Source organism: Streptomyces sp. LN549, assembly GCF_043203805.1.
Classification (GTDB): domain Bacteria; phylum Actinomycetota; class Actinomycetes; order Streptomycetales; family Streptomycetaceae; genus Streptomyces.
On record NZ_JAZHRI010000002.1, the window covers coordinates 2641700 to 2751204 of the forward strand.

Here is a 109505-nt window from a genome sequence, read left to right on the forward strand (position 1 = left end):
ATCGGGGAGCCGTCGGGCGAGTCGAGCCCGTCGATCGCCTCAGGAACCCCCACGACCATGCCGGCGATGCGATCAAGAATGCCGCTGTGCCGCAGTACCTGCAAATAGCTCCACACATGCGATGCGTGGCCGCCCAACTCCTCCCAGAACAGCACCGCGCCGTCGAAGCATTCGAGCGGCGGCGCAAAGGGTGTCGCCTGCACCAGCGCGATGCGATTGATGACCCCGCCGACGAGCGGACCTTCGGCACGCCCGGCCCGCCAGCACTCCCACGACGGACCGGCGGGCAGCACACCGATCGGTTCCGTGCCGGTGAGCAGCGTCGAGTACAGCTTCCCCAGCTCCTCCCGGCGGGCCGCGGACGCTCTCTGCCAGTGCCCGCCGAGACCGGGCGTGGCCAGGTCGGCATGGAACCCGACCAGACCGGTGCGGGCGTAGAGCACCAGGTGCAGCAGCGATATGTCGCTGTAGCCGAGGATCGGCTTGGGATCGGCCCTGACCGCGTCGAAGTCGATCAGGTCGAGATATCCGAACACCGTCTGGCCACCGTCGTGCGCGACGATCGCGCGCACCTCGGGATCACGCAGCAGACCGTTGAACTCCTCGGCTATCTCGTCCGGCCGCGCAGCACTCCACCAACGGTGCCGCCCTGCTTCGAGGAGCGGCGCGAGACGCACACGGAACCCCATCCCCTCGAGCTCGGCCACCGCTTGCTGGAGATCGGGCGCGTATCCGGCATGGAGCGGTCCGGACAGTGCCGCGATGACAACGAGGTCTCCGGTCACCAGGGCACGAGGCCGCAGCAGTTGAGGCGGTTCAGTAGGGGTCACCGCGGCAGTATCCCGACGCACTCAGCAACCGGCTACGCATTTTCCGATCAACTCCCCTTCTCCACGGAAGGATCCCAGGTGAGCGTGGCCTCGGTGTCGTACGTGCGCCAACCTTGCGTTTCCACAGGCGACTCGTTGAGTCCGTTTCCAGGAGTGGCTCGTCCGGGTCGGCGAGGAGGCCTTGGCGAGCGAGGCGGCTGTGGGTGACGTTCATGTCCGGGTCGTCGGTGGGCAGGCCGAGTAGCCGTGCCGTGCACGATCTGCCGGCAGGCGGCGGGATCGGAAATTCGGTTTCCTGCCCGCCCCATGAGGACACAAGATGGCGCGCATGACTTTGGCCACCCCCATGCTGTCCACCGCTCGCCTGCGGCTGCGCCCCTTCACCGACGCCGACGCGGACCGTCTCTTCGCGATGCACAGCAGCACCTACGTCATGCGCTACTGGGACTCCCCGCCGTGGAACGAACGGGCCCGCGCCGAGCGCTTCATCGCGATGTGCCGGAAGATGGCGGACGAAGGCACCGGGGCGCGCGTGGCCATCGACCGTGCTTCCGACGGGGCCTTCGTCGGCTGGTGCGGTCTGACCGGATGGAACCCGGACTACCGCAGCGCGTCGCTGGGCTACGTCCTCGACGAAGCGATGTGGGGCCACGGCTACGCGACGGAGGCCGCGCACGCTTTGCTGCAGTGGGCATTCGACACACTGGACCTGAACCGAGTTCAGTCCGAGACCGATACGCGCAACGTGGCATCGGCCCGGGTCCTGGAGAAGATCGGATTCATGCGTGAAGGGACGTTGCGGGAAGACTGCGTCGTGAACGGCGAGGTATCCGACTCGTGGGTGTTCGGGTTGATCAGGCGAGAGTGGCGGCCGGCGGCCGTGCCGGTACCAGCCCGCGAAGAGCGGCTTTGAGTCCGCTTCAGGCAGCGGCCGCGTCCAATCTGGCACGGATCCGGCATGCGCATCGTCACCGACACCTGTCTTGCAAGTTCGTCACCGGTGGCCTCCTCCGTGGAGGCTTGCGGAGCCACCGGTCACAAAATGCAGCTCTGGCCCTCGGGCTTTCACGAGCGAGCTTGCGCGAGTCTTGATCAGATAGGCGGAGAGCGCTCCTGACCTGCAACGATGGGACTTTCCGGGGGTTCTGTCCGCTGCAAGGAAAGAGCACTCTCCAGGTGAACGAGCGCATCGGGCCGTATGCCGTACCCACCTTTCCGAGCCCTTGTCGGCGGTGGCGCGGGGTCTCGTAGGCGTCTGCAAAATGGCTGGTCACTGGTCGGTCCGTGCAGGACCCTGAGCGTATGCCTCGACGCCTCATGTTCGTGCAGTTGAAGACTGGCTACGCCACCGACCGCGGCCCCTCGTGGATCGGGTGGCTGGACTTCTCGAAGACCTGGAGCACTGCGTACTTTCACGGGAGGACACTGCGTCGGGCAGGGGCGATGTTCGATGCGAACTTCTACGACGTGAAGACCCACGAGGAGTTCTGGGTCTCCGGGCCGAAGCGGGACCGCACCGACACCCGCTACGGCCCCTCCAACCCTGAAATCGAGCCGGAAGCCGTCGAGACCTATCACGCCTTCCTGGAGGGTGCGCCCCTGCCGGGCCGGGAAAACGGCTAACCTCGCGCCCTTGCGAGTCCGCCCACTCCGGTACCTCTTCGGGAGCTGGGCCAGGGCCAACTGGGCTGTGGTGATGTGGTCGGCGGCGGTATTGCTGTCCGCGTTCCCCGCCCTGAGTAGACCCGCCACCGGCTCACCCGCCCATGGGCAGTCCCGGTGATCGGACACCTCGCGCCGCCGCGGCACGATGCGCGCTCACTCGAGAAGTGCGTGCGGCGGGCGCTGCGATTAGGAACTCGCCGGCGCCATTCTTGCTGTTCGAAACGCCTCTTCCTTGCCTGGTGGCCCGTCGTGCAACGTGCTCCGTGAAAGCGCGAGGCTAGAGCTCAACACGGTCACTCACCACGTCGTCACCGGGCTCCCCATAGCGCAGCACGACGTGTGCCGGCCGAAACGGAAGCATGCGCAACCCAGGCTCCATCACCCGGAACAGGGCTTCGGCATCAGGGCCATAGGCGTAGATCACAACCTCTCCCCCGCCGAACTCATTGCCGTCAACCTCACCAACACCAGCGGCAGCGACCGCGGCCCCGATGGACCGCTCGGCTTCAAAGACCAACGACCTCTGGTCAGGTTCACCGAAGTCGTCGCCGCCCAGCTGGAAGCGAGCGATCACGGCGTGTTCCGGAGACTCGTCCGGCGAGTCAAAGTGCACGTCCTTCATGGCAGCACCCTCTCACCGGGCTCTGACAACCGGCCTCCAGCCCGTGCATCTGAGCGAGCGGCTCTCGCAGGAATCACTCTGATTTGCACGTTCGATCCCATCCGCCCCCGGATTTGGTCGTCGCCTCGCAGTACTTGGACGAACTCGTCCGGTGGGCTGACACGGAGTGGGCCGATCACCCTTATCGTCCCGTGGAAGCCCGGCCTGACGAGGCCGACCGGCAGACGCGTGACTACGCCAAGGATCTCCGGCACGCCGCACTCCCGGTCCACGTCCGGGACGAGATGGGCCGCATCGAACTCAGTCTCGAGGTGCGGTTCCTGGCCTTGTGCCGCCAACCGGGGTTGGACTGTCGGATCCGCCAGGACATCTTCTACGTCGCCGGGCGTGCCGCGATGGCCCTCGACCTCGGGCACTTGGAAGCGGCAGAGCGGGAGATCCGGCGCATGGACCAGGTGGGTGCCGTGGAGCCACGGGAGAGCCGCTGCGGCTGATGGGCGGCTTTCCGAGGTCTCGCTCGACCCAGGACCCGAACCGGGAAGTGGCGAGGCGGCCGCGGCCCACGCATCCCCGTCAGGTTCGGCCGTCAGGCGAGTCATGAGCGGGCCGCCTGCCGTGGCGATGTGGCCTCTCTATGGGCATCGATCATGGAAACGGTCCCCGATTCGTATGGACCGGAGGGCCGATTCAAGCTCTCACCTGCGGCTTCCTACTGCGGGCGCGGACGGCTTCGAACCGCCGACATCTGCTTTGCAAGTTCGCCCGGACGCTCATGCCTGCTTGCGCTTCCACGGCTGCTCGCGCCGTGAGGAGACGGGCACGGCTGCTGCAATCCGCGGCTGTTGATGTCAGCTCCGTGCCCAACTTCACGGGTGCCGTCACTCGTCGTCGCTGCGCTCCAGGACCAAGCCGACGGACCCGCCCTCCAGACCATTGCTGTCCTCGAGGTGTAGGTGACTTCCATCGGGAACTCCATCGTCGGCCAACACGAGGAGATGCCCAGCGAGCGTCCTGAGGCCCGCGGCGTTCGCCTCAATGACGACCTCTCCCCCGAGATCTCGCACCTCGATCCGCGCTCCCGCCTCCCACTTGAAGACTTGGGCGACACCATCGGTCACGGCCGTAACCTGGGTGCTCTCAACGGGAGCGCTGCTGGATTCAGAGGTCATGGAGAACATGATGCCGCTCAACACACACGACTCCGGAGGCCGGTCCGATTCCCCATGTCCATGCAGTTCAAGCGTCTGATACGCCCGCCGGCTGACGAGTTATCCCGCACGTGTCCCGTGACGTGGCGGTCACGTAGTCGGTTCGCGGCCAGGACCACTCGGATCAGCCTTCCTCCCGGCTGAATTCGTGCGTGCATCCCCCGGAAGTCACGTCCCGGGTGAAGCAGGCGATGAAGGAATCCGGGGAGCCGTAGAAGGTCAATTTCATCTCCTCGCAGTCCACGCCGTCGAAGGTGACCTCGCCATACGTTCCGGAGGGAGACCAGGTTCCGTGTTGCCGGTCGGCGAACCCGGAGCACCCCCAGCCGACGACGTCCGCCTTGTCCAAGCCCTTGGCTGTGAACGTGCCGTCGTCCTTGAACTCAACTGTCGCCCCGGTCCAGTCCGACCACACGCCCGTCAGCCGATCAACGGTGTTGACCTCGACTGGGTAGTAGCCGGAACAGGAGGCCAACAGGAATGTCACCGCACCTCCCAACGCAGCGCTCATGAGTGCACGTCGTATCCGCTGATGCTGGTCGGCAGCCATACGACCCTGCCTCTCGTGTCTCGCACATGTCCGGTAGCGACGCCTCAAGGAAGCGGCGAACATCATCTTGAACGTGTTCAAGTCCTGGTGTCAATGACGGCTGGGGCGCGCTTCGCCATTACGGTCCGTGTGCCTGGCAGGGAAGTTCGACATGGAGAGACTTTGGGCGGGAGCTGCCATGGTCCGAGGACCTGCACCTCCGCTGACCTGGGTCGGAGCCTGGCTGTAACTCCCCGTGGTTCCCCCCGGCTTCCCGCCAGATCGGGCACGCGAGGGGCACGTGTCGTGGGACTCCGCTGGGAAAACCTCGACCTCGAGGCGAGAGATCCGCCCCCGAACCCAGCGCCAGCGCGTCCGTGGTGAGGCGTACGAGGACTATCCCAAGGGAAGGCGCAGGAAGCAGACGCTCCCCTTGCCCGCGATCTGCGTCGCTCCCCTTCGTTGGCAATGAATGCGGCCGGCTGCCATGCGCGGAGCCGCTGGCGAGAACGTCTTCACCACCCGCACCGGCCATCCGATCGAGCCGCGCGACCTGTACCGCTCGTTCACCCGCGTAGCCAAAACCGCCGGGCTCCGCGTGATCCGGCTGCACGATGCCCGCCGCGGGTGCGCGACCTTGCTGACTGCTGTTCGGGGTGGCTCCCCGCGTCGTCATGGAGATCCTCGGGGACAGCCAGATCGCCGTCACGATGAACATCTACGCCTACGTCGTCCAGGACACGCAGCGCGAGGCCCGTTAGCCACCTGGACCGCATGCTCAAGCGGCGACCCGCCCGTGCATGACCGCACCCGTCGATGTCAGAAGCGGATGTCAAAGGCCCCTCGCCATGATCGGCGAGAGGCCTTTGTGCTGGTGGGCGCGGACGGTTTCGAACCGCCGACATCTGCTTTGTAAGAAACCGTAAACCGCTGGTCAGACCCGCCGAGAACTTCCGAGAACTCCCGAGCACTGCTCTGACCTGCAACAACGGAAGCGACCGAGACTTTCCGAGGCCGCCCGAGTGGGGATTGTGGCCCCGTTGTGGCCCCGTCGTGGCCTGACCACTCACGACACCGCCCGCAGGTGCCTACCCGTGACCAGCGCGGCCCGTACCTCGTCGACCAACTCGGGCCCCGCGTGCTGATACAACCACGTCACACGCCCGCCCCGCTCGTGCCCCATGATGACCTGAACGTCCTTCTCCGGAACCCCCGCATCCTTCAGCCGGGTCGCAAAGACGTGCCGCAGATCGTGCACCCGCGGCCAAATCTCCGTACGGCCGGTCTCCGGGTTTTTGACCTCCCGAGCCACGCCAGCGTCCGTGATAGCGGGGATCCAGTGCCGACGGAAGTTCGGCCGAGTCAACGCGCCACCGGCCGGCCCGCGGAATACCAGCTCCTCGGTGTGGAGGTCTTCCCCATCGCCGACGGGAGACTCAGTGACGGCCGGCGCCCACTTGTCGAGCATCGTCTGCGCGGCCGCGATGGCTGCCGGGGTGAGGGGTACTGTACGGAAACCTGCCCGGCTCTTCGGCGCGAGCTTTCGCCGAATCTTCCCGCGGTCGTCGATGAGAACTTCCTTCACCTTCACCGTGGCACTGCCGAGGTCCAGGTTGCAGGCCCGAAGGCCCGTGTACTCACCCCACCGCATCCCGGTCTCTTCGGCGAACACTACAAGGGGCTGGTAGTACTCCGTGAGTTGCTCGCGAATCAGGGCGCACTGCGCGGCGGTGGGCGGGATCATCTCGTCAGGGTGTCGGGCCGGCGCGGACGCCACCTCGATGTCGGTGCACGGGTTCACGGTGATCCGCCGGTCCCGGAGCGCAGCCACCATCATGTGCCGCAGCAGCTCCAACACCTTCTTCTGGGTGGCGTGGCCCTTCACCTCGTTCGTGATCCAGTCCTGAACCTGGAGCCACGTGATCGTGTTCAGTTTGCGCTTGCCCCACTTCGGCTGGACGTGGACTGTCCACGCCGACAACTTCCGGTTCCTCGTCGTCACCGACTTGACCTTGACTGTCGGCCACCAGATCGCATACCAGTCGTCAACGGTGATCGCGCCGCGCTTCGGGTCCTGGTACGTCCCCTCGCGCACCTGCGTGCGCACCTTGTCGAGGTGGGCGGACGCTTCCTTGTGCGTGTCGAAGTGGGGGCCGCACTGCTTACCGTCCTTGTCCCTGTACCGGGCCTGCCACGGCCCGATGCAGTCGCGTCGGGCCTTCCTGCTTCCGGGGTAGGCCTCCATGCAGAGTGCGCACCCGCACTCTTTGCTGCGCTTCTGCCTGGGGTTGTTGGTCGCTCTACGCGCCATGGGTCACCGCCTGCTCTCCTGCCCTCTGCTGCGGAATGCGGGGAGTCAGGTCGACCTCGGCCCCGCAGTAGCAGACTGCACCGAAGCGGGGCTGGACGACGGCGAGTTCGGCGAGAACGGCCCGCGCGGCAATGACGGTGTGTGCTCGGTCGAGGCCGGGCGGGAGAGCGATCGTGCGGGTGGCCGGGTCGAACACCGGAGCCGAGCCGATCGGAGCGAAGCGGACGCGAATACACATGCGGACCCCCGGATACGCAGGCGGATTGGAACCTGCGACCGAAGGGGGAGGGCATCGGCCGTGCGAACGACCGTACCCCCAGTTGGTGGAATATGCGACTACCGTTACGCGTGTTGACGACCCGTCATGCGCATGGAGTGACGGAGTCCATTTAGTTGAGACTCACGACAGGGCGGAACGGTTGTGCTCGTTCAACGCGCGGAGCTCTAGCTCCTTGATTTCCTGCTGCTCAGCGGTCAGCCCGCGGAAGAGTTCGAGGAGTCGTTCCTCGGCGGTCGCGCTCAGCGGGCCGGGTGTCTTGCGGCCGGCGGCGGCGAAGAGGCGGTCCTCGGTGAACTTCGGGTACGCGGCGGCGAGGGCGCGCAGGGCGTCGGGTCGCGGTTGCCGTTTTCTGTGCACCCAGGTGTTGACAGTGGAGACGGACGCGCCGATGGCTGCCGCGATCTGGCTGTCGTTCACGCCGTACTCGTCTTTCAGGCGTGCGAGCAGCTGCGCGAGGTCTTCAGTGGGGGTCGCATCCTCGTTGTCCACGGCCCCAAGACTGCCCGCGACCTCTACTTTTCGCAAGTAAAAGTAGAAGCATGGCGCGTATTGGTGCGGCGCGCGACCTCCCCGTCACGCTCCGGCGTACTGGCATATGACTCCACCATAGAACACCCTTTCGATTCCCGCAGCGACTCGGAAGTTCTCGGGTGTTCTCGTTGACATCACTGCGACAGCGACTGTAGAACTGTCGTAGCACCTCACACCGAGGGACTCACCCGCATCAACCTGCACGAGGTACCCATGCCAAAGCTGCTCCGCAAGGGCGAAGGCCAGCCACTCCGCGACGAAATGAAGCGGCAGGAACTGACCCTCGACGAACTCGCCGAGAAGACCAGGACGGTCGATCCGGAGGGGCGCGGAGTCAGCCCGGCCACGATCGGCCGACTCACCGGGCGGGGGCGCACCGCGCGAGATCGATGCGAGCTGCACACGGCATGGCTCATCACCGAAGGGCTCGACGCCCGGATCCACGCCCTGTTCAGCATGCCTACACCTTCGACCGCGACAGTAGAAAGGTCAACCTCCGATGCCGAAGAAGAGTGAGCGCCTCACCGCCCTCCCCGCCGGCCTTGTGCCCCTCCTGAGCCAGCGCGAGATCGAGACGTACTACGGCGTCTCGGACTGGCAGATCCTCCAGTGGATCAAGCAGGGGATGCCGGTTGCCCCGTTTGCCGGCCGCCAGAGGCGGTTCGACATCACCGAGGTCCGCGACTGGATGGCCGCGCAGGACCCGGAGTCCTCGCACCTCGTCGCCGTCTGACCCCCACATGCACCACGGGGCCGCCCCGGACGGATCAGGTCCCGGACAGCCCCCACGACATCCCACACACCCGTTGAAGGAGTGGAACACCGTGTCTGTACAGCTTACCGACCCCATCAACTTCCCTACGGGGGACCGGCGCACGGTCGCCGTCCGCCCGCTGGCGTCCCTGCTGCTGGACCCCCTGTACGACCCGGCGCGTGACGGGGTCGCGACCGCCCCGCCGCTGGATGTGGCCGCGCGGCAGGCCCGGCGGGTGCTGGCCCAGCACCAGACCGTGAGCATCCACGACCACACCGGACTGATCGGTGCGGCCACCGGCCTGGAGGTCGCGTTGCGGCACCTGGTCGCGGCGATGGATGCCGAGGTGCAGGCATGAGTGCCCGGACGGAGTTGCTGGCCCTGCTGGAGTGCGTCGTCCCCCTGGACCGGGCGCGGGACATGGTCGACCGGCACCACGCCGAGGTGCTGGCCGCATCAACACTGGCGGCTGCGGTCGACGCGCTGGGTGCCCTGCCCATGCCGACGGGTGACGTGGACTTCCGGGCCATCGAGCAGGACCGGCCGAGTACGAGGTTCACCCACGACTGTGGGATTCCGCTGACGCGGCGTCTCGACTGCGGTCACTGCCCGCACGAGGTGTGCCAGGACTGCGAGCGCTGCCCGCACACCTGCCGCTGCGCGTCCCCCGAGGACCGACACGACAGCCCGCTGCACACCGACTACGCGACGCCGCGTGACCTGCCGGAGATCCCCGCCCAGCGAGACCAGTGGGGGCAGGCATGAGCGACCGCGACGCAGCCCGCGAGTTCCTCAAGCTCATGTGCGGGGATGCGGCGCCCGAGTGGCGGCCCGTGTTCAGCACCGACGGCACGGACGAGCCGACCGGTATCGCTCCGGTGTGCACCGACCCGGACCACGGACCCGACGACGAGGCCGAGGCGTACGCCTGCTGCCCGGACCCGGTCATCGAGTGCGAGTCCCACAAGATCGCCGCGTACCTGGTTGAGCTGCTCAACGCCGACCGGGTCACCCCGTGACGGCGCCCCGGATGGTCGCGCACCTCGCCCTCGGCCTCCTGCTCTGGGCGCTCATCCTCACCGCACTGGGAGCCACCGCATGACCACGACCCCGCAGTGCCCGGAGGCGCTGTACAACCCGGAGACGGACACGCTGCGCCAGTGCATCCGTGGCCCGCACAAGGGCGACTGGCACGAGACCGAGAGCGGCATTCCGTGGCAGCTCAACGAGGACGGTCCGCTGAAGCCCGGCCTGTACCCCGACCTCTCCATGGCCGCGTACCACGGTGACCGCGGATCGCTGTCGTCGTCCGGTGCCCGGAAGCTGCTGGCCCCGTCGTGCCCGGCCCTGTTCCGGTACGAGCAGGACCAGCCGCAGAAGCCGAAGAAGGTCTTCGACCTCGGCAACGCGGCGCACAAGGAAGTGCTGGGCGAGGGCCCCGAGCTGGTGCTCGTCGACGCGAAGCGCTGGGACACCAACGCCATCCGCGCCGAGCTCGCCGAGATCAGGGCCGAAGGCGCCGTGCCGCTGAAGCGCGACGAGTACGACGACGTCCTCGGCATGGCAGACGCGATCCGCCGACACCCTGTCGCATCCGCCCTGTTCAACCCGGAGTTCGGCCGGCCGGAGCAGTCGGTGTTCTGGACGGACGGCCCGTCCGGGATCACGCGCCGGGCCCGGTTCGACTGGCTGCCCGACCCCCGCGACGGGCGGCTGATCATCCCCGACTACAAAACCTGCCGCAGCGCCGAACCCACCGCGCTGGAAAAGGCGATGTACGAGTTCGGCTACCACTGCCAGGACGACTGGTACCGGGACGCCGCTCGCGCTGTCGGGCTGGCCGACGACCCGGCCATGGTCTTCGTCTGCCAGGAGAAGACCGCCCCGTACATCGTGACCGTCTTCGAGCCGGACGCCGAGGCCCGACGGGTTGCTGCGGCCAGGAACCGGCGTGCGATCGAGGTGTTTGCCGAGTGCACCGCCTCGGGTCGCTGGCCTGGCTACACCGACGACGTTGCCCAGCTCTCTCTGCCCCCGTGGGCCGCCATTCGTGACACCGAGGAGTACCTGTGAGCTACCAGCAGATCGAGCGCATGACCCCGTCCGCGGCCCCGGCCCGTGTCGGACAGGGCACTGCGGTGGAACAGTCTCGCGCGGTCGCCGAGGTGCAGGCCGCCATCGTCGTGGCACAGCAGTGCCCCCGCGACATCAACGCCGCCATCGCTGAAATGCGGCAGTCCTGCACCCAGCCGTACCTGGCCGAGCGCGCCCAGTTCCGATTCCCCCGCGGCGGCAAAACCGTGTCCGGCCCGTCCGTTCACCTCGCCCGGGAACTGGCCCGTTGCTGGGGCAACATCCAGTACGGGCTGGTCGAGATGCGCCGCGACGACGAGTTCGGCGAGTCGGAGATGCAGGCGTTCGCGTGGGACGTCCAGAAGAACAGCCGGAACTCCTCGACGTTCATCGTCCCTCACAAGAGGGACACACAGGGCGGGCCCAAGCAGCTCACTGACATGCGGGACATCTACGAGAACAACTCCAACAACGGTGCCCGCCGCGTCCGTGAGGCGATCTTCGCGATCCTCCCGCCGTGGTTCGTCGAAGAGGCCAAGGAACTCTGCGCAAAGACGATCCGCGACGGCGGGGGCAAGCCCCTCAACATCAGGGTCGCTGACGCCATCAAGACGTTCGAGGGCATCAGCATCACCGCCGACCGCATCGAGACGAAGCTCGGCCGGCCGTCCGGGAAGTGGACGGAGCACGACATCGCGCAGCTGCTCGTCATCTTCCAGTCGATCCAGCGTGGCGAGGTCTCCGTCGACGAGGAGTTCCCCGCCCCGCGGGTGACGGCCGAGGAGATCACCGGCGCTGGGACGGGGGCGTGATGTTCGTTCTCCGTAGCACGCACGCCGCGCTGAAGGCCCGGTACGAGCAGGTCCTGCACCAGCGGGACATCGCCCGCCGGGACGCCGCAGCCCACCTCGGTGCGGCAGGGCTGACGGCCGGACAGGTCATCGTTGCCGAGGACGTCGCCGCTATGTGGCAGCACACCATGAGCGCAGCGATCAGGCGAAACGTCCGCCTCGGCGATCGGCTGGAGCGGATGGTCCGCGCGACCGCCCGGCTTCGTACCGAGAACGCCCAGCTGCACCGCGATCTGATGAAGGTGTGGGCCGCGTACGACAACGCGGTTGGCCTGGACTCCCCGGCGCTTGACCTGGGTGCGCACTGGCAGGAACGCCGCTCCGACAAGCCGCGCGCGAAGGCGGTGGAGTCGTGAGGCTTCCCGCTCTGCTCCGGTCGCACGGCCGGCACCGCGCCCCCGCCCCGGCCGCCACGTTCGACACGGCCCCGCCCGTCCCCGGCACCCGGTGGCTGGTTTGTGACACCACCGCGTGCGCCCACCTCACCCGCCGCCACACCCCCACCACCACCGGCTACCGCTGCACCGACTGCGGCACCACGAAGGGAGACCAGCAGTGAGCATCCGCCCCGACATCGCCGAACTCCTCCGCGCAGGCTGCTCCGACCGGGAGGTGACCCGCCGCCTCAACGTCGACAACCGCACCGTGGCCACCGCCCGCACCTCACTTGGCCTGCCCCTCCACAAGCCCGGCGTCCGTCCCGCCAGCAGCCCCCAGGACTCATTCCGTCAGCGCACCCGCCCCGTCGACGGCGGCCACCTCGAATGGACCGGCCACCGCACCAACTGCGGCACCCCGTTCTTCCGCTGGATGAAGAAGGGCTACACCGCCGGCCGGATCGCGTTCGTCATGCAGCACGGCCGTGAGCCCATCGGCTACGCACTGCCCGGCTGCGGCTACCGCGGCTGTGTCGCCCCCGCCCACCTCGAAGACCAGCCGATGCGGGACCAGCTCAAGACCCAGATGGCTGGGATCTTCGGAGGTGCGGCATGAGCTACGCACCCGACACCCTGCCCCGCGGCTACGACTGGCGCGACGACGGCGAGTGCCGCCGCCCGGAGTACGACCCCGAGCAGTGGCACCCGACCGGTACCACCGGACCGCACCTCGCACAGATCGCCGACGCCAAGACCGTCTGCTACGGCTGCCCCGTCATGCGGGAATGCAGGCAGTGGGCGCTCACGCACCGGACCGAGTCCGGGATCTGGGGCGGCATGACGGAGAACGAGCGGGTGGCCTGGCACCGCCGCATGGTGCGGGCCAACGCCAAGGCCGCGGCCGCCCCGGTACCCACCGTGCACCGCACCCTTCAGGACGCGTATGCCGCACTTACTGGCCCTGTCGATGAGGGCGGGCATGTCGACTGGATCGGTGGCCGGTCCAACTCGGTCCGCGGCACGTGCTACAGCCCGAACCGGCTGACGTGGGCAGTCACCCGCGGCACGCCCCCGGTCGGGTCCGTCGTCCGGTACTGCGACCGGGCCCAGTGCGTGGCCCACATCGAGGACCGCGTCGAGCGCGAAGCCCGCAAGGCAGCCGAGCAGCCCGCCGCCGCGTGATCCCCGGCCCGGGGCCGCAGCCCCGGGCCCACCACCCGCACCACCACGACCCGTACGGAAGAAGGCCCGCGTGACCATCGACGCCATGCAGTGGGTGTGGAACTGCTCCCGCACGACCGGGAACGTCCGCATGGTGCTGCTCGCGGTCGCCGACAAGGCGCCGGGGCCCGACTGCACGACCCGCATGGGCACCACCGAGTTCCGGGCTCGGCTCAACGCCTCCCGTTCGGTCGTGCAGCTGGCGGTCGACAAGGCGTTGAAGTCCGGCGAGCTGATCGAGTCCGAGCCTGCGAAGGGCAGCCGCCCGGCCACCTACCAGCTGCCGTTCGCGGTCGGCTATGTCCGCCCGACCCTGGGAGCTAGGGGCCCTGAATCAGGGCCGGTAGCCGAACAGCAGGGGCCCGGAATCGAGGCCCCTAACTCTGAGCAGGGGCCCGGAATCAGGGCCGGTAACGAAAACGCTAGGGGCCCTGAATCAGGGCCGGGGGGGCCCGGAATCGAGGCCCCTATGGGCCCTGAATCAGGGCCCCTCTACCAGACCACTCCTACCAGGAGTGCTAGCAAGCAAGCCGGGGAGCCTGCTGCGCCGGTTCTCGGCCCCGAGATCCCCATCAACAGCCGACCGCTCGTCGACATGATCACCGCCGCCGGGATCCTCGTCCGCTGGAACCTGAGCAGCGCCGAATGGTTCACCGTCGAAGCGCTCATCAAGCGCACCGGCATCGCCGCCCTCGCCGCCTACGCCCAGAAGCAGGCCGCGGCCAAGGACGTGTCCTACGCCCGGTACTTCCTCCCCGGCTGGAAAGAGCTCCCGCCGCTGCCCGAGGCCGGCACCGAGCGTCCTCCGCTGCGCGCCGTCTCCGGTGGCTGGCAGCCCTACACCAACCCGACCGACGTGTCCGCGTACTCGAACGGATTCTGACCATGGAACCCACCACCCTCGACAACGCCGCCGCAATGGCCCGCCTCCGAGCCGGATTGGAAGCCCGCGGCATGACCGACATCCCCGCCGGACCCGTCGCCGACGGCCCGTCCCCAGACGAACCCGGCCACCCCGAGTACCACCGCACCCGCCGCGCCGAATGGGCACTGAAGCGCTGGGAGACCGCGACCCCGCCCCGCTACCGCCGCGCCGACCACACCCAGCCGGACGTCCAGGCATGGGCCGACCGCGTCATCACCGACCGGGAGACCGCCGGATCCCTGCTCCTCACCGGCACGACGGGCACCGGGAAGACGTACCAGGCGTACGCCGCCCTCCGCGCCATTGCCGCTGCCGGCCCGACCGTGTACGAGATCCGGGCACTGACCGCCGCCGACATGTACGGCCTGCTGCGCCCCAACGGCTCGCAGCGCGGTGCCGAGGAGGAACTGCGGCGCCTGTGCCGGATCCCGCTCCTGCTCCTCGACGACCTCGGCTCGGCCAAGGGCAGCGAGTGGACGGAGGAGGTGACGTACCGGCTGATCAACGAGCGGTACAACGCCTGCCGCCCCTCGATCTACACGTCGAACCTGCCCGCCAAGGCCGCCGACGGCCGCGATCTCAACTCCGCCCTCGGAGAGCGCATCGTGTCCCGCCTCTCCGAGGACACGCACGTCATCGCCATGACCGGCACCGACCGCCGCCGAGGAGGCACCCAGTGAGCAGCACCATGGAATGGATCCGCCGCCAGTACGACGTCCCCGCCCGCCACGGCATGCGCATCGAGTACGACGGCAAGCCCGCCACGATCGTCGGCGCTGGCAACGCGGGCCTCCGCCTCCGGGTCGACGGCGAACGCCGCATCATCCCGACCCACCCCTGCTGGCGAATCGTCTACCCGGCAGTGCCCGAGCCCGCCCGGCCGCGCGGCTGGTGCAAGCACTGCGGCAAGGACCGGGCCATGACCCGCGACAACGTCATGGGCAACCACCGCTGGAACGGGCGCGACTGGTCCGCACCGTGCCCCGGCTCCGGCAAGCCCCCGTGGAAGCCCGTCCGTAACCAGACCCACCCGGGAGAGCAGAGGGCTGCCGCATGAAGCCGAACCCGTTCCCGCCCGCCGCCCTGGCCGCGTTCGCCGCCGGCCTCGACGAATACCGCCTCGTCACCCCATACGAGCAGCAGACCCCCGACGAGGCCGCCCTCTTCGCGGCCGAATCGCTCGTCACCGCCGGATGGGCCGTGTACATCCCCCGGCAGAACCGGACTGGTATCCGCCGCCCCTGCCCCGTCTGCACCGAACCGCAACTACTCAACCGGGACGGGCGGATCCGCCGCCACGGCGACGCCGACGACCCGTGCCCCGGGTCTGGCAGCCCGCACCGGGTGGAGGCCGCCCGATGACGACCGCCCTGGACCGGACCCGTGCCCTCCTCGACACCCCGCCACCCGCACCCATCCCCGGACAACTCGCCGTCGCCAGCAGCGAGCCCAGCACAGAACCCGAGCACGACGAACAGCCCCTCATCCACCACCAACCCAGCCTCTGGAGCATCTGATGTATCCCACCCTGTTCACCACCGCCGGCGTGAAGGCGTTCGCCGAAGCCATCGACGCTGAGCGCCAGGCGCAGCTGGCCAAGTTCGGCAACCAGCACCACCCCGACGGCACCGGCCCCCGGACCGCGAGCTGGGGCGCGCTCATGCACGCCGACGACGCTGCGGCCGAGGCGCGGAACCGGTGCCAGCGGGCAGCCGACCGGGGCGACCTCACGTGGCGGCACGTGCTCAACGAGGAGGTCGCCGAAGCGTTCGCCGAGTCCGACCCCGCCACGCTCCGCACCGAGCTGCTCCAGGTCGCCGCCGTCTGCGCCGCCTGGATCTACGACATCGACCAGCGGCCCGCCACCCCGTGACACGCAGTACGCCCCGGCCGGGTCATAGCCGGCCGGGGCGCCCGCTCACCGTACTCGCCCGTCTGATCCGGTTCGGCCGGCCCCGCACCCAGGAGACCCCGCATGACGCACGCCGCTGAACTCCGCACCGCCGCCGGGCGCACCCCGGACCGAGCCCTTGCCGCGCTGCTCGCCACGCTGGCTGACGCCGCCGACCACCCGTCTGACGCCACGACCGGGCTGCTGGCGACCGTCCTGCACCCGGCCCTCGCCGTGGCCCGGGGGATCCGCGACACCACCCAGGAGACCCACATGCCCGACACCACACCCACCACCCCCGCCGACAAACTGCACGCCGCCGCCGACCGTGCCCGGAAGAACGGCGACCCGCTGCACACCGCCATCGCCGCGCTCCTGGACGGGGTGATGAGCAGTTGCCGTGAAGTGGCCCACGAGGAGTGCCAACGGTGGTGCAGCCCGACGACGTGCGATCTGTCCGCCGCCCTCGCCGTAGCCCGGCAGGTCCTCGGCACCACCGACCAGCAGCCCACGACCACCCCCGCCGACCGCCAGACGCTCGCCGCCGCCCTCGACGGTCTCCACACCCTCATTGCCACCAGCAGCCGCGACTGGCAGACCTACCGCGTTGACGCCTGGATCTGGGCCGTCCTCTGCGGCTGGGACTGCGAGCAGGCCGAGCACGACGGCACGTGCACGCACGGCGCGTTGGAGGAGACGGCCGCCATGCACGGCTGGGACAGCGCGACTGTGGCGAAGGCGCGCCGCTACCGGGCCGCCGTCCGCCGCATGGCCGACGAGGCGCAGCAGCCCGAGACCGAGGCGTGCACGTGCGACAGCGAGGACCACACCCACGACAGCGGATGCCCGCTCGCTGCTCCCGACGCCAACGACCCGGCGTTCCCCGCCGCCGACCAGCCGGACACCGAGACCGAGGCGTCTCCCCTGTGCGGCAAGACCGTTGGCGTGTCCGGCATCTACTACCGGCCCTGCGCCCGTCCTGCCGGGCATCACGAGGCGTACTGCCGTGACGCCACCGGCGACCACCTCTTCCTGGCCGCCGCCGATCCCCACCCCGCCCCGTGACGCTCGCCCGCCTCGCCCCGCACGTGGCTCTCCTGGCCGCTGTGACCGCCGCAGCAGTCATCTGCCTCCGGGAGGGCCACCGGGGACGCACCAGGCCCAGACACGGGCGTGGGCGGCCACACAGCGCCCGAGTCGGCACCGCACAACAAGACCACGACGCCATCAAGGAGCACGACCACATGGCCCGCCGCCGATCCATCACCCGCACCTGCGCCACCACCGGATGCCGGGAAACCAGCTTCGTCGAATACACCGCCCGCCGAGACATTGCGGACCTGCCTGCCAAGTGGCAGTGCTACCGCCACTCCAAGCCGAACGAAGTCCTGTCCGCCGACAACCCCGAGACGCACACCACCCTGGCCCTGCACCCCAGCTACATCACCGGCTACGACCGCAACGACCCGCCCAAGCTGATCGGCCACTTCTGGGGACCGGCAGACGCCGAGAAGGGAAACCACGGCATCGTCCAAGGCCCCGGCTTTCGCGCCATCGCCGCCGACTACCCGCCCGGCACACGGCTGATCATCACCGCCCGCCTTGAACTCCCCGCCGCCGAGGAGTCGACGCGATGACCGGGCCCACCCGGGAGCAGCTGCTCCACCTCGCCGACCGGGCGAGGCGCGGCGTCGCACTCGACGCCGAACACGACGCCCTGGCCGCCGGAATCACCGCCATGGCCGACCGGCTGGACCGGGCGAACAAGGCGATCCGCTTCATGCTCCAGCAGGACGCCGACGCCGCAGACACCGCCGTGCGCGCCATCCAGCTGATGAACGAGGCCGGGGCCCAGCGCCACAAGGCCGAGGCCGCCATCGAACGCGTGCGGAACCTCGCCACCCTCGCCCCCGACGGCGCCAAGGGCCCCACCTGGGCCGCGCTGGAGCTCGCCATCGACAACGCCCTGCCCGAGCAGCAGCCCACCACCTGACCTGCCGCCCGGCCGGACCCCCGCCCGGCCGGGCAATTTGCACCAGCCCGCCCCGCCGTACCGCAAGGAGCCACCCGTGAGCACAGCCGCCGCTGACCTCCGCCAGATCGCCACCACCTGGCGGGACCTGAACGACGCCCTCGGCATGCCCGCCCAGATCGGCGGATTCGGCCGCGGCCTCCGCGCCTACCTCGCAGCAACAGACGCCCTCGACGCCGACGAGGTGGAAGCCCTCGGCCACCAGCGCGCAGCCCGCCGCTTCCTGGAGCAGGACGCCCACCTCCTCGGTGTCCGCCCCATCCCGATCCGGCTCGGCGTGTACGAGACCATGCGCGTCATCGAAGCGGCACTGATCGAGGTTGCCGACCAGACCGCGGCCGCCGTCCAGCGCCCCTCGATGAGCCCCGCCCCGCGGAACTGGCCGGCGTCGGACCGGCAGCGGCGGGACCAGCTCGCCCGCGCCGACGCCATCGACCCCCGACGCTGGCGGTACACCGGCACCAGAACGGCCCAGTACGCCGCCCTCTGGCTCCTCGGCAGGGTCACCGGCACCGGCGGACCCTTCACCCCGCTCAGCGACGCACAGAGCCGCCACATCGGGCACGTCGCCCAGGAGGCCCGGCACCGCATCGAGCAGGCCCTCGACACCGGGGCCGAAACCGTCACCCTCACCCCGCCCTGCCCCGGCTGCGGCGGCACCATCACCGTGTACGGCGGCGCCGGCGCGAGCCCACTCGCCAACTGCGCCAGCTGTGGCGGCGTGTGGTCGGAGCTCGGCGCAGCAGCCTGAACGCAGCAGAGCCCCGACCAATGTGGTCGGGGCTCTGGCGTACCGAGGACTACTCGGCCGCCGGCTTCTGAGTCCGCGGGTTCGTCACCCCGGCAGCGATCTGCCGCACCCGGCCGAAGCTGATCCCGAGCAGATCCCCGATCGCCCGCAGCGTCATCCCTTCGGCCTGCAACTCCTGCACTGCCTGCTGCCGCAGCTCCCGCGCCCGGGACTGCCGGCCCGGCAGCTCATCGAGGAGCGCAGTCAGGCGCTTCGCCCGTTCTGCGGCGTCCCCGTGCTCACCGAGTGCATCGATCGCGTTCAGCACCCGTTGCACCTCCTCGTCTTCTGCCATGTCCGCTCCTCGTTCCGGGGCGGCGCCGTATCGCTTGTGTAGGGACCCTACTCTGTGTAGAGTCTCTGCACAACGAGAGGCCGCCCGCCTCTCCGCTCCATGCACAACAGCCCGGCCAGAGTTCACGCTCCGGCCGGGCCAGCCACCCACCTGACATCACCAGGGGAATGACATGGCACACCGTACCGACACCAGTCTCACCGCGGCAGCCTCGCCGCTCCCCGGCGACGCATACGAGGAGCGCCTGCGCCGCTCGGAGATGGCGATCGGCTACCGCATCATGCGGGAGATCGAGGTCGCCCCCGGATGGTGGGGAATCGCCCGGGAGGTCGGCGAGACCGTCAGCGCTCAGGTCGCCAACGAGTACTGCGCCGAACAGAACGCAGTGACGATGGACCTGAACCGGGCCAAGCGACACCACTACACCGCCGACCCGATCTACGCCGCCACCGACTCAGACCCCGACATGGACGAGGCTCTGCGCCGCGTCCGCGAAGGCCGGCGCCCGGCGGTGACCCGGTGATGACGCCCCTCGTCCTCAGCAACGACACCTGCGTCCTCCTCGGCCGCCTCGCCGACACCCTCCAGACCCAACGGCCGGCCGCCGAGATGCGCGAGCCGATCCGCCTCGCCCGCGCCCTCGTCCTTGCCGAGCGACTCCACCCCGACAACCCCGAGAAGGCGTTCGCCGCCGAGCAAGACCTTCTCGCAGCCGCCCCGCCGGTGCGCCCCGACCAGACCCGCGGCGAGTACGCCGCCCTCCTGCGTCTCATCGCTCAGGGGGTGTCGCGATGACTGTCGCACCCGACCTGTCGCAGCGGCGCGCCCGCGTGAGACAGCTGAAGCGAGACGGTGTATCCCTGCGCGACATCGGAACTGCGGTGGGCATCAGCAAGGACACCGTGGCGCGCGACCTGGCCGCCACCGAGACATCTGATGCGACCCCCGAGCCCTCGGCCGAGACACCGGCGCAGCGACAGGCGCACCGCGTCGCGCAGGTTGAGACAGCACTGCGACAGCTCTGCGACGCAGCTCGGGCCGTGGACGATGCGACACCCGCGCTCACGATCACCACCGATGCGACAGCCCGTCGCTGGTACGAGCAGCTGCGCGACACCGTGTCTCAGCTGTCGCGCGCCGCCGACCAGTTCGCCGACTACTACCCGGCCGCCGTCGCATGCGACACCGAGACAGGCGATGCGACATGACCGGCATGGTCCCGCCACCCCCGAACTACCCGCCCACCATTCCGACCGTGCCGTCTCGCCCGATCACGAAGACGGCCCGCACGGAGAAGCGACGCGAGCGCTACACACCGCCCCGTCGCACCACCCCCACCATCGACCACCCCAAGCTGCGCGCCGTCGCCTACAACGCCAGCGCAGCCGCGTGCGGCTGGTGGTGCGGCATCGGCCCCTGGGCCCTCAACGGCATGACCCACTACGGCACCTACGACGTCGCCCGCGGCGTCTGGGTCGGCGTCGGCCTCGCCCTCTTCAGCCTCCTGGCCGAGTGGAAAACCCACGCCTGGCGCAGCCGAGACCGGGCCGTCCTCGTCCGCGCAGCCGGATGGGCCGGACGCATCCCCCTCGCCACCACCCTCACCGCCCTCGCCCTCTACGGGCCAGACGCCACCCTCTGAAGGACACGATGAACCTCGCAGCAGGCGGTACGAACAGCGACGTCCTCGGCTCCATCGGCGCCGGCGGACTCGCCCTCATCCTGTGGACCGCCCTCATCCTCGGCACCCGCGAACAGTCCGAGCACACCATGAGCAAGAAGGCCGCGATCTTCTGCGGCGTGTTCGCCGGGACCGCGGCCATGGGCGCCGGCCAGATCTGGGGCCTCCCCGACGACCTCATCTTGGGCCTGCTCACCGCAATCACTGGGAACCGGGCCATGGCCGACGTCGGAACCGGTGCAATCTGCGTAACGATCCTGGTCATCGCCTACCTCCTGAAGATGAAACCCCGCGCCGCCGGTGTCCTCGGCCTCGTCCTGGCGTCCGCTGCGGCCGTTGCCGGGGGAGCGTGGGCACAGGTATCCGGCTCGGTCGGCGACCTCTTCGGACAGTTCGCATGAAGGCCCTGAAGGGCCTGCGCCCGTACACCGCAGCCGCGCCGCTGATCCGCATCGCAACCGGCCTCCTCCGACTGTCCTTCGACCTGCTGGTTCGCTGCATGGACGGGCCCGGCTTCGAGAAGCTGTGGCGCGCCCTCGGGGTACTCCTCGCCGTAGGCACCCTGTACCGGGCCGCCGCCGCGTACCCGATGGCGATGATTCCCGTGACGCTGCTCCTCGCCGTCCTCTCCTGGCGTGCCGGAGAGCCCAAACCGAAGGCCGAGGAGCCCGAGCAGTCGGCCGAACAGCCGGGGGAGCAGCCCGAGCAGGCCCCGCTCACCGGCGCCGAACTCACAGCCGCACTCCACGAGATCGGCTCCCCACACGCCCACCTCGCTGCCCTCGCCACCCACCTGAACACCACCCCCACCCGCGTCCGTGAGGGCTGCTCCCTGGCCGGTATCCCTGTCGCGGGAGGGGTGCGCATGAAGGGGCGCGGCGTATCTACCGGAGTGCGGGAGAAGGACTTTCCGCCCCTCCGCTCCCCCGATGCAGCCCCTTCTGAAGGGGTTGTTGCCGCAGGTCAGAGCACAACAACAACAGCAACAGCCCCCACCGTGGTCCGGTCCGCAGAAGGGGCCCTCATCACCGTCACACCCGCCCGCGAGGAGGTCGCGTAATGGCCCGCCACGACGACTGGTTCCGGATTTACGACAACGCCCCCGTCACCGACATCGACCCGGACGCCCCGTACCGCAAGGACCGCAGCTACGACGGTGGGGCCACCTGGGAGGACGCGCCCGAGATGAAGGGCGAACACCTGCAACTGGAGATGACCGAGGCCCTGATCGCCAACCTCACGATCGGCATCCGCGACGGCGTTGTCGTCATGCAGAGCCCCCACCCCATGGGCGGGCTCATCCGGTACACACCCATCCGCTAACCCCCGAGGCCGGCCGCCATCCGCCAAGACGTTCGGCCGGCCCCGGGCCCATCCCCAACACACAGAGACAGGACACGATCATGGCATTCGGCCGACGCAAGGACGAGACCCCCGCCACCCCCAAGCCCCTCGGGAAGCTCCCCACCACCATGCCGACCCGGCTCCCCGCATCCGACCTCCGCACCAAGGACCACGCGACGGACTACCAGAGCAGCCGCGGCGGCTGGTTCAAGAAGGGATGATGGAGCGCATGGACGACCTGGTGCAGTTCCTCCGCGACCGCCTCGGCGAAGACGAGCAGACCGCCCTGGCTGCCGCTCTCGGCCGCAGCAAGTTCGCCCCGTGGCGGGCAAGCGAGACCGACGTCTACACCACAGAGATCATCCTCGCTGGGCACGCTCACCGAGTGGCCGACACCGGCCCCACCTACTCCGGGGCGGACGGCTACGAAGAGGACGCCGCGCGGGCCGCCCATATCGCCCGCCATGACCCGGCCCGTGTCCTCCGTGAGGTCGAAGCCAAGCGGGAGATCGTAAAGCAGGCGGACCTGTACCTGTGCGACAGCGGCCCCGGGTGCGGCTACCGCACGAAGCACGGGCACAACGTGCTGCGCCTGCTCGCCCTGCCGTACTCCGACCACCCCGACTACCGCGACGCGTGGCGGCCGTAACCCCCGTTGTCAGTCCCCGCCCGTACCGTGGGAACCACAACATCCGTTGGATCGTGACATGGCTGCCGCGTACCGACGGAGGACCCGATGCCCCGCCCCCGCTGCAGACAGGGGCGGGGCATCGCCACGTCCACTACGCCTGTAGTTGCACAACCGCCCGATCATGCCGCATCATGGGCCGCAGATCCGGCGTGCCCGGAAACAACCGACCCGCCCCCGATGGCGGGTCTTCGCATTTCCCCCACAACCCGTTCACCCCCGTGCCACGATGCCCCCACACCACACCAGGGGGCGACACATGGGATTCATCAACAACGCCAAAGCCGACGTAGCCGGCAAGGAGGCCCGAGAGGCCTACGCCAGAGGCGACTACGTCCTGGTGTACAAGTTCATCGAGGCCAGCTCCACCAGCAAGACCACCGCGCCCATGACCGGCATCGCCGAACAGATCACGGCAGTCGAGTCCGCCGGCTGGATGCTCCAGAACATGGCAGCCGCAGAAGGCAAGGCCCTCACCGGCGAACGCACCGCCCTCGTCTGCCTCTTCCGCAGACGCTGACCCACCCCCGAACCGGCCCGGCTGCACCCCCGTTGCGGCCGGGCCTCCCCATGCCCGGAGGTGGACGCATGGCCGGACGCCGTGACCTCACCTCCTACGCCTACCGCAAGGGCCGCGCGCAGTTCCTTGCCGACAACGACGTCTGCCACATCTGCGGCCACGTCGGAGCCGACGTCATCGACCACATCACTCCCGTCGCTCGTGGTGCCGACCCCCGCGACCGCGACAACTGGGCACCAGCCCACGGCGTCAACCGCTGCCCCACCTGCGGCCGCAACTGCAACGGCGAAAAGGGCGCAAACACCCAGGTCAAAGGCCTGACCACATCACGCGATTGGTACCGACCGAGCTGATCGAGCCGACCGGACCGGTTCCCTTTTTTGGTGGCGGCTCATCCCAGCCCCGCGCCCAGCTTTTATTTTTCTCCCCCCGTGCCTGACCAGCCTGTATGCGATCACTGAGTGCCCTGGGTGGGGAGGTATGCGATGCCTGCGACTCCCCTGGAGATCGGCCCGGCCGGTGCCCATGTCGGGCAGGCGGTGGCTCGTGCGCGGGAGGCGCGCGGCTGGGACCAGCAGGAACTGACCGCGCGGCTCACGGCGGCGGGCCGGCCGATGTCGCAGCCGATCGTCAGCCGGATCGAGGCAGGCTCGCGGCGGGTCGACGTTGACGACCTGGTGGCGCTGGCCGAGGTGCTCGACGTGTCCGTGCTCGCCCTGCTCCCCGACGAAGGACGGCAGGCACCGGTTGTGGCCCCGCTGCTCGTCGTACCGGTCCGCTCCGACGACGCGGGTCCGGTGGAGTCGGTGTTGGCCGACGACATCGAGGCGCTGGGTGATTTGCAGGACATGGAGCCGACGCACGCGGCGGTGGCGTTCCGTCTTGCCCGGCAGATTGATGGGCAGCGGCCGGCGGCGTGTGAGGAGTGCGGGGCAACGGTGTACGTGCCGAACGATCCGCGGATCCTGCCGCAGCTGGCGAGGGAGTTGCGGGCGACGGTGGCCGCGCTGGTGGAGGGGCGGGCCGTGAACGATGACGATGACGACGATCTCGGGGACCTCGGCTCTGTCTGAGACGTGGGCGCCGCCGCCGGAGTTCGCTGAGCAGTGCCTGGACCTGTACGGGCTGACGTGCCCGCCCCGGTGGGGTACGCCGCGCCGGCCGGAGCGTCCGAGCCTCGGGCCGAAGGCGTGGAAGGTGATGGAGGCGCTCGGCTTCCCTCCGATGCCGTGGCAGAAGTACGTCATGGACGTGGCCCTGGAGATCAATCCGGAGACGGGTCGGTTTGCTCACCGTGAGGTGGGGCTGTCGGTGCCTCGGCAGCAGGGCAAGACTCAGCAGATCCTCGGGGTGCAGGTGCACCGGGTCGCGGCGTGGCCGCGGCAGCGGGTGGTGTACGCGGCGCAGACCCGCGGCATGGCCCGTACCCGGTGGGAGGACGAGTTCGCCGAAACGATTCTGGCGTCGCCGCTGGCGAAGCGGATCCGGGTGCGGAAGTCGAACGGCAACGAGGCGATCATCTGGCGTGCGACGCGCAGCCTGATGGGCATCACGGCGAACACGGAGAAGGCCGGCCACGGCCCTCCGTTGGACCTCGGAATCATCGATGAGGCGTTCGCGCACGAGGATGACCGGTTGGAGCAGGCGTTCTCCCCTGCGATGCTGACGCGGGCCATGGCTCAGCTGTGGTGGGCGTCGGCGGGCGGTACGGAGAAGAGCATTTGGCTGAACAAGAAGCGGGCGGCTGGCCGGGAGCACATCGAGCGGATGTGGGAGACCGGGGAGCGGCCCAGCGTCGCGTACTTCGAGTGGTTCGCCCCGGACGACATGCCGCGGGATGATCCGGCGACGTGGCGGGCAGCGCTGCCGGCACTCGGGTTCACGGTGACCGAGGACATCATCCGGGCCGAGCTGGAGAAGTTGGACCCGGCAGAGTTCGACCGGGCCTATCTGAACCGGACGCGGAAGGCGACACCGCCTGACGACCCGAACGTGCCGAAGAGGCAATGGCCGGGGCTGGCCGACGCGGCATCGACGCGCGGGGCCGAGGTGGCGTTCGCGATCGACGTGTCCCAGGACCGGGCGAACGCCTCGATCGGTGTTGCTTCCCGGCGGCCGGACGGGCGGGTGCACCTGGAGCTGGTGGACCGGCGGGCCGGTACGGCGTGGGTGGTGCCCGCGATGGTGCGCCTGAAGGAACTCCACGACCCGCTCGTCATCGCGATCGCCTCGTCCGGCGCCCCTGCCGGGTCTCTGATCGACGCTCTGGTGAAGGCCGGGGTTACGGCCCCGGAGAAGAAGGACAAGCCGCACCGTGGGCATCTGGCGGTCATGCGGATGAACGACGTGACCGAGGCGTGCGGGCAGATCGCTGACGCGATGAACCAGGACACCGTTCGTCATATCGGCGAACCGCAGCTGACGGCTGCGGTGAACGGTGCCCGTACCCGCAAGGTCGGTGACGCCTGGACGCTCGATCGCACCAAGTCCCTGACGGATGTGGCGCCGCTCGTCGCGGTGACGCTGGCCCGATGGGCGCTGCTGACCAAGGGTCCTACGGTGCTCGACGACTACGACGTGCTCAACAGCGTCATGTAAGGAGGTGGGGTCATGCCGCGCTGGACACGGGCCCTTGCGGCGCCGTTTCGCCGCTTCGGCCAGGCGACGGTGCGGGCGATCACGTCCTTGCCGTGGAGTTCGGGCGGGCCATCGGCGGCGGCCGTCTCGACGATCACGGCCATGTCGCTGGTGCCGGTGTTCGCGTCGGTGCGGATCATCGCGGACAACGTGGCGGCCCTGCCGTTGCAGCTGTTCCGCCGGGACGGGGCATCCCGGGAGCCGGTGAGCTACGTACCGGACCTCTTCTGGCAGCCGGACGCGCAGGGTGACCTGTTCACGTGGCTCCACAAGTGCGTGCTGTCCATGGCGCTCAGGGGCAATGCCTATGGGCTGATCACGCAGCGGGACACGCTCGGGTATCCGACGATGGTGGAGTGGTTGAACCCGGACGATGTCTGGGTCGACGAGCAGAACCCCGTTCGGCCGGTCTACTACTGGCAGGGTCGCGTTGTCCCCACTGACCAGATCGTGCATATCCCGTGGGTTGTCCTCCCCGGGCACGTCGTTGGCCTTTCCCCGATCGCCCTGTTCGCGCAGACGATCGGCGCTGGTCTGACGCTCACTGAGTACGGGCGCAGTTGGTTCGTGAACGGTGGTACGCCGCCGGCGGTCTTGAAGAACAGTTCCAAGACGGTGACGCCGGACGAGGGCGAGGAGATTTCCGATCGGCTGTCGGCCCGCATCCGCTCGCGCAAGCCGCTCGTCCTCGGCAGCGACTGGGATTTCACCGCGCTGTCCGTGTCGCCGGAGGAGTCGCAGTTCATCGAGTCGATGCGTCTCAACGCGACGCAGATTGCGGTGATCTACGGGGTGCCGCCCGAGAAGGTGGGCGGCGACACCGGCGGCAGCTTCACCTATTCCACGGTGGAGATGAACTCGCTGGACCTGATCAACAGCACCCTGCGGCCGTGGCTGGTGCGGTTGGAGTCGGCGTTCACGCGCCTCATGCCGGGCCGTGAGTACGTCCGGTTCAACATCGACGCCATGCTCCGCACCTCGGTCCTGGACCGGTACACCGCGCACGGCATGGCCCTCGGGCAGGGCTGGCAGAACCGCGATGGCGTCCGCGCCCTGGAGAACATGGCCCCGCTCCCGCCGGGCGCGGGCGGCGAGGAATACATCATCGGCACGACCGCACCGGCACCGCCGGCCGCGAGCACCTGAGACCAGGAGGTCTTCTCATGAGCGACGCTGAGCGCCGTTTCACCCGGGGCCTCGTAGAGGTCCGCGCGGCTGACGGTGGCGAGACGAAGCGCCAGATCGGCGGGTACGCCGCGAAGTTCAACAAGCTGTCCCAGAATCTGGGCGGGTTCGTTGAGCGGATCGACCCGGCGTTCTTCTCCAAGAGCGAGGGCGACGGCTGGCCGGACGTCATGGCCCGGTACAACCACGACGACAACCGGCTGCTGGGCACGTCGGAGGCCGGGACGCTGCGGCTCGCGGTCGACGGGACCGGCCTGGACTACACCGTGGACGTACCCGCGTCCCGCGCGGACGTGATGGAGCTGGTGGAGCGCGGCGACGTCCGCCGCAGCAGCTTCGCGTTCCGGACGTTCTCTGATGACTGGTCGCAGACCGAGGACGGGTTCCCGCTGCGGACCCTGCTCTCTGGCGCGCTCGTCGACGTCGCCCCGGTCAACAGCCCCGCGTACATGGACACGTCGACCGGGCTCCGGTCGCTGGCCGAGCAGGCCGGCGCTGAGCTGGCTGAGGTTCGAGCCGCGGCTGACGCGGGCGAGCTCGGCCGCTTCCTGGCCCGGCCGAAGAGCACCACCACCATCGACTTGGCACCCGGCGGGCAGGGCGAAACCCACCCGTCGCTGGTGCTACGGCAGCGGCGCGCTGAGCTCAACCAGCGCCGCATCAGCACCTTCTGAGGCAGGGCGACACCCACCTCCACACCCCATTCACCAGACACCCCAGCCACCGGCTGCGGGTGTCGTCGTCATGCCCCGGGAGGGCAATCATGGAGTACATCACGCGCCTCAAGGAGCGCCGCGCGAACGTCTGGGAGCAGACCAAGGAGCTCCTCGACGCGGCAGAGGCCCGCGGCGGTGAGGACAGCAAGCTCACCGCTGAGGAGGAGCAGACCTACCAGCGGCTGAACACCGAGCTGGACCAGATCGACGCCCGCGCGAAGGAGCTGGCCGAGGCCGAGCAGCGGAACAAGGACGCCCTCGAGGCGTTCCGGTCCCTGCTGGCCACGGAGCCCGCTCCGGAGGCCCGCAAGGGTGCCGAGAAGGGCGAGGTGGACCGTGTCCGTGCCTGGCTGACTGGCCAGTCCGGTAGCCGGTCCATGGACGTGCGGCCGGACAGCCCGATGCCGCTGGACGCGCGTGCCCTGTCCAAGCTGACTGCGGCTGCGGGTGGCAACACGGTCCCGATCAGCTTCTACAACCGGCTCGTTCAGCACATGATCGAGAACTCGGGTGTGCTCGCGACCGGGCCGACGGTGCTGCGTACCGCGACCGGCGAGCAGATGCAGATCCCGAAGACCACGGCGCACTCCGCGTCCGCGGGCATCGTGGCCGAGGCCGGCACGCTGACCGCGAACGACCCGACGTTCGGCCAGGTGTCCCTCGACGCGTACAAGTACGGGTTCCTGTTGCAGGTGTCGCACGAGCTCGCGAACGACACGGGCGTCGACCTGCTCGGCTACCTCGCCATGCAGGCCGGCCGCGCGCTCGGCAACGGGTTCGGCGCGCACCTGGTGACCGGTACCGGGTCGTCCCAGCCGAACGGTGTGCTGACGGCTGCAACTCTCGGTAAGACCGGTGCCGCGTCCGTCGTGGGTGCCGCATCGAGTGACGACCTGATCGATCTGTACTACTCGGTGATCTCTCCGTACCGGCAGAGCTCGTCTTGCTCGTGGCTGATGCGGGACTCCACCGTCGCGTCGATCCGCAAGCTCAGGGATGGCACCGGCGGCGCCGGGCAGGGCAACTACCTGTGGGCGCCGGGCCTCACCGCGTCGACCCCGGACACCATCCTGGGCAAGCCGCTGTACACCGACCCGAACGTGCCCGCCGTTGCGCTGGCCGCGAAGTCGATCCTGTTCGGCGACTTCTCCACGTACTTCGTGCGGCAGGTCGAATCGCTCCGCTTCGAGCGCAGCGATGACTTCGCGTTCAACACCGACCTGATCACGTACCGCGCGATCCTGCGCGGCGACGGCGACCAGGTCGACACCACCGGCGCCATCAAGTACTTCGCCGGTAACGCCGCCTGACCACCTGCCGGGGCCCGGCCGTGTGCCGGGCCCCGGCCCCTTCCCGAGAGAGGACCGAGATGCGTATCCGCATGAACATCAGCATGTCCGGCACCCGCAACGGCGAGGACTGGCCCCCGGCCGGCGAGGTGGTCGACCTGCCCACGGGCGAGGCGCAGCACCTCGTGGCGTCCGGCATCGCCTCTGAGGTGGGCGACGAGGTGGAGACCGCGACGGCGCCGGACACGGCTGAGACGCGGGAGTCGACGAGCACCAGGAAGACCGCGGCGAAGAAGCCCGGCACGAAGTAGGGGGCCACCGTGGCGAACGAGTATGCCGACCGGGACCTGCTCAAGGCGCGCCTGAACATCGAGGCAGCGGACGACAGCCGGGATGCGCTTCTGGACGGGGCGTTGGCGGCGTCGTCGCGTGGGATTGACCGGGCGACCGGGCGCCGGTTCTGGCTCGACACGGTCCCGTCCGTCAGGACGTTCACGCTGGCGGGCCGGGTGATGTGCGGCAACGGCGGGGAACGGCTCCTCCTCGACGACATGGGCGCCGCCCCGACCCTGGTGGAAACCGGCTCGGGCTCGTCCTGGGCCACGGTGACCGACTACGACACAGCCCCGGACAACGCCCTCGTCCGCGGCCGCCCCATCACTGCACTGCTGCTCGCCTCTGGCGGGTGGGGCGCGGGGCCGCGGGCGCGCGTGACAGCGCCCTGGGGCTGGCCAACGGTCCCCGACGAGATCACCGAGGCCACCCTGATCCAGGCCGCCCGCCTCTACCGGCGCAAGGACTCCCCGGAGGGCGTCACCGGGTCGGCTGAGTGGGGTGTCGTGCGGCTGTCCCGCCGCGACCCCGACGTCTGGGCCCTCATCGAACATTTCGTTCTGCCTGGGTTCGGGTGAGGGGGCGCCATGCAGATGTCAGTTGTACGGGAGGCCATCGCGGACGCGGCCCGCGTCGTCGTCATGCCGGCCGGAACGGGAGCACTGACGTCGTCCGGGTACGTCCCGGACGCTGTGACCGCCCCGCACTTCTTCTGTGCGGAGTACTCCACCGACTACGACAAGGCAATGGGCCGTGCCCTTGACGAGGTGGAGCTGACCTGCCGGGTGCTGGTCGGCCGGGCCGACGACAAGAGCGCTCAGGCCATCCTCGATGCCCTGCTGGACGGGTCCGGGCCTGCGTCGCTGAAGCAGGCGATCGAGGCCGCGCGCGGGGCCCCTGGGGACTACGCGCTGGGTGGCCTGGCGCACGACCTGCACGTGGTGCGGATGCAGGGCTACCGCTGGTACGAGCACCAGGGCACCCAGTACGTGGGCGCCGAATTCATCATCAAGATCATCGGAGAGGGGTAGCCGTGGCCAAGTTCGTGTTGCTCGATGCCAGGCTTTTCGCGCCGGGTGCCGATCTGTCCGGCGCCTCCAACAAGATCGAACTGTCCTCGGAGATCGAGGACAAGGAGACCACCAACTACCGCTCGGCCGGGTGGAAGGAAGTGATCGGCGGGCTCGGCTCGGCCGAGATCTCGGCCGAGGGCCAGTGGGAGGCCGGGGACCCGTCGAAGGTTGACGATGCCTCCTGGGCCGCCCTGGGCGGGATCGGTCCGTACACCGTCTGCCCTACGGACTCCGTGGTGGGCGCGCTGGCGTACATCACGTCCGGGATGCGCGCCGACTACAACGTCGGCGACGCGGTCGGCGAAGTCGCCCCGTGGACGGGCACCGTCAAGAGCTCGTGGCCGCTGGTGCGTGGGCAGATCGCCCACCCGCCCGGCACCGCCCGGACCGCGACCGGCAACGGCACCGCGATCCAGTTGGGCGCCATCCCCGCCGGGAAACGCCTGTACGCCGCCGTGCACGTTCTGTCGGCCGCGGGCACGACTCCGTCAATCACGCTGTCCGTCGAATCGGACGACGCGGCTGGCATGACGACCCCCACGTCCCGGCTGTCGTTCACTGCGGCGACCGTGCCTGGGGGCCAGATCCTCCGCACGGACGGGTCGGCCATCACCGATACGTACTACCGCGTCGCCTGGACCGTGTCCGGGACAACGCCCTCGTTCATGTTCGCTGTCTCTCTCGGAATCAGGTGACTGACCATGGCAAAGATGGTTCTGCTGGCGGCGTTCGTCAGCATCGGCGGAACAGACCTTTCCTCGTACACCCGCAAGGCGGAACTCACGGTGGAGGTGGAGGACAAGGAGGTCACCACCTACGCGTCCCTCGGGTGGAAGGAAGTCCTCGGCGGACTCAAGAGCGGTGAGCTGTCGCTGGAGTTCCTCCAGGACGTTGCCGCAACGAAGATCGACAGCATCATGTGGCCCTTGCTGGGCACCGTCGTCCCCTTCGTGGTCCGCCTCGACAGCGCGGTCAAGGGCGCATCCAACCCCGAGTGGACCGGCAACGTCCTGATCAACGGCTGGAACCCGATCGAGGGCTCCGTTGGCGACGAGGCGTCCGTCTCGGTCGGCTACCCGACGTCGGGAGCCGTGGCCCGCGCGGTCGCCTGATGGCCTCCGGCCGCCCACCGATCGACCTCCAGGTCACCCATGAAGGCCTTGATGCCCTGGTCCGGGCGATCCGCCGCGAGGAGGACGGCAAGGAGCTCCGCAAGGAGCTGGCGAAGAACATGCGCGACGCCTTGCGCCCCGGGGCCGCACAGGCCAAGTCGTCGATCATGGCGATGCCGTCGGCCGGCACCGGAATGGGTGCCGGTCTGCGGTCCACGATCGCGAAGAAGATCCGCCCCGAGGTCAAGCTCGGTGGTCGCTGGACCGGCGCCCGCGTGAAGGCCTTCAAAACGCCTGGGCTCCGCGGTTTCGCGAACGCGCCGAAGCGCACGAACCGCCGCGATGGCGGGTGGCGGACTCTCACCTGGGGCCACGAACCGTGGCGCACCCAGGTCGGTAAGCGCCAGTGGTTCGACGAGGCATTCGAGAACGACGCCGCGACCTACCACGCCGCAGTGCACGAAGCGATGGAATCCATGGCCCGGCGGCTGGCGTCGCGGGCCCGATGAAGAAGAGAGAGAGCCATGTTCCTCGTCTACCAGCCCGAGGGTCAGCCGGAGCCGACCCGGTGGAGGTACGACCCGCGCAAGCTCATGAGCGTGGAGCGGGAGGACCTGGAACGCCGTACCGGCCGGAACTTCGCCACGTTCACCACCGATGTCCTTCAGGGCAACTCCCTGTGCCGGCGCGCACTCCTCTTCACCTACCTGCGGCGCGAGCACCCGAAGACCAGGTTCGAGGACGTCGATTTCGCGTGGGACGAGCTGACGCTGGAGTACTCCCGCCAGGAGTGGGAGCAGATGCGGGTGAGCGTGCTGGACAGCCAGCACGGTGACGAGCTGGCGACGTCCCTTGCCATGATCGACAAGGAGATGGCGGACGCCTTCGACGACACCGAGGCCACGGGAAAAGCGCTGCTGCCGATCGCCGACTGACGCAGCTCGGCAACGCTGCCCACCTCCTCGGGATCCGCCCGTGGGAGTGGGCCCTGATGACCGTGGACGCCACGGATGCGGTGCTCGATTGGCTGGACGACTACAAGCGGGCCACCGACGAGGCCGCCGCCAACAACTGAAGAGGTGAGCTGCTGTGTCGGATACGTCCCTGGTGTTCAACCTGGTCGCCCGCGACCGGGCGTCGGCGACTGTGCAGCGGATGGGCGACCGGATCACCGCAGCGTCCGCGACGATTGGTGCGGGCATCGGTGTGGCCCTCGGTGTTGGGGTCGCGGCGAACCTCGACATGGAGGCCGCGAACGCGAAGCTGACGGCCCAGTTGGGTGTCGGGCCAGCAGAGGCCGCTGAGCTGTCGAAGGTGTCGGCCAGCGTCTACGGGAACGCGTGGGGCGAGTCCACCGCCGAGGTGAACGAGGCCATCAAGGGCGTGTACCAGCAGATCGGGGACACGTCCCAGGCCGAGGGTGGGTTGGAGGGTGTCACCACCAAAGTGATGGCCTTGGCCCAGACGTTCGATCAGGACCTTGCGGGCACGACAGCCGCGGCCGGGCAGATGATCAAAACCGGGTTGGCGGACAACGCGGACGAGGCGCTCGACATTCTGGCCCGCGGGTTCCAGACCGGCACGGACAAGGCCGGGGATTTGTTGGACACCATGACCGAGTACGGCACCCAGTTCCGGAAGTTCGGGCTCGATGGGGAGACCGCTACGGGACTGCTCTCCCAGGGCCTCAAGGCCGGCGCCCGGGACGCGGACACGGTGGCCGACGCCATCAAGGAATTCTCGATCCGAGCAGTCGACGGGTCCGCGAAATCGGCGGTCGGGTTCAAGGCACTGGGCCTGAACGCAAAGGCCATGACTGCCCAGATCGGGCAGGGCGGCGACAAGGCCACAGCAGGGCTCGACGTGGTCCTGGGCAAGCTGCGCGCCATGCATGACCCGGTAGCCCAGCAGGCTGCCGCGGTGGCCCTGTTCGGCACCAAGGCCGAGGACCTCGGGCAGTCGCTGTTTGCGCTGGACCCGTCCAGTGCGGTGGCTGCTCTGGGGAAGGTTGGCGGCGCGGCCGGCAAGATGGCGAAGACCGTGGGCGACACCCCGGCGGCCGCGCTGGAGAAGTTCAAGCGGCAGGCCATCCAGAAACTGGCTGCGGTGACGGGCACGTTCGTTGATTTCGCGATGGAGAACCAGCAGCTCATGGAGCCGCTGGCGTACACGCTGGGCGGGATCGCTGCGACGGTTCTGGTGGTGCGTGGGGCGATGATGGCGTGGGCTGCTGCCCAGGCTGTGTGGTCTGCGGCTACGACGGTGGCGACGGGCGCACAGTGGCTGTGGAACAGCGCTCTGTTCGCCTCACCGATCACGTGGATCATCGTCGGCATCGTGGCCCTGATCGCGGTCATCGTTCTCATCGCGACGAAAACCACGTGGTTCCAGACCCTGTGGACGACCATCTGGGGCGGCATCACTACCGCCACCTCGTGGGCTGTTGAGCAGGTCGGGAGCATCCTGAACTGGTTTGGCGAGCTGCCCGGCCGGTTCGGCACGTGGTTCGGTAACGCGAAAGATGCCGCGATCATCAAGGCGGCGCAACTCGTCGTGTGGGTGACCGGTCTCCCGGGGCGCATCATTCGGGCCGTGGCGTCGCTGGCCGGGCGACTGTGGACATCCGCGTCGGGCGCGTTCCAGCGCTTCAAGGACGCCGCGATCATCAAGGCGGCCAACCTTGTCGTCTGGGTAACCGGCCTGCCTGGGCGCATCGCCAAGGGCTTGGGCAACGTGAGCTCGCTGCTGTACGAGAAGGGCAAGAACGTCGTCCAGGGCCTCTGGAACGGCATCCAGGGCATGGGCAGCTGGATCTACAGCAAGCTCATGGGCTGGGCCAAGAGCATGATCCCTGGCCCGATCGCGAAGGCCTTGGGAATCGCGAGCCCCTCGAAGGTGACGAAGGCGCAGGGCAAGTGGATCGCGCGCGGTCTCGTCGATGGTCTGACTGGGTCGTCGAAGCAGGTCCGGGCGGCGTCCCGGAAGCTGGCCGACATCGTGCGCGACGGGCTCGCCCCGGGCAAGAAGCGCTCTGCCGCTCTCGCGAAAATCGCCACGGGTAACGCTCAGCTGGTGGCCCTGGCAAACAAGGAGGTCTCACTCGCGGGCCGTATCAAAACCGCGACGAAGGCCCTCGCCGACCAGATCAAGGCCCGCGACAAGCTCGCCGCGGACGTCAAAAAGGGCGTCCTCGACTCGGCGAACATCACGTCCAGTTCGGAGGGGCCGGTCAGTGCGTCGTCGATCCTGGCGACGCTGACGACGAAGATGCAGCAGGCGAAGCAGTTCGCCACCCAGCTCGCGACGCTGAAGAAGAAGGGCGTCCGCTCCGACCTGATCGCACAGATTGCGCAGGCCGGGGTCGAGCAGGGATCCGGTGCGGCCGCCGCTCTCGCAACAGCGTCCAAGTCGCAGATCGGCCAGATCAACGCAACGCAGGGGCAGCTGGTCACCGCTGCCACCCAGGCGGGCAGCACGGCAGGGACGGCCATGTACGGGGCGGGGATCCAGGCAGCGAACGGCCTGGTGTCGGGGCTCAAGTCCCAGCAGAAGCAGATTGAGAAGCAGATGACCGGCATCGCCACCAGCATGGCGAAGGCGATCAAAAAGGCGCTGGGCATCCAACTCGCCGAGCCGCGTCATGGCTGACCAGGTCGGCTCGATGGTCCCCGCCGGAATCATGGAGGGCATGGCCGACGGGCAGGCCGCACTCGACAGGGCGATGGCCACCGTGGTCCAGCCGCCCTCGGCCGCCAGCACTCAGGCGGTCGGCCGGCAGATGAGCCCCACACAGGCGGCGCCCCTGATGACCGGAGCGAACACCAGCGTGGTTCGTATCGAGGTGGCCGGGCCCGAGGAGATGAAGCGGCTCCTCCGCGGCATCGTCCGTAAGGACGGGCGAGGCAGTGTCCAGGTCGCATTCGGCACAGGGAAGGGGTAGCTGACGTGGTGTTTCCTTCGACCCCGTTGGACGTGCGGACGGAGATCCAGGTTGGTGGTACCTGGGTTGACGTCACTGCGGACACGTACACCCGGGACCCGATCACGATCAGTCGGGGTACGGCGGACGAGGCGTCCAGCACTGAGCCGTCCACCTGCTCCCTGACCCTGAACAACCGCTCAGGGAGGTACAGCCCGCGCAACCCGATGAGCCCCTACTTCGGGCTGATCGGCAGGAACACGCCGGTGCGGGTGTCCGTGCCCGGGTCGGAGTCGTATCTCGCGTTGGACGGGACTACGTCCGGTGTCGCCACGACACCGGACGTGGCCGCCCTCGACATCGTTGGGGACATCGATATCCGGGTGGAGGCGACGGCGGACTGGTACGCGGCCGGGTCTCAGGCCCTCACCGGGAAGTGGATCACCGCCACGTCGCAGAAGTCGTACCTGCTCCGGATCGCAGACAGCACGGTGATCCTGAATTGGTCGGCTGACGGCGCCACCACGCTGTTCGCCTCGCAGCCGCTGCCAGCGCTTCCGCGTCGTGCCGCGCTCCGGGCCACCCTCGACGTGAACAACGGCGCGGGAGGGTTCACCGCCACCCTGTACTGGGCCGAGTCCCTGGCCGGGCCGTGGACTGTGATCGGGGCCCCGTTCTCTGCGGCCGGGGTCACGAGCGTTTACGCAGGAACGGCAGCTCTTGAGCTGGCGCCCCTCGCAGCAACGAGCGTGACTCCGCTGCGCGGCCGTATTCACCGGGCCGAGGTTCGGAACGGGATCGGCGGCACCGTCGTGGCATCCCCGGACTTCCGGGCCAAAGCACCTGGCATGGCTGGGTTCACGGACTCGGCCGGCCGCGTCTGGTCCGTGACCGGGACCGCCGGAGTCAGCAACCGGCAGTACCGGTTCGTGGGGGAAATCTCCGCGTGGCCGCCTCGCTGGGATGTGTCGGGCAAGGACGTGTGGACGCCGATCGAGGCAGCCGGAATCCTGCGCCGAATGGGGCAGGGAAAGAAGGCGTTGGGCAGCACCCTGAGGCGCCGGATCCCGTCGTTCGCCCCGCTGGCGTACTGGCCCTGCGAGGAGGACGACGGGGCGACTCTCGCCTACTCGCCGATCGCTGGAGTTACCCCGCTGCGGGTGTCGCAGCCCGGGTGGCGGTTCGGGCAGGACGACACACTGGCCGGGTCGGCCGCGCTGCCCACAGTGGACGGCGGGGCAACGATGGACGGGTCGGTGCCCGCCCCTGCCGTGACGCCCACGGAGTGGTCGGTGCACATGGTGTACTCCGTCGATGCAGCACCCGCGTCCATGAGCGAGTTCCTATCGTGGCGGGCGACGGGCACGGTGCAGCGGTGGCAGATCCAGCAGATGGCCGGGTCCGCGCACATCTACGGGTACAACAGCGCCGATGACCTGGTCGTCGACCAGGGCGTCACCATCGGCCCGGACGTTTTCGAGGGCTGGCAGCGCTTCCACTTCTACGTCACTCAGTCCGGTGGAACCGTCACATGGCGGCTGGACTGGAACAACATCGGCGGGCCGGCCGGAGGCATCGGCAGCACGTATAGCGGCACGGTCGGCCGGGTCACGCAGATCAGCACCCGGTTCGGATCGACGGTCACCGGGCTGCGCGTCGGTCACATTGCGGTGATTCCGGTAGCGACCACCGCCGCCTACGTGCAGGCCGACCATGGCTTCTCCGGCGAAACAGCCCTGAACCGTATGTCCCGGCTCGCCAGTGAGGAGGCCGCACAGCTGGACCTGTCGTGGCTCGACGGGGACACCGGGCTGGGGTCGGAGCGCATGGGCCCGCAGCGCCCGAACACACTCATCGACCTTCTGGGTGAGGCTGAGGAGACGGACGGGGGGATCCTGTACGAGCGCCTCGACCGGGCCGCGCTCGTCTACCGAGACCGGGCGTCGCTGTACAACCAGCGAGTCGCCCTGGCCCTGAACTACAACGCCAAGGGGGAGGTTCCGCCGCCGCTGGAGCCGACCGAGGACGACCAGAAGATCCGCAACGACGTGACCGTGAGCCGGTCTGGCGGGTCGTCCGGGCGGGTCGTGCAGGACACAGGCCCTCTGTCCGTGAACCCGCCTCCCGCCGGGGTCGGCCCGTACGACGAGGCGGTCACGCTGTCGCTGTACGACGACACGCAGCCCCAGCAGATCGCCGGATGGCGGGTTCACCTCGGAACAGTCGACGAGGCCCGCTACCCCACGATCGCGGTGTGGCTCCATGCCGCACCGCACCTCGTCGATACGGTGCTCGCCCTCGACATCGGGGACCGGCTCCAGATCAGTAACCCGCCGGCGTGGCTGCCCCCGGCCACCATCGATCAGCACATCCGCGGGTACACCGAAGTCCTCGATCAGTTCGAGTGGTCGCTCATTTTCAACTGCGCGCCCGCCGCTCCGTGGCGGGTGGGGGTCGTGGGTGATGCGGTCCTTGGCCGTGCGGACACGGATGGGTCGTCTCTGGCGTCCGCGGCTACGTCGACGGCAACGACGCTGTCTGTGGCAACGACGTCGGGCCCCGTCTGGGTGACAACGGCCGCGGCCCCGGCAGATTTTCCCTTCGCCGTGACCATCGGCGGAGAGCAGATGACGGTAACCGCGATCTCCGGGGCGTCGTCGCCACAGACCTTCACCGTCACCCGGTCCGTCAACGGGATCGTCAAATCCCAGACCAGCGGCACGGATGTGCGTCTCACCGTCCCGTCCATCGTCGCTTTGTAGGAGGAACCGTGGCGCTGCAATGGCAGGCCGGCATGACTATCACGGCGGGGCGTCTCGCTGAGATCACCCCGACGTGGTCGACGTGGACGCCGACGTGGTCGACGACGACCGGGCTCCATCTGCCCTCACTGGGGAACGCTTCGGTGGCGTGCGACTACTGCCAGACCGGTGGCTTGGTCGTGTGCTCGTTCGACATTCAGTTTGGATCGACGACGAACTTTGGGGTCGGTGCCCTGTCGTCCGACAACTGGGTTTTCGGGCTGCCGGTGGCCAGTGCTGCATCGTCTGGCGACACCTTGGGGTTCGTCAGCATGAGGATGAGCGACAACGCGACGTTGATCGGCCGTTTCCAGGCCAACACGTCCACGACGCTCCGCATCTCCGTCGACTCAGGCCGAGTCGACGCGACCGCGGTCTCCCTGGTCGGCCTGATCGACTCGCTGTCGCCGTGGACCTGGGCGAACGGCCACACGCTCCACGGTCAATTCCAGTACCGCGCCGCCTGATCCACCCCGTACACCTGACGCCCCGAGCCTGTTGGCCGGGGCTTTCGTATGCCCTGGAGGGCTCGATGGCTCGTATGCCGGGTGCCGTGTGGCACTCCGTTCGGAACTTCACTGCCGACGGCCAGGACGAGGTTCGTGGCGTCGTCGTCCACATCATGGCGGGCAGCCTCGAAGGGTCACAGGCGTGGTTCGACAACCCGACCGCGCAAGCCAGCAGCCACTTCGGTACGGGCAAGGCGGGCGCGCTGCGGCAGTGGGTGGATACCGCTGACCGGGCGTGGGCGCAGTCGGCCGGCAACCGGACGTGGCTGTCGGTGGAGAACGAGGGGCAGGGCGGTGACGTCCTGACCGACGCGCAGCTGGACCGGAACGCGCAGGTGCTGGCGTGGGCGCACAAGAAGTACGGCGTACCGCTGCGCCTCGCGACCGGGCCGAGTGACAGGGGCCTGGGCTACCACGCGATGGGCGGCTCCGAATGGGGCGGGCACGCGTCGTGCCCTGGCGCCCGAATCGTCGCGCAGCTGCCGGAAGTTGTGGCCAGGGCCAAGAGGCTCGTGGCCGGACCGACTCAGGAGGAAGACCCCATGGCGGGCATCACCAAGACCGACATCTTCAACGCCGTGTGGAAGACGGACGGCATCGCGGCCCCGTCCGACGCGGCCGACCTCAAGACGAACCCCACCTGGCAGGCGCTCTCCGTGCTGCGGGACACGCAGGCCCGCGTCCGGTCCATGGACAAGCGACTGACTGGGCAGGCCGCGGCCATCACCGCGCTGGCCAAGCTCGTCGGCAAGGGCGTCGACACCGCGACGGTCGTTGCTGCCGTCACTGCCGCGATCGAGTCCGCCGTCATCGACGTCAACATCAACACGGAGGGCTGACCCATGGCTGCACCCATCGAAACCAAGGTTAAGGCGAGCACGACCGTAACGTTCCTCGTCGGCCTGGCCGTCGCCGTCCTCAACGACGTGCAGGCGGACGCGTCGCTGCTCGGCTCCCTGCCGGCGTGGCTTCAGGCCCCGGTGCTCGCGCTGGTCCCGGCGGGGCTCGCGTTCCTCGCCGGGTGGAAGGCGAAGCACACGCCGCGCGATGTTGCCGACCCGCTCGCCAAGGGCGTCTGAGCTGCCCACCGAGCACCACGGGAGTACGTATGGACGCTGCCATGGTCGGGGCGCTGGCCGCTGTGCTGGCCTCGCTGTTCGCCGCGGCAGCGGCCGCCTACGGGTCCCGGGGCGCGGCGCGGGCGACCCGGGAGGGCGGAGCGTTGAACGGATACAACAGTCTGACGGACCAGTTGCAGGAGGAGCGGACAGAGTTGCGCTCCGACGTGGCTGCCCTGCGCGCCGAGTTGGCCGCTGAGAAGGCGGAGACGACGCGCCTGCGGATGCTCGTCGCCCAGCTCGGGGGGACGCCATGACGAGGACGGAGCATCTGTTCTACCGGCGCCGCCGCGGCCTCTGGGTCGTGGCGGCGCTCCTCTTCCTGGGCGGCGCGATCGCGATTGCGTTCCTCCAGATCGACAAGGCGGAGGCGCGCGGGGACCAGCTGGCGGCCGAGGCGGACCGCCGCGGTGCCGCCGTTAGCACCCTGGCTACCGACGTGCGGACGCTGCGCGCGCAGGTCCAAGCTCGAGGTGGCACCCCGGCCGCACCCGACCCGGGGGACGCGGTGGAGGATCTGCCCGCTCGAGCAGAAGTGCCCGTACCGATCCCCGGACCGCCCGGTCCTCGAGGAGAGCAGGGCGAGCGCGGCGCCACCGGCGCGGCAGGTACCCCGACCCCGGGCCCGTCGGGTGCGTCTGGGCTGGACGGTTCTGCTGGCGTCCCGGGCGCGGCTGGCCCCGTCGGTCCCGTCGGCCCGGCTGGACCGCAGGGCGAGCAGGGACCAGCGGGTGCACCCGGGCCCGCGGGCAAGGACGGCACGGACGGGAAGGACGGCCGTGACGGCCAGACATGCCCGCCCGGGTACAGCCTCCAGCCACCGCCGGGTGATCCGGATGGGCTGATGTGTCGGCGCGACACCCCGACCGCCCCGGACCCGACGTCGAACACGACGATCCTCGGCCTGCCCGTGGACCGCAGACGCACATGAACAACGCCCAATGTCGGTGGTTCCAGGTAGAATTGAGATACCAGTGAGCCCCCGGATGCGTCAACATCCGAGGGCTCTGCGATCACCTAAGTAGGAGGTGACGCGTGAGTGAGCTTATCTGCTCCATGCGCGCATGCAAGAAGAAGCGCACGGCCCGGGGGTTGTGCGCCACGCACTACGGGCAAGGTCGGCGGGCGGGCACTCTGCCCCCTCTCCAGCTCGAACTCTCTCTGCGCCCTACCCACTCGCTATCGAACGCTGATCCTGTGGCGGGGGTGGCAGACTGCTCAATTTGCGGGCCGCGGGTTCCAATCAGGGTCGGGGTCGGTCGGGGCAATGAGTGCAAGGCGAAGCGGCTTGAGCGGATCGTGCAGGACCTTCGCGCTCGTCCACGTCACCGAAAGAATGCACGCAAGTCAAGCCGCAGTTGGCGGCTGAAGCAGTACGGGCTCACTGAAGAACGGTACGAAGCGATGGTCAGCGAACAGGGTGGGGCATGCCGCATTTGCGGATACTGTCCCGATCTCCTAGTCGTTGATCACGATCACAAGACGGGCGAGGTGCGAGGCCTGCTTTGCCGGGAATGCAATCTGGCCCTCGGCTTCCTCCGCGACAACCCGGCAGCAGCCACATCAGCTGCTGCATACCTGCTGGACACGTAGCCCGCTTCCCTCGTTGCGCCCCTTCTGCCTTCGGGCGGGAGGGGCGCTTTCGTGCGTCCGGGGACAGGGCCCAACTGGCCCCGCTACTCTGGCGGGAGCGCCCTCCCGGACCCGACATCCAGGAGGGCGCTCGCGTGTCCGCAGCCCCCGCTACGATCGGTCGCCATGAGCGAGTACAAGATCCGGTACATGATCATTCCGCCCGGCGTCGGCCCCGACGACTACGAGCCGGGCAGCCTCGAACAGCGCGAGCACCTCGTCGACGTCCCTGGCGAGCAGCCCACCGTGGCCACCATCCACTCCACCGTGCAGGCGCTGCTGCCTGCCGGGTCTGGGGTGGCGATCCTGTCCGTGCGGGCGCCCGGCGAGAACTAGACCCGGCGGGCCGCGTCTTCCAATCGGGCCTGGTAGTAGGCGTGGTCACGGGGGTAGCCGACGAGCTCGGGGAGCGCGGCCCGGATCCCGTCGGCGGCGGCTTGCCAGTCCCGGCAGCTGTACGCGGTGTCGGCGAGCTGGAGCATGGCCCGGGCGGGGGTGAGCCAGTACAGCCAGCCCGGCCGGTCCTCCTCCTCGACAGCCTGAAGGGCGAGGGCGAGGGCCTCGTCGGCGAGGCGCCGGGCCCGGTCCCGCTCGCCGACCGCAGCGGCTGCGGCTGCCGCCTGGTGCGAGGCGGTTGAGGCTGCGGCCGGAGACAGGCCGATCGTAAGGCGCGCGGCCTCTGCGGTGCGGAGCGCCCTGACGGGGTCGCCGTGGCGCAGGCTGTAGTACGAGCGGATGCGGTGCACCCACGACGCCATGTCGGTGTGCCCGCCGTCGACCGCCCACCCGTGCGCGAGGTCGATCCAGGCGAGGGCGACACCGGGCCGGTTCTGTTGAGCGGCAACCCACGACAGCCAGTGCGCGTGCTCGGCGGCGAGGAGCAGCAGTCGGTCCGCGGCCGGACCGGTCGTCCCAGGGAGCAGTCGGGTCACGGCATCGAGCTGGGAGCGCACAACGGGCCACAAGTCCAGGCCGCCTACCTCGTCCTCGGCACGGCGGTGGCGGGCGAGGACCTCGCCGATCCAGTCCGCGGTACGCAGGTCGGTACGGCCGGTGGCGTGCCCGTGCGCGATCCGGTCGCGCAGCTCGGTGGGCGGCGCCCAGTCGTCAAGGTCCGGCCGGGCAGCAACCATCGTGAGCTCTGGGGGCACGCTGAGTCCTTCGGTGATGCGGGCGCGTACCTCGGCTGACGTCACCTGCCGGCGGCCCGACTCGATCGCGGAAATGTGCGGCTGCGGCATGCCCACGAGCGACTCCAGACCACGCTGGGATAACCCGGCGGCGCGGCGGTACTCGCGAAGGATGGCGGCCCAGTCCTGACGCGCCCACGCGGCGCGCAGGGCAACGTCTGCCCAGAGTCCCCGACTACTCATGCGGGGACGATACGCCCGGCTGATACAGCCTGTGTATCGGATCGCCCGACTGCCCCTCAGACGATGGTGCTCATAGCCGAGTCGGGTCGGAGAGAGGCATCACCATGAACGAACAGGCACCACTCCCGCAGCTTGAGTACTGCTGCCACGACGGGCAGCTGACCCGCGACCCGGTCGTCGTCGACGAGGTGCATTCCTCGTCCGGGGCCGGCACGCGGGTGTACGCCTGCCCGACGCACGCGCACCTGTACGGTGCTGCGCCGACCCTTTCGGAGCCGGTGGCATGACCGTGCGATCGGTGATCCGGAACGCGGACTGGACGATCAGCGTCGACCGCGAGGAGGGCGCCTCGGGCCCGCTGTACGAGGTGGAGTGCACGACGTGCACGGACCGGTCCGACGCGGAAGACGAACGCGGGCCGGCCGAGGACTGGGCGCTACGGCACGCTGGCCGTAACCCGGACCACCGTGGCTACCGGGCGATCATCACGAGTTTCCTCCGCGTCACCCCAGCCCCTGGCAACCCGCTGGCGGAGGAGGGGCGATGATGTGCGACCGCTGTGACCAGCCGCTCAGCCCCGACGAGTCGGTCCCGTACACGATCCCTGGTGCGTCCGGTCCGGGGATCACAATCGTCGTACACCGGGTGCCGTGCACACCACCGCCCCGGCCGAAGACCTACAGCTACCCGTCCCGTTGAGCTCCCGCCCGTACCCGAGGTCGGCGGCGGCCGGGGTGCGGGCGGGTCATTCGGCCCCGGTCGGCCAGCCCCCGTTGATCGGCCGGGGCTCTACTCCCGCACGAGGTCGGCGAGCGGTACCCCGAGGGCGTCGGCAATGAGGATGAGGCTGTCGATGAGGGCCGCGCTGTGTCCCTGCTCGACGCGGTTGTAGGTGGCCCTGTCCATGTCGATGCGTTCGGCGACTTGCTGCTGGGTGAGCTTCGCGGTGGTGCGGGCGGCGCGGATGTTGTCTCCGATGGCCCGGCGGCGGGTGAGTACCCAGTCGGGCGGGGGGACGGAGCGCGGCATTTGTCCACGCTGACCGGACCAAGATCGAATGTATGTAGGGCAGACCCTACATCTTGTTTAGGTGCCTGAGGCACGCAATCCTGAACAGCCACATCCGAAAGGACGTGGCATCGATGCGGTGCATTGGCGTTCGCGTGTCCGCCATATTGCGCCGCATGGCGTCATGACTCAGTCAAGACGCCCCGCCCCGCATCCTCTTGGGTGCGGGGCGGTTTACCGTGGGCAGCAGAAGGCCCCCACCGATAAACCCGGTGGGGGCCTCGCTCCTGTGGGCCCGGCCTCCCCGCCGGAACACCACAGATACCGGGAGGCGCGTGTCAGGCGCGCGCGGGGAGACACACCTGCCCCTCCCATGGCCCGCACTCTACGTGCCGAGGCCACCGAATCCAGTCCCTCTATCGAGTGATGAGCAGGGGCCTATCTGCGGGCGATGTGGCCTCTATGTGGCCTCGATCATGGAAAAGGCCCCCCGATCCGTGTGGACCAGGAGGCCAATTCAGGCTCTCACCTGCGGTTTCTTACTGTGGGCGCGGACGGTTTCGAACCGCCGACATCTGCTTTGTAAGCCGCAGGGTCGACGGGTGGGTCGTGTTCGGGAGTGGACCGGATCCCGTGTGGAAGCTTGAGGGCGACACGCTGACGCTTCGGGTGAAGTGCGACGCGATGATCAGTGACTGCGTGGCGCAGCACCAGGTGAAGGTGCCTCGTGGGCTCGCGCTGACCGTGGATGCGGACAACGGGAAGGTCACCGCGTCCGGGTTCGGTACGCCGCTCAAGCTCTTCTCCGACAACGGCGGAGTCGTCGTGCGGGATGTCACCGGGCCGCTGGAGCTGAAGAGCGACAACGGCTCCGTCAGCGGCGAGCGGCTCTCGGGGGCGTCCGTGGTGGCCCGCTCGGACAATGGCTCGGTGAAGCTCGACTTCAGCCGTGTTCCGGATCTGGTGGACAGCGTCAGTGACAACGGGAGCATCACCATCGATCTGCCGGCGGGCAAGAACCGGTACGCCGTGTCCGCGTCGGCCGACAACGGGAATGTCTCCGTGAAGGTGCCTCGCAGTGACGACAGTCCGCATGCCGTGAAGGCGCACAGCGACAACGGCGAAGTCACTGTGCGAAGCGCGAACTAACAGGCCCGTGTGTTCGTCCTTACCTGGTGGGAGAATGTACCGGGCAGGGCGAATCAGCACGGGAGAGGGATGTGACGGCGACACACGCGAAGCCGCAGGCGAGAGCGGGTGGGAGTTCCGCCGTCAGTGATGTCCCTGCCAGCCGGTACGGCCGCGGCCGCGTCGTTCGCGATGCCCTGCTGCTGATGCTGCTGCCCGTGCCGCTGCTGGTGGCGGCCCTGCCTGCCGCCGTCGCCGGGGGCGGGACGAGGCGTTGGTTCGGTGGGCGCGGGGAGGGGCAGCGGGCCGAGGCTCAGGCCGCGAAGGATGCCGCCGCCGAGGCCTTCTACGAGCTCGACACCGCCCAGCGCGATCTGCAGATCTCCATCGAGACCATCACGGCCGTGGACAGTTCGCCGGCCGCCCGGAAGGCCGTCGATGACTTCGCCGCTCTCGGGCGGCGCATCGACGAGGCGAGCCATGCCTACATCACGGCCGTCGACGCGCACGATCTCGACCGGGATGATCTTGAGCCTTCGGTCGCCTCCCGTGCCCGGAGCGAGCTGTCAGCCGCCAAGGACGAGCTCGTACGCGTCAAGGGTGAGCTCGACCGGTTCGCCGCCGGGCTCGGTCCGCTGCTGGGGACCGCCGAGACTCAGCTCGCCCGGCTCGCCCCCGCGGTGGAGCGGGCGCGACAGGCGCTCCTGTCCGCGAGCAATGCTCTCGACGCGGTGCGCGCGTCCGGACTGCGGGCAGACGATCTCGCCGCGCGGCTGGCCGCCCTCGCCCCCGAGCTGACCAAGCTCAACCAGGGCGCCGGCCGGCACGGTGTGCCCGAGACGCTGCAACGCGCCGATCAGGTGCTGCGCGATGCCGAAGCCGTACGCGCAGAGGCGGCGCAGCTGCCCGAGCGGGCCTCCGAGATCGACAAGCGGCTGGTGACGCTGCGTACGCGGGCACAGGCCCTGACGACCCGGTCGGACTCCGTCGAGCCGGTGCTCAGCGAGCTGCGGCGACGGTTCTCGGCGGCCTGCTGGCAGGACCTCCAGCCGGTTCCCGAGCAGGCGGCCGTCAATGTGCGCCAGGCCGAGGAGAAGCTCAAGGAGGCCGCGAAGGCGCGTGACGAGCAGCGCTGGGCGGACGCCACGTCGCGGCTGAGTACGGTACGGGCCCTGCTCAACGCCACGGACGAGGCGGTGTCCGCGGCCGGTGACCGGCTGCAGCGGCTGGACGCCGTGGCCAAGGACCCGCAGCAGGAGATCCAGCGCACCCGTTTCGCCATCCGCGACGCCCAGCGCCTCGCCATGGCCGGGCGCCACACACCCGAGCCGCGCCACGCCCAGCCGCTCGATGACGCGGTGGCCCGGCTCGACCAGGCGGTCACCGCCCTTGAGGGTCGGCACCCCGACTACTGGCACTTCCTGACCGTGACGGAGGGCGTACGGCAGACCGCCGCGCGCGTCGTCTCCGACATCCGTGAGGAGCGCGGCGCCGGCGCCGGCGCGTGATGACCGGTGCCTGACGATCGGGGCAGGGCGTGCGTTCCGCGGTCGCGGCCGCCCTGACGTGCGGCGGCCCCGTCCCGGCGAGATCCTGGTAGTACACGAAGGAGGCTTTATGGCCACCCATGTACTGCGTCCCGCACGACGCCCGGCCGCCCATCGCAAGGCCACCCGGCTCGATGAGCAGCTGCCGGTGGACCACCGGCTCAGCCGCTTCTACCGGATCGGCGCCGGACTGATGGGTCTGGTGCTGCTCGTCTTCGGCATCCTGGGACTGATCGACAAGGTCGGCTTCTTCGACACCGGCGGCGACACCGTCGCGGGTCTGAGCACCAACGGCGCGCTCAGCGTGCTGTCGATCTGCGTCGGACTGCTGTTGTTCATCGGGATGGTCATCAGCGGCAACTTCGCCTCGACGCTCAACATGGTGCTCGGCATCGCCTTCATCCTCAGTGGCTTCGTCAATCTCGCCCTGCTCGACACCGGGCTCAACTTCCTCGCCTTCGAGATGCAGAACGTGCTCTTCAGCTTCGTGGTCGGGCTGATGCTGATGATGTTCGGGATGTACGGCCGCGTCAGTGGCGGGCTCCCCCATGACAATCCCTACTGGCGAGCCCGCCATCCCGAGGAAGCCGCGCGTGAGCAGCGGCTCGCGCGACGGCGGGCGGTCGGGGAGATGCCCGTCGTCCGGCCTGACGGTTCGTAGAAGGTGTGGGCGGTCCACCTGCCCGTTGCCCGTCCCGGCCGATAGCCTGGGGGCATGCCTCGTTACGAGTACCGCTGCCGCTCCTGCGGAGACACCTTCGAACTCAGCCGTCCGATGGCCGAGTCCTCGGCCCCCGCCTCCTGCCCCGCCGGGCACGAGGACACCGTCAAGCTTCTGTCGGCCGTCGCCGTGGGCGGTGCGGCCGGTTCCGGTCCCGCGCCCTCGGCCGGTGGCGGAGGCGGCGGTTGCTGCGGTGGGGGCTGCTGCGGCTGAGCCGTCGCGCCCCCGACGGCCCCCGCCACCGCTACCGCTTGCGCGACAGCGTCAGTCCGTCCGACACCGTGAGCAGCACGCTGTCCATCCGCGGGTCGGCGGACACGTGGTTGTTGAATTCCTGGATGGCCGCCGCCGCCCCGGTCGCCCGCGGGTCCGTCACGCCGCCGTGGAAGAGCACGTTGTCCGTGGTGATGAGGCCGCCCTGGCGCATCCGGGGCACCAGTTCCTCCCAGTACGCGATGTAGTTCTCCTTGTCCGCGTCCAGGTAGGCGAAGTCGATGTGCGGCTCCGCGGGCATGGCCCGCAGTGTGTCGAGGGCCGGGGCGATCCGTAGTTCGATCCGGTCGGCGACGCCTGCCTTCGCCCAGGCCTCACGGCCGTAGGCGGTCCACTCCTCCGAGATGTCGCACGCGATCAGCCGTCCGTCGGCCGGCAGTGCCTGGGCCATCGCCAGGGCGGAGAACCCGGTGAAGGTCCCGACCTCCACGATGTGCCGGGCCCCGGTCAGCCGGACGAGGAAGGCGAGCAGCGGGCCCTGTTCCGCGGCCGACTGCATGCCCGCGTAGTCGGGAAGCCTGGCGTACGTGGTCTCCACCAGCTCGCGCTGCACCGCGTCCAGCGGCGGGTTGTGCGCCAGCATGTACGCGTACAGCTCATCCGTGATCTTGGTCTGGTTGCCCTTGGTCATCGCACCACTCCCTGCTCGGCCGAGTGCTCCCCCGACGGGCGGGAACGCGGTGACTGTAGTCGGCGGGCGGGCCGGTTCGAGCGAATTCGGCGGCGCGTCGGGGCCTGGCGGCCGCGTGCGCCGACGGGCCCTCGTCGCAGCGGTACGCGACGCCGGGCCCCTCGGCTCAGCGGTACGCGCCCGCAAGCCCTCGGCTCAGGCCGCCCGGCGCAGGCTCGACGCCTCCAGGAAGCGTCGCAGTATCTCCTCACCCGCGGCCACACCGCTCTCGGCGGTCGCCGCGACGTGCGGGGCGCTCCAGCCGGCGTCGGCCAGTTCGCCGTGGCCGGGGCGCCAGCCGCGGTCGGCGGCGAGCAGCAGGTCGGCGTCGAGGAGGGAGTCACCGGCGGCCAGGGTGAGCGTGGCGCCGGTGCGGCGGGCGACCTCGCGCATGGCCGCGCTCTTGGTGAGCGGACGCGGTACGACGTAGATCTTGCGGCCCTGCAGCGAGACGGTCCAGCCGCGCGGCTCCGCCCATGCCGCGAGTTCCTTGGTCCAGTCGGCGGGCAGCAGGGGCCGGTCGACGACGAGATAGGCGAAGAGGTCCTCGGCGACCCGCTCCTTGAGCAGCCAGGCGGGGTCGGCGGCGGAGACGAGATGGGCGCGGATCTCGTCGAGCGAGGCGCACTCCTCGGCCAGCCTGCCGGCCACGGTCCGCTGCCAGTCCCGGTCGGACTCGCCGTCCACCAGGATGTGTCCGCCGTTGGCGCAGATCGCGAACTCTGCGGCGGGTCCCGGGAGGTGGATGCGGTGGTACTGCTCGCGGGTGCGGGTGGTGGTCGGTACGAAGACCGTGGACGGGGAGCGGGTCAGCTCGTCGAGCAGGGCCGCGGCCGCCTCCGTGACGTATGACAGGGGCTTCTTGTCGTACACCTCGACGCAGAGCAGGCGGGGGGCCTCGGCGTCCGGCATCGGGAGCTGGAGGGCGGCCGCGGAGTAGATGAGGGTGCGGTCGAGGTCGCTGGCGACCAGCGTCACGGGGGAGGTCACTTGGACTCCACCGCCTTGCCGTCCGCGCCGGTCGCCCCGCGCGTGTACTTGGGGTGGATCAATCCGACGCAGGTGTACGGGAGTTCGTCGACCTCCTCGACCGGCACGCCACGCTGCTGCGCAAGCAGCCTGATGTGTTCCAGGTCCGCGCCGGCGCCGCGCTTGGCGAGGATCTTCCACGGGACGCGGCGCAGCAGGACGCGGGTCGTCTCGCCGACGCCCGGCTTGACGAGGTTCACGTCGTGGATGCCGTACTCCTCGCTGATGCGTTCCACCGCGGCCCAGCCCTCCCAGGTCGGTGCGCGGTCGGCGGTGAGCAGCTCCTTGACCTCGGCGTCCACGGCGCCGGCGACCTCGCCGAACCGGTCGGTGACGGTGTCGAGGAAGTGGCCGGAGACATCGGATCCGGCGAGCTCCCGGTAGAACTTCGCGCCGTGGAAGTCGTCGGGGCCGACGAGGTCGGAGCGCAGGACCGTACGGGAGATCAGCCCGGACACGGTGGAGTTGAGGCAGGCGGAGGGGATCAGGAAGTCCTCGCGGGTGCCGTACGTGCGGACGCAGCCGCCCGGGTCGGCCAGGACCGCGATCTCCGGGTTGAGGCCCTCGATTCCGTCGGCCACCTCGAACTCCGCGATCGCCGCGGCCAGTTCGCGGGTGATGGCGCCCTTGCCGGTCCAGCCGTCGATGAAGACGATGTCGGCCGGGTTGTGGTGGGCGGCCAGCCAGCGCAGGGCGTTGGCGTCGATGCCGCGGCCGCGCACGATCGAGACGGCGTAGTGCGGCAGGTCGATGCCGTGGCGGAGGCGGGCCCAGCGGCGCATCAGTACGCCGACGGGGGTACCGGCCCGGGCCAGCGAGACGAGAACGGGGCGGGGGCCGCGCTCGGCGAGGACCGTCTCGGTGACCGTGCCGACGGCGCGGGCGATGCGGGCGGCCGACAGGTCCAGGGCCGCCTTGAACAGGTCCTGGTACTGCTCGGAGGGCTGGTACTCGACGGGCAGCGACTCGGCGTAGTGCGCGCCACCGCTCTGTATCGCCTCCTCGCGCTCCTCCGTGGGCGCCTCCAGCTCGGTGTCCGACAGGTCCTGGAGCAGCCAGCCGACCTCGTCCGGTGCGTAGGAGGAGAAGGCGGGGCCGCGGAGGGGCTCGGGCAGCATGGCGGGTTCTTCCTGCCGTTGGGGGGCGTACGACGGGGCCGGCTCGGTGACGGTGGCCCCGGGCGGTACGTACGAGGGGACGACCGCCAGCAGGACCTGGGCGGCATGCGGGGTGAGCTGCTGCATCAGGCCGCGGGGGCCGTGCAGCGCGTGGGTGTCGGCGGTGGAGTCGACGACGAGGACCACGGCGTCGAAGCCGCCGCCCGCGACGTTGTACGCGTAGCGCTCGCCCGGGCCGTCGGCCGGGTCGTCGTGGGCCGGGAAGACCAGCCGGGTGCGTATCGCATAGCCCGGGTCGTCCACGGCGAGGACCGGGGAGCGGGTCGTGGTGGAGTAGCGGACCTCGGCGCCGGTGCGCTCCTCCAGGGCGGTGCCCAGGCGCAGGGGCGCGTACATGAGCTCTTCGAAGCCGAGGACCAGGACGCGGCGGGGGTGCTCGCCCAGGGCCTGCGCGATGCGGTCCGCCATGGCGGGGAGGGCGGGTTCCAGGAGTGCGCGGTGTGCGGGGGTGAAGCCGTGCCGGCCGCCGTCGGGCACTCCGGCGGGCCACTGGAGGTCGATCCGGGTGTGTGGGCGGGGAAGGTTGCACAGCGGCTGGGGCTTTCCCCCGGGCCACGCGACCGGGAGCTGCGCCGCCTGCTGCGCCGCTTCCTGCTCGGCGACGAGCGCCTGCCCCTTCTCCAGGACGCCCTCCGGGAGGCGGACCGTGCCCGTGTTCCTCGCCACCAGGTCGACCCGGGCGCCGATCTCCTCGGCGAACTCGGCGAGCCGCCCCTGGTCGGCCGGCGAGCGCATGTCGACCAGGGCCACGATGACGTACCGCTTGCGCGGGTAGAGCTCGTGCAGGGCGCGGATGGTGTTGAGAACGGTGTTGCCGGTGGAGAACTCGTCGTCCACGAGGACGAGGGTCGCGTCCGGGGAGCCGTCGTCGCCGCTCGTGTCACCTGCCAGCAGGTCCGGGTCCTCCGGCAGCAGCAGGTGCGAGGTGGCGTGCGAGTGCGACTCCTCGAAGCCGCCCGCCCGCGCCACGCCCTCGACGGGGCGTCGCGTCGAGTGGAGGTAGGGCGCCGATCCGAGCCCGTCGGCGACGGCGTGACCGAGTCCGGTGGCCGTCTCCGCGTAGCCGAGCACGACCGCGTGCCGTGCCCCGTCCTCGCCGAGCAGCTCGCGTACCCGGCGGCCGAGCTCGACCCCGGCGCCGTACACCACCGAGGGGCGCTGCGGCACATGCTTGCCGAGCACGTTGGACACGAGCAGATGTGCCCGCTTGGGGTTGCGCCGCAGGGCGAGGCCCAGCAGCTCGCGGAGCTCCCCGTCGCCCACCAGCTCGACGCCCAGCCGCTCCGCGACCCAGCTACCCGACCACACCACGTTCGCTGTCTCTTTCCGTTGGCCTGTCACGCGCCCGCCCACGCGGACCCGTCGTCTGTGCACACACCCGAACCCGGGACCTGCCGTCCGTGACACACCCGCTCACCAGGTGGCATGCGGTCCCTACTGGGGAACCCCCGCACCCGCACCGCTCATTCCGCGACGCCCGCCGCCAGCAGTTCCACGAAGCCGACGTCCTCCTTCGCCACGCCGAAGACCTCGGCCCGCCGCAGCGTGCGTTCGGCCCAGGCGCGGTGGGGCTTCACCTCGTTCATCTTGTTCGTGTACGACGAGCGCAGCACCCCGCCACCGTCGCGCTCAGGCCGCAGGATGTCCTGCGCGTCACTGAACTCCTCGTGACTGACCACGGACAGCGCGTGCACGGGCGCGACGTGCGAGGGGTGGATGCAGGTCTTGCCGAGGAGGCCGTTGGCCCGGTCGAGCTCGATCTCCCGCAGCAGCCCGTCCAGGTCGTGCTCGATCAGGGCCGTACGAAGCTCCTCCGCCCGGCCCTCCAGGAAGGGGCTGCGGCGCAGCTGTGGCTTGAACATGCGCTCCTGAAGCCTGAAGTACTCCCAGACGGGGCCGGTGATGGTGAAGCCCGTCCCGTCCGCCCGGCCCAGCACGTTGACTACGTCGGCGATGACATCGGCGACGATCCGGACGTCGTACGCCGTCATGTCGGGCGCCCGGCGCAGTCCGTACGCCGAGCAGAAGTCGGTGACGCCGAGGCGCAGGGCAAGCACCCGGTCACGGTAGGTGTCGACGGTGCGGGCGATCTTCTGGAGGACCTCCTGGCGGGTCTCCAGGTGCAGCAGTTCGGGGGATTCGAGCACGGGCATGGCGAAGAGCCGTCGGCCGCAGGCGGACTCGGCCTTGGTGAGCGCCTCCATGAACGGAACGCCACGCTCTTGCGTGAACTTGGGAAGTACAAAACCGGACAACAATCGGACGGATTCATCGAGCCGGCGCACGAGGTCGGTGATCTGGTGCGGTTCGCGGACGCGGATGAACAGCAGGGGCAGTTCACCGCCGCGCGCCGCGAGGTCGGCGAACTGTCGGACCAGGTTCTCCTCGGCGGCCGGCACCTCGGAGTCGTCGATCGAATCCTCCAGGCACAACACCATGGAGACGACTCCGCGGCGGGCCTGCTTGATGACGTCGTCGGCGAGCCTGGGCCGGGTGGCGGGGCTGTAGAGCGTGGCGCCCAGGGCGGCCGCGAGGACCGGGGCCGGCGACCCTGCGTCGAAGGCGCACGGCTCCCGGAAGAACAGATCGCCCCTCGCGGCAGGCGCGATATGCCCGAAATGACGCATGTGATTCCCCCCGTACTACCTGGCCGGCCGGACAACGTGTGGCCGGTAATAGTACGTACGGAGGGGTGTCGGCAGTTCCCTTCCCACATGAATTCCGGGTAACTCGTCCATTTAGCGATGGTTCCGAAGGGTGCGGAGGGGATCGTTCCGACATACCCGCGAGACACGGCTTGCGACCCCCACGTTGTCCGCACGGGCAGCCAGCAGGCAGGATGACGGGCATGACGCACGCGATGGTGAAAGGCTCGAACGTCCCACTCGACGCCATGGCTGTACGGGCCGTGCTGCGCTGGACCCCGGGCACCGGGGTACCCGATGTGGACGCCTCGGCCCTGCTGCTCGGCTCCGGCGGCCGCGTGCGCTCCGACGAGGACTTCGTCTTCTACAACCAGCCCCGCCACCCCTCCGGCCTGGTGCGACGGCTGCCGAAGCGAAGCCTGCCCGAGGGCCTGACGGACACCATCGAGGCCGACCTGAACGCGCTCGACCCCTCGGTCGACCAGGTCGTCATCGCCGCGTCCTCCGACGGGGCCGTCTTCGGGCACGTGCGCGATCTCCGCATCCTGCTCTACGACGCCGCGGCGGCGGGCGGCGAACCGCTCGCCTTCTTCGACGTGCGGCCTGAGACCGGCGAGGAATCCGCCATCATCTGCGGCGAGCTGTACCGGCGCGGCGATGGCTGGAAATTCCGGGCCGTGGGACAGGGGTATCCGACCGGCCTCATCGGACTCGCGACCGCCTTCGGCATCTCGGTGGACGAGTCGGAGGCCGCCGCCGAGCCCGATCCGACGCCGCCGCCCCGTCCCGCGTTCCCGCCCGCACCGGCACCCGGCCCCGACGCGCAGGCCACGGTCCAGCACCAGCAGCCCGCGTACGGCTATCCGCAGCCCGCTGCGGCCCCTGCCGCACCCGCCCCGCAGCCTGCCTACGGCTACCCCCAGCCGGCCGCCGCACAGCCCGCCTACGGCTATCCGCAGCCCGCGGCGGCGGCAGCGCACGCACCCGACCCGAATTTCGTCCTGCCACCGCAGGGGCCGCAGTTCATACGGCCCTGACCCACCGCACGGGCCGCCGCTACGCGCGGGTCTTGTAGCCGCGCCCCCACTGCATGCCGTACCCGTACAGCCGGTCCAGCTCCGACTGGAAGCCGTACACGAACTTCACCTCGCGCCGCACGATCAGCTCGCCCTTGACGTTCTCCAGCGTGAACACGGCACACGAGCGGGCCTGCGGGGCCCGTTCCTCCAACTCGATCTCGATGCGCGGACCGTTGCCCGGGTAGAGCGTCACCTTCGCGTGCGTACGCTCGAAGGCCGGGGTCTGGTCGTAGATGTAGACGAAGCACAGCATCCGCTTGATCTGGTCACGCTGGTCGAGGTTGACGTAGACGGTCTCCCCGGACGCCGATCCGAAACGGTCGTCGCCGCTGAGCTTGATGTACGGCGGCGCATTCAGATCACCGAGCAGATTGCCGAGCGGCTGCACCACGCCCTTGGTGCCGTCCGCCAGTTCGTACATGCAGCCCAGGTCCAGGTCGACGTTGACCACACCCTGGGTGTGCGCCTGGACCACATCGGGCTGGAAGAGCTTCAACGGCCGCAGCAGCCGGCCGCTCTGCCGGGACCGGCCCTCGATGTCGGACGTACGCATCTGCCAGGAGAGGTTGACCCGGAGGTTGCCGGTCAGCGCGCCCTGTTTCGTCAGTGAGACCGTGGAGTGCCGCCGCGAGAGCACGATGGAGTTGGTGGCCGCGTTGCCCGACTCGAACTGCGCCTCCCGCCCCGGCCACAGGCTGTTCCAGAACGCCATCCCCAACCCCCATACGTGTCGGCCCCACCGGTCGCACGCGGCACATGCGACGCACGCACCGCTGCGGGGCGGCTCCGGGCCGGTTCCGGGGTGTTCCCCGAAGCCGTCGCCGTACGAGCCGCCCCGCAGAGAGCGTTCCTCATTCCCTGCCGGGTCACACCCCGGCGGAGACTTCCGTACTGCCTTCGCCTCCGTCGGCCGCGATCGCCTTGTTGCGCCGGACCGAGGACCAGAAGGACCAGGCGATCAGGATGACGCCGACAGAACCGGTGATGAGCTCGTGGATCTCGTACTGGATCGTGACGAGCAGGATGATGGCCAGAGCACCGATCGCGTAGTGCGCGCCGTGCTCCAGGTAGACGTAGTCGTCCAGGGTGCCCTGACGGACCAGGTAGACCGTGAGCGAACGGACGTACATGGCACCGATACCGAGACCCAGAGCCATCAGCACGATCTCGTTGGTGATCGCGAAGGCGCCGATGACACCGTCGAACGAGAAGGACGCGTCGAGCACTTCCAGGTAGAGGAACATGAAGAACGCGGCCTTGCCGGAGAGAGCGACCGCGGAGATCTTCTTGCCCGTCCGCTTGGCCTCTTCCTCAGCCTCGTGCTCGCGTTCCTCCTCCTCTTCGAGCTTGTTCTCGAAGAAGCCGGAGAGACCGCCGACGACGAGGTACGTGATCAGACCCGCGATGCCCGCCAGCATGACCGTCTCGGCCTTGTCCGCGTGTCCGCCGCCGTGCTGGTGCGCCTGGGTCGCGAAGGTCATGGCCGAGATCAGCAGGACGATCAGCGCGATGCAGACCGACAGCATGTCGACCTTGCCGAGCTTGGCGAGCGGGCGCTCGATCCAGCGCAGCCACTGGATGTCACGGTCCTCGAAGATGAAGTCGAGGAAGATCATCAACAGGAACATGCCACCGAAAGCGGCGATCGCCGGGTGGGCGTCGGTGACCAGTTCCTTGTAGCGGTCCGGGTCGTTGAAGGAAAGATCGATTGCCTCGATCGGTCCCAGGTTGGCGGTGACGGCCACGATCACGACGGGGAACACCAGCCGCATACCGAAGACCGCGATGAGCACACCGACCGTGAGGAAGATCTTCTGCCAGAAGGCACTCATCTTCTTCAGGATTCCGGCGTTGATCACCGCATTGTCGAAGGACAGCGAGATCTCCAGGACGGAAAGGATCGCCACCACTCCGAAGGCTTCCCACCCCCCGTAGAACCACGCTGCGACCAGACCGATCGCGGTAATCGCGAACGACCAGCCGAAGGTTTTCAGAACCACTGGCTACCCCATCATGTGTGTAAGGGTCTCCCCCGAAGAGCACGGGGCTCCCCCGCGCCGTGCGCGGCTTTACGAAACGTTGACCCCGAAGTCTAGAGCGATGCCTCGCAGCCCCGACGCGTACCCCTGTCCTACTGCACGGAACTTCCACTCACCGTTGTAGCGGTACAGCTCACCGAAGATCATCGCGGTCTCCGTCGAGGCGTCCTCGCTGAGGTCGTAACGCGCGAGTTCCTGGCCGTCGGCCTGATTGACCACCCGGATGAACGCATTGCTGACCTGGCCGAACGTCTGTCCGCGATTGTCGGCCTCATGGATGGAGACCGGAAAGACGATCTTGTCGCAGTGGGCCGGCACCTCGTTGAGGTTCACGATGACCGACTCGTCGTCGCCTTCGCCCTCACCCGTGAGGTTGTCACCGGTGTGCTCGACGGAGCCGTCGGGGCTCGTGAGGTTGTTGTAGAACACGAACCATTCGTCGCCGAGCACCCGGCCCGACTGGCACAGCAGTGCGCTGGCGTCGAGGTCGAAATCCGCCCCCGTCGTGGATCGTGCGTCCCAGCCGAGCCCGATGAGCACCTGGGTGAGATTGGGTGCGGCCTTGGAGAGGGAGACATTGCCTCCCTTGGCGAGCGTGACGCCCATGTGTGTCCTCCCCGAGTCGATGAACCGTTGATGAACCGGTGAATCCGCCTGCTGAGCGCGTCCGGCGCCGCACTGGGTGCGGCGCCGGACGGGACATGCTGGTGCGGTCCGGGACGCGCGCCCCGGACCGCCGGCTAGACGTTGACGCCGAAGTCCTGCGCGATGCCGCGCAGACCCGAGGCGTAGCCCTGACCGATGGCGCGGAACTTCCACTCCGCACCGTTGCGGTACAGCTCACCGAAGACCATGGCGGTCTCCGTCGAGGCGTCCTCACTGAGGTCGTAACGCGCGAGCTCGGTGTTGTCGGCCTGGTTGACCACGCGGATGTACGCGTTGCGCACCTGGCCGAAGCTCTGCTGGCGGGACTCCGCCTCGTAGATCGAGACCGGGAAGACGATCTTGTCCACGTCGGCCGGGACACCGGCCAGGTTCACCTTGATGACCTCGTCGTCGCCCTCGCCCTCACCGGTGAGGTTGTCACCGGTGTGCTCGACGGAACCGTCGGGGCTCTTGAGGTTGTTGAAGAAGACGAAGTTGCCGTCGTTGCCGACCTTGCCCTCGGCGTTCGTCAGCAGGGCGCTGGCGTCGAGGTCGAAGTCTCCGCCGGTGGTGGTACGAGCGTCCCAGCCCAGACCCACGATGACCGCGGTCAGGTTGGGCGCGGCCTTGGTCAGCGAGACGTTGCCGCCCTTGCTGAGGCTGACTCCCACGAGTCCTCCCATTGGTTTCTTTGGGGGCCGGCCGGTGCCGGCGCCTCCACGTCGTGTTGGCATCCGATCAACGAGTGGATCCTAGTGACCGGTTCCCGGCCAAAACAGGCTTTTGGCCGGGGTCGCCGCGAGATCCACCGGATCTCGGATCAGAGAGAGCCGAGCGCCTTGACGTACTCGTTGAGGTCGCGCGCGTCGGGCAGGCCGTTGACGACCGTCCAGCGCACCACGCCCTCCTTGTCGATGATGAAGGTCCCGCGCACCGCGCAGCCCTTGTCCTCGTCGAAGACGCCGTACGCACGCGAGGTCTCGCCGTGCGGCCAGAAGTCCGAGACCAGCGGGTACTCCAGACCCTCCTGCTCGGCGAAGACGCGCAGGGTGTGGATGGAGTCGTTCGAGACGGCGATCAGCTGCGTGTCGTCGTTCTCGAACGTGGGCAGCTCGTCGCGCAGCGCGCAGAGCTCGCCCGTGCAGACGCCGGTGAAGGCGAACGGGTAGAACAGCAGCACCACGTTCTTCTCACCGCGGAAGTCGGAGAGCTTCACGGTCCGGCCGTGGTTGTCCTTCAGCTCGAATTCCGGGGCCTTGGTGCCGACCTCGATCGCCATGAAACGCGTCCCTTCGCTACGTCGCCGGGCTGGGCTGTCCGGGTGACTCCCACCCTACGCAGAGGCGTGGGGCGGCCGTGCGGCACCCGTGGAAGGTTCCTGCGGACGTGCGGGGAATGTACGAAGGCCCCGGACGGCGTGATGCCGTCCGGGGCCTTCAGGGGCGAGTGCGGTTCAGCGCTTGGCCTTGGCCGCCTTCGGCGTGACCAGACGGCTGCCCGTCCAGTCCTTGCCCGCACTGATGCTCTTGGTCTGGGCGAGACCGGCTGTCTGGGCAGCCTCGTTGATGTCGCTCGGCTCGACGTATCCGTCACGGCCGGTCTTCGGCGTCATCAGCCAGACCGTACCGCCGTCCTCGAGCAGACCAATGGCATCCACCAGCGCGTCCGTAAGGTCGCCGTCCTCGTCGCGGAACCAGAGCAGGACGACGTCTGCGACGTCGTCGTACTCCTCATCGACGAGATCCTGGCCGGTAGTGGCCTCAATGCCCTCACGGAGCTCCAGCTCGACGTCGTCGTCGTAGCCGATCTCCTGGACCACTTGTCCGGGCTCGAACCCCAGGCGTGCTGCCGGGTTGGTCCGCTCCTCCGCGTGGTCCGCGGTCGCGCTCACGGGTTGCCTCCTGATCATGTTTCGGAAAATGCTTCAGCCACGCGCGTGCGCGGGGCGTTGGCCGTAGTCCACACGGGAGCGGCGGATCGCGCAAGTACCCAGCGTACGAGACCGCCTAAACGGTGACGTTCCCTGCCACGTCACCGCACTGTCGGCGGACCCTCCGCGGGAGCCGGCGCTGCCGTCCACACCCTTTACGTCCTTGAACAGCTTATGCGGTTTCGGTCCGGCAATCGGAGTCGAACAGCGTTTGGGAACGCTTGGCCGCCTTGGGCGTATGGTTGCGGTTTGCCCGACCCATACTGCCCGGCCATCCTGCCTGATGCCTCCTCCCCGGCCGGATACCGCTTCGGCGCGGCCCGTGCACCCGTCCGGGACGCGGAGCCGCGAAAGTCGGCGGTTACCTCTCGGTAGAGATGACGTTTGCCTCCTCGCGGTACACGATGGGTTGGCGTACGCGCAGACACACCGGGGGACGACTCCCGTGACCAGGCCCCGTAGAGCAGCACCGAACAGCGAAGGAACAGCGTGGCTTCCGGATCCGATCGCAACCCGATCATCATTGGCGGCCTTCCGAGTCAGGTCCCGGATTTCGATCCCGAAGAGACCCAGGAATGGCTCGACTCCCTCGACGCCGCCGTCGACGAGCGAGGCCGTGAGCGGGCCCGCTACCTCATGCTCCGGCTCATCGAGCGCGCGCGCGAGAAGCGTGTCGCCGTGCCGGAGATGCGCAGCACGGACTACGTGAACACGATCGCCACGAAGGACGAGCCGTTCTTCCCCGGCGACGAGGAGATCGAGCGCAAGGTCCTCAACGCGACCCGCTGGAACGCGGCCGTGATGGTGTCGCGTGCGCAGCGTCCGGGGATCGGCGTGGGCGGTCACATCGCCACGTTCGCCTCCTCCGCCTCGCTGTACGACGTGGGTTTCAACCACTTCTTCCGCGGCAAGGACGACGGCCGGGGCGGCGACCAGATCTTCTTCCAGGGACACGCCTCCCCCGGGATCTACGCCCGCGCCTTCCTGCTGGACCGGTTGAGCGAGACGCAGCTCGACGCCTTCCGCCAGGAGAGGTCGAAGGCTCCGAACGGCCTGTCCAGCTACCCGCACCCGCGGCTGATGCCGGACTTCTGGGAGTTCCCGACCGTGTCGATGGGCCTCGGCCCGCTCGGCGCGATCTACCAGGCGCGGATGAACCGCTACATGGAGGCGCGCGGCATCGCCGACACCTCCGATTCGCACGTCTGGGCGTATCTCGGTGACGGCGAGATGGACGAGCCGGAGTCGCTCGGCCAGCTCTCCATCGCCGCCCGCGAGGGCCTGGACAACCTGACCTTCGTCGTCAACTGCAACCTGCAGCGCCTCGACGGCCCGGTGCGCGGCAACGGCAAGGTCATCCAGGAGCTGGAGTCGCAGTTCCGGGGCGCCGGCTGGAACGTCATCAAGCTGGTCTGGGACCGCTCCTGGGACCCGCTGCTGGCGCAGGACCGCACGGGCATCCTGGTCAACAAGCTGAACACGACGCCGGACGGGCAGTTCCAGACGTACGCCACCGAGACGGGTGCGTACATCCGGGACCACTTCTTCGGTGACGACCCGCGGCTGCGGGACATGGTCAAGGACATGACCGACCAGCAGATCCTGCACCTCGGGCGCGGCGGCCACGACCACAAGAAGGTCTACGCGGCGTACGCGGCGGCCAAGGCCCACAAGGGCCAGCCGACGGTGATCCTGGCGCAGACGGTCAAGGGCTGGACGCTGGGGCCGAACTTCGAGGGCCGCAACGCGACCCACCAGATGAAGAAGCTCACGGCCGAGGACCTCAAGCGCTTCCGGGACCGGCTGCACATCCCGATCGCGGACTCCCGGCTGGAGGACGGCAACCCGCCGTACTACCACCCGGGCCGCGACTCGGAGGAGATCCAGTACATGCACGACCGCCGCAAGGGTCTGGGCGGCTACGTCCCGACGCGTGTGGTGCGGGCGAAGCCGCTGGTCCTGCCCGAGGACAAGACGTACGCGACCGCGAAGAAGGGTTCGGGTCAGCAATCGATCGCCACCACCATGGCGTTCGTCCGCATCCTGAAGGACCTCATGCGGGACAAGGAGATCGGCAAGCGTTTCGTGCTGATCGCGCCCGACGAGTACCGCACCTTCGGTATGGACGCGTTCTTCCCGAGCGCGAAGATCTACAACCCGCTCGGCCAGCAGTACGAGTCGGTGGACCGCGATCTGCTGCTCGCCTACAAGGAGTCGCCGACCGGGCAGATGCTGCACGACGGCATCTCCGAAGCGGGCTGCACGGCCTCGCTGATCGCCGCGGGTTCGGCGTACGCCACGCACGGCGAGCCGCTGATCCCGGTGTACGTCTTCTACTCGATGTTCGGTTTCCAGCGCACCGGTGACCAGTTCTGGCAGATGGCCGACCAGCTCGCGCGCGGCTTCGTGCTCGGTGCGACCGCCGGCCGTACGACGCTGACGGGCGAGGGCCTCCAGCACGCGGACGGCCACTCGCAGCTGCTCGCCTCGACCAACCCGGCCTGTGTCGCCTACGACCCGGCGTTCGGGTACGAGATCGCGCACATCGTCAAGGACGGGTTGCGCAGGATGTACGGCGAGAACAGTGAGGACGTCTTCTACTACCTCACCGTCTACAACGAGCCGATCCAGCACCCCGCCGAGCCCGCCGATGTGGACGCCGAGGGCATCCTGAAGGGCGTCTACCGCTACAGCAGCGGCGAGAAGGGCGAGATCCCGGCCCAGATCATGGCGTCCGGCGTGGCGGTCCCGTGGGCGGTCGAGGCGCAGCGCATCCTCGCCGACGAGTGGAACGTGAAGGCGGACGTCTGGTCGGCGACCTCCTGGAACGAGCTGCGGCGCGAGGCCGTGGACGTGGAGCGGTACAACCTGCTGCACCCGGAGGAGGAGCAGCGCGTCCCGTATGTGACGCGCAAGCTGTCCGGCGCCCAGGGGCCGTTCGTGGCGGTCTCGGACTGGATGCGGTCCGTGCCGGACCAGATCGCGCGCTGGGTGCCCGGTGCGTACCAGTCGCTGGGTGCGGACGGCTTCGGCTTCGCGGACACGCGGGGCGCGGCGCGGCGGTTCTTCCACATCGACGCGCAGTCGATCGTCCTGGCGGTGCTCACGGAGCTCGCCAAGGAAGGGAAGATCGACCGTTCGGCGCTGAAGACCGCGGTCGACCGGTACGACCTGCTGGACGTGGCCTCGGCGGACCCGGGCGCCGCGGGCGGCGACGCGTAGGGACGAACACACGGCCGCGGGGCGGCGGGACCCTCGGGTCCCGCCGCCCCGCGGCGTTCTCCGTATGCGGTCAGTTCTCCCAGATCTTGAAGGCACGCACCTGGTACGGGGTGCGCGGGACCCAGGTGCCGCCGCCCGGGTACGTGTCGAACTCGCCGGTCTCCGCGCACTCAGCGGACTGGTAGGTGGTGACGGGGCGGCCCGTGCGGTTGACCAGCGCCTGGACGGTGGCGCCCGCCTTCAGTGGTACGCAGCTCTCGATGTCGATGGTGGAGAGTTCGTGGACCTGCCGGGCGCCGGTGAAGTCGGGTTTCGCCCAGAGACAGAGCTGGCCGCTTCCGCAGTCCCCGAGCCGGCCGGGTGCGGCTTGGGCCGGAGCCTGTGGGATGAGCGCGGTGGCGGCCAGGGCGGCCGCGACAACGGTCGTACGCATGTGAATCAACCCCCGTGCTGATGTGGATCTTCCGCACCCACCCTGAGCCGCGCGGCAGCGGCCCGGGAAGGGGCCCGGGGTGGGATCACCCTGATAGGCGACAGCCCCGCCGGAACGTTCCGGCGGGGCTGTCGTACGCGCTGTGTTGACGCCCGGGGGCGCCGGGGCGGGTCAGGTCAGGTCAGATGTGACCGGCGCCCGCGCCTGCCTCGGCGTTCTCCCCGCGCTTGGTCAGGGTGGCGACCAGGGCGGCGATCACCGCGACGATGCCGGCGACCATGAAGGCCGTGCTCATGCCCGAGACGAAGGTGTCGTGGGCGACGCCCACGATCTTGCCCGCGACGTCCGGCGGGGTCCCCTCGGCGACCGGCGGCATGCCGACCTTGATGGCCGAGGACGCCTGCTCCAGCTGCTCGGGCGACAGCGGCGGAAGCTGCGCTTCCTTCCAGTTGCCGGGAAGCTCGGAGTCGACCCCGGCTGCCATGATCGCGCCCAGCACCGCCGTACCGAGGCTGCCACCGACCTGCATGGCGGCCTGCTGCAGACCACCGGCGACACCGGACAGCTCCATCGGGGCGTTGCCCACGATGACCTCGGTGGCGCCGACCATGACCGGTGCGAGGCCGAGGCCGAGCAGGGCGAACCAGATCGACATGGTGAAGGTGCCGGTACCGACGGTCAGCTGGGACATGCCGAACATCGCGACCGCGGTGCACACCATGCCGCCGACGAGCGGAACCCGCGGACCGAACCTGGTGATCATGGCGCCCGCGAGCGGCGAGGCGACGATCATCATGCCGGTCAGCGGCAGCAGGTGCAGACCGCTGTCGACCGGGCTCAGACCGTGCACGTTCTGGAGATAGAAGGTGACGAAGAACAGGCCGCCCATGAAGCCGAAGGCCATCAGCACCATCAGCACCGTGCCCGCGGACAGCGGCACGGAACGGAACATCGCCAGGGGGATCAGCGGTTCCCTGACGCGCTGCTGGACGAGGGTGAACGCGACGAACAGAATGACGGCGGCCACCAGGAAGCCGACCGTCTTGAGGTCGCCCCAGCCCCACTCCGCGCCCTTGATGAGCGCCCAGATCAGGCAGAACATCGCCGTCGACAGCAGCACGATGCCGGCGATGTCGAAGGAGCGCGGCGCGTTCTCGGCGCGGTGGTCCTTGAGGATCAGCACGCCCATGACGAGGGCGATCACGCCGACCGGCACGTTGATGAAGAAGACGGACTGCCAGCTGACGTGCTCGACGAGCACGCCGCCCAGGATCGGGCCGCCCGCGGTCGAGGCGCCGATCACCATGCCCCAGATGCCGATCGCCATGTTCAGCTTCTCGGCCGGGAAGGTGGCGCGCAGCAGGCCGAGTGCGGCCGGCATCAGCAGAGCACCGAAGAGGCCCTGCAGCACGCGGAACGTGATCACCAGGACAACGCTGCCGGAGAAGCCGATGGCCGCCGATGCCGCGGCGAAGCCGACGACGCCGATGAGGAAGGTCTGGCGGTGGCCGAACCGGTCACCGAGCTTGCCCGCGGTGATCAGGGAGACCGCGAGGGCCAGCATGTAGCCGTTGGTTATCCACTGGACATCGGCGAGCGAGGCGCCGAGGTCGTGCTGGATCGCGGGGTTGGCGATCGCGACGATCGTGCCGTCGAGCGCGACCATCATCACGCCGATGGCCACGGAGAAGAGCGTCAGCCAGGGGTGGCCGCGCAGCCCCTTGGCAGGTGCGGGGCCGAAAGGTTCCTGCGACGCCTTTTCGACGGTGGTCTGACTAGTCATACGCGGGAGATTAGTGTCAGTCGCTGACAGTTGACAAACCGATCCACAAGTCGGTAACTGTCACGTAGCTCACAGGTAGGCTGAGCTGGACAAAGCAGGGAAAAGGGGGCCGGTTCAGTGACCGACGGGCAGCGATCCGCAGGCCGGCCCGCCGGGCTGCGCGAACGCAAGAAGCGACGCACCCGGGACGCCCTGCTCCGCGCCGCCCTCGACCTCTTCACCACCCAGGGGTACGAGGAGACCACCGTCGACGAGATCGCCGACGCCGTCGAGGTCTCCCAGCGCACCTTCTTCCGCTACTTCGCGGGCAAGGAGTCGGTCGTCTTCGCCGTCCAGGACATGGTGGAGTCGCGCTTCATCCTCGAACTGCGTCAACGTCCCGCCGCCGAAACCCCTTTCGAGGCCATGCGTCGCGCGGTCCTGGGCGCCTGGAACAGCATCGGAGAGGCCATCGAGGCCCTCATTCCGGTCGAACTCCACATGCGGACGTACCAGATGATCGAATCGACGCCCTCCCTGCTCGCCGCCCACATGCGGCGCAGCGTCGCCCTGGAGGAGCAGATCGCCGGACTCATCGCCGAGCGCGAGGGCCTGGACATGACACGGGATCCGCGTCCGCGCGTCGCCGTCGCCGCGTTCTCCGGAGTGATGCGGGTGACCGGGCAGCTGTGGGGGCGGGGCCGCGACGGGAGCATGGACGCGCTGCGGACGCTGACCGAGACCTATCTGGACCAGTTGGGCCCGGCCCTCGCCGGGGACTGGCGCGCGCACCCGGCCGAGACGGCGCACCTCAACTGAGGTGGTGTGCCGCACGCCTCAGGCGCGACACATGACCGACCTCACAACAGGCGGGCCACGGCGCCCCGATGCGGCACCCCGGCGGCGCCGGGCGCGTCGGAGCGTGCCGCAAGGCCGAACACAGCGTGAGCGAAACGGCGTTCTCTTCCCCGTGGACGGGTGATGTGCGTCACCCGCTTAACGACGCCTTGCGTGCGTCTCCTAATGTGGGCCGGAGTGACTTCCTTCGACTCCTCCCCCACGCTCACCGCCTGGCGCGCTCTGCTCGCCATCGCGGTCGTGTTCGTGATGCTGGCGACCACAGGTTGGACCGCCGTGCGTCATCAGCACTCCGACGCGCCACGCACCGTCGCACTCGCTTCCTGGGCCAAGGGATCGATAGCGGGACGCGCGCTCCCGTCGGCGGATGCGCCTCCGTACAAGCTGGCGCACTTCTTCGCCGCGCTCACGGACGCGCAGGGCACCGGGCTGGCCCGCAAGTACCCCCTCGTGGTGGGGAATCTGAACGGCGCCCCGGTCACCCTGCGCTACCAGGCGAACCGGCTGGCGCTGGAGCAGGCGCGCACGACGGAGCAGACCCGGGTGCACGACCCCAGGCTCTCCCCCGACGGCCGCGCCGAGGCGCAGCACCGGGTGGACCGCTTCCGGTCGATGCTCACCGAAGGCCGGCACTTCCTCGCGTTCGACCCGTCGGGCCGTGGCCACGCCGCCGAGGTGTTCGGCGACCTCGACCGGGCCGACCGGGTCTCGGTGATCGTCCCGGGCGTCGACACGAACCTCCTGACGCTGGAACGCACCGGAAGCAAGACGAACGCCGCGCCCGTCGGCATGGCCAAGTCGCTGTACGCGGCCGAGCACTCCGCACATCCCGGCGTGCGGACCGCGGTGATCGCCTGGGCCGACTACACCGCACCGGCCGGCATCGGCATGGACGCGGCCCTGGGCAACCTCGCCGAGCGCGGGGCGGTCCGGCTGGACGCACTGGTCGGCTCGCTCCCGGGGACCGCTCCCGTCTCGTTGTTCTGCCACAGCTACGGCTCCGTCCTGTGCGGCGTCGCCGCGGACCAACTGCCTGCCCGGGTGACGGACATCGCGGTCGCGGGAAGCCCCGGCATGCGGGCCGACAACGCAGGCCAGCTGCACACCCGGGCCAATGTGTGGGCGATGCGGGACCAGGACGACTGGATCGAGGACGTGCCGAACCTGGAGGTCGGGGGCCTCGGCCACGGGGCCGACCCGGTGGATCCGGACTTCGGTGCGCGGATCGCGTCGGCGGGCGACGCGGTCGGCCACAGCGGCTATTTCGAGCCGGGAACCGAGAGCCTCGGCAACTTCGCCGCAATCGGTGCCGGCGCCTACGCCTCCGTGACCTGCGCCCAGACCGACAACGGCTGCCACAGCCAGATTTCCGGCCATGAGACGTTCTGACACGCGCAACCAACCGCGCGATCGGGTCTGACGCGCGTAGAGACCCGCGACGGACCACGAATTGCGAGGGCCTCCGAAGGGGGACGAGCGGGCAAGTGCCGCATACGATGAGGCACATGGGTGATGTGCTGGCCGGAATTCAGGCCACCTGGGAGTTCGACACCGACTCCGTGCTCATCCGCTTCGAACGGGGTATCCGTACGCCGAGGCTCCTCCAGAGCCTTCGTGAGCGCCGTGTGCCGCATGCGGCGCTGTCGTCGGTGACGCTGACCCCGGGCAAGCGGGGCACGGTGGTGCTGCGTGCGGTCCCGAGACCCGGTGCCGATCCACTGCTGGAGGCGGCGGCCGGGCAGCTGAAGGACGGCTGCGATCCCTACCGCCTGGTGCTCCCCGCCGAACGCGAGACCCTCGCCGAGTACTACGCGGACGAGCTGCGCGCACGGCTGGGACCCGAGGCGGGCGAACCCGCCGACCGGTTCCTGGTCGCGGCGCCCGAGGCCCCGATGCACTTCAAGGCGTACGACGGCAGGGCCAGCTTCGACGGGGACCGGATCTCCTTCCGGTGGTTCTGGACGGGTGCCTCCTCGGAGAAGTGGAAGGCCGGCGACCAGACGTTCCCGGTCACGGAGCTGAGCGGGGTCGAATGGCGCTCGCCCGAGGCCTTCGAGGGCTATCTGCGGCTGGTGCCGCGCGGACTGGAGTCCGTGGGCCCACCCACCGGTACGGGCGCCGGACCGGCGACCACCGGCCCGGGCGCGGGCCTGCTGACGAGCACCGCCCCGAGTGCGCAGCCGACGGCGGCGCGTCCGACCCGCGTGGACCAGGACCCGGCCGCGGTGATCTTCGGCCTCGGCTACGGCCCGGTGCACGAGTCGCTGCCCTTCGCCGCGGCCGTACTGGAATCCGTCCGCAGGAAGCAGACCACGCCCGTCGCGGCCGCGGCCGCCCTGGTGGGCGCGGGACGACGGGATCCGGCGGACATCGCGGAGCGGATCCGCCATCTCGGGGAGCTGCACCAGGCGGGTCTGGTGACGGACGACGAGTTCAGCGCGAAGAAGGCACAACTGCTCGCGGAGCTGTAGCGGCCCGCGGTCCGCGGCCGCTCCTTTCGTGCCGGCGGGTGATACCCCCGTACGAGAGGATCGGCGGCGGACCGGGACCCCGGTATGACGCCGCCGGGCGGCTTGGCTGCCTACCCTGATCAGGCCATGCCCACATCCGCCCCGCCCCCGCCCTCGTCACCGCCGCCCGCGCACCCTCCGGCGGACGGTCTGCTGAGCGCCGCCCTCCGCAATCTGCGCGAGATCGGCCATGCGCTGTCCCACCCGTCCCATCCCCCGACACCGCTCCTGGCCGACGCCACGAAGCGGTGGCGGCGCCTGCTGCCGTACGTCGTCGTCCTGGGACTCGCCGCGACCTTCATCCCGGTCACGATCACCGTCCTGAACAACCAGTACGCCCTGGGCGGTGGCATCGCGGGAGCGCTCGCCGTCGCGCAGGCAGCGCCGCTGCTGATGCTGGCGCACCGCCCGCTGCAGGCCTGGTGGATCATCTTCCCGGCCCAGATCCTGGGTGCGGTCGTCCTGCTCGGGCAGGACGGCGGGCAGAACACCGCCTGGCCGTGGACACCGCCCGGTCTCGTCGGCTACCTCTTCCTGCTCCTGGCGCTGGGCCTGCGCGAGCGGCGGCAGACCCTGGTCGGCGTCTGGCTGGCGACCGGCGCCGCAGGGCTCGTCCTGTTCCTGGTCTCCTCGCACCGCGGCGCCGACAACTCGCTCCTGCTGGTCATCCTCAGTGCCGTGGTGCTGGTGATCGGCGCGACGGTACGGGAACGGGGCGACGCCCAGCGCCGGCTCGCCGAGCAGGAGACGATCAGCGAGGCCGAGCGGGCCCAGCGGACGCTGCTGGAGGAGCGGACCAGGATCGCCCGCGAACTCCACGACGTGGTCGCGCACCACATGTCGGTGATCACGGTCCAGGCCGACTCGGCCCCGTACCGGCTGGAGGGGCTGTCGGACGAGGCGCGCGAGGAGTTCGGTTCGATCGCCGCGAGTGCGCGGGAGTCCCTCGGGGAGATGCGGCGCCTGCTGACGGTGCTGCGCAGCGAGGGCACGGAGGGCGAGCGGGCGCCCCAGCCGGGGCTCGACCGGGTGCAGCAGCTGGTGGAGGCGACGGTACGGGCCGGGCTGCCGGCCGAGCTGTCGCTGCCGGCCGGGCTGCCGGACCTGCCGCCGCTGGTGGATCTGTCCGCGTACCGGATCGTGCAGGAGGCCCTGGCGAACGTGGTCCGGCACGCGCCGGGTGCCCGGACCCGGGTGTCGGTCAGCTCCGACGGTGCGCATCTGACGGTGCTGGTCGTCAACGACCCGCCGGAGCACACGGGTTCGTCGCTCGCTCCGCGCACTCCTCTGGAGACGACGGGCACGGGACACGGGCTGGTCGGCATGCGCGAACGCGTACGGTTGACCGGTGGCACGCTCGACACCGGCCCACTGCCGGACGGCGGTTTCCGGGTGGCCGCGCGGCTCCCTCTCCCCCCGGCCTCACCCCCTTCCGATGCCGCTTCTGTCTCTTCTGCCCCGCCCCCGAATCCGGAGTACTCGTGACCATCCGTGTGATCATCGTCGACGACCAGGCCATGGTGCGGGCGGGATTCGCGGCGCTGCTGGCGGCGCAGACCGACATCGACGTGGTCGGTGAGGCGCCGGACGGCCGCCAGGGCGTCCACGTCAGCCGCCACACCCACCCGGACGTGGTCCTGATGGATGTGCGGATGCCCGAGATGGACGGCCTGGCGGCGGCGCGCGAGCTGCTGAACCCGCCGGTGGGCGTGGTGCATGTGCCGAAGGTGCTGATGCTCACCACCTTCGACGTGGACGACTACGTGTACGAGGCGCTGCGCGCCGGCGCGTCCGGTTTCCTGCTGAAGGACGCCCCGCCGGCGGACCTGATCTCGGCGGTCCGGGTGGTGGCGGCCGGCGACGCGCTGCTGGCGCCGTCCGTGACGCGGCGCCTGATCGCGGACTTCGCCCGGCAGCGGCCGTCCGGAGCCGGCCGCAGCGGGCCGGCGCTGCGACTGAACGGCCTGACTCCGCGCGAGACGGAGGTGCTGGGGCTGATAGCTCGGGGGCTGTCGAACCAGGAGATCGCGGGGCGGCTGGTGCTGGCGGAGCAGACGGTGAAGACCCATATCGGACGGGTGCTGGCCAAGCTGGACCTGCGCGACCGCGCCCAGGCGGTGATCTTCGCGTACGAGGCGGGGCTGGTGGTACCGGGCGAGGGGTGAGGGCAGCCCCCCGAACGCCCTCGGGTCAGCTCCCCGTACACCCCCTACCCCGGTATCACCCCGCACTTGGCCCCCCGGTGTGACGCCCCTGCGCCCGTCGTCTTCCTACCTTCCTCTGCGACGCGCCGAACGGCGTGCGGGAGCCGGTTCAGCCGGAGAGGGAGGGTCGGATGCGCCGCTATGCGAGGACCTTGGTCGCGGTCGCCCTGGCGACCACCATCGTGACAGGGACCGCCGGCTGGGCGTCGGGGAACGCCCAGCAGGCGCTGACGGGGCCGCCGCCCGGCACCGCTGCCTGGCGGTCGGACCACGTACTGGGACGGGAGCTGCCCGATCCGGCGCGCGACACACCCGCCGAAGTGGCCCGATTCTTCCGGGGGTTGAGCGAGAAGGACCAGCAGTCCCTGATCACCCGGCATCCGCTCGTCGTGGGGAACCTCGACGGCGTACCCGTCGAACTGCGCTACCGGGCCAACGCCCTGGCACTGAAGGCTGATCACGACCCCCGGTACGCAGGCCTCGCTGCGGACCCGCAGCGCCGGATCCTCGCGTTCGACCCGCGCGGTCGCGGTCAAGTCGCCGAGGTCTTCGGGGACTTGACCACCGCGGACCGGGTGTCCGTCGTGGTTCCTGGTTCGGACATCGACGCCGGGACCTTCGACCGTACGAACGATGTCTACGGCACACCGGCCGGCATGGCCAAGTCGCTGTACGCGGAGACCGGTCCAGGCAGTGCGGTGATCGCCTGGGCCGGGTACACCACCCCCGTCGGCGTCGGCGTGGACGCCGCGACCGGATCGCTCGCCGAGGCCGGCGCGGACCGGCTGACCCGGTTCACGGACGGGCTCACGGCTGCCGGCGTGCCCGCGCCCACCGTGTTCTGCCACAGCTACGGCTCCGTCGTCTGCGGCCTCGCCGCGCCCCGGCTGCACGTCGGCGACCTGGTCGTCCTCGGCTCGCCCGGGATGCGCGCCGACAACGTCGGCGACCTGCACACCGATGCCAGGGTCTGGGCAGCCAAGGACCCCGACGACTGGATCGACAACGTGCCGAACGTCGAGTTCGCCGGCCTGGGCCACGGCGCCGACCCGACCTCCCCGGAGTTCGGCGCCCGCCGGGTGCCGGCCGCCGACGCCCACGGGCACACCGGCTACTTCGCCCCCGGCACCGAGTCCCTCCACGCCTTCGCCGCGATCGCGGACGGCACGTACACCGGGGCCTCGGACACGGAAGGGGACCTGCGATGAGCCTGCGCGCCCTCGCCTCCCGTATCGAATCGCGCACCCCCGCCCACCGCGACCGCGCCCTCGACGGTCTGCGCGCCCTGGCGCTGCTCGCCGTACCCACCGGACACTGGCTGCTCGGCGGGTTCCGGCTCGACGACGACGGCGCCCTGCACAACGCCAGTCCGCTCTCGGCCTTCGGCGCACTCGCCCCTTTCAGCTGGGTGCTCCAGATGCTGGGCGTCTTCTTCCTGGTCGGCGGGTACGCCTCGGTGCTCTCCTACCGCCGGAGGAAGTCCACGACGGGGGCCTGGCTGCGTGGCCGGATGGCCCGCCTCGGCCGGCCGGTGCTCGGGGGGACGGCCGTCTGGGCGGCGATGATCCCGGTGCTGCACGCGCTCGGTGTGCCGGGCGACACGCTGCGGACCGGGTCGACGCTGGTGATCCAGCCGCTCTGGTTCGTCGGCGTGTACGCGGTGGTCACCGCGCTGACGCCGTACTGCATCCGGATGGCGAAGAGACTCGGCGGCTGGGCCGCGGCCCCGCTGCTCGGCGCGGTCGCCGTCGTCGACCTGCTGCGCTACGGGCCGCTCGGCGACGCGATGCCCTCCTGGCTGAGCATGCTGAACATCGTTCCCGGCTGGCTCTTCGCGTACCAGCTCGGCGTCTCCTGGGGCGAGGGCCGGATCGGGAAGCGGGGCGCCCGGTTCCTGCTCGTAGGGGGAGGCGTTCTGTTCGCCGTTCTGCTGCTGCTCTTCCACTACCCGGCGTCGATGGTCGGGGTGCCGGGCGAGGCACGTACCAACTCGCATCCGCCGTCGTTGCTGGTCCTGGCGCTGGCCGCCACGCAGAGCGGTGCGGCGATCCTGTTGCGGAGGCGGATCGGCGGACTGCTGCGCAGGCCTCTGGTCTGGGCGCCGGTCGTGGTGATCAACCTGTCGGCGATGACGATCCTGTGCTGGCACCAGACGGCGATGCTGGCGGCAGCGGTACCGGCGTCGTTCGCCGGTGCGGTGCCCGGACTGACGACCGGTCCGGACACGCTCGGCTGGCTCCTCGCCCGGCCGGCCTGGATGCCGGTGTTCGCGGGGCTGCTGGTGCTGATCGCACGGTACGCGAGGAGGTTCGAGGCGCCGTGGAAGGCGGGGACGCGGGCCGCCACCGCCCGTCGGGCGGTGGCGGGGGTGCTGGCGGTGGGATTCGCCGTGTTCGCACTGGGGTGAGTCCGTGGTCAGGGTCCACCCGACTCGGCGGCACGGACATGCGAGCATGCGTACCGGTGTTGGACGAGCGCGACGGGGAGACGGTGGATGCGGTTGTTCTCGGGGCCCTGGGGAGAGCTTCGTGTGTTCGCGGACGAGGCTCTCCCCCCGGCTGCCGGTGGCATGGCCGACGTCTCCGCGCGGTTCGGCGTCGGGTTCAGGCCGGCGCTTCTGCGCTTCCCCCGGTGGGCGGCGTGGCCGGAGGCTCCGTACGTGGCGGTGTGGCCCGACGACGGTGTCCTGCCTGATCTGACGGAGGACGCCGTTGAGGCATCGGACGATCTGGCGGGCGTGGTGCTCGCCGAGCTCGTGCGGCACAAGTGCTTCGTCTGTGGCGCCAGGTTCGAGGTGGTCCGCCCCGAAACGGCGATCCCTGTCCTGGGACGCAATCTGGCCCGGCACCGCATCGTGAGCGGGTGCCCGGCCTGCGGCAGCGACTTCGGACGTTCCCGGATCGACGGTCTCGCTCTGTCGCAGTTGCCCTGACACACGCCACCGGTTGCCGCCGCAGCCCCTACTCGCGCGCGGCGGACGTCGAGCTCATGTCCGGGTAGCGGTCCCCCGCCACCTGGCCGGCGATCGGCTCCAGCAGCGCCAGCTCCTCGGCCGACAGCGTGAGCCGGGTCGCGCCGACGTTCTCCCGCAGCCGGCTGCTCTTGCGGGTGCCGGGGATCGGCACCACGGCCAGCCCGTGCACCTGGGCCCGCTGCTGCACCCAGGCGAGCGCCACCTGGGCCGCGGTCGCCCCGTGCGCGGCGGCGATCTTGTGGACCGGCTCCAGCAGTGCGGCGTTCACCTTCGCGTTGTCGCCGGTGAAGCGCGGCTGGAACTGCCGGAAGTCGTTCTTCGACAGGTCCTTGCCCGCGTCCGCGAACGCCCCGGTCAAGAAGCCCCGGCCGAGCGGCGAGTACGGCACGAAGGTCACGCCCAGCTCCACCGCGGCGGGCACGGCGCTGCGCTCGACGTCCCGGCTGAAGAGCGACCACTCGGACTGGAGGGCGGCGATGGGGTGCACGGCGTGCGCCTCGCGCAGCTCCGCACCGGTCACCTCGCTCAGCCCGAGCTGCTTGACCTTGCCCTGTTGCACCAGCTCGGCCATCGCACCGACGGACTCCGCCAGCGGTACGGACGGGTCGCGGCGGTGCATGTAGTAGAGGTCGATGACGTCGGTGTTCAGGCGGCGCAGGCTGTTCTCGACCGCCTGCCGGATGTACGCGGGGTCGTTGCGCACGCCCCGGTAGTGCGGGTCGTCCTCGCGCCGCTCGATGGCGAACTTCGTGGCGAGGGTGATCTCGTCCCGGTGCGCGCCGACGAAGGGCGCGATGAACTTCTCGTTGGCGCCGAGGCCGTACACGTCGGCGGTGTCGAACAGGGTGACACCTGCGGAGAGGGCCGTCTCCAGGGTCTCGCGTGCTGCGGACTCGTCGGTGTCGCCGTAGAACTCGCTCATGCCCATGCAGCCGAGCCCCTGGACGCCGACCTGCGGGCCACCGCTGCCGAGCTCCACTGTGGCGATCTTGTTGTCAGTCATCAGGCACTGGGCCTTTCCGGCACCCGCTGGGCGCCTGCGTAGAACTCGATCTTGTAGTCGAGGACGGCGAGGGTGTCCTGGAGCTCCGCGATCCGCGTCCTGACGTCGCGGCGGGTCGCCTCCAGCAGTTCCTTCCGCTCCTCGGCGGTGTGCTCGCCCTCGCGCAGCAGTTCCGCGTAGCGGACCATGTCGGCGACCGGCATTCCGGTCAGCCGCAGCTTGCCGACGAAGGCGAGCCAGTCCAGGTCCGGGTTGGTGAAGCGGCGTTGTCCCGTGTGCGACCGGTCGACGTGCGACACCAGGCCGATCCGCTCGTACCAGCGCAGCGTATGAGCGCTCAGCCCGGTGAAGGCGGCCACCTCGCTGATGGTGTAGCGGTCCTGGCCGTCCGGACGCCGATGGGGCAGGGGGGCCGATGCGCAGGCGTCCGTTCGCGTCGACGTGGTCTCGGTCTCCGTCTCCGTCACCGTCATGTCCTCCACGCTAGAACCTTGGAGTGCACTCTAAGCAAGCGCTGCCGGATGCGAGTTTCCGGAAGACCGCACGAAATCCCCTTGCGCAATGGTCAAGAGTCGTTGACCATTGAGCACATGCCTGCCGATGATCTCCCCGAGACGTTTCACGTCACCACTGACGAGCAGCTACGCGCCGTCTCCAATCTCACACGCCACCGGATCATGGCCGTGCTCCGCTTCGAGCCGGCGACGATCACGCAGATCGCCGGACGGGTGGGCCTCGCGAAGGGGAGTTCCAGCTATCACGTGCGACTGCTCGAGCGGGCCGGCCTGGTGAAGGTGGTCCGGACGCGCAAGGTCCGGGGGGTCACGGAGCGGTACTACGCGATGGCCTCCCGCACGATCACGCTGCCGGATCCCGGGGCCGGGCAACCCGACACGCTGATGCGGCACGCGGTGGCGGACCTGGAGGCGGCACCGGCGGACGGCGAGCGGTACGTACGGATGGCGCATCTGCGGCTCACCGAGGAGCAGTTCGGGGAACTGGGCGCGCGACTGGAGGCACTGGCGGACGAGTACCGGGAGCTGTCCGATCCGTCGCTGCCGGACGTGTCACTCGCCTTCGCGCTGTTCCGTCCGGCTCCGCGCGAGCAGGCAGAGGAGGCCTCCGAGTGATGCAGGACGCAAAGAAGTTGCCGTCCGGATTCGGACGACTGTGGACCGCGCAGACGGTGTCCTCGCTCGGTGACGGGGTGACGCACGCCGCGCTGCCGCTTCTCGCTCTGACGTTGACGCGAAATCCGATGGCGCTCGCGGTCGTCACGGCCGCCGGGACCCTGCCGTGGCTGCTCTTCGGGGTGCTCGGCGGTGCGCTGGTGGACCGCTGGGACCGCCGGCGCACGATGTGGGTCGCGGACGCGGCACGAGCGGTGCTGCTCGCGATACCGGTGGCGGCGGCCGCGCTCGACATGCTGAGCATTCCACTGCTCGCGATCGTCGCCTTCCTGCTCGGCCTCGGCGGACTCTTCTTCGACACGGCCGCCACGGCCTACCTGCCGGATCTGCTCGGCCGCGCCCCCGCCCTCCTGGAGCGCGCCAACTCCCGCCTGCGCGGCACCCAGACCGCCGCGTCCGGCTTCGTGGGGCCGCCCGCGGGCAGTGCACTGCTCGCGCTCGGGCGGGCGCTTCCGCTGCTGGCCGACGCGGTGTCGTTCGCGCTCTCCGCACTTCTCGTACGGTCGCTGCCAGCCATGCCCAGGCCCCTGCCGGAGGCCCGCGAGTCACTGCTTCGACAGGCGCGGGCCGGGGCCTCGTACGTCTTCCGGGATCAGTTGCTGCTCGGGCTCGCTCTCCGTCCGGCCGTCGGGAACGTCGCCTTCCTCGCCGTGGAGACCGTGCTCGCCCTCTTCGCGCGCGACCGACTCGGCATCCACACCTTCGGCTTCGGCCTGCTGCTCACGGCGGAGGCCGCGGGCGGCCTGCTCGGCGCGGGCATCGCCTCCTTCCTCGGCCGACGACTCGGCACCGGCACCGCGCTGACCTGCACGGCCGCGGTCGAGGGTCTTGCCGTTCTCGGGCTTGCCGCCGCCCCGAATCCGTACGTGGCCGGGCTTGCGCTCGCCGTCTGCGGGGCGGGCATGGGCGCCACGATGGTGCTCGGCCCGTCCCTCCGCCAGGCGATCGTCCCGGCCCACCTGATGGGCCGCGTCGCCTCCACCTCCCGCATGCTCGCCATGTGCGCCGCCCCGTTCGGCGCCTTCCTCGGCGGCTGGCTGGCCACCACGTACGACCTGCGCACCCCGCTCTACGCCGCCGCCGGTCTGCTCCTCGCCATGACCGCCCTCACAGCGACCATGACCTCCAACCGCCGGGTCGAGGCAGCCCTGCGTGGCGCCGCCCCGGACGACAGTCCGGACCGACCGGAATCCGAGGATGCCGCTCGGGAGGGCGTACCCGGCCTGTCGTGACGCTTTCCGCCTAAGGGCTGTCCCGCAATTCCTGGTGGATCAGCGCGCGGCGTCAGATGCGGTGCATCGCAAGGCGGAGGGACGCCCGAATACTGGATGTATTCGGGCGTTCCGACAACGCGGCGAGGTGCCGTAGCTGTCGTCGCACGCCCGCCAGGAATTGCGGGACAGCCCTTAGGCCACTGCGGGGAGCCCCGCGAGGGCGAAGCGCCTGAAGAACCTCCGGAGCCGACCATTTACTCTCGTACGTATGCAGAGCCTGGCGATGATCGACAACTGGCCCGTCCCCACCGCGACAGCAGCCGTCGTACGAGCGGACGGCACCGTCCTCGGCAGGCACGGCCCGACCGCGCACCGCTTCCTGCTCGCCTCCGTCACCAAGCCGCTCGCCGCCTACGCGGCGCTGGTGGCGTACGAGGAGGGCGCGGTCGAGCTCGACGAGCCGGCCGGTCCCGAGGGGTCCACTGTCCGGCACCTGCTCGCCCACACCAGCGGTCTCGCGTTCGACGAGCACCGGGTCACGGCCCCGCCCGGCACCCGGCGGCTGTACTCCAACGCGGGCTTCGAGGTCCTCGGCGACCACATCGCGAAGGCCACCGAGATCCCGTTCCCGGAGTACCTGCGCCAGGCGGTGCTGGAGCCCCTGGGGATGACCGCGACGACGCTGGACGGCTCGCCCGCCCGAGACGGCGTCTCGACGGTCGACGACCTGGCGCGGTTCGCGGCCGAGGTCCAGGCCCCGCGTCTCCTCGACCCGCGCACGGTGCTGGAGGCGCAGAGCGTCGTCCACCCCGGGCTGAAGGGCGTCCTGCCTGGCTACGGCCACCAGAACCCCAACGACTGGGGCCTCGGCTTCGAGATCCGCGACCACAAGTCCCCGCACTGGACGGGCTCTTCGTCCTCCCCCGCAACCTTCGGACACTTCGGCCAGTCGGGCACGTTCCTGTGGATCGACCCGGCGGCGGGCGCGGCCTGCGTGGCGCTCACCGACCGCGCCTTCGGACCGTGGGCCGCCGAGGTGTGGCCGCCGTTCACGGACGCGGTACTGGCGGAGCTGAAGGCGTAACGGGCTCGGCGGCGGTCAGGCACTCGAACCACACCGCCTTGCCGCCGCCGTCACGGCGCACCTCCACGCCCCACTTGTCCGCGACGGCATCCACCAGCAGCAGCCCCCGTCCGCCCTCGTCGAGGACGTCACCCGCACCCACGACGGGCATCCTCGGGCAATCGTCCGCCACTTCGACGCGGACGCCCTCGCCGCCCGGGAGCCGGAAGATGAACGTCTGGCAGCGGCGGCCGGGGACATGCCGGACGACATTGGCGATCAGCTCGGTGAGCGCGAGCTCCGCCGCGTCGGCCACGGCCGCCAGGCCCCACCCGTTGAGGTAGAGCCGCAGGATGCGCCGCAGGTGCCGGGCCGAGTGCTCGCCCATGGCGAAGTCGGCGCGGTAGACGGGCTCTTCGGACTCGGTCCGGGGAGCGATTACGTGATTCATGTCACCATCGTGCGAGCAGGTGACTACGCTCGGCTACGTACGGAAACGAACGCCGCGAGGCGTTGCACACCGGAGGTCCCGCCGTGGCCAACGTCCAGTCACTCGATCCCAGCGCCTCCCCACTGGACTACTACGGCTGGGAATTACGCCGCCTGCGCGAGGCCGCGGGCCTGAACCAGGCCCAGTTGGGCGAGATCATCTTCTGTACGGGATCATTGATCGGCCAGATCGAGACCACGAAGAAGATCCCCACCCGCGACTTCTCCGAACGGGTCGACGCCGCGCTCGGTACGGACGGGACGTTCTCCCGGCTGATGGGCCTGGTCCTGCGCAGCCAGCTGCCGACCTGGTTCCAGCCGTACGCGGAGATGGAGGTCAGCGCCTCGTACATCTCGACCTACCAGGCGCAGTTGGTCTACGGGCTGTTGCAGACGGAGGCGTACGCGCGGGCGGTGCTGGCCACCGGGATGCCCGACGACCTGGACGGCCTGCTCGCCGCCCGCATGGAGCGCCAGCGCATCCTGGAGCGCGAACGGCCGCCGCTGGCATGGGCCATCCTCGACGAGGCCGTACTGCACCGGCCGATCGGCGGCCATGAGGTCATGCGCGCCCAACTGGTGCGGTTGTTGGACTTCGCCACCCACCGCTGGATGCGAATCCAGATCCTGCCCTTCGCCGCCGGTGAACACTCAAGTCTGGCTGGCTCGTTCACCACCATGCGCTTCGATGACGACCCGGACATCGTCTACACCGAGGACATCATCTCCGGCCATATGACCGCCAGCCCCGACACGGTCCGGGAGGGCTCGCTCCGATACGCTCACTTGCAGGCCGCCGCCCTCTCCGTGGAGGATTCGGCGGCTCTGATCGCCCGCGTGATGGAGGAGCGTTATGGAGACCGGCCCCGACCTGAAGACCGCGCAGTGGCGTAAATCCAGCTACAGCGGAAACACCGGCGGCGAGTGCGTCGAGTGCACCGTCACCGGCGGCGCCGCATGGCGTAAGTCGTCGTACAGCGGAAACACCGGCGGCGACTGCGTCGAGGTGGCCGACGGCTGCGCCGCCTCCGTGCCCGTCCGCGACAGCAAGGACCCCTCCGGGCCCGTCCTCGTCATCGGGACCGACGCCTGGCGCGGCTTCGTGGCCGGTCTCTGCGCGAACTGAGCTCGTCCCGGTCCATCCGGTGAGGAGCGACGAATGCACGGCGTGGCCGGCCTGTCTCCGAGCAGTCGCCGAAACCGCGCGGACCGTACCGCCGGGGAAGCCGTCAGCGGGGTGGGCGACATGGAGCAACCTGCTCACCTGCGCCGGCGGTTCCGGCGTGTCGTGAGGTCGCTTTCCCGGCACGCCCCGAGGGTGGCGGGAAAGCAACCTCACGAGAAGGGGCGAGAGATGCCCGAAGTCACCACTCCGTACGCGACCGGCACGCCGTGCTGGGTCGATCTGATGGTGAAGGACCAGCAAGCGACTCTGGACTTCTACCGGGACCTGCTCGGCTGGCAGGGGCAGCCCAGCCCGGCCGAGTTCGGCGGATACGCGGTGTGTGAGCTGAACGGCAGGGCAGTGGCCGGTATCGGCAGGACGATGGCTCCCGAAGGGATGCCGGAACCACCGACCGTGTGGACCAGCTACCTGGCCTCCACCGATGCCCAGGCCACCCAGGACGCCATCGTCGCCGCTGGAGGCACTCTGCTGGCCCCGGTGACCGACATCGGCGACATGGGGCGGATGCTGATCGCCGCCGACCCGCAGGGCGCGGTGTTCGGGGTGTGGCAGCCCGGCTCCTTCTCCGGTGCCCAGGTGGTCAACGAGGCCGGTGCGCTGACCTGGAACGAGCTGCACACCAGCGATGTGCTCGCCGCCACCGCCTTCTACGGCGAGGTGTTCGGCATCGAGATCCGTCCGCTGGACGGCGCGGACTCCTACTGGGAGGTACGGGTCGGCAACCGTGCGGTCGGCGGCGCCACCCTGCTGGCCAACGACCCGCCCGGCACACCCGGCGCACTGGCTGACCTACTTCGCGGCCGACGACGTGGAATCCTCCGTGGACGCGCTGGTCCGGCAGGGCGGCAGCGTCCTGGTGCCGCCGTTCGACATGATGGCCGGCCGGATGACCGTGGTCGCCGATCCGCAGGGCGGCGTGTTCGCGATGATCAAGCCGACGCCCATGTGACCCCCTCCGCATCGCGCACCGCGGCCCGCCCGGGAGTACCGGGCGGGCCGCACGCGCATTCGCCGGGCGCCCCCTCCCTGGCGGGGGCCGACGCCATGTGCGTCTTCTCGTAACGGGTGCGGTCGGTCCACGGGGCGTCGCCCCGGCAGGGGCCCCGTCATCGGCGGCCCGGTACGTTTCCGCGTGAAGAAGCAGCGCTTCCGCAGGGGTGGGGCCGGCACCGAAATGGGATCAAGCCATGACATATCGGCTGGAGGACCGCCCTTGTGGCAGGGCCGGATCCCTCCGACGGTGCGGAGATCAGGATCGGCGGGAACCTTCGGCCCGTTGCCGGACACGTACAGGGCATGGAGCTGAACGACGCTGATCCCGCCGGCCCGGTCGGAGGGATATCCGACCGGGCCCTGTGGGCAAGGGCCGTCGACGGGGACCGGGAGGCATTCGGCCGGATCTTCGACCGTCACGGGAAGAGCGTCTACAACTATCTGTTCCGGCGGACGGCCGACTGGTCCGAGGCCGAAGACCTCACGTCGACCGTGTTTCTGCATGCCTGGCGCCGGCGGTCCGAGACCGTACTCGACCGCGACTCGGCCCTGCCGTGGCTGCTCGGCATCGCCGACCGCCTGGTGTCGAACACCAGGCGGCGGCTGAGGCGGGCCGAGGCGTTGCTGCACCGGCTCGTCTCGCACGACGAGCCGGTGGGCGACCACGCGGACCGCGTCGCCGTCCGGGTCGACGACGAGCGTCGTATGTCGGAGATCCACCGGGCGCTGGCCCGCCTGCCCCGCCACGAACGCGAGGTCATCGAGCTCTGTGTGTGGTCGGGCCTGGACCAGCAAGCGGCCGCGGCCACGCTGAAGGTGGCAGTAGGAACCGTGAAGTCCCGACTGCACCGGGCACGGCGAAGGCTGGGGGCCGACCTCGTCGACGGGGTCATGGTCGCGGCGTCATTCAGTTCCAGGAATCCCGTCAACGCGGAAGAGGTCGCACGATGAATGACAAGCAGGGCATTCCTGCGGCTCCTTCCGATCGTGATCTGCCGAGTCATCGGCGGACCCGAGAGGAGCTACTGATGAAGATCGACTCAGAAGGCAACCAGGCTTCACTGCGCAGCAGGTGGGGAGTGCCGCTGGCGGTCGCCACCGGTGTTGCGGTGCTGAGTGTCGGGGCCGTGGCCGTCTTCAGCGGGGCAGGGGAAGCCCAGCCGGTTCTCGCCTCCCCCGCCGGAAACCCGAGCCCCGCCGCATCACCGAGTGCGGGCGCCACGCACGGCTCCACGTCGGGCGGAGCCGGCGAGGCGCCGTCCTCGGGTCAGGCGTCGTCCACGCCGGACACCTTCACCGTCACCAGCGGGAAGACGACCCCGATCGACGCGGGAACCGTCAGCAGGATCCTGTCCTCCTGCCTGGGTTCGGACGCATCGCGCTACCACGCGGTGATCGGGGTCCGCACTCCCGTCGCCTCGCAGGACTGGGACGGCGTGGTCGTCGCCGTCGACTCCGCCGGCCAGTACGTGCAGTGCGAGTCGAAGGGCGACAAGGGCAACAGCCCGGACTCCCCGCCCACGTTCATCAACAACCGCCTGTGGGGCACCGGTCGTACGATCGCGTACTTCGACTCCATCGGCTCACTCGTCGGCAAGAAGCAGCTCGTCATGCTGGGCGCCGGGCACCACGCGCCCAACGTTGCCAAGGTGACCATCAGCTACGGCGACGACCCGAAGCAGTACCCGGCGGTCATGGCAGGCGGCGCGTTCGTCTACGCGGCAGCTCTCGCCACCGACTCGTCCCACCTCGACCCGCAGGAAGCGGCGGGCCCGAACCCCTACGTCCATGCCTACGACGCATCCGGCAAGGAGATCTACAACCAGGCGAAGGACCCGCAGTTCGCCCGGTAGCAGCGGGCCCGGGGCCGTCGCGAGACCACACCGGGCCGCCCCGGACATGAGAGGTCCCGGCCCTGCGGTGGGGCCGGGACCTCTCGCTTCGGTCAGCGGTCCGTCACCGCCGTCGTCAGAGCGTCGACACACGCCCCGCGTACCGCTGGGTCCACCCTGTGCCGGTGTTGGCGGTGAGCACCACGTCGTAGTAGCCGTGCTCGGTGGGCCAGCGGACGACGGTGGAAGCGCCGCCGGGGACGATGAACTTCCGGGTGCCGCCGATGTAGTCGTTGGCCTTCAGGGTGTAACGGACGGGGTGCTTACCATCGTTGTGCAGCCTCAGCCTGACCTCGGCGCGCCTGCCCCTGACCAACTCCGCCTCGACGCGCGGAATGCCGATGCGCTTCTTGCTTTCACCCTCGGGGATCACCTGTCCGGCGAAGGAGCGCAGGAAGCCGTCGGGTCCGTAGACGGAGAAGGCGTACTTGCCGTCGGTTTCGTTCGTGTCCCAGGTGTACGAACCCGGGGTCGCCGCGCTCACCGTGTACGGCGTGTTGGCGAAGGCGAGGTACTGGTCGGGGAAGACCTGGAGGCTCACCGCCTTGCCTTCCGGGCCGCCGGTCAGCGTCATGGACGCGGTCACCGTGCCGGCGGAGCGGTTCTCGGTGAAGGTGGCGTGCGGGTGGAAGGAGAGGCCGCGCGGCTTCATCCGGTCCTCCGGCAGCTCCGGCGGAGTCCCGGTGACCGGGTCGGCGATGACGACCGGACCCGGACGCGGGTGCGCGAAGTCGATCGCGCTGGTCAGGTCACCGGCGATGGAGCGGCGCCAGTCGGTGATGTTCGGGCAGGTGAACGGCTTGCCCAGTGAAGCGGCCCAAATCTCCAGGAACTTCACCGTCGAGGTGTGGTCGAACACCTCCGACGCGACATAGCCGCCCCGTGTCCACGGGGAGACCAGCAGCATCGGCACCCGGGGGCCGAAGCCGTACGGAGTGGTGCCGGAGAACTCACCGGGCGTGCCCGCCTCGGGGCGCGGGGGCAGGACGTGGTCGAACTTTCCGTCGTTCTCGTCGTAGGTGATGATCACCAGGGTGTGGTTCCAGATGTCCTCGTTGCTCTGGAGCGTCTTGAGGACCTTGTTCATGTACCGCTCACCGTGCACCGTGTCGAAGCCCGGGTGCTCGCTCCACGCGGCGGGCATCACCACCCAGGAGACCTCGGGAAGCGGGTGCTCCGCCCCCGGCTCGCAGGCCGCGATCAGGTCGCGGAGTACGGCGTCGAGGTTCGCCTCGGAGTCGTCGTTGGGCGTGGTGGCGCCCTCGTAGACGAAGGAGTTGGCCTTCCAGATCTTGCCGGTGCCGGGTTCGAGGTCGGCCGCGTCGGCCGTGCGCGGGTCGAAGGAGGCGAAACTGTTGGTGACGTTGCAGCCGTACTCGCCGACGTAGCCGCTCTGGAGGCTGCCGCGGACGCCGTTGCCGCTGTTGTCGGAGTAGACCCGCCAGTCGATGCCGGCCTGCTGGAGCTGCTCGGGGACGGTGGTCCAGCTGCGGCTGTAGTCGTTCTGCTTGGCGTTGGTGATCTCGCCGCCCGCCGAACCGGTCATCAGGTAGTAGCGGTTCGGGATGGTCGGCCCGTGCAGCGAGCAGAAGTTCATGTCGCAGACGGTGTACTGGGAGGCGAGCGAGTACATCCACGGCATGTAGTCGGGTGTGTAGTACCACATGCAGTGGTCGCCCTTGTCCTTCACCCAGGTGTTCCACCGCCCGTCGTTGGCACCGTAGAAGTTGTGGTTGTCGCTCCAGGTGGCGGTCGACACGGCGGGGGTCACGATGGCGCCGGTGGCGTCGCGCTGCTGGAAGACGTCGGTGCCGTCCTGGAACTTCAGGACCTGCTTGTCGTCGTGCCCGCGTACACCGGGCATCTGGCCGAGGTAGTGGTCGAAGGACCGGTTCTCCTGCATGAGGATCACCACGTGCTTCAGGTCGGATATGTCTCCGTTGAAGCCCTTGGGCAGGTGGTACTCGGCCGCACTGGCCTGCGCCCCGCCGGCCGCCTCGGCGACCGGGCCGGCGGCCATGGCGCCGAGGGTGACGGCGGCGGTCTGGAGCATCCGGCGCCGGGTGATGCGGAATTCGCCGGCGGTGCTCTCGATGCCGGGACGCGGGGATTCGGTGATGCTGGGAGTCATCAGGGGGACCTCTGGGGGAGAGTGATTCAAGGGGGGGACCGTCGGCGCGTGCCTGCGAAAACTAGGCCGCCGGGGCGAACGGCGGGCGAACCAAGGACGTACTCCTGAGGCACCGGCAGATTTCCATGGGGTGCGATGCCGGGTCGAGATGCTTCACGGTGATAGCCGAAACTCGCGCCCGGTTGGCCGGTCGGCCGGTCTTGCCATCTCGCTGGTCGGTGATCGCGGGGCCCGGTACCCTCCCCGGCCATGACCGACATAGTCCGCGCCACCGCTTCCGACGTCCCGGCGCTCGCCGATGTCCTCGCCAGCGCCTACGCCGAGGACCCCGTCTGGTCCTGGCTGATGCCGCACGACCGGGACCGGCGGCTGCGGCTGCTGTTCACCGCGCATCTGGCCCAGCAGGTCCCGGCGGGCCGGGTGTGGACCGACCCGGACCGCACGGTGGCGGCGGTGTGGGCGCAACCCGGGCAGTGGAAGCTCCCGGTGAGCTACCTGCTGCGCAACGCGGGCACGCTGCTGCGGGCGGCCCGGACCCAACTGCCGAGGACCGGGCTGCGGTTGCTCGCGCTGGAGCACCGCCATCCGGCCGCTCCTGCGCACTGGTACGTCGAGTACATCGGCACCCACGCCGACGCGCGCGGCACGGGCCGCGGCGCGCAGGTGCTGGGCGGGCTGCTGGAGCAGGCGGACGCGGACGGGCGGCCGGTGTTCCTGGAGTCGAGCAACCGGCGCAATCTGACGTTCTACGAGCGGCACGGTTTCGCCGTGCACGAGGAGATGACGTTCCGGTCCGGGCCGCCGATGTGGTCGATGTGGCGGCGGGACACAGGGCGGTAGCGCCCGCTGCCTGACCGGCGGCTCCGCCTCTCCTTGTGCGTTCGGACGCCAAGTCGGCGCCTCCGTAGCTACATTGACGTCAGACCGGCGAGCCGAGGGAGACCCGTGGTCGAGAAGATAATCGGCGGCCTCATCCTGGCCCTGCTCACCTACACGGGCCGCACCCTGTGGCAGAACCGGCAGCACCTGAAACTCCTGAAGCTCCTCCTCATGCCGTGGCTCCGCGTCCGGGTCTCGGTGGCCGTGCTGCTGCGGGTCCACGAAGAGGACCACTTCGTCCTCTTCACCTCACCGACCCGTCCCGGCGCCTTCGGCCCGCCGGGCGGAGTGGTCAAGTACCGGGAAACAGCGCGCTCCGCCCTGGAGAAGCTGAGCTTCGAGCCCGAGCAGCGCAATCGCTCCGTGATGCGACTGGACCTGCGCGGTTTTCTCCCCGGCGGCCGGGTGCTCGGATTCGCCCGCTGGCTCCAGCGCGAGGACGGCCGCGAGCCGGCCACCGAATGCCTCCGGCGCGAACTCGTGGAGGAGCTGGGCGAGGTCGGCCACGAGGAACTCGTCGGCCTCGCGGGGAACGTCGCCTTCCAGCACGTGCGCCGGGTCATCGACGGGCCCCTGAAGGTGGCCGGCGAGAACTACAGACAGCTCCGCTTCGTGGAGGTCTTCGACCTCGTGCCGGACCGCCCCGAGGCCGCCGAGCTACGCGCCGCGCTGCTCGCCCTCGCGGACGAGGCCGCGGACACCCTCGTCATCAGCGCGACCCGCAGAGAGATCGCCCTCGGCCGGGCGGGAAAGCACGTCGTCCTGCCGCAGTCCGCCTTCCTCGTCGGCGACCGACGCCTTCGGGAGGACATACACCCCGCGGGCTGAGTTTCGACTGATTTCGGTCGAAACGATGGCGGCACGTCCTGTGTCTCTGCTGCAATGTGGCCTCCACAGCGCCTGCGGCGCCACCGCACGCACGCGCCAATGCTTGGGGGAGCGCTGATGAACGCTGGCGTGCACAGCGAAATTCTCGGATACTCGGCGGACTTACTGGAAAGCGCCCTGAACGACGCCGTCCAGGCGGAACCCGACATGGAGCCCAGGTTCCGCAAGGCCCGAGAGGGGCTGATCAGGACCCAGGAACAGCTCACGAAGGGCTTTCCGAACGTACCGGGGTACCGCATCGCCAACGGCGCCTCGACCATGGGCGACTACTACCTCCGGGTGGACGGTGCGCGGGCCCGCGCGTTGTTCGAACTCGCCGTGGAACTCTTCGAGTCCGAGAACGACGACGGCCGCTACACACGGACCATCGACTACTGCCGCAGCCGGCTGGAGCAGATCAAGCCGGAGGTCACGCCCACCGTCCGGCTGCCGGACCAGGTTCCGGGCCCCGCCACCACCGCGACCGCCGCCACCGCGACAGCCGCCACCGCGACCACCCCGTCCACGGCCCCCGGGGAGGGGGCCGTCTCCGCCGTGGCGGCAGCGGCGGTGGCCGCCGTGCCGGCCCTGGGTGCCGAGGGCGGAGTCGCCACCGTCTCGGTGGCCGCCGGGGGCGAGACCGCCGCGGTCGGGGCCACCGCTGTGCACCGACCCCTTCCGCACGTACACCCGATGCGTGACTGGGACACGCTGCTGGACGACTGGCGGACCGGCGAGAGCGACGAGGCGACGGTCGGGAGGCTGATCGACGAGCTGGGCGCCCGTATCGCCGATCTCCTCGGAACACACGCCGCCGTCCCCGCCGAGTCGCTCATGCCGATGCTGGAGGAGGACCTGCGGGACCTTCGCACTCATCTCACCTTCGTCTCCGTCCCCACCGACGACGCCCAAGCCCTCCACCAGCGGGCCAAGGAGGCCCGGAGCGTCTGCCGGACGGAAATGATGGCGTACGCGAAGGGCGGGACCGCCGTCGAGGTGGAGGTACTGCGTCAGCACTGGCTGGCCAGCGCGCTCTGGAACTACGCGGTGGAGAGCCATTGGCACTCCAGCGGCTACCAGACCCTCGCCGACGTGCTCGGCTATCTTCAGCTCATTCAGATCTCCTACCGGTACCACGCGTCACGGCGCCAACTGCTCCTCGACGTCACCGAGACAGCCGTCCTGCTCGCTCTGGGCGCGCTGCGCGACACCGAACTGAACCGCGTGCCGCACGTCAACGGATGGATGCGGCACGCGGTCGGCATCCATCTCCTGGTGGGCGGTCCCGACCCCACCGCCCCCAACGACCTCCGCTTCAACGAACTGATCCAGGACCCCAAGTACTCCGACCGGCACATCTACGCCGAGTACTGGGCGACACGAGTCCTCAACCGCTGGACCGAGGAAACGCGGCACCGCAGCAGCGTCGCCCTCATGCTGCTCAAACTCTCCGGTTGGAAGGCCGACCGCCTGGACCGTCTGCTCGACCTCCTGTACTCCTCCACCGGCTACTACGGAGAGCCGGGAGCCTCGGACGAGCACCGGGAGGCCCTCGCGTTCTGGCGGCGGGCGGGCAGGGAGATGCTGACGACCATCCGGATGGTGCGCGTTGCCAGAAACCCGTGGGAGCCCGGCGCCGCCTCGGCATTCGGTCTCCTGTCAGTGGGCCCGGAAGACGCGTCCGTACGGATCTCGAACCGCCTCCTGCAAGGCATCTCCGCCGAACTCGCCCCCGGGCCGCAGGGCACCATGGTCCAGGGCGCCCTGTTCGCGGGCAGATCCGTACCGACCTTCCTGGCGCTCGACAGCTTCGGACCGGTCGGCGTCCTGAAGATCGACGAGGTGGCGAAGGTACGCCGGGAGAAGGAGAACTTCGACCGGTTCGCGGAGCCCTACCTGCGGCCGGTCTACCGGGCGAGCAAGTGCGTGGTGGGCAGCACCACCATCGCCAACAGCGGCAGCGGCGACCTCTACCAGGGAATCTTCACCTCCTACGTCTTCCGTCACAGCGAGGACCCGAAGACGCTCCGGGAGTGGGTACGGACCGCGGACCCCGAAGACCTCCAGCCGGTCATCGAAGAGGTGTTCATGGACGCACTCGGCCCATGGCTCTGCCAGGCCCAACGGACGATCGGAGACCTGCGGGGCGAGTACCCGGCGCTCCGCCCGGCCGCCTTCGAGCTGACCAGCTACGCCCCGGGCAAGAACGCGGAGTCCGAGTTGGAGCAGTTCGGGCTGCCCGAGGTCGCGGACGTTTTCGGGATCACCGGCGGGATTCCCTGGCAGCATCGCCGGCTGGAGCATGTGCTGGAGAACTCCGCGATGGCATCGAGTCCCTTCGCCACCGATCCGGACACACGATCGGTCACCAACCCTCTGTGGCTGGTCGCGCACATGGCCGAGGTCGGCAAGCGGGATCCCGGCACCGACGCCCTCTTCGACAAGCTCCTGTACGACCGCCAGTACGGCATCACGACGGCCTCCTACCTCACCTGCGTCTGCCACGGCGACCTGCACGGCGAGAACGTGCTGGCCAGCGGCCCCGAAGGCCGACGCCCCGACCTCTACGTCATCGACTTCGAGACGACTCACCAAGGGCACATCTGCAAGGACTTCGCCCGCCTCGAATCCGCCCTGTGGTCCCGGACGTTCTCCTGGAGCCAGGAACAACTGCTCCAGGTGCGCTCCTGGTTCGTCGGGACCCTGCGCGACGGGACCATGTGGGAGCCGGCCATCCCGGTGGACGTGCACCCGGACGTGGCACGCGTCCTCCTGTGTGTCGCCAAACTGCGCTCGATCCTCAAGGGCTGTGAGCAGAGGAACTGGCCGCTCGGCGAAGCCGAGTACCAGTGGGCGCTGCTGGCTTCCCTGCTGCCCTTCGCCCGCTACCGGGACCACGAGAACCAGGTCAACCGACACCTCCCCTTCCTCCTGGCCGCGGACGTCGCGGACGTGCTCGTGGAAAGAGCCGAAGGAACGCGCTCGGCGTCTTAGGGAGTGTGGCCGCACGGGATCGCGTCGATGCGCGAGGGCGGTGAACGCGGAAGGGGTGCCTCTCGTCGAGAGGCACCCCTTCCCCCGGTCAGCGCGTCGTCCGACCAGGTGCGGAGGATCCGGATCTGAGCCCATGTGACATCGCTGCACGACAGTGCCAAGAAAGGTCTGCAGGCGAGGGCCGGCTCGGGATCTGCGTCGATTCCCTCCGGCTCAGGCCGGCAGTTCCCACATCAGTACCTCGGCTGCTCCGTCCGCGACCAGTTCAAGGCCTTCCTCCCCGGCGATCCGCACCGCGTCGCCCGCCGCCAGCGCCTCGTCGCCGATCCGCACGTCCCCGGCCACCACATGCACGTACACCCGCGGCGCGTCCGGCACCGCCGTGCGCTCCCCCTCGGCGAGCCGGCGCACATGGAGCATCGCACCGGCTTCCGGCAGGGCGTACGGAGTGGAGTCGGCGATGCCGGGGACGGTCGTGTACGAGGGCTCGCCGCCCGGTTCCAGGGGTGCGAGCCACATCTGAAGGAACGTCAGCGGCGTTTCTCCGTCGTTGCGTTCGACGTGCTGGACGCCGGACGCGGCGCTGAGGTGCTGGACATCCCCGGGCCGCACGACGGTGGCGTGACCGCCCGAGTCCCGGTGGGTCAGCTCGCCCTCCACGACCCAGGTGACGATCTCGGTGTGGCTGTGCGGGTGCTCCTCGAAGCCCGCACCCGGGGCGAGGCGCTCCTCGTTGCAGGCCAGGACCGGGCCGAAGCGGAGGTTGTCGGGGTCGTAGAACGTACCGAAGGAGAAGGAGTGCCGGGACTCGATGCCCGCCGCCCCGTCCCCACCCCTGAAGCGGTCGCCCGAGCGACGTACGGAAATCACCTCCCCACGGTAGCCCGCCACCGCAGAACAAGGACCGGCCGCGGCCGGCTACCCGGCGGTACGACCCGCGGACCGCCCCGCCCCTTCGGGCACCCGTCCGGATAGGGCAGTCTTGTCCCCGTGCCCCGACCCGATCCTGAGCAGCCCGCCACCAACGCCGCCCACCTCCACGCAGCGACCCTGAAACGGCTGGAGCAGTCCTCCGGCCGGCTTGCCGCCAACGCGATCGCCCGCATGGACGAGTCGCTGCCTTGGTACCGGGCCATGCCACCGGAGAACCGGTCCTGGATCGGCCTGGTGGCCCAGGCCGGTATCGCCGCGTTCACCGAGTGGTTCCGGCATCCGGAGACCCCACAGGCCATCTCGACCGACGTCTTCGGTACGGCTCCGCGCGAGCTGACCCGCGCGATCACGCTGCGGCAGACCGTCGAGATGGTGCGGACGACGATCGAGGTCATGGAGGCGGCGATCGACGAAGTCGCCGCGCCCGGCGACGAGTCGGTGCTGCGCGAGGCGCTGCTCGTCTATGCGCGGGAGATCGCCTTCGCGACCGCCCAGGTGTACGCGCAGGCCGCCGAGGCCCGCGGCGCCTGGGACGCCCGCCTCGAATCACTCGTCGTCAACGCGGTGCTGTCCGGGGAGGCCGACGAGGGTGCCGTGTCCCGGGCCGCCGCGCTCGGCTGGAACTCCCCCGAGCACGTCTGCGTGCTGCTCGGCACGGCCCCCGACGGTGACAGCGAGCTGACCGTGGAGGCGATCCGCCGGGCCGCCCGGCACGCCAAGCTCCAGGTCCTGACCGGGGTGCTCGGCAACCGCCTGGTCGTCATCGCGGGCGGCAGCGACAATCCGCTACAGGTCGCGAAGGCACTGATCGGCCCGTATGCGGCGGGGCCCGTCGTCGCCGGGCCCGTGGTGGCGGACCTGCTGGCCGCCACCCGCTCCGCGCAGGCGGCCGCCGCAGGGCTCAAGGCGTGCGGCGCCTGGCAGGACGCCCCCCGGCCGGTTCTCGCGGACGATCTGCTGCCGGAGCGCGCGATGGCGGGTGACCCGGCCGCGCGGGATCAGTTGGTGGAGGAGATCTACAGACCGCTCGAAGAAGCGGGTTCTGCCCTCCTGGAGACGCTGAGTGTGTATCTGGAACAAGCGAGCAGTCTCGAAGGCGCGGCCAGGATGCTGTTCGTCCACCCCAACACCGTGCGCTACCGGCTCCGACGTGTGACAGACGTCACCGGGTGGTCGCCGTCCGATGTCCGCTCGGCGTTCACTCTGCGGATCGCCCTGATTCTGGGGCGCCTGGCCGCCAGGGATCTCCAGCCCTAAGCTTTTGTCGGACATCAACAAATCCCCCCACGGTTCTTCGTCCCTGTCCCCACGGGCGTTCCGGACCATTGACAAGAGAGAGTGTGAGGGTGCTCGTACTCGTCGCTCCCGGCCAAGGCGCTCAGACGCCCGGCTTCCTGACTCCCTGGCTCGACCTCCCCGGTGCCACCGACCGCATCGCGGCATGGTCCGACGCCATCGAGCTCGACCTTGCCCACTTCGGCACGAAGGCCGACGCGGAGGAGATCCGTGACACCGCGGTGGCCCAGCCGCTGCTGGTCGCCGCCGGTCTGCTCTCCGCTGCCGCGCTCGACGCCTCACCGGCCGTCGTCGCAGGTCACAGCGTGGGTGAAATCACCGCGGCCGCTCTCGCCGGGGTCATCGGCGACGAGGCGGCGCTGCGTTTCGTGCGTACCCGTGGGCTCGCCATGGCCGAGGCGGCGGCGGTCACCGAGACCGGCATGGCCGCGCTGCTCGGCGGTGACCCGGAGGTCACCGTCCCACACCTGGAGAAGCTCGGCCTGACGCCGGCGAACGTCAACGGGGGCGGCCAGATCGTCGCCGCCGGCACCGCCGCGCAGATCGCCGCGCTCGTCGAGGACAAGCCCGAGGGCGTGCGCCGGGTGGTCCCGCTCAAGGTCGCCGGCGCGTTCCACACGCACCACATGGCGCCCGCGGTCGAGCGTCTCCGTGAGGCCGCCACGGCCCTGGAGGTCTCCGACCCGACCGTGACATATGTCTCGAACGCCGACGGGAAGACCGTCGCCACCGGCGCGGAGGTCATCTCCCGGCTGGTCGGCCAGGTCGCCAACCCGGTCCGCTGGGACCTGTGCATGGAGACGTTCAAGGCGCTCGGCGTCACCGCGCTCATCGAGGCCTGCCCCGGCGGCACGCTGACCGGTCTGGCCAAGCGCGCGCTGCCCGGCGTGCAGACCCTCGCGCTCAAAACCCCCGACGACCTCGACGCGGCCCGCGCGCTCATCGCCGAGCACGCAGGCGTCTAAGGAGCCCGAGAGTATGTCGAAGATCAAGCCCAGCAAGGGCGCCCCGTACGCCCGGATCATGGGTGTCGGCGCCTACCGCCCGACCCGTGTCGTGCCCAACGAGGTGATCCTCGAGACGATCGACTCGTCCGACGAGTGGATCCGCTCCCGGTCCGGCATCGCCAGCCGCCACTGGGCCTCCGACGAGGAGACCGTGTCCGTGATGTCCGTCGCGGCTGCCGGCAAGGCCCTCGCCGACGCCGGGGTCATGCCGGATCAGATCGGCGCGGTCATCGTCTCCACCGTCTCGCACTTCAAGCAGACCCCGGCCATCGCGACCGAGATCGCCCACAAGGTCGGCGCGGGCAAGCCCGCCGCCTTCGACATCTCGGCCGGCTGCGCGGGCTTCGGCTACGGCCTGGCCCTCGCCAAGGGCATGATCGTCGAAGGCTCGGCAGAGTACGTACTCGTCATCGGCGTGGAGCGGCTGAGCGACCTCACCGACCTGAGCGACCGTGCGACGGCGTTCCTGTTCGGCGACGGAGCCGGTGCCGTCGTCGTCGGCCCGTCCGACGTTCCGGCCATGGGCCCGACGGTCTGGGGCTCCGAGGGCGACAAGTCCGACGCGATCAGGCAGACCGTGGCGTGGGACACCTTCCACGCCGACCGTCCGGAGAAGTTCCCCGCCATCACGCAGGAGGGTCAGGCGGTCTTCCGCTGGGCCGTCTTCGAGATGGCGAAGGTCGCCCAGCAGGCGCTGGACGCGGCCGGGATCGCCCCGGAAGACCTGGACGTCTTCATTCCGCACCAGGCCAACATGCGGATCATCGACTCGATGGTGAAGACCCTGAAGCTGCCGGAGCACGTCGTGGTCGCCCGTGACGTGGAAACCACCGGCAACACCTCCGCCGCCTCGATTCCGCTCGCAATGGAGCGGCTTCTGGCGACCGGTCAGGCAAAGAGCGGCGACACCGCGCTCGTCATCGGCTTCGGGGCGGGTCTCGCCTACGCCGCGACGGTCGTTACCCTCCCCTAGGCACACCGGGTCTTTTCGCCCGGACGCCCGAACCCAGCAGAAACACACCGAAGGAGCGCCAACATGGCCGCCACGCAGGAAGAGATCGTCACCGGTCTCGCCGAGATCGTCAACGAGATCGCCGGTATCCCGGTCGAGGACGTCCAGCTGGACAAGTCCTTCACCGACGACCTGGACGTCGACTCGCTGTCCATGGTCGAGGTCGTCGTCGCCGCCGAGGAGCGCTTCGACGTCAAGATCCCCGACGAGGACGTCAAGAACCTCAAGACGGTCGGCGACGCCGCCGACTACATCCTGAAGCACCAGGCCTGATCCGGCCGACTCGTGTGTCGCCACCCGGCGGTGGCGCCGCTGATTCACGACCCTCTACACGTGGAGAAGATTTTCCAGTGAACTCGACCAATCGCACTGTGGTCGTCACCGGTATCGGCGCAACCACTCCGCTGGGTGGCGATTCCGCATCGACCTGGGAAGGTCTGATGGCCGGCCGTTCCGGCGTCAAGCCTCTTGAGGGCGAACGTTTCGCCGAACTGCCTGTCCGGATCGCGGCCCTCGCGGCCGTCGACCCGGGCGACGTCCTGCCCCGCCCGCTTGCCCGCAAGCTGGACCGCTCGGCACAGTTCGCGCTGATCGCGGCCCGTGAGGCATGGGCCGACGCGGGCTTCACCGGCCCTGCCGGTGAGGACGAGAACATCCAGCCCGAGCGGCTGGGTTCGGTCATCGCCTCCGGCATCGGCGGTGTGATCACCCTGCTCGACCAGTACGACGTGCTGAAGGAGAAGGGCGTACGCCGCGTCTCCCCGCACACCGTGCCCATGCTCATGCCCAACGGCCCGGCCGCCAACGTGGGTATCGAGGTGAACGCCCGGGCGGGCGTCCACACCCCGGTCTCCGCCTGTGCGTCGGGTGCCGAGGCGATCGGGTACGCCGTCGAGATGATCCGCACCGGCCGTGCCGACGTGGTCCTCGCCGGTGGCACCGAGGCGGCGATCCACCCGCTGCCGATCGCCGCTTTCGCCAACATGATGGCGATGTCGAAGAGCAACGACGAGCCCGAGAAGGCCTCGCGTCCGTACGACACGGGCCGCGACGGCTTCGTCCTCGGCGAGGGCGCCGGTGTCGTCGTCCTGGAGTCCGCGGAGCACGCCGCCGCGCGCGGCGCCCGGGTCTACTGCGAGGTGCTGGGCCAGGGGCTGTCCGCTGACGCCCACCACATCGCCCAGCCCGAGCCGACCGGGCGCGGTATCGCCGCGGCGATGCAGAACCTGCTGGACCAGACGGACCTCAAGCCGTCCGAGGTCGTGCACCTCAACGCCCACGCGACGTCAACGCCGCAGGGCGATGTCGCGGAGCTGAAGGCGCTGCGCCAGATCCTGGGCGACGACCTGGACCATGTCGCGATCTCCGCGACGAAGTCGATGACGGGCCACCTGCTCGGCGGCGCGGGCGGTATCGAGACCGTGGCGACGGTCCTGGCCCTGCACCACCGGATGGCTCCCCCGACCATCAACGTCGACCACCTCGACGAGGCGGTCGAGGCGGACATCGTGCGCGACGAACCGCGTCCGCTGCCCGAGGGGCCGATCGCGGCCATCAACAACTCGTTCGGCTTCGGCGGACACAACGTGGTGCTGGCGTTCCGCAGCGTGTGATCGTTGTACGGCTGTACGTGTGAAGCCCGCTTCCCCGTGAGGGGAGGCGGGCTTCGTCGTTCGGGAAGGCGGGGCTCAGACCACCTGGTGGAGCCACCGCACGGGCGCGCCCTCGCCCGCGTGGCGGAAGGACTCCAGTTCGTCGTCCCACGGCTTTCCCAGGAGTTTGGCGATCTCCCCCTCCAGGTCCGTCTCCCCGCTCTGCGACCGGGCCAGGGCGGCCCTCAGCCGGTCCTCGGGGACCAGGATGTCGCCGTGCATGCCGGTGACGGCGTGGAAGATGCCGAGCTCGGGCGTGGAGCTGTAGCGCTCGCCCTCCGCGGTCGGTGACGGTTCCGCCGTCACCTCGAAACGCAGCAGATCCCAGCCGCGCAGCGCGGATGCGAGCTTCGACGCCGTACCCGGGCTGGCCTGCCAGGAGAATTCGGAACGCCAGGTGCCGGGTGCGGCCGGCTGTCTGATCCAGTCGAGCTGGACCCGCACGCCGAGCACGCCCCCGACCGCCCATTCGACGTGTGGGCAGAGTGCGCGCGGGGCTGAGTGGACGTACAGGACTCCACGTGTCGTCACCGGGACCTCCAGTGTGGGACGAGGTTCGCCTTCCCCAGCGGCCTCGCGCCGTACCACCTCTTACCGGCCGGTTCCCGAGGCTGTCATCAGTAAACAGTATCGGGAGTTAATGTCCGGAGAAGGGAGGGTATGTGACGTGATGTGATGTTCGAGAGCCACCCGAGTGGAGCCGGGCGGCCGAAGGAGCCACTGGTTCGACGTGGAAAAGCTACCGTGCGGCGGCGTCCGAGGTGTGACGTACCGTCGGTCCTGGGCCCATGATTCGCTCAGCATTCACCCGGCAGGGCGCGCGGGCCCGCCGACCGGTGCCGCACGGGTGTGCCGGAGGCATGGGACAGGAAGGGACGAGGACATGCCGGATCGCTCCGTACGGCATCGCTCGCGGACCGCACTGGCCGCGCTGGCGGTCACGTCGTTCCTCGGCACGGCCGTCCTGACGGGCTGTGACTCCGGGGCCGACCGGACGACGAAGGGCGCGACGGCCGAAGAGGGCAGGCGGCCGGCGGCCGCGCCGCTCTGGGACCGCAGTCCGGAGTCGGTCGCCGCGGTCGGGGACTCCATCACCCGTGGCTTCGACGCCTGTTCGGTGCTGGCCGACTGTCCCGAGGCCTCCTGGTCGACCGGCACGGACGGTGCGGTGCGCAGCCTGGCGGTGCGACTCCTCGGCACCTCGGGCGCGGCTGCCCACAGCTGGAACCACGCCGAGACGGGCGCCCGGATCGCCCAGTTGCCGGAGCAGATGGCGCTGGCCGCGAAGGAGGACCCCGGTCTGGTGACGGTGATGATCGGCGCCAATGACGCCTGCCGGGACTCGGTGCGGGCGATGACGCCGGTGGCCGACTTCCGTGCGTCGTTCGAGGCGTCGATGCGTCAGCTGCGCAGCGCGGCACCGAAGGCCCAGGTGTACGTGTCGAGCGTGCCGGACCTCAAGCGGCTCTGGTCGACGGGCCGGGGCAGTCAGCTGGGCAAGCAGATCTGGAAGCTGGGCATCTGCAAGTCGATGCTGGGCGACGCAGACAACCTGGGTGCCTCGGCGGTGGCCCGGCGGGCGGCGGTGCAGGACCGCGTCATCGCGTACAACGAGGTGCTGCGCGAGGTGTGCGCGAAGGATTCACGCTGCCGTGACGACGGCGGGGCGGTGTTCGACTACCGGTTCACCGGGAAGCAGCTCAGCCAGTGGGACTGGTTCCACCCGGGACGCAACGGGCAGGCCCGGCTGGCCGAGATCGCCTACCGCAATGTCACGGCGGCGCGCCCCCCGGGCTAAAGTTTCGATCATGGAGACGGGTTCGAACACGGTGATGCGTACGGAGCACTTCGGCACCCTCGGGGACGGCACCGCCGTGGACCGCTGGACGCTGGAACGCGGCGGTACGCGCGTGCGGGTGCTGACGTACGGCGCCACCGTGCAGTCGGTCGAGGTGCCGGACCGGGACGGCACCCAAGGCGGCGTGGCGCTCGGCCTGCCCGATCTCGCCTCGTACGTCCGGTACACGGGGCCCTACTTCGGCGCGCTGGTCGGGCGGTATGCGAACCGGATCGGCGGGGCGGCGTTCGTCCTCGACGGGACGACCCATCACGTCACGCGCAACGAGGGCCGCAACCACGTGCACGGCGGGGCCATCGGCTTCGACAAGCGCGTGTGGGACGCCCGCGAGACCGACGGCGGGGTGGAGCTGTCCCTGGTCGCGGCGGACGGCGAGGAGGGGTTCCCTGGGCGGCTGGAGCTCTCGGTGGCCTACACGCTGGACGAGGACGGGGCGCTGCGGATCGTGTACCGGGCGACGACGGACGCGCCGACCGTGCTGAACCTGACGAACCACACCTACTGGAACCTGGCGGGCGCCGACTCCGGCAGTGCGCTTGGCCAGCGGCTGCGGATCGCGGCCGGGCGGATCACTCCGGCCGATGCGGAGTCGCTGCCGACGGGCGAGTTCCTGCCGGTGGACGGGACCCGGTTCGACTTCCGGGAGCCGCAGCCGGTCTCCAAGGAGTACGACCACAACTTCGTGCTGGACGAGGGAGTGGCGGGCCCGGTCGCCGAGTTGTACGACGAGGTCTCGGGGCGCGTCCTGACCGTCACGACGACGGAGCCCGGCATGCAGCTGTACACGGCGGACCACTTCGACGGACGGCCCTTCGGGCCGTGTGCCGGGATCGCCCTGGAGACCCAGCACTTCCCGGACTCGCCGAACAGGCCGGAGTTCCCGAGCACGGTGCTGCGGCCGGGCGAGGAGTACGTGTCGACGACGGTGTACGGCTTCTCGGCGCGCTGAGGCGGCGCCGTTCCCCATACCTCGACGAATCCCGCAGGCAGGTGTTCTGACCTGCGGGAACGCCGATAATACAAGATCGTTAAGCGGCACCTGGGAGTGATTCCGGGCGATCTACGCGCGTTCACGCAATGCGCCCCTGTCCGCGCCCCCCAGGGTGGCCGCATGACTTCCAAGCCTGCCGAACCGAATTCCGGCCTGCCCTCTTCCGGCCTGCCCTCTTCCGGCCTTCCCTCCAGGCGCACCATGATCGCGGGGGCCGCCGCAGGTGCCGCCGCCCTCGCCGCGACCGGCGCGACCACCGCGACCGCGGCGGACTCGGCCGCACCCGGTTCCCTCGCCGCCCCCCTCGCAGCCCCCGGCTCCGACTGGGACGCCTGCCTGACCGTCGCCCGCGCCATCCTCGTACGCGACGAGCAGGACGAGTCGCTGGTGCCGCACTACCGCGACGTCCTGCTCTCCAAGGGCCTGCCGCGCAGCGGCAAGGACCCGAAGAAGGTGCTGGTCATCGGCGCGGGCCCGGCCGGGCTCACCGCCGCCCATCTGCTCCGTGAGGCCGGGCACACCGTCACCGTGATCGAGGCCAACGGCAACCGGGTCGGCGGCCGGATCAAGACCTTCCGCACGGGAGGCCACGAGAACGCGAAGTCGCCCTTCGCCGACCCCAAGCAGTACGCCGAGGCCGGGGCGATGCGCATCCCGGACAGCCACCCGCTCGTCACCGGGCTGATGGACGGCTTCGAACTGAAGCGCCGCCGCTTCCACCTCGTCGACGTCGACAGCGCGGGCCAGCCCGTCAACCACACCTGGATCCATGTCAACGGCATCCGGGTCCGCAAGGCGGACTACGCGAAGAAGCCGCAGGCGGTCAACCGCTCCTTCGGGGTCCCTGCCGAGTTCGAGGACAAGACCGCCTCGGCCATCGTGCGCGAGGCCTTCGCCCCCGTACGCAAGGAGTTCGAGGGCAAGGAGGGCTCGGAGCTCGTCAAGGGCTGGGCCCGGGTCATCCAGAACTACGGCCACTGGTCGATGTTCCGCTTCCTGACCGAGGCGGCCGGGCTCGACGAGCGCACCATCGACCTCATCGGCACCGTCGAGAACCTCACCTCGCGGCTCCCCCTCGCCTTTGTGCACAGCTTCATCGGGGCCTCCCTGATCAGCCCGGACACCGCGTTCTACGAGCTGCCGGACGGCACGGCGACGCTGGCCGACGCCATGTACGCGCGGGTCAAGGACCTGGTGCGGCTGGACCGCCGGGCCGCCAGGATCAGTCACGGGGAGGACGGCGTCCGCGTGGAGACGGTGTCGGAGGGGCGCGACGGCAAGGTCGTGCGGGAGACCTTCACCGGCGACCGGGCGATCGTCACCGTGCCCTTCTCAGGACTGCGCCACATCCCGGTGACCCCCGCGCTCTCGTACGGCAAGCGGCGTGCGATCACCGAGGTCCACTACGACGTGGCCACCAAGGTGCTGCTCGAGTTCAGCCGCCGCTGGTGGGAGTTCGAGGAGAAGGACTGGAAGGAGGAGCTGGAGAAGGTCCGGCCCGGCCTGTACGACGAGTACCGGCTCGGCAAGGCGCCGGCCGACGGTTCACTGCTGGGTGCACACCCCTCCGTACCGTCCGGGCACATCCCGCCCAACCAGCGCGTGCACTACGCGGCGTACCGCGCGACCGCCCGCAACCAGCCCGAGGCGGCCCATGTCATCGGCGGCGGATCGGTCACCGACAACGCCAACCGCTTCATGTACCAGCCCTCCCACCCGGTCGACGGGAGCAAGGGCGGTGTGCTCCTGGCCTCGTACAGCTGGGCCGACGACGCCCTGAAGTGGGACTCCCTGGACGACGACGAGCGCTACCCGCACGCCCTGGGCGGGGTCCAGGACGTGTACGGGCAGCGCATCGAGGTCTTCTACACGGGGGCCGGTGCCACCCAGTCGTGGATGCGCGACCCGTACGCGTATGGCGAGGCGTCCGTCCTGCTGCCCGGCCAGCACACCGAACTGCTCGCCGATGTGCGGTCGGTCGAGGGGCCGTTGCACTTCGCCGGCTGCCACACGTCCGTCAAGCCCGCCTGGATCGAGGGGGCGTTGGAGTCCGCGGTCCGCACGGCACTGGAGGTGCACACGAGCTGACCGCTGCGGGTGAGCCAGTCAGCTCAGTCGTTCACGCGGTACGGCGACGAGGAAGGCACCGTTCCTTCGCCCTCCTCGTCGTCGGCAGCCGTGTCATCACCATCGTCGCCGTCGTCGCCGTCCTCCCCCACCAGTTCGCGCGCCAGCAGGGTCGCTCCCGCGACGGCCCCCGGCATCAGGAAGACGGCGACGAACGGGACCAGGAAAGCGAGCCCCAGCGGTACGCCGAAGCCGAGGATCAGCAGCCGGCGGCCGCGCAGTAGGACGAGCCGGTCCTTCAGCACCATGCCGCGGCGCTGGAGCGCGACGGCGGTGAGTTCCTCGGCGAGGAAGTACCCCGTGACGCAGAACCCGATGAGCGGGACGACGGTCTGGCCGGCGACCGGGATGAATCCGAGGGCGAAGAGCAGGACCGCGTACAGCGCGACGCGCACCAGGATGCGCACGCTGTCGCGGGCGGAGATCCACAGCTCGCGCCAGAGCGGCAGCCCGGACTCGGGGACCTCGCCGCCCTCGGTGCGGTCCACCTCCTCGGATAGCGACTCGTAGAAGGGCTGCCCGACGAGCAGGGTCACGGCGGTGAACGTGATGACGGCCAGGAAGAGACCGAAGGCGAAGACCAGCACGGTCAGGGTGGTGCGGAGCAGGCCGAGCCAGGGCGAGGACCAGTCGTCGGCGAACGGGGTCGCCCAGTCCGCCAGGTCGTCGGCCCCGTAGCCGAGGCCGACGAGGGCGCCCGCGTACAGGATGAGAGCGATCAGGCCGGGCAGCAGCCCGATGCCGAACCACTTGCCGTGCTGGGCGACCCAGCGCTGCCCCTTGATCAAATATCTGAGACCCACCCCGAGATCACGCATGGCGTCAGCCTAACGGGAGCCCGGGGCGGGGCCTTTCACGCGGGGCGCGCGGTCAGACGATCCGGATCATGTTCCAGGACATCGGCTCCAGCGTGGCCCGCAGCACTCCCCCGTCGAGCACGGTGCCCTCGGCGGCGTGCGGGGCGACCCGTCCGGGCTCGGCGAGGGTGTTGCGGGCGTCCGGGTCCGCGTCGGCGAGGACCTGGTGCTCGGCGATCCCCGTCAGGTCGAAGCCGTGCAGGGCGACTTCGAGCGGGAGGGCCGCCTCCTGGCCGCGGTTGACCGCGAAGACGGTGATCGCGCCGGTCTCCGGGTCGCGGACGGCGGTGGCGTGCAGCAGGTCCGTCTCGCCGTACTTGGCCGTCCCGTAGGTGGGCGAGTCCACCCGCACGTCCAGGACCTGGCCCCGGCCGTGCCGCGCGGCCTGGGCGAACGGGAAGAAGGTGGTCTGCCGCCAGGCCGGGCCGCCGGGCTCGGTCATGATCGGGGCGATCACGTTGACCAGCTGGGCCAGGCAGGCCACGGTCACCCGGTCGGCGTGGCGCAGCAGGGCGATGAGCAGGGTGCCGAGGACGACGGCGTCGGTGACCGAGTAGTTGTCCTCCAGCAGGCGGGGCGCCTCGGGCCAGTCGAGGGGGTTCGCCTCGGCTTCCTGCTGGCTGCGGGCCATGTACCAGACGTTCCACTCGTCGAACGAGAGGTTGATCTTCTTCGTGGACTTCAGCCGCGCCCCGACGTGGTCGCAGGTGGCGACGACGTCCTCGATGAAGGACTCCATGTCCACGGCGGAAGCCAGGAACGAGTCGCGGTCGCCTTCGAGTTCCTCGTAGTAGGCGTGCAGCGAGACGTAGTCGACGAGGTCGTAGGTCTCCGCGAGGACCGTCGCCTCCCAGGCGGCGAACGTGGACATGGACCGGCCCGAGGAGCCGCAGGCGACGAGTTCGACGGACGGGTCGATCTGGCGCATCGCGCGGGCCGTCTCGGCGGCGATCCGGCCGTACTCCTCGGCGGTCTTGTGGCCGGTCTGCCAGGGGCCGTCCATCTCGTTGCCCAGGCACCACAGCTTGATGCCGAAGGGGTCCTTGTCGCCGTGCGCGATGCGGCGTTCGGAGAGTTCGGTGCCGGCCGGGTGGTTGGCGTACTCCTGGAGTTCGATGGCCTCCTGGACGCCCCGGGTGCCGAGGTTCACGGCCATCATGGGCTCGGCCTGCGGGCCGATCTTCTTGCAGAAGGCGATGAACTCGGAGAGCCCGAAGCGGTTCGTCTCGGTGGAGCGCCAGGCGAGGTCGAGGCGGCGCGGCCGCTCGTCGGCGGGGCCGACGCTGTCCTCCCAGCGGTAGCCGGAGACGAAGTTGCCGCCGGGGTAGCGGATGGCGGTGACGCCCAGTTCGCGGATCAGTTCCAGGACGTCGGTACGCAGACCGGCTTCGTCGGCCGAGGGGTGGCCGGGCTCGTATATGCCGTCGTAGACGCAGCGGCCGAGGTGCTCCACGAACGAGCCGAAGAGGCGGGGGTCGACATCGCCGACGGTGAACGCCGGGTCGAGGGTGAAGCGGGCGGTGCGGGTCATGACTTCCTCGCTGTGTTCGGTGGTTCGGTCGTTGATCGGTGAGGGGGGAAGGTCACTGGCCGGCCAGGCCGGTGTGGGCGACGCCGCTGACGATCTGGCGCTGGAAGAAGACGAAGACGAAGATCAGCGGCAGCCCGGCCATCAGCCCGCCGGCCATGAGCTGGGCCCACTGGATGCCGTAGGAGTTCATGACGGTCGCGATGCCGTTCGGCATGGTCATCAGGTCGGGGTTGTTGGTCACCATGTACGGCCACAGGAAGTTGTTCCAGGACGCGATGAAGGTGAAGATGCCGACCGCGGACAGGGATGGCCGGGACAGCGGCACGATGATGGTGAAGAACACCCGCCAGCGGCCGGCACCGTCGATGTACGCCGCCTCCTCCAGCTCCCTCGGGATGCCCTGGAAGAACTTGTAGAGGATGTAGACCATCGCGGCGGGCGCGCACTGCGGCAGGATCATGCCCCAGTAGGTGTCGACCATGCCCATCGACTGGACGGTACTGAACAGCGGCACGCCGAGCACCGCCGGCGAGACCATCAGTCCGGTCATGACGAGCCCCATCAGGGCGTTCTTGCCGCGGAACTCGGTGCGGGCGAAGCCGTACCCGGCGAGCGCGCCGACGAGCAGCACGACGGCCGTGACGCAGACCGAGACGACGAGCGAGTTCACGAACCAGTTGGTGATGTTGCCGGTCTCGAAGATGGCCTTCCACGCCTGGGCCGTCCACACCTTCGGCAGCCAGTGCGGCGGGACCTCGACGGCCTCGGTCTCCGACTTCAGCGAGGTGAACAGCGCCCAGGCGAGCGGGGCCGTCCACACTGCGGAGACGGCGACGCCGACGACGGTGAGGATCACCTGGCTGACGGTCCAGGGCCGGCGGACCCGGCCTGCCCTGCTCTTGACCCGTATCTGCGTGACGGTCATCGCACGCCCTCCTCACGCTTGCCCAGCAGCCACATGCGCCCGAGCGCGACGGCCGCGATGATGACGAAGAAGATGATGGAGATCGCGGAGGCGTAGCCCACGCGATAGCTGGTGAAGCCCTGTTCGAGGGTGTACTGGACGAAGGTGCGGGTCGACTCCTCGGGCCCCGGGCCGAAGTCGGCGATCACGACGGCCTGGTCGAAGACCTGGAGCGAGGCGAGGATCTGGAGGGCGATGACGAGCCCGGTGATGTGGCGCATCAGCGGCAGCGTGATGTGCATCATCCGGTGCCAGGCGTTCGCGCCGTCCAGCTTGGCGGCCTCGTACAGGTGGTCCGGAATGCCCTGGAGCGCGGCGAGGTAGAGCAGGAAGCTGAAGCCCACGGTCCACCACAGGGTGGTGATGACGACGGCGAGCATGGCCGTGGACTTGTCCGTGAGCCAGGGGGTGTCGATGCCGAGCACGTGGTTCACCATGCCGGTGCCGGGGTTGAACAGCCACTGCCACAGGTTGCCCGCGACCGTGGACGGCAGCAGGAACGGGGCGAAGAAGCACAGCCGCCACAGCCATTGGGCACGCTCGATGTGGTGGGCGAGCATCGCCATCAGGAAGGCGATGACGGTGATGCAGGGCACGACCAGGAGCGTGAAGTACGCGCTGTGGCCCAGCGAGTCCCAGACCAGCGGGTCGTGGAAGGCCTCGCGGTAGTTGTCCCAGCCGATGAAACTCGCGCCGTCCCCCGAGACGTTGGCGTCGGTGAAGCTCAGGTACACGCCTCGCAGGACCGGCCAGATCACGAACAGGGCGAACAGGGCGAGGAACGGCGCGACGAACCAGCCGCCGTGCTGGAGCATCCGTCCCGCGCGGGCCCGGACGCCTTCCGTGTCCCCCGTGCTCGTGGTGGGTACCGGCTGCGCGGCGGGCGCGAACGCGGCCTCGGCACTCGTCGTTGTCATGCGGCACCTCCCTGCGCGGCGGTGTGGCCGTCCATCGGGTTCTTCATGGCGAGGAGTTGTTCCAGTACGCGCTTCATCTGGCGGGCCGCTGCGGCGGGCTTGGTCGAACCGAGGGTGGAGGCGGCGACGACCGGCCCGACGCGGGTGGCGAGCGTGCCGGTGGAGCCCGCGAACCAGGCCTTCGGCTCGGTCGCCTGATGGGTCATGGCCGAGACGTACTCGTTCTGCGGGGTGAGCTTCCTGTACGCGGCGGACTGGAGGGTCGGCTGGTAAGCGGGTATGTGGCCGCCCGCCGCCCAGGCGAGTGCGTTCTTGACGATGTACGCGGCAAGCCGGTGCGCGCCCTCGTCGGACGAGCCGCCACGGTCCGACTGGTGGGGCAGGACGAAGGAGTGCGACTCGGCGTGGGTCGCCTGCATGCCGAAGACGGGCGGCAGCGGGGAGGCGCCGTACTCGATCTTCGCGCCCGAGTAGACGGGCACCGACCAGTTGCCCTCCCAGGTGAAGGGCGAGCCGTTCATGAACTGCTCGGCGTCGGCCGCACCGGCGGTGGCGTACCCGTCGGTGATGTGCCGGCGCAGGAACTCCAGGACCTCGGTGGCCTTGTCCTCGTCGAAGACGACGTCCGTCATCGCGGGGTTGAAGTAGGTCCCGCCGAGCTGTGTGTAGAAGGCGACGAAGAACCACCAGGCGAAGTTCTGGTCGTTGGCGTGGATACCGACGGTCTGGAGCCCGCTCCGGGTGGCCTTCTTCGCGGCCTTCAGCGCGTCGAACCACTCCTCGGTGGAGGTGATCGGCACGATGAGGCCGTCGTCGCCGAGGAGGCCCGCCTTCTTCAGGACGTCCTTGCGGTAGAAGGACAACTGGGCGTGGATGTCGAGGGGCAGGGCGTAGAGCTTGCCGTCGATGACGGCGCGTTTCCACAGCTTGGAGTCGAAGTCCTGTTCCCGGATGCCGTACTCGGCGAGCAGGTCCATGTCCCAGGGGTCCAGCAGCCGCCCCGGTGCGAAGCCGGCGACGCGCCCCAGGTGCATGACGCTGAGGTCGGGCGCACGGCTGCCGGAGGCCGCCATGGCGAGCTTGGTGTAGTACGGACTGCCCCACTGGAGGGTCGAATCCTTCACCTCGATACCGGGGTTGGCCTTACGGAAGGAGTCCAGCATCGCGATCATGTTGTAGCCGTCGCCGCCGCTGAAGAGGTTCCAGTAGCGGACCCGGGTGGCGGCATTCGACGCGAGGGCGTCCGCACCGCTTCCCAGCGCCGCGAAGCCGAAGCTGCCGGCGACGGCCGCGCCGCCCAGCCCCGTGATCAGTTGCCTGCGATTCAGGCCCGGTCGTCCCATGCCCGCCCTCACTATTCGAAATATCGAATGCTGCCCGCAACTTCGAACGGACCGTAAAATCGAAGCGCTTGCGCGTCAATGGGTCGCGCAAGAATCCCGAACAATGTCCGGGATACCGAACGAGGGTGCCCGGCACGTGGTACCGAACGACCGAGGGCCGCCCCCTCTCGGGTGCGGCCCTCGGCTGTGTACGGACGGTGCGGGTGGTACAGGCAGTACAGACGGTCAGACGACCGAGAGCGCCACCTTGATGTTGCCGCGCGTGGCGTTCGAGTACGGGCACACCTGGTGCGCCTTCTCGATGAGCGCCTGCGCGGTCGCCGTGTCGACGTTCGGGACGGTCGCGGTGATCGCGACCTCCAGGCCGAAGCCGCCGGCCTCGGTCCTGCCGATGGAGACCGCGGCGGTCACGGTGGAGCCGGCGATGTCGGCCTTCTCCTGGCGTGCCACCACGCCCAGCGCGCCCTGGAAGCAGGCGCTGTAGCCCGCCGCGAAGAGCTGCTCCGGATTGGTGCCCGCGCCGCTGCCGCCCATCTCCTTCGGCGGGTTGACGACCACGTCGAGCTTGCCGTCGTCCGAGGAGACCCGGCCGTCACGGCCGCTCGAAGCAGTGGCGACGGCGGTGTACGAGACAGCTATGTCCTGAATGGTCATGCTTGAGGATTCCTCCTGCTGATGCGCCGCGACTCGCGCCCACGATCGCGACGGCCCGGGAGGAGCCTAACCCGTACCCATGAGGGCGGTTCAGCCGAGGGAGACGATCATCTTTCCGGTGTTCTCGCCGCGGAGCAGACCGAGGAACGCCTCGAAGCCGTTCTCGATGCCCTCGACGACCGTCTCGCGGTACTTCAGCTCACCCGAGGCCAGCCAGCCGGCCACCTCCTGGACGAACTGCCCCTGGAGATCGGCGTGATCGCCGACGAGCATGCCCTGCAGGCGCAGCCGCTTGCCGATGACGAGGGCGAGGTTGCGGGGGCCGGGAGTCGGCTCGGTCGCGTTGTACTGGGCGATCATGCCGCAGATCGTCGCGCGGCCGTGCACGTTGAACGAGGAGATCGCGGCTTCGAGGTGCTCGCCACCGACGTTGTCGAAGTAGACGTCGATGCCGTCGGGGGCGGCCTCGCGCAGCTGCTCCGCGACGGGGCCGTTCTTGTAGTTGAAGGCGGCGTCGAAGCCGTACTCCTCGACGAGCAGCTTGACCTTCTCGTCGGAGCCGGCGGAGCCGATGACGCGCGAGGCGCCCTTGAGCTTCGCCATCTGGCCGACCTGGCTGCCGACCGCCCCGGCGGCGCCGGAGACGAAGACCGCGTCCCCCTCCTTGAAGGAGGCCACGTCGAACAGGCCGGCGTAGGCGGTGAGCCCGGTCATGCCGAGCACGCCGAGGTAGGCGGAGAGCGGGGCGAGGGAGGCGTCGACCTTCACCGCGTGCTTGGCGGGGACGTCGGCGTACTCGCGCCAGCCGAGGCCGTGCAGGACGTGGTCACCGACCGCGAAGCCCTCGGCGCTGGAGGCGACGACCTCGCCGACCGCGCCACCCTCCATGGGGTGGTCCAGCTTGAAGGGCGGGGTGTACGACTTCACGTCGTTCATCCTGCCGCGCATGTAGGGGTCGACCGAGAAGTGCAGGTTCCGGACGAGGACCCGGCCCTCGGCGGGAGCCGCGACCGGAGCCTCACGCAGTGCGAAGTCCTCGGCCTTCGGCCAGCCGTGCGGACGGGCTACGAGGTGCCATTCACGGCTGGACGTGGGAAGAGCTGCAGACATGGGCTCGGTGTCTCCTCGGTCTCTGAGGGGTGCGGGAAGCCGTTCGGCCGGAGCAGAAAAGCTTCATGTTGTGAAACAACCATGCGCCTGGATATTTCACCTTGTCAAGTAACCGGCTATCCTGGGTGTCATGGCCACCACTCGTACGGACCCGCTGACCCTCGAAGTCGTCGAGCTGATCGGCGCGGTCGTGGCGCGCTACTACGAGGAGTACGAGCAGGCCGCGGCCGCTCACAGCCTCACCGGCGCCCAGGCCCGGGTCCTCGGGCTGCTCTCGCTCGATCCGCTGCCGATGCGCCGCATCGCCCAGAAGCTGAAGTGCGAGCCGTCGAACGTGACCGGCATAGTCGACCGGCTGGAGGCGCGCGGCCTGGTGGAGCGGCGGCCCGACCCCGCCGACCGGCGGGTGAAGCTGGCCGCCCCCACGGAGAGGGGCGCCCGGACGGCCCGGGAGCTGCGCGAATCACTCGACTTCGCCCGGGAGCCCCTGGCCGGCCTCTCGGACACGGACCGCGCGGTACTGCGGGACCTGCTGCGCAGGATGCTGGGCATGGAGCCGCCTGCCTGATCCGACGGCTCACGGCCTCCCCGCGTCAGGCGCTCAGCAGAACCACGGGAACCAGCAGGTGTCGTCCGACGGGGTCGGCGACGGCGTGGGTGTCGGGGCGGTGGGGGTGGGCCTCGGCGGAGTCGCGGACGGCGACGGGCTGTCGCCCGTACCGCCCGGCTCCGACGGACCACCGGTGGTGACCGACGGAGCCGCCGACGACGGTACGGAGGCCGGGGCGGATGCCGCCGGGGCGGATGTGACGCCGCCGGGGCGCGCCTCGCGCGTGGCCCGGCCGGTCCGGGTGGCGCCCGGGGAGTGGGCGTCGGTGGCCGGGACGACCGAGGGACTGCCCACGGGCTTCCTCACCGGTCCGGGCGGTTCGGCCGTGTCGCTCACCGACGGCAGCGGGGCGGGAGCGGTGGTGGCGGACACCGATTCACGTACGTAGTCCGAGGCGCCATCGCCGCCGTCCGGTTCGGTCGCCAGCTCGGCCAGGCTCAGCGCACCGGCCGCGAGGACCACCCCGAGCAGGCCAAGCAGGACCGTACGGCCCCGACGGCTGCGGCCCCGGCGGCCCCGGCGCGGCCGCTCGTCCGGAGCCGCGCGCCTGCGGCCCGGGCCGTGTCCGCCGTGCGTACCGCCCCGTGTCCGGGCAGCATCGCGCCCCCGGCGGCGACGGCCCCCGGACGGGAGCGGCGCGGCCCGATCGTCCCGCGCTTCCGGCTCGTGACCGAAGGGCGCAGACACGGCGTAGGGGCTCAGCGCCTCCGCGGGGGTTCCGCATCCGGCGCAGGCCAGGGCGCCGTTGAGATGCCGCTGACAGGGCTGGCAATAATCCATGGCGCCCGCAGATTAGATGCCAGCCGGACAACGGAGAAAGCCGCTCAGGTGAGGATCCTGTGTGGAACCGTTGACTCCATGACCACTGCCGCCCCTTTCGGCCCTCGCGAGTTCCAACTCGTCCTGCTGCGCCGGATGGCCGACCACCAGCCCGGCCTCGTCGAGGACGCCCGGCACGAGCTGAGTGCCACTCTCGCCGAGATGCGTGAGGCCAACCGCCGCTGGCAGGCCATGTCGCGGGCGCCTCGGGGCCGAGGGGCACTGCGCCGCTACCGTGCGGTGCTCGGCGAGCCCGAGGCGTCCCTGCGCCGCACGATCGGCGATCTGGAGTGCGACGCACTGTTCTGGCCGGTGCCGCTCTGGCCGGACCTGCGGTTCGAGGTGATGGTGGCGCCGGGCGGGGCGGTGTGGAACGAGTGGCTGGTCCGGGCTCCGGGCGCGGCCGCCCCCGCGCTCGGTACGGCCGAGGATCTGCGCCCCTGGTCGTGCACCGTGAACGAGGTCGCGCGGGCGTTCGCGCCGGCCCGTCCGATGGAGGGCAGTGCGCCGACCCGGTGGGCCCTCGCGATCACCGACGGGGCCACCGGTACCCCGTTCGTCGCCGAGTTCACCTGGGGGCTGTTCCAGCGGCTGCTCCCCGGCCGTCCGGGCGGCTGAAGCCAGGTCGTGTCCGCAGGGCCTCGTCCGGCTCGCGACGCCCACCGGGCGGCTTGGTCCGGGCCGGGCCCGCAGGTCCGACGAACCGTCAGCTCCGTACCTCCTCCGGCGTATCCCAACGCGCACGATGCCCCCGAACGGCGCACGATGCGAAGAGAACCGGCTGCCCGTCGGTCCCCCATCAGCGCTCTCGGGAGAACCTGTGACCGTCAGCCTTGAGCAGTTGCGCCGTTGCCATGTCGCCGTCGACCTCGGGGCCGCCCGCACCCGGGTGTACATCAAGGGGCTCGGGCTCGTCGTCGACGAACCGAGTGCCGCCGCCGTCAACACCCGTA

128 protein-coding genes and 4 pseudogenes (2 of these 132 running past the window's edge) are annotated in these 109505 nt (G+C 69.7%); 97 read left to right on the forward strand and 35 right to left on the reverse strand.

The window, feature by feature from the left end; translation table 11 throughout:
• Positions 1-830 carry the 5' portion of an LD-carboxypeptidase gene (locus SH922_RS11655; protein WP_393057636.1) on the reverse strand. 166 nt of this gene lie to the left of the window's left edge, so 830 of the gene's 996 nt are visible here — the first part of the coding sequence; it begins with the start codon at positions 828-830; its stop codon lies beyond the left edge, outside the window.
• A 328-nt stretch (positions 831-1158) separates the two neighbouring features.
• Between SH922_RS11655 and SH922_RS11660 the strand changes: the two genes are divergently transcribed.
• Both SH922_RS11660 and SH922_RS11665 read left to right on the forward strand, forming a co-directional pair.
• Positions 1159-1743: a GNAT family N-acetyltransferase gene (locus SH922_RS11660; RefSeq protein ID WP_393057638.1), complete on the forward strand. Its 585-nt coding sequence runs from the start codon at positions 1159-1161 to the stop codon at positions 1741-1743.
• Positions 1744-2132: 389 nt separating this feature from the next.
• The gene (locus tag SH922_RS11665) at positions 2133-2453 is read left to right on the forward strand and encodes a hypothetical protein (RefSeq protein WP_393057640.1); all 321 of its coding nucleotides are present in this window, start codon (positions 2133-2135) and stop codon (positions 2451-2453) included.
• A gap of 319 nt (positions 2454-2772) precedes the next feature.
• Here the strand turns inward: SH922_RS11665 and SH922_RS11670 are convergent, their stop codons facing one another.
• Positions 2773-3117 carry a hypothetical protein gene (locus SH922_RS11670; protein ID WP_393057642.1) on the reverse strand — a complete coding sequence of 115 codons (345 nt, stop codon included), beginning with the start codon at positions 3115-3117 and terminating at the stop codon, positions 2773-2775.
• A gap of 191 nt (positions 3118-3308) precedes the next feature.
• On the opposite strand from SH922_RS11670, the gene SH922_RS11675 reads away from it, so the two are divergent.
• Positions 3309-3611, forward strand: coding sequence for a hypothetical protein (locus SH922_RS11675; RefSeq protein WP_393057644.1), 303 nt, complete (start codon positions 3309-3311; stop codon positions 3609-3611).
• A gap of 384 nt (positions 3612-3995) precedes the next feature.
• Here the strand turns inward: SH922_RS11675 and SH922_RS11680 are convergent, their stop codons facing one another.
• Positions 3996-4286 carry a hypothetical protein gene (locus tag SH922_RS11680; protein WP_393057646.1) on the reverse strand — a complete coding sequence of 97 codons (291 nt, stop codon included), beginning with the start codon at positions 4284-4286 and terminating at the stop codon, positions 3996-3998.
• A gap of 163 nt (positions 4287-4449) precedes the next feature.
• Positions 4450-4836: a hypothetical protein gene (locus tag SH922_RS11685; RefSeq protein WP_393057648.1), complete on the reverse strand. Its 387-nt coding sequence runs from the start codon at positions 4834-4836 to the stop codon at positions 4450-4452.
• A 303-nt stretch (positions 4837-5139) separates the two neighbouring features.
• Between SH922_RS11685 and SH922_RS11690 the strand changes: the two are divergent.
• A pseudogene (locus SH922_RS11690) lies at positions 5140-5658 on the forward strand (tyrosine-type recombinase/integrase); the annotation flags it as partial.
• Positions 5659-5920: 262 nt separating this feature from the next.
• Here the strand turns inward: SH922_RS11690 and SH922_RS11695 are convergent.
• The 3 genes from SH922_RS11695 to SH922_RS11705 form a co-directional block, all read right to left on the reverse strand.
• Positions 5921-7099, reverse strand: a complete 1179-nt coding sequence (locus SH922_RS11695) for a tyrosine-type recombinase/integrase (RefSeq protein ID WP_393057650.1) — start codon at positions 7097-7099, stop codon at positions 5921-5923.
• A gap of 55 nt (positions 7100-7154) precedes the next feature.
• Entirely contained in the window at positions 7155-7403 is a 249-nt protein-coding gene (locus tag SH922_RS11700) for a hypothetical protein (protein WP_393057652.1), read from the reverse strand.
• A 162-nt stretch (positions 7404-7565) separates the two neighbouring features.
• Entirely contained in the window at positions 7566-7934 is a 369-nt protein-coding gene (locus SH922_RS11705; RefSeq protein ID WP_393057654.1) for a helix-turn-helix domain-containing protein, read from the reverse strand.
• 255 nt (positions 7935-8189) lie between these two features.
• On the opposite strand from SH922_RS11705, the gene SH922_RS11710 reads away from it, so the two are divergent.
• From SH922_RS11710 to SH922_RS11810, 21 genes and pseudogenes are all read left to right on the forward strand, one after another.
• The gene (locus SH922_RS11710) at positions 8190-8492 is read left to right on the forward strand and encodes an XRE family transcriptional regulator (protein ID WP_393057656.1); all 303 of its coding nucleotides are present in this window, start codon (positions 8190-8192) and stop codon (positions 8490-8492) included.
• Positions 8476-8709 (forward strand): hypothetical protein, encoded by a 234-nt coding sequence (locus SH922_RS11715; RefSeq protein WP_393057658.1) that lies wholly within the window; start codon positions 8476-8478, stop codon positions 8707-8709. The genes SH922_RS11710 and SH922_RS11715 overlap by 17 nt, the downstream gene beginning before the upstream one ends.
• A 91-nt stretch (positions 8710-8800) precedes the next feature.
• On the forward strand, positions 8801-9088 hold the full coding sequence (locus SH922_RS11720; RefSeq protein ID WP_393057660.1) for a hypothetical protein: 288 nt from the start codon (positions 8801-8803) through the stop codon (positions 9086-9088).
• Entirely contained in the window at positions 9085-9495 is a 411-nt protein-coding gene (locus tag SH922_RS11725) for a hypothetical protein (protein ID WP_393057662.1), read from the forward strand. The genes SH922_RS11720 and SH922_RS11725 overlap by 4 nt, the downstream gene beginning before the upstream one ends.
• Positions 9492-9749, forward strand: a complete 258-nt coding sequence (locus tag SH922_RS11730) for a hypothetical protein (protein ID WP_393057664.1) — start codon at positions 9492-9494, stop codon at positions 9747-9749. Before SH922_RS11725 ends, SH922_RS11730 begins: the two co-directional genes overlap by 4 nt.
• A gap of 79 nt (positions 9750-9828) precedes the next feature.
• The gene (locus tag SH922_RS11735) at positions 9829-10803 is read left to right on the forward strand and encodes a PD-(D/E)XK nuclease-like domain-containing protein (RefSeq protein WP_393057666.1); all 975 of its coding nucleotides are present in this window, start codon (positions 9829-9831) and stop codon (positions 10801-10803) included.
• Complete coding sequence (locus SH922_RS11740) at positions 10800-11615, forward strand: hypothetical protein (protein WP_393057668.1); 816 nt, start codon at positions 10800-10802, stop codon at positions 11613-11615. Before SH922_RS11735 ends, SH922_RS11740 begins: the two co-directional genes overlap by 4 nt.
• Positions 11615-12010, forward strand: coding sequence for a hypothetical protein (locus tag SH922_RS11745; protein WP_393057670.1), 396 nt, complete (start codon positions 11615-11617; stop codon positions 12008-12010). The genes SH922_RS11740 and SH922_RS11745 overlap by 1 nt, the downstream gene beginning before the upstream one ends.
• Positions 12007-12213 (forward strand): hypothetical protein, encoded by a 207-nt coding sequence (locus SH922_RS11750; protein ID WP_393057672.1) that lies wholly within the window; start codon positions 12007-12009, stop codon positions 12211-12213. Before SH922_RS11745 ends, SH922_RS11750 begins: the two co-directional genes overlap by 4 nt.
• The gene (locus SH922_RS11755; protein ID WP_393057674.1) at positions 12210-12647 is read left to right on the forward strand and encodes a hypothetical protein; all 438 of its coding nucleotides are present in this window, start codon (positions 12210-12212) and stop codon (positions 12645-12647) included. The genes SH922_RS11750 and SH922_RS11755 overlap by 4 nt, the downstream gene beginning before the upstream one ends.
• Positions 12644-12937: pseudogene (locus tag SH922_RS11760) on the forward strand (WhiB family transcriptional regulator); the annotation flags it as partial. The gene SH922_RS11755 and the pseudogene SH922_RS11760, both read left to right, overlap by 4 nt.
• A gap of 346 nt (positions 12938-13283) precedes the next feature.
• Entirely contained in the window at positions 13284-14135 is an 852-nt protein-coding gene (locus SH922_RS11765; protein ID WP_393057676.1) for a hypothetical protein, read from the forward strand.
• A gap of 2 nt (positions 14136-14137) precedes the next feature.
• A complete protein-coding gene (locus tag SH922_RS11770; protein ID WP_393057678.1) occupies positions 14138-14857 on the forward strand; it encodes an ATP-binding protein in 720 nt (239 codons plus the stop codon).
• Positions 14854-15234: a hypothetical protein gene (locus SH922_RS11775; protein WP_393057680.1), complete on the forward strand. Its 381-nt coding sequence runs from the start codon at positions 14854-14856 to the stop codon at positions 15232-15234. Before SH922_RS11770 ends, SH922_RS11775 begins: the two co-directional genes overlap by 4 nt.
• Complete coding sequence (locus tag SH922_RS11780; protein WP_393057682.1) at positions 15231-15539, forward strand: hypothetical protein; 309 nt, start codon at positions 15231-15233, stop codon at positions 15537-15539. Before SH922_RS11775 ends, SH922_RS11780 begins: the two co-directional genes overlap by 4 nt.
• Positions 15536-15694, forward strand: a complete 159-nt coding sequence (locus SH922_RS11785) for a hypothetical protein (RefSeq protein ID WP_393057684.1) — start codon at positions 15536-15538, stop codon at positions 15692-15694. Before SH922_RS11780 ends, SH922_RS11785 begins: the two co-directional genes overlap by 4 nt.
• Positions 15694-16050 carry a hypothetical protein gene (locus SH922_RS11790; protein WP_393057686.1) on the forward strand — a complete coding sequence of 119 codons (357 nt, stop codon included), beginning with the start codon at positions 15694-15696 and terminating at the stop codon, positions 16048-16050. Before SH922_RS11785 ends, SH922_RS11790 begins: the two co-directional genes overlap by 1 nt.
• A gap of 102 nt (positions 16051-16152) precedes the next feature.
• Positions 16153-17133 (forward strand): hypothetical protein, encoded by a 981-nt coding sequence (locus SH922_RS11795; RefSeq protein WP_393057688.1) that lies wholly within the window; start codon positions 16153-16155, stop codon positions 17131-17133.
• 179 nt (positions 17134-17312) lie between these two features.
• A complete protein-coding gene (locus SH922_RS11800) occupies positions 17313-17705 on the forward strand; it encodes a hypothetical protein (RefSeq protein ID WP_393057690.1) in 393 nt (130 codons plus the stop codon).
• Positions 17702-18061 (forward strand): hypothetical protein, encoded by a 360-nt coding sequence (locus tag SH922_RS11805; protein WP_393057692.1) that lies wholly within the window; start codon positions 17702-17704, stop codon positions 18059-18061. The genes SH922_RS11800 and SH922_RS11805 overlap by 4 nt, the downstream gene beginning before the upstream one ends.
• A gap of 76 nt (positions 18062-18137) precedes the next feature.
• The gene (locus SH922_RS11810; protein ID WP_393057694.1) at positions 18138-18851 is read left to right on the forward strand and encodes a hypothetical protein; all 714 of its coding nucleotides are present in this window, start codon (positions 18138-18140) and stop codon (positions 18849-18851) included.
• A gap of 49 nt (positions 18852-18900) precedes the next feature.
• Here SH922_RS11810 and SH922_RS11815 read toward each other — a convergent pair whose 3' ends face one another.
• Entirely contained in the window at positions 18901-19185 is a 285-nt protein-coding gene (locus SH922_RS11815; RefSeq protein ID WP_393057696.1) for a sigma factor-like helix-turn-helix DNA-binding protein, read from the reverse strand.
• A 172-nt stretch (positions 19186-19357) separates the two neighbouring features.
• Here SH922_RS11815 and SH922_RS11820 point away from each other — a divergent pair, with 172 nt between their 5' ends.
• The 33 genes from SH922_RS11820 (at position 19358) to SH922_RS11980 (ending at position 42078) form a co-directional block, all read left to right on the forward strand.
• Positions 19358-19708, forward strand: a complete 351-nt coding sequence (locus SH922_RS11820) for a hypothetical protein (RefSeq protein ID WP_393057698.1) — start codon at positions 19358-19360, stop codon at positions 19706-19708.
• Positions 19708-19980 (forward strand): hypothetical protein, encoded by a 273-nt coding sequence (locus SH922_RS11825; RefSeq protein WP_393057700.1) that lies wholly within the window; start codon positions 19708-19710, stop codon positions 19978-19980. The genes SH922_RS11820 and SH922_RS11825 overlap by 1 nt, the downstream gene beginning before the upstream one ends.
• Positions 19977-20393 carry a hypothetical protein gene (locus tag SH922_RS11830; RefSeq protein WP_393057702.1) on the forward strand — a complete coding sequence of 139 codons (417 nt, stop codon included), beginning with the start codon at positions 19977-19979 and terminating at the stop codon, positions 20391-20393. Before SH922_RS11825 ends, SH922_RS11830 begins: the two co-directional genes overlap by 4 nt.
• 47 nt (positions 20394-20440) lie before the next feature.
• Positions 20441-20827, forward strand: coding sequence for a hypothetical protein (locus tag SH922_RS11835; RefSeq protein WP_393057704.1), 387 nt, complete (start codon positions 20441-20443; stop codon positions 20825-20827).
• 8 nt (positions 20828-20835) lie between these two features.
• The gene (locus tag SH922_RS11840) at positions 20836-21267 is read left to right on the forward strand and encodes a hypothetical protein (protein ID WP_393057706.1); all 432 of its coding nucleotides are present in this window, start codon (positions 20836-20838) and stop codon (positions 21265-21267) included.
• Positions 21264-21926 (forward strand): hypothetical protein, encoded by a 663-nt coding sequence (locus SH922_RS11845; RefSeq protein WP_393057708.1) that lies wholly within the window; start codon positions 21264-21266, stop codon positions 21924-21926. Before SH922_RS11840 ends, SH922_RS11845 begins: the two co-directional genes overlap by 4 nt.
• Entirely contained in the window at positions 21926-22189 is a 264-nt protein-coding gene (locus SH922_RS11850) for a hypothetical protein (RefSeq protein WP_393057710.1), read from the forward strand. Before SH922_RS11845 ends, SH922_RS11850 begins: the two co-directional genes overlap by 1 nt.
• A gap of 80 nt (positions 22190-22269) precedes the next feature.
• On the forward strand, positions 22270-22431 hold the full coding sequence (locus tag SH922_RS11855; RefSeq protein WP_393057712.1) for a hypothetical protein: 162 nt from the start codon (positions 22270-22272) through the stop codon (positions 22429-22431).
• 8 nt (positions 22432-22439) lie between these two features.
• Positions 22440-22859, forward strand: a complete 420-nt coding sequence (locus tag SH922_RS11860; RefSeq protein WP_393057714.1) for a DUF6221 family protein — start codon at positions 22440-22442, stop codon at positions 22857-22859.
• A 298-nt stretch (positions 22860-23157) separates the two neighbouring features.
• Complete coding sequence (locus tag SH922_RS11865) at positions 23158-23418, forward strand: hypothetical protein (RefSeq protein WP_393057716.1); 261 nt, start codon at positions 23158-23160, stop codon at positions 23416-23418.
• 68 nt (positions 23419-23486) lie between these two features.
• Positions 23487-23771 carry an HNH endonuclease gene (locus SH922_RS11870; RefSeq protein WP_393057718.1) on the forward strand — a complete coding sequence of 95 codons (285 nt, stop codon included), beginning with the start codon at positions 23487-23489 and terminating at the stop codon, positions 23769-23771.
• 132 nt (positions 23772-23903) lie between these two features.
• Positions 23904-24491, forward strand: coding sequence for a helix-turn-helix domain-containing protein (locus SH922_RS11875; protein WP_393057720.1), 588 nt, complete (start codon positions 23904-23906; stop codon positions 24489-24491).
• Complete coding sequence (locus SH922_RS11880; RefSeq protein WP_393057721.1) at positions 24457-26016, forward strand: terminase; 1560 nt, start codon at positions 24457-24459, stop codon at positions 26014-26016. The genes SH922_RS11875 and SH922_RS11880 overlap by 35 nt, the downstream gene beginning before the upstream one ends.
• Before the next feature lie 12 nt (positions 26017-26028).
• Complete coding sequence (locus SH922_RS11885; protein WP_393057722.1) at positions 26029-27201, forward strand: phage portal protein; 1173 nt, start codon at positions 26029-26031, stop codon at positions 27199-27201.
• Positions 27202-27218: 17 nt separating this feature from the next.
• Positions 27219-27914, forward strand: coding sequence for an HK97 family phage prohead protease (locus tag SH922_RS11890; RefSeq protein ID WP_393057724.1), 696 nt, complete (start codon positions 27219-27221; stop codon positions 27912-27914).
• Between the two features lie 89 nt (positions 27915-28003).
• Positions 28004-29266: a phage major capsid protein gene (locus SH922_RS11895; RefSeq protein WP_393057726.1), complete on the forward strand. Its 1263-nt coding sequence runs from the start codon at positions 28004-28006 to the stop codon at positions 29264-29266.
• A gap of 59 nt (positions 29267-29325) precedes the next feature.
• Positions 29326-29556 (forward strand): hypothetical protein, encoded by a 231-nt coding sequence (locus SH922_RS11900; protein ID WP_393057728.1) that lies wholly within the window; start codon positions 29326-29328, stop codon positions 29554-29556.
• Positions 29557-29565: 9 nt separating this feature from the next.
• A complete protein-coding gene (locus SH922_RS11905) occupies positions 29566-30156 on the forward strand; it encodes a phage gp6-like head-tail connector protein (RefSeq protein ID WP_393057730.1) in 591 nt (196 codons plus the stop codon).
• 9 nt (positions 30157-30165) lie between these two features.
• Complete coding sequence (locus SH922_RS11910; protein WP_393057732.1) at positions 30166-30609, forward strand: hypothetical protein; 444 nt, start codon at positions 30166-30168, stop codon at positions 30607-30609.
• 2 nt (positions 30610-30611) lie between these two features.
• Positions 30612-31346 (forward strand): hypothetical protein, encoded by a 735-nt coding sequence (locus tag SH922_RS11915; RefSeq protein ID WP_393057734.1) that lies wholly within the window; start codon positions 30612-30614, stop codon positions 31344-31346.
• A 6-nt stretch (positions 31347-31352) separates the two neighbouring features.
• On the forward strand, positions 31353-31763 hold the full coding sequence (locus SH922_RS11920; RefSeq protein WP_393057736.1) for a hypothetical protein: 411 nt from the start codon (positions 31353-31355) through the stop codon (positions 31761-31763).
• Positions 31763-32272, forward strand: a complete 510-nt coding sequence (locus tag SH922_RS11925) for a hypothetical protein (RefSeq protein ID WP_393057738.1) — start codon at positions 31763-31765, stop codon at positions 32270-32272. The genes SH922_RS11920 and SH922_RS11925 overlap by 1 nt, the downstream gene beginning before the upstream one ends.
• Positions 32273-32287: 15 nt before the next feature.
• The gene (locus SH922_RS11930) at positions 32288-32698 is read left to right on the forward strand and encodes a hypothetical protein (RefSeq protein WP_393057740.1); all 411 of its coding nucleotides are present in this window, start codon (positions 32288-32290) and stop codon (positions 32696-32698) included.
• A 154-nt stretch (positions 32699-32852) separates the two neighbouring features.
• Positions 32853-35411, forward strand: a complete 2559-nt coding sequence (locus tag SH922_RS11935) for a phage tail tape measure protein (RefSeq protein WP_393057742.1) — start codon at positions 32853-32855, stop codon at positions 35409-35411.
• Positions 35404-35703 (forward strand): hypothetical protein, encoded by a 300-nt coding sequence (locus tag SH922_RS11940; protein WP_393057744.1) that lies wholly within the window; start codon positions 35404-35406, stop codon positions 35701-35703. Before SH922_RS11935 ends, SH922_RS11940 begins: the two co-directional genes overlap by 8 nt.
• Positions 35704-35708: 5 nt before the next feature.
• Positions 35709-38444, forward strand: a complete 2736-nt coding sequence (locus SH922_RS11945) for a hypothetical protein (protein WP_393057746.1) — start codon at positions 35709-35711, stop codon at positions 38442-38444.
• 8 nt (positions 38445-38452) lie between these two features.
• Entirely contained in the window at positions 38453-38950 is a 498-nt protein-coding gene (locus SH922_RS11950; RefSeq protein WP_393057748.1) for a hypothetical protein, read from the forward strand.
• 65 nt (positions 38951-39015) lie between these two features.
• Positions 39016-39831 carry an N-acetylmuramoyl-L-alanine amidase gene (locus SH922_RS11955; protein ID WP_393057751.1) on the forward strand — a complete coding sequence of 272 codons (816 nt, stop codon included), beginning with the start codon at positions 39016-39018 and terminating at the stop codon, positions 39829-39831.
• A gap of 3 nt (positions 39832-39834) precedes the next feature.
• Positions 39835-40071, forward strand: a complete 237-nt coding sequence (locus tag SH922_RS11960; protein WP_393057753.1) for a holin — start codon at positions 39835-39837, stop codon at positions 40069-40071.
• A gap of 29 nt (positions 40072-40100) precedes the next feature.
• Positions 40101-40367 (forward strand): hypothetical protein, encoded by a 267-nt coding sequence (locus tag SH922_RS11965; RefSeq protein ID WP_393057755.1) that lies wholly within the window; start codon positions 40101-40103, stop codon positions 40365-40367.
• A complete protein-coding gene (locus tag SH922_RS11970) occupies positions 40364-41041 on the forward strand; it encodes a collagen-like protein (RefSeq protein WP_393057758.1) in 678 nt (225 codons plus the stop codon). Before SH922_RS11965 ends, SH922_RS11970 begins: the two co-directional genes overlap by 4 nt.
• A gap of 125 nt (positions 41042-41166) precedes the next feature.
• The gene (locus tag SH922_RS11975; protein WP_393063536.1) at positions 41167-41703 is read left to right on the forward strand and encodes an endonuclease VII domain-containing protein; all 537 of its coding nucleotides are present in this window, start codon (positions 41167-41169) and stop codon (positions 41701-41703) included.
• Positions 41704-41868: 165 nt separating this feature from the next.
• A complete protein-coding gene (locus SH922_RS11980; RefSeq protein ID WP_393057760.1) occupies positions 41869-42078 on the forward strand; it encodes a hypothetical protein in 210 nt (69 codons plus the stop codon).
• Here SH922_RS11980 and SH922_RS11985 read toward each other — a convergent pair.
• Positions 42075-43115, reverse strand: coding sequence for a helix-turn-helix domain-containing protein (locus SH922_RS11985; RefSeq protein WP_393057762.1), 1041 nt, complete (start codon positions 43113-43115; stop codon positions 42075-42077). The genes SH922_RS11980 and SH922_RS11985 overlap by 4 nt on opposite strands.
• A 104-nt stretch (positions 43116-43219) precedes the next feature.
• On the opposite strand from SH922_RS11985, the gene SH922_RS11990 reads away from it, so the two are divergent.
• On the forward strand, positions 43220-43402 hold the full coding sequence (locus tag SH922_RS11990; protein WP_393057764.1) for a hypothetical protein: 183 nt from the start codon (positions 43220-43222) through the stop codon (positions 43400-43402).
• Complete coding sequence (locus SH922_RS11995; RefSeq protein WP_393057766.1) at positions 43399-43662, forward strand: hypothetical protein; 264 nt, start codon at positions 43399-43401, stop codon at positions 43660-43662. Before SH922_RS11990 ends, SH922_RS11995 begins: the two co-directional genes overlap by 4 nt.
• A 242-nt stretch (positions 43663-43904) precedes the next feature.
• Here SH922_RS11995 and SH922_RS12000 read toward each other — a convergent pair whose 3' ends face one another.
• Positions 43905-44144, reverse strand: a complete 240-nt coding sequence (locus SH922_RS12000; protein WP_393057768.1) for a helix-turn-helix domain-containing protein — start codon at positions 44142-44144, stop codon at positions 43905-43907.
• A gap of 561 nt (positions 44145-44705) precedes the next feature.
• On the opposite strand from SH922_RS12000, the pseudogene SH922_RS12005 reads away from it, so the two are divergent.
• The 4 genes and pseudogenes from SH922_RS12005 to SH922_RS12020 form a co-directional block, all read left to right on the forward strand.
• Positions 44706-45272, forward strand: a pseudogene (locus SH922_RS12005) (DUF4097 family beta strand repeat-containing protein); the annotation flags it as partial.
• Between the two features lie 71 nt (positions 45273-45343).
• Positions 45344-46759 carry a hypothetical protein gene (locus SH922_RS12010; RefSeq protein WP_393057770.1) on the forward strand — a complete coding sequence of 472 codons (1416 nt, stop codon included), beginning with the start codon at positions 45344-45346 and terminating at the stop codon, positions 46757-46759.
• Positions 46760-46868: 109 nt separating this feature from the next.
• Positions 46869-47459, forward strand: coding sequence for a DUF4383 domain-containing protein (locus SH922_RS12015; RefSeq protein WP_393057772.1), 591 nt, complete (start codon positions 46869-46871; stop codon positions 47457-47459).
• Between the two features lie 54 nt (positions 47460-47513).
• Positions 47514-47732 carry a zinc ribbon domain-containing protein gene (locus SH922_RS12020; RefSeq protein ID WP_393057774.1) on the forward strand — a complete coding sequence of 73 codons (219 nt, stop codon included), beginning with the start codon at positions 47514-47516 and terminating at the stop codon, positions 47730-47732.
• Between the two features lie 31 nt (positions 47733-47763).
• Here the strand turns inward: SH922_RS12020 and SH922_RS12025 are convergent, their stop codons facing one another.
• From SH922_RS12025 to SH922_RS12040, 4 genes are all read right to left on the reverse strand, one after another.
• Positions 47764-48423 carry an O-methyltransferase gene (locus tag SH922_RS12025; protein WP_393057776.1) on the reverse strand — a complete coding sequence of 220 codons (660 nt, stop codon included), beginning with the start codon at positions 48421-48423 and terminating at the stop codon, positions 47764-47766.
• Positions 48424-48618: 195 nt separating this feature from the next.
• Positions 48619-49452 (reverse strand): HAD family hydrolase, encoded by an 834-nt coding sequence (locus SH922_RS12030; protein ID WP_393057778.1) that lies wholly within the window; start codon positions 49450-49452, stop codon positions 48619-48621.
• A complete protein-coding gene (locus SH922_RS12035; protein ID WP_393057780.1) occupies positions 49449-51980 on the reverse strand; it encodes a phosphoribosyltransferase in 2532 nt (843 codons plus the stop codon). Before SH922_RS12035 ends, SH922_RS12030 begins: the two co-directional genes overlap by 4 nt.
• Positions 51981-52132: 152 nt before the next feature.
• Complete coding sequence (locus SH922_RS12040; RefSeq protein ID WP_393057782.1) at positions 52133-53296, reverse strand: HpcH/HpaI aldolase/citrate lyase family protein; 1164 nt, start codon at positions 53294-53296, stop codon at positions 52133-52135.
• 221 nt (positions 53297-53517) lie between these two features.
• Here SH922_RS12040 and SH922_RS12045 point away from each other — a divergent pair, with 221 nt between their 5' ends.
• Positions 53518-54351, forward strand: coding sequence for a TerD family protein (locus tag SH922_RS12045; RefSeq protein ID WP_393057784.1), 834 nt, complete (start codon positions 53518-53520; stop codon positions 54349-54351).
• A gap of 19 nt (positions 54352-54370) precedes the next feature.
• On the opposite strand, the gene SH922_RS12050 is transcribed toward SH922_RS12045, so the two are convergent.
• The 6 genes from SH922_RS12050 to SH922_RS12075 form a co-directional block, all read right to left on the reverse strand.
• On the reverse strand, positions 54371-55105 hold the full coding sequence (locus SH922_RS12050; protein ID WP_393057786.1) for a Tellurium resistance: 735 nt from the start codon (positions 55103-55105) through the stop codon (positions 54371-54373).
• A 154-nt stretch (positions 55106-55259) separates the two neighbouring features.
• Positions 55260-56393, reverse strand: coding sequence for a DUF475 domain-containing protein (locus tag SH922_RS12055; RefSeq protein ID WP_393057788.1), 1134 nt, complete (start codon positions 56391-56393; stop codon positions 55260-55262).
• 69 nt (positions 56394-56462) lie between these two features.
• Positions 56463-57038 (reverse strand): TerD family protein, encoded by a 576-nt coding sequence (locus SH922_RS12060; RefSeq protein WP_148017459.1) that lies wholly within the window; start codon positions 57036-57038, stop codon positions 56463-56465.
• 134 nt (positions 57039-57172) lie between these two features.
• Positions 57173-57748 carry a TerD family protein gene (locus tag SH922_RS12065; protein WP_219572022.1) on the reverse strand — a complete coding sequence of 192 codons (576 nt, stop codon included), beginning with the start codon at positions 57746-57748 and terminating at the stop codon, positions 57173-57175.
• 149 nt (positions 57749-57897) lie between these two features.
• Entirely contained in the window at positions 57898-58356 is a 459-nt protein-coding gene (locus SH922_RS12070; protein WP_393057791.1) for a peroxiredoxin, read from the reverse strand.
• A 174-nt stretch (positions 58357-58530) separates the two neighbouring features.
• Positions 58531-58968, reverse strand: coding sequence for a DUF3052 domain-containing protein (locus tag SH922_RS12075; protein WP_148017457.1), 438 nt, complete (start codon positions 58966-58968; stop codon positions 58531-58533).
• 528 nt (positions 58969-59496) lie between these two features.
• Here SH922_RS12075 and aceE point away from each other — a divergent pair.
• Positions 59497-62229, forward strand: a complete 2733-nt coding sequence (aceE, locus tag SH922_RS12080; RefSeq protein WP_393057793.1) for a pyruvate dehydrogenase (acetyl-transferring), homodimeric type — start codon at positions 59497-59499, stop codon at positions 62227-62229.
• Positions 62230-62299: 70 nt separating this feature from the next.
• Here the strand turns inward: aceE and SH922_RS12085 are convergent, their stop codons facing one another.
• Together SH922_RS12085 and SH922_RS12090 are read right to left on the reverse strand one after the other, a co-directional pair.
• A complete protein-coding gene (locus SH922_RS12085; RefSeq protein WP_393057795.1) occupies positions 62300-62662 on the reverse strand; it encodes a peptidase inhibitor family I36 protein in 363 nt (120 codons plus the stop codon).
• Positions 62663-62843: 181 nt separating this feature from the next.
• Positions 62844-64445 carry an MFS transporter gene (locus SH922_RS12090; protein ID WP_393057797.1) on the reverse strand — a complete coding sequence of 534 codons (1602 nt, stop codon included), beginning with the start codon at positions 64443-64445 and terminating at the stop codon, positions 62844-62846.
• 117 nt (positions 64446-64562) lie between these two features.
• Here SH922_RS12090 and SH922_RS12095 point away from each other — a divergent pair, with 117 nt between their 5' ends.
• The 8 genes from SH922_RS12095 to SH922_RS12130 all read left to right on the forward strand — a co-directional run bounded on the left by SH922_RS12095 (position 64563) and on the right by SH922_RS12130 (position 72928).
• The gene (locus SH922_RS12095) at positions 64563-65243 is read left to right on the forward strand and encodes a TetR family transcriptional regulator (protein ID WP_393057799.1); all 681 of its coding nucleotides are present in this window, start codon (positions 64563-64565) and stop codon (positions 65241-65243) included.
• Positions 65244-65459: 216 nt separating this feature from the next.
• A complete protein-coding gene (locus SH922_RS12100; protein WP_393057801.1) occupies positions 65460-66671 on the forward strand; it encodes an alpha/beta hydrolase in 1212 nt (403 codons plus the stop codon).
• Between the two features lie 116 nt (positions 66672-66787).
• Entirely contained in the window at positions 66788-67753 is a 966-nt protein-coding gene (locus tag SH922_RS12105) for a DUF4429 domain-containing protein (protein WP_393057803.1), read from the forward strand.
• A 126-nt stretch (positions 67754-67879) separates the two neighbouring features.
• Complete coding sequence (locus SH922_RS12110) at positions 67880-69277, forward strand: sensor histidine kinase (RefSeq protein WP_393057805.1); 1398 nt, start codon at positions 67880-67882, stop codon at positions 69275-69277.
• Positions 69274-69957 carry a response regulator gene (locus SH922_RS12115; RefSeq protein WP_393057807.1) on the forward strand — a complete coding sequence of 228 codons (684 nt, stop codon included), beginning with the start codon at positions 69274-69276 and terminating at the stop codon, positions 69955-69957. The genes SH922_RS12110 and SH922_RS12115 overlap by 4 nt, the downstream gene beginning before the upstream one ends.
• Positions 69958-70127: 170 nt before the next feature.
• Positions 70128-71204 carry an alpha/beta hydrolase gene (locus tag SH922_RS12120; protein WP_393057809.1) on the forward strand — a complete coding sequence of 359 codons (1077 nt, stop codon included), beginning with the start codon at positions 70128-70130 and terminating at the stop codon, positions 71202-71204.
• Positions 71201-72403 carry an acyltransferase gene (locus SH922_RS12125; RefSeq protein ID WP_393057811.1) on the forward strand — a complete coding sequence of 401 codons (1203 nt, stop codon included), beginning with the start codon at positions 71201-71203 and terminating at the stop codon, positions 72401-72403. Before SH922_RS12120 ends, SH922_RS12125 begins: the two co-directional genes overlap by 4 nt.
• Positions 72404-72490: 87 nt before the next feature.
• Positions 72491-72928 (forward strand): hypothetical protein, encoded by a 438-nt coding sequence (locus SH922_RS12130; protein WP_393057813.1) that lies wholly within the window; start codon positions 72491-72493, stop codon positions 72926-72928.
• Positions 72929-72956: 28 nt separating this feature from the next.
• Here SH922_RS12130 and SH922_RS12135 read toward each other — a convergent pair whose 3' ends face one another.
• Both SH922_RS12135 and SH922_RS12140 read right to left on the reverse strand, forming a co-directional pair.
• The gene (locus tag SH922_RS12135) at positions 72957-73973 is read right to left on the reverse strand and encodes an aldo/keto reductase (protein ID WP_393057815.1); all 1017 of its coding nucleotides are present in this window, start codon (positions 73971-73973) and stop codon (positions 72957-72959) included.
• Positions 73973-74446: a MerR family transcriptional regulator gene (locus SH922_RS12140; protein WP_393057817.1), complete on the reverse strand. Its 474-nt coding sequence runs from the start codon at positions 74444-74446 to the stop codon at positions 73973-73975. The genes SH922_RS12135 and SH922_RS12140 overlap by 1 nt, the downstream gene beginning before the upstream one ends.
• 117 nt (positions 74447-74563) lie before the next feature.
• On the opposite strand from SH922_RS12140, the gene SH922_RS12145 reads away from it, so the two are divergent.
• The 3 genes from SH922_RS12145 (at position 74564) to SH922_RS12155 (ending at position 77461) form a co-directional block, all read left to right on the forward strand.
• Positions 74564-75103 (forward strand): helix-turn-helix domain-containing protein, encoded by a 540-nt coding sequence (locus SH922_RS12145; RefSeq protein ID WP_393057820.1) that lies wholly within the window; start codon positions 74564-74566, stop codon positions 75101-75103.
• Positions 75103-76395 (forward strand): MFS transporter, encoded by a 1293-nt coding sequence (locus SH922_RS12150; RefSeq protein WP_393063537.1) that lies wholly within the window; start codon positions 75103-75105, stop codon positions 76393-76395. The genes SH922_RS12145 and SH922_RS12150 overlap by 1 nt, the downstream gene beginning before the upstream one ends.
• 250 nt (positions 76396-76645) lie before the next feature.
• Complete coding sequence (locus SH922_RS12155; RefSeq protein ID WP_393057822.1) at positions 76646-77461, forward strand: serine hydrolase domain-containing protein; 816 nt, start codon at positions 76646-76648, stop codon at positions 77459-77461.
• Here the strand turns inward: SH922_RS12155 and SH922_RS12160 are convergent.
• Positions 77427-77891, reverse strand: a complete 465-nt coding sequence (locus tag SH922_RS12160; RefSeq protein ID WP_393057824.1) for an ATP-binding protein — start codon at positions 77889-77891, stop codon at positions 77427-77429. The two genes, SH922_RS12155 and SH922_RS12160, sit on opposite strands and share 35 nt — an antisense overlap.
• Positions 77892-77974: 83 nt before the next feature.
• Between SH922_RS12160 and SH922_RS12165 the strand changes: the two genes are divergently transcribed.
• The 5 genes and pseudogenes from SH922_RS12165 (at position 77975) to SH922_RS12185 (ending at position 81961) form a co-directional block, all read left to right on the forward strand.
• On the forward strand, positions 77975-78823 hold the full coding sequence (locus SH922_RS12165; protein ID WP_393057826.1) for a Scr1 family TA system antitoxin-like transcriptional regulator: 849 nt from the start codon (positions 77975-77977) through the stop codon (positions 78821-78823).
• Positions 78783-79055, forward strand: a complete 273-nt coding sequence (locus SH922_RS12170; protein WP_393057828.1) for a DUF397 domain-containing protein — start codon at positions 78783-78785, stop codon at positions 79053-79055. Before SH922_RS12165 ends, SH922_RS12170 begins: the two co-directional genes overlap by 41 nt.
• Positions 79056-79283: 228 nt before the next feature.
• Positions 79284-80064 (forward strand): annotated as a pseudogene (locus tag SH922_RS12175) (VOC family protein).
• A 347-nt stretch (positions 80065-80411) separates the two neighbouring features.
• Complete coding sequence (locus SH922_RS12180; RefSeq protein ID WP_393057831.1) at positions 80412-81059, forward strand: RNA polymerase sigma factor; 648 nt, start codon at positions 80412-80414, stop codon at positions 81057-81059.
• A 77-nt stretch (positions 81060-81136) separates the two neighbouring features.
• Positions 81137-81961 (forward strand): hypothetical protein, encoded by an 825-nt coding sequence (locus SH922_RS12185; protein WP_393057833.1) that lies wholly within the window; start codon positions 81137-81139, stop codon positions 81959-81961.
• A gap of 115 nt (positions 81962-82076) precedes the next feature.
• Here SH922_RS12185 and SH922_RS12190 read toward each other — a convergent pair whose 3' ends face one another.
• Positions 82077-84131: an alkaline phosphatase family protein gene (locus SH922_RS12190; RefSeq protein WP_393057835.1), complete on the reverse strand. Its 2055-nt coding sequence runs from the start codon at positions 84129-84131 to the stop codon at positions 82077-82079.
• A 249-nt stretch (positions 84132-84380) separates the two neighbouring features.
• On the opposite strand from SH922_RS12190, the gene SH922_RS12195 reads away from it, so the two are divergent.
• From SH922_RS12195 to SH922_RS12205, 3 genes are all read left to right on the forward strand, one after another.
• A complete protein-coding gene (locus tag SH922_RS12195; RefSeq protein ID WP_393057837.1) occupies positions 84381-84971 on the forward strand; it encodes a GNAT family N-acetyltransferase in 591 nt (196 codons plus the stop codon).
• Positions 84972-85076: 105 nt separating this feature from the next.
• Positions 85077-85838, forward strand: coding sequence for a hypothetical protein (locus SH922_RS12200; protein ID WP_393057839.1), 762 nt, complete (start codon positions 85077-85079; stop codon positions 85836-85838).
• A 117-nt stretch (positions 85839-85955) separates the two neighbouring features.
• Positions 85956-88871, forward strand: a complete 2916-nt coding sequence (locus tag SH922_RS12205; protein ID WP_393057841.1) for a phosphotransferase — start codon at positions 85956-85958, stop codon at positions 88869-88871.
• A gap of 213 nt (positions 88872-89084) precedes the next feature.
• Here the strand turns inward: SH922_RS12205 and SH922_RS12210 are convergent, their stop codons facing one another.
• Entirely contained in the window at positions 89085-89741 is a 657-nt protein-coding gene (locus tag SH922_RS12210) for a pirin family protein (RefSeq protein ID WP_393057843.1), read from the reverse strand.
• Positions 89742-89861: 120 nt separating this feature from the next.
• Between SH922_RS12210 and SH922_RS12215 the strand changes: the two genes are divergently transcribed.
• The 5 genes from SH922_RS12215 (at position 89862) to fabF (ending at position 94732) form a co-directional block, all read left to right on the forward strand.
• Positions 89862-91061 (forward strand): PucR family transcriptional regulator, encoded by a 1200-nt coding sequence (locus tag SH922_RS12215; protein WP_393057845.1) that lies wholly within the window; start codon positions 89862-89864, stop codon positions 91059-91061.
• Positions 91062-91150: 89 nt separating this feature from the next.
• On the forward strand, positions 91151-92065 hold the full coding sequence (locus SH922_RS12220; RefSeq protein WP_393057848.1) for an ACP S-malonyltransferase: 915 nt from the start codon (positions 91151-91153) through the stop codon (positions 92063-92065).
• A gap of 13 nt (positions 92066-92078) precedes the next feature.
• Positions 92079-93080: a ketoacyl-ACP synthase III gene (locus SH922_RS12225; RefSeq protein WP_393057850.1), complete on the forward strand. Its 1002-nt coding sequence runs from the start codon at positions 92079-92081 to the stop codon at positions 93078-93080.
• 63 nt (positions 93081-93143) lie between these two features.
• Complete coding sequence (locus SH922_RS12230; RefSeq protein ID WP_024490626.1) at positions 93144-93392, forward strand: acyl carrier protein; 249 nt, start codon at positions 93144-93146, stop codon at positions 93390-93392.
• Positions 93393-93469: 77 nt separating this feature from the next.
• Positions 93470-94732, forward strand: coding sequence for a beta-ketoacyl-ACP synthase II (gene fabF, locus SH922_RS12235; RefSeq protein ID WP_393057852.1), 1263 nt, complete (start codon positions 93470-93472; stop codon positions 94730-94732).
• Between the two features lie 75 nt (positions 94733-94807).
• On the opposite strand, the gene SH922_RS12240 is transcribed toward fabF, so the two are convergent.
• Complete coding sequence (locus SH922_RS12240; RefSeq protein WP_393057854.1) at positions 94808-95302, reverse strand: DUF3145 domain-containing protein; 495 nt, start codon at positions 95300-95302, stop codon at positions 94808-94810.
• 352 nt (positions 95303-95654) lie between these two features.
• On the opposite strand from SH922_RS12240, the gene SH922_RS12245 reads away from it, so the two are divergent.
• From SH922_RS12245 to SH922_RS12255, 3 genes are all read left to right on the forward strand, one after another.
• The gene (locus tag SH922_RS12245; protein ID WP_393057856.1) at positions 95655-96569 is read left to right on the forward strand and encodes an SGNH/GDSL hydrolase family protein; all 915 of its coding nucleotides are present in this window, start codon (positions 95655-95657) and stop codon (positions 96567-96569) included.
• Positions 96570-96579: 10 nt separating this feature from the next.
• Positions 96580-97578 carry an aldose epimerase family protein gene (locus tag SH922_RS12250; protein WP_393057858.1) on the forward strand — a complete coding sequence of 333 codons (999 nt, stop codon included), beginning with the start codon at positions 96580-96582 and terminating at the stop codon, positions 97576-97578.
• Between the two features lie 243 nt (positions 97579-97821).
• Positions 97822-99708: an FAD-dependent oxidoreductase gene (locus SH922_RS12255; RefSeq protein WP_393063538.1), complete on the forward strand. Its 1887-nt coding sequence runs from the start codon at positions 97822-97824 to the stop codon at positions 99706-99708.
• A gap of 23 nt (positions 99709-99731) precedes the next feature.
• Here SH922_RS12255 and SH922_RS12260 read toward each other — a convergent pair whose 3' ends face one another.
• The 7 genes from SH922_RS12260 to SH922_RS12290 form a co-directional block, all read right to left on the reverse strand.
• A complete protein-coding gene (locus SH922_RS12260; RefSeq protein ID WP_393057861.1) occupies positions 99732-100565 on the reverse strand; it encodes an EI24 domain-containing protein in 834 nt (277 codons plus the stop codon).
• Between the two features lie 52 nt (positions 100566-100617).
• Entirely contained in the window at positions 100618-102135 is a 1518-nt protein-coding gene (locus SH922_RS12265; RefSeq protein WP_393057863.1) for an alpha-N-arabinofuranosidase, read from the reverse strand.
• 52 nt (positions 102136-102187) lie between these two features.
• Positions 102188-103060 carry a carbohydrate ABC transporter permease gene (locus SH922_RS12270; protein WP_393057865.1) on the reverse strand — a complete coding sequence of 291 codons (873 nt, stop codon included), beginning with the start codon at positions 103058-103060 and terminating at the stop codon, positions 102188-102190.
• Positions 103057-104016 carry a carbohydrate ABC transporter permease gene (locus tag SH922_RS12275; RefSeq protein ID WP_393057867.1) on the reverse strand — a complete coding sequence of 320 codons (960 nt, stop codon included), beginning with the start codon at positions 104014-104016 and terminating at the stop codon, positions 103057-103059. Before SH922_RS12275 ends, SH922_RS12270 begins: the two co-directional genes overlap by 4 nt.
• Positions 104013-105359: an extracellular solute-binding protein gene (locus tag SH922_RS12280; RefSeq protein WP_393057869.1), complete on the reverse strand. Its 1347-nt coding sequence runs from the start codon at positions 105357-105359 to the stop codon at positions 104013-104015. Before SH922_RS12280 ends, SH922_RS12275 begins: the two co-directional genes overlap by 4 nt.
• Before the next feature lie 225 nt (positions 105360-105584).
• Complete coding sequence (locus SH922_RS12285) at positions 105585-106013, reverse strand: organic hydroperoxide resistance protein (protein ID WP_393057871.1); 429 nt, start codon at positions 106011-106013, stop codon at positions 105585-105587.
• Positions 106014-106103: 90 nt separating this feature from the next.
• Complete coding sequence (locus tag SH922_RS12290) at positions 106104-107123, reverse strand: NADP-dependent oxidoreductase (protein WP_393057873.1); 1020 nt, start codon at positions 107121-107123, stop codon at positions 106104-106106.
• 130 nt (positions 107124-107253) lie between these two features.
• Here SH922_RS12290 and SH922_RS12295 point away from each other — a divergent pair, with 130 nt between their 5' ends.
• The 4 genes from SH922_RS12295 to SH922_RS12310 form a co-directional block, all read left to right on the forward strand.
• Complete coding sequence (locus SH922_RS12295) at positions 107254-107691, forward strand: MarR family winged helix-turn-helix transcriptional regulator (RefSeq protein WP_393057875.1); 438 nt, start codon at positions 107254-107256, stop codon at positions 107689-107691.
• A gap of 58 nt (positions 107692-107749) precedes the next feature.
• Entirely contained in the window at positions 107750-108121 is a 372-nt protein-coding gene (locus SH922_RS12300) for a hypothetical protein (RefSeq protein WP_393057877.1), read from the forward strand.
• A 470-nt stretch (positions 108122-108591) separates the two neighbouring features.
• Entirely contained in the window at positions 108592-109170 is a 579-nt protein-coding gene (locus SH922_RS12305; protein ID WP_393057879.1) for a hypothetical protein, read from the forward strand.
• Between the two features lie 202 nt (positions 109171-109372).
• Positions 109373-109505: the 5' end (the start) of a rod shape-determining protein gene (locus SH922_RS12310; RefSeq protein WP_393057881.1), read on the forward strand. 905 nt of this gene lie beyond the right edge of the window; only the first 133 of its 1038 coding nucleotides appear in the window; it begins with the start codon at positions 109373-109375; its stop codon lies off the right edge, out of view.

Excerpts from the sequence above, each read along its gene's own strand:
- SH922_RS11840 (WP_393057706.1), top strand. The coding sequence starts at position 20,836 with ATGAACCTCGCAGCAGGCGGTACGAACAGCGACGTCCTCGGCTCCATC.
- SH922_RS11895 (WP_393057726.1), top strand. The coding sequence starts at position 28,004 with ATGGAGTACATCACGCGCCTCAAGGAGCGCCGCGCGAACGTCTGGGAG.
- SH922_RS12180 (WP_393057831.1), top strand. The coding sequence starts at position 80,412 with ATGGAGCTGAACGACGCTGATCCCGCCGGCCCGGTCGGAGGGATATCC.
- SH922_RS12045 (WP_393057784.1), top strand. The coding sequence starts at position 53,518 with ATGACGCACGCGATGGTGAAAGGCTCGAACGTCCCACTCGACGCCATG.
- SH922_RS11795 (WP_393057688.1), top strand. The coding sequence starts at position 16,153 with ATGACGCACGCCGCTGAACTCCGCACCGCCGCCGGGCGCACCCCGGAC.
- SH922_RS12280 (WP_393057869.1), bottom strand. The coding sequence starts at position 105,359 with ATGGGACGACCGGGCCTGAATCGCAGGCAACTGATCACGGGGCTGGGC.
- SH922_RS12295 (WP_393057875.1), top strand. The coding sequence starts at position 107,254 with ATGGCCACCACTCGTACGGACCCGCTGACCCTCGAAGTCGTCGAGCTG.
- SH922_RS11980 (WP_393057760.1), top strand. The coding sequence starts at position 41,869 with ATGAGCGAGTACAAGATCCGGTACATGATCATTCCGCCCGGCGTCGGC.
- SH922_RS11680 (WP_393057646.1), bottom strand. The coding sequence starts at position 4,286 with ATGACCTCTGAATCCAGCAGCGCTCCCGTTGAGAGCACCCAGGTTACG.
- SH922_RS11880 (WP_393057721.1), top strand. The coding sequence starts at position 24,457 with ATGACGACGATCTCGGGGACCTCGGCTCTGTCTGAGACGTGGGCGCCG.
- SH922_RS11785 (WP_393057684.1), top strand. The coding sequence starts at position 15,536 with ATGACGACCGCCCTGGACCGGACCCGTGCCCTCCTCGACACCCCGCCA.
- SH922_RS11695 (WP_393057650.1), bottom strand. The coding sequence starts at position 7,099 with ATGGAGGCCTACCCCGGAAGCAGGAAGGCCCGACGCGACTGCATCGGG.
- SH922_RS12275 (WP_393057867.1), bottom strand. The coding sequence starts at position 104,016 with ATGACAACGACGAGTGCCGAGGCCGCGTTCGCGCCCGCCGCGCAGCCG.
- SH922_RS11955 (WP_393057751.1), top strand. The coding sequence starts at position 39,016 with ATGGCTCGTATGCCGGGTGCCGTGTGGCACTCCGTTCGGAACTTCACT.
- SH922_RS12195 (WP_393057837.1), top strand. The coding sequence starts at position 84,381 with ATGACCGACATAGTCCGCGCCACCGCTTCCGACGTCCCGGCGCTCGCC.
- SH922_RS11780 (WP_393057682.1), top strand. The coding sequence starts at position 15,231 with ATGAAGCCGAACCCGTTCCCGCCCGCCGCCCTGGCCGCGTTCGCCGCC.
- SH922_RS12085 (WP_393057795.1), bottom strand. The coding sequence starts at position 62,662 with ATGCGTACGACCGTTGTCGCGGCCGCCCTGGCCGCCACCGCGCTCATC.
- SH922_RS11860 (WP_393057714.1), top strand. The coding sequence starts at position 22,440 with ATGGACGACCTGGTGCAGTTCCTCCGCGACCGCCTCGGCGAAGACGAG.
- SH922_RS12140 (WP_393057817.1), bottom strand. The coding sequence starts at position 74,446 with ATGACGGTGACGGAGACGGAGACCGAGACCACGTCGACGCGAACGGAC.
- SH922_RS11995 (WP_393057766.1), top strand. The coding sequence starts at position 43,399 with ATGACCGTGCGATCGGTGATCCGGAACGCGGACTGGACGATCAGCGTC.
- SH922_RS11875 (WP_393057720.1), top strand. The coding sequence starts at position 23,904 with ATGCCTGCGACTCCCCTGGAGATCGGCCCGGCCGGTGCCCATGTCGGG.
- SH922_RS11985 (WP_393057762.1), bottom strand. The coding sequence starts at position 43,115 with ATGAGTAGTCGGGGACTCTGGGCAGACGTTGCCCTGCGCGCCGCGTGG.
- SH922_RS11900 (WP_393057728.1), top strand. The coding sequence starts at position 29,326 with ATGCGTATCCGCATGAACATCAGCATGTCCGGCACCCGCAACGGCGAG.
- SH922_RS11735 (WP_393057666.1), top strand. The coding sequence starts at position 9,829 with ATGACCACGACCCCGCAGTGCCCGGAGGCGCTGTACAACCCGGAGACG.
- SH922_RS11790 (WP_393057686.1), top strand. The coding sequence starts at position 15,694 with ATGTATCCCACCCTGTTCACCACCGCCGGCGTGAAGGCGTTCGCCGAA.
- SH922_RS11715 (WP_393057658.1), top strand. The coding sequence starts at position 8,476 with ATGCCGAAGAAGAGTGAGCGCCTCACCGCCCTCCCCGCCGGCCTTGTG.
- SH922_RS12205 (WP_393057841.1), top strand. The coding sequence starts at position 85,956 with ATGAACGCTGGCGTGCACAGCGAAATTCTCGGATACTCGGCGGACTTA.
- SH922_RS11685 (WP_393057648.1), bottom strand. The coding sequence starts at position 4,836 with ATGAGCGCTGCGTTGGGAGGTGCGGTGACATTCCTGTTGGCCTCCTGT.
- SH922_RS12150 (WP_393063537.1), top strand. The coding sequence starts at position 75,103 with ATGCAGGACGCAAAGAAGTTGCCGTCCGGATTCGGACGACTGTGGACC.
- SH922_RS11855 (WP_393057712.1), top strand. The coding sequence starts at position 22,270 with ATGGCATTCGGCCGACGCAAGGACGAGACCCCCGCCACCCCCAAGCCC.
- SH922_RS11940 (WP_393057744.1), top strand. The coding sequence starts at position 35,404 with ATGGCTGACCAGGTCGGCTCGATGGTCCCCGCCGGAATCATGGAGGGC.
- SH922_RS12120 (WP_393057809.1), top strand. The coding sequence starts at position 70,128 with ATGCGCCGCTATGCGAGGACCTTGGTCGCGGTCGCCCTGGCGACCACC.
- SH922_RS12260 (WP_393057861.1), bottom strand. The coding sequence starts at position 100,565 with ATGCGTGATCTCGGGGTGGGTCTCAGATATTTGATCAAGGGGCAGCGC.
- SH922_RS12190 (WP_393057835.1), bottom strand. The coding sequence starts at position 84,131 with ATGACTCCCAGCATCACCGAATCCCCGCGTCCCGGCATCGAGAGCACC.
- SH922_RS12060 (WP_148017459.1), bottom strand. The coding sequence starts at position 57,038 with ATGGGCGTCACGCTCGCCAAGGGAGGCAATGTCTCCCTCTCCAAGGCC.
- SH922_RS11820 (WP_393057698.1), top strand. The coding sequence starts at position 19,358 with ATGGCACACCGTACCGACACCAGTCTCACCGCGGCAGCCTCGCCGCTC.
- SH922_RS12025 (WP_393057776.1), bottom strand. The coding sequence starts at position 48,423 with ATGACCAAGGGCAACCAGACCAAGATCACGGATGAGCTGTACGCGTAC.
- SH922_RS12105 (WP_393057803.1), top strand. The coding sequence starts at position 66,788 with ATGGGTGATGTGCTGGCCGGAATTCAGGCCACCTGGGAGTTCGACACC.
- SH922_RS11925 (WP_393057738.1), top strand. The coding sequence starts at position 31,763 with ATGGCCTCCGGCCGCCCACCGATCGACCTCCAGGTCACCCATGAAGGC.
- SH922_RS11665 (WP_393057640.1), top strand. The coding sequence starts at position 2,133 with ATGCCTCGACGCCTCATGTTCGTGCAGTTGAAGACTGGCTACGCCACC.
- SH922_RS11960 (WP_393057753.1), top strand. The coding sequence starts at position 39,835 with ATGGCTGCACCCATCGAAACCAAGGTTAAGGCGAGCACGACCGTAACG.
- SH922_RS12040 (WP_393057782.1), bottom strand. The coding sequence starts at position 53,296 with ATGCGTCATTTCGGGCATATCGCGCCTGCCGCGAGGGGCGATCTGTTC.
- SH922_RS12250 (WP_393057858.1), top strand. The coding sequence starts at position 96,580 with ATGGAGACGGGTTCGAACACGGTGATGCGTACGGAGCACTTCGGCACC.
- SH922_RS11670 (WP_393057642.1), bottom strand. The coding sequence starts at position 3,117 with ATGAAGGACGTGCACTTTGACTCGCCGGACGAGTCTCCGGAACACGCC.
- SH922_RS12285 (WP_393057871.1), bottom strand. The coding sequence starts at position 106,013 with ATGACCATTCAGGACATAGCTGTCTCGTACACCGCCGTCGCCACTGCT.
- SH922_RS12145 (WP_393057820.1), top strand. The coding sequence starts at position 74,564 with ATGCCTGCCGATGATCTCCCCGAGACGTTTCACGTCACCACTGACGAG.
- SH922_RS11930 (WP_393057740.1), top strand. The coding sequence starts at position 32,288 with ATGTTCCTCGTCTACCAGCCCGAGGGTCAGCCGGAGCCGACCCGGTGG.
- SH922_RS12125 (WP_393057811.1), top strand. The coding sequence starts at position 71,201 with ATGAGCCTGCGCGCCCTCGCCTCCCGTATCGAATCGCGCACCCCCGCC.
- SH922_RS12070 (WP_393057791.1), bottom strand. The coding sequence starts at position 58,356 with ATGGCGATCGAGGTCGGCACCAAGGCCCCGGAATTCGAGCTGAAGGAC.
- SH922_RS12255 (WP_393063538.1), top strand. The coding sequence starts at position 97,822 with ATGATCGCGGGGGCCGCCGCAGGTGCCGCCGCCCTCGCCGCGACCGGC.
- SH922_RS11910 (WP_393057732.1), top strand. The coding sequence starts at position 30,166 with ATGCAGATGTCAGTTGTACGGGAGGCCATCGCGGACGCGGCCCGCGTC.
- SH922_RS12270 (WP_393057865.1), bottom strand. The coding sequence starts at position 103,060 with ATGACCGTCACGCAGATACGGGTCAAGAGCAGGGCAGGCCGGGTCCGC.
- SH922_RS12225 (WP_393057850.1), top strand. The coding sequence starts at position 92,079 with ATGTCGAAGATCAAGCCCAGCAAGGGCGCCCCGTACGCCCGGATCATG.
- SH922_RS12050 (WP_393057786.1), bottom strand. The coding sequence starts at position 55,105 with ATGGCGTTCTGGAACAGCCTGTGGCCGGGGCGGGAGGCGCAGTTCGAG.
- SH922_RS11845 (WP_393057708.1), top strand. The coding sequence starts at position 21,264 with ATGAAGGCCCTGAAGGGCCTGCGCCCGTACACCGCAGCCGCGCCGCTG.
- SH922_RS11965 (WP_393057755.1), top strand. The coding sequence starts at position 40,101 with ATGGACGCTGCCATGGTCGGGGCGCTGGCCGCTGTGCTGGCCTCGCTG.
- SH922_RS12185 (WP_393057833.1), top strand. The coding sequence starts at position 81,137 with ATGAAGATCGACTCAGAAGGCAACCAGGCTTCACTGCGCAGCAGGTGG.
- SH922_RS12015 (WP_393057772.1), top strand. The coding sequence starts at position 46,869 with ATGGCCACCCATGTACTGCGTCCCGCACGACGCCCGGCCGCCCATCGC.
- SH922_RS11660 (WP_393057638.1), top strand. The coding sequence starts at position 1,159 with ATGACTTTGGCCACCCCCATGCTGTCCACCGCTCGCCTGCGGCTGCGC.
- SH922_RS11920 (WP_393057736.1), top strand. The coding sequence starts at position 31,353 with ATGGCAAAGATGGTTCTGCTGGCGGCGTTCGTCAGCATCGGCGGAACA.
- SH922_RS11800 (WP_393057690.1), top strand. The coding sequence starts at position 17,313 with ATGGCCCGCCGCCGATCCATCACCCGCACCTGCGCCACCACCGGATGC.
- SH922_RS12130 (WP_393057813.1), top strand. The coding sequence starts at position 72,491 with ATGCGGTTGTTCTCGGGGCCCTGGGGAGAGCTTCGTGTGTTCGCGGAC.
- SH922_RS12230 (WP_024490626.1), top strand. The coding sequence starts at position 93,144 with ATGGCCGCCACGCAGGAAGAGATCGTCACCGGTCTCGCCGAGATCGTC.
- SH922_RS11870 (WP_393057718.1), top strand. The coding sequence starts at position 23,487 with ATGGCCGGACGCCGTGACCTCACCTCCTACGCCTACCGCAAGGGCCGC.
- SH922_RS11830 (WP_393057702.1), top strand. The coding sequence starts at position 19,977 with ATGACTGTCGCACCCGACCTGTCGCAGCGGCGCGCCCGCGTGAGACAG.
- SH922_RS11815 (WP_393057696.1), bottom strand. The coding sequence starts at position 19,185 with ATGGCAGAAGACGAGGAGGTGCAACGGGTGCTGAACGCGATCGATGCA.
- SH922_RS11825 (WP_393057700.1), top strand. The coding sequence starts at position 19,708 with ATGACGCCCCTCGTCCTCAGCAACGACACCTGCGTCCTCCTCGGCCGC.
- SH922_RS12160 (WP_393057824.1), bottom strand. The coding sequence starts at position 77,891 with ATGAATCACGTAATCGCTCCCCGGACCGAGTCCGAAGAGCCCGTCTAC.
- SH922_RS12135 (WP_393057815.1), bottom strand. The coding sequence starts at position 73,973 with ATGACTGACAACAAGATCGCCACAGTGGAGCTCGGCAGCGGTGGCCCG.
- SH922_RS12020 (WP_393057774.1), top strand. The coding sequence starts at position 47,514 with ATGCCTCGTTACGAGTACCGCTGCCGCTCCTGCGGAGACACCTTCGAA.
- SH922_RS11770 (WP_393057678.1), top strand. The coding sequence starts at position 14,138 with ATGGAACCCACCACCCTCGACAACGCCGCCGCAATGGCCCGCCTCCGA.
- SH922_RS12090 (WP_393057797.1), bottom strand. The coding sequence starts at position 64,445 with ATGACTAGTCAGACCACCGTCGAAAAGGCGTCGCAGGAACCTTTCGGC.
- SH922_RS11975 (WP_393063536.1), top strand. The coding sequence starts at position 41,167 with ATGCGCGCATGCAAGAAGAAGCGCACGGCCCGGGGGTTGTGCGCCACG.
- SH922_RS11990 (WP_393057764.1), top strand. The coding sequence starts at position 43,220 with ATGAACGAACAGGCACCACTCCCGCAGCTTGAGTACTGCTGCCACGAC.
- SH922_RS12000 (WP_393057768.1), bottom strand. The coding sequence starts at position 44,144 with ATGCCGCGCTCCGTCCCCCCGCCCGACTGGGTACTCACCCGCCGCCGG.
- SH922_RS11745 (WP_393057670.1), top strand. The coding sequence starts at position 11,615 with ATGTTCGTTCTCCGTAGCACGCACGCCGCGCTGAAGGCCCGGTACGAG.
- SH922_RS11890 (WP_393057724.1), top strand. The coding sequence starts at position 27,219 with ATGAGCGACGCTGAGCGCCGTTTCACCCGGGGCCTCGTAGAGGTCCGC.
- SH922_RS11850 (WP_393057710.1), top strand. The coding sequence starts at position 21,926 with ATGGCCCGCCACGACGACTGGTTCCGGATTTACGACAACGCCCCCGTC.
- SH922_RS12290 (WP_393057873.1), bottom strand. The coding sequence starts at position 107,123 with ATGTCTGCAGCTCTTCCCACGTCCAGCCGTGAATGGCACCTCGTAGCC.
- SH922_RS11730 (WP_393057664.1), top strand. The coding sequence starts at position 9,492 with ATGAGCGACCGCGACGCAGCCCGCGAGTTCCTCAAGCTCATGTGCGGG.
- SH922_RS12155 (WP_393057822.1), top strand. The coding sequence starts at position 76,646 with ATGCAGAGCCTGGCGATGATCGACAACTGGCCCGTCCCCACCGCGACA.
- SH922_RS12265 (WP_393057863.1), bottom strand. The coding sequence starts at position 102,135 with ATGACCCGCACCGCCCGCTTCACCCTCGACCCGGCGTTCACCGTCGGC.
- SH922_RS11970 (WP_393057758.1), top strand. The coding sequence starts at position 40,364 with ATGACGAGGACGGAGCATCTGTTCTACCGGCGCCGCCGCGGCCTCTGG.
- SH922_RS11710 (WP_393057656.1), top strand. The coding sequence starts at position 8,190 with ATGCCAAAGCTGCTCCGCAAGGGCGAAGGCCAGCCACTCCGCGACGAA.
- SH922_RS12170 (WP_393057828.1), top strand. The coding sequence starts at position 78,783 with ATGGAGACCGGCCCCGACCTGAAGACCGCGCAGTGGCGTAAATCCAGC.
- SH922_RS12245 (WP_393057856.1), top strand. The coding sequence starts at position 95,655 with ATGCCGGATCGCTCCGTACGGCATCGCTCGCGGACCGCACTGGCCGCG.
- SH922_RS12305 (WP_393057879.1), top strand. The coding sequence starts at position 108,592 with ATGACCACTGCCGCCCCTTTCGGCCCTCGCGAGTTCCAACTCGTCCTG.
- SH922_RS11700 (WP_393057652.1), bottom strand. The coding sequence starts at position 7,403 with ATGTGTATTCGCGTCCGCTTCGCTCCGATCGGCTCGGCTCCGGTGTTC.
- SH922_RS11865 (WP_393057716.1), top strand. The coding sequence starts at position 23,158 with ATGGGATTCATCAACAACGCCAAAGCCGACGTAGCCGGCAAGGAGGCC.
- SH922_RS11725 (WP_393057662.1), top strand. The coding sequence starts at position 9,085 with ATGAGTGCCCGGACGGAGTTGCTGGCCCTGCTGGAGTGCGTCGTCCCC.
- SH922_RS12110 (WP_393057805.1), top strand. The coding sequence starts at position 67,880 with ATGCCCACATCCGCCCCGCCCCCGCCCTCGTCACCGCCGCCCGCGCAC.
- SH922_RS11885 (WP_393057722.1), top strand. The coding sequence starts at position 26,029 with ATGCCGCGCTGGACACGGGCCCTTGCGGCGCCGTTTCGCCGCTTCGGC.
- SH922_RS11805 (WP_393057692.1), top strand. The coding sequence starts at position 17,702 with ATGACCGGGCCCACCCGGGAGCAGCTGCTCCACCTCGCCGACCGGGCG.